Annotated in this window: 104 protein-coding genes, 2 tRNA genes and 12 pseudogenes; 29 read left to right on the forward strand and 89 right to left on the reverse strand. The window is 59.9% G+C overall.

What is annotated here, in order from left to right:
• The 14 genes and pseudogenes from NKJ91_RS13870 to NKJ91_RS13935 form a co-directional block, all read right to left on the reverse strand.
• A pseudogene (locus NKJ91_RS13870) lies at positions 1–421 on the reverse strand (chromosome segregation protein SMC); the annotation flags it as partial.
• A gap of 230 nt (positions 422–651) precedes the next feature.
• Positions 652–1440 (reverse strand): 3'(2'),5'-bisphosphate nucleotidase CysQ, encoded by a 789-nt coding sequence (cysQ, locus tag NKJ91_RS13875; protein ID WP_352456146.1) that lies wholly within the window; start codon positions 1438–1440, stop codon positions 652–654.
• Between the two features lie 10 nt (positions 1441–1450).
• On the reverse strand, positions 1451–3388 hold the full coding sequence (gene cysN / locus NKJ91_RS13880; RefSeq protein WP_352456017.1) for a sulfate adenylyltransferase subunit CysN: 1938 nt from the start codon (positions 3386–3388) through the stop codon (positions 1451–1453).
• A gap of 2 nt (positions 3389–3390) precedes the next feature.
• Positions 3391–4296 (reverse strand): sulfate adenylyltransferase subunit CysD, encoded by a 906-nt coding sequence (gene cysD, locus NKJ91_RS13885; RefSeq protein WP_352456018.1) that lies wholly within the window; start codon positions 4294–4296, stop codon positions 3391–3393.
• 372 nt (positions 4297–4668) lie between these two features.
• The gene (locus NKJ91_RS13890; protein WP_352456019.1) at positions 4669–5985 is read right to left on the reverse strand and encodes an O-antigen ligase family protein; all 1317 of its coding nucleotides are present in this window, start codon (positions 5983–5985) and stop codon (positions 4669–4671) included.
• Complete coding sequence (locus NKJ91_RS13895) at positions 5982–7241, reverse strand: tetratricopeptide repeat protein (RefSeq protein WP_352456020.1); 1260 nt, start codon at positions 7239–7241, stop codon at positions 5982–5984. The genes NKJ91_RS13890 and NKJ91_RS13895 overlap by 4 nt, the downstream gene beginning before the upstream one ends.
• Positions 7129–9507 (reverse strand): GumC family protein, encoded by a 2379-nt coding sequence (locus NKJ91_RS13900; protein ID WP_352456022.1) that lies wholly within the window; start codon positions 9505–9507, stop codon positions 7129–7131. The genes NKJ91_RS13895 and NKJ91_RS13900 overlap by 113 nt, the downstream gene beginning before the upstream one ends.
• A gap of 54 nt (positions 9508–9561) precedes the next feature.
• Positions 9562–10350 (reverse strand): polysaccharide biosynthesis/export family protein, encoded by a 789-nt coding sequence (locus tag NKJ91_RS13905; protein WP_352456023.1) that lies wholly within the window; start codon positions 10348–10350, stop codon positions 9562–9564.
• Positions 10350–11159 carry a tyrosine-protein phosphatase gene (locus NKJ91_RS13910; protein WP_352456025.1) on the reverse strand — a complete coding sequence of 270 codons (810 nt, stop codon included), beginning with the start codon at positions 11157–11159 and terminating at the stop codon, positions 10350–10352. Before NKJ91_RS13910 ends, NKJ91_RS13905 begins: the two co-directional genes overlap by 1 nt.
• A 492-nt stretch (positions 11160–11651) precedes the next feature.
• Positions 11652–12134 (reverse strand): hypothetical protein, encoded by a 483-nt coding sequence (locus NKJ91_RS13915; RefSeq protein WP_352456026.1) that lies wholly within the window; start codon positions 12132–12134, stop codon positions 11652–11654.
• A 273-nt stretch (positions 12135–12407) separates the two neighbouring features.
• Positions 12408–12860 carry a hypothetical protein gene (locus NKJ91_RS13920; protein WP_352456028.1) on the reverse strand — a complete coding sequence of 151 codons (453 nt, stop codon included), beginning with the start codon at positions 12858–12860 and terminating at the stop codon, positions 12408–12410.
• Between the two features lie 42 nt (positions 12861–12902).
• Complete coding sequence (locus NKJ91_RS13925) at positions 12903–14078, reverse strand: glycosyltransferase (protein ID WP_352456030.1); 1176 nt, start codon at positions 14076–14078, stop codon at positions 12903–12905.
• On the reverse strand, positions 14075–15049 hold the full coding sequence (locus NKJ91_RS13930) for an NAD-dependent epimerase/dehydratase family protein (RefSeq protein WP_352456032.1): 975 nt from the start codon (positions 15047–15049) through the stop codon (positions 14075–14077). The genes NKJ91_RS13925 and NKJ91_RS13930 overlap by 4 nt, the downstream gene beginning before the upstream one ends.
• A 4-nt stretch (positions 15050–15053) precedes the next feature.
• Entirely contained in the window at positions 15054–15833 is a 780-nt protein-coding gene (locus tag NKJ91_RS13935; protein ID WP_352456033.1) for a class I SAM-dependent methyltransferase, read from the reverse strand.
• Positions 15834–16229: 396 nt separating this feature from the next.
• Here NKJ91_RS13935 and NKJ91_RS13940 point away from each other — a divergent pair, with 396 nt between their 5' ends.
• The gene (locus tag NKJ91_RS13940; RefSeq protein ID WP_352456035.1) at positions 16230–17090 is read left to right on the forward strand and encodes a hypothetical protein; all 861 of its coding nucleotides are present in this window, start codon (positions 16230–16232) and stop codon (positions 17088–17090) included.
• Between the two features lie 76 nt (positions 17091–17166).
• On the opposite strand, the gene NKJ91_RS13945 is transcribed toward NKJ91_RS13940, so the two are convergent.
• The 14 genes from NKJ91_RS13945 to NKJ91_RS14010 all read right to left on the reverse strand — a co-directional run bounded on the left by NKJ91_RS13945 (position 17167) and on the right by NKJ91_RS14010 (position 32675).
• Positions 17167–18243 (reverse strand): glycosyltransferase family protein, encoded by a 1077-nt coding sequence (locus tag NKJ91_RS13945; RefSeq protein WP_352456036.1) that lies wholly within the window; start codon positions 18241–18243, stop codon positions 17167–17169.
• 83 nt (positions 18244–18326) lie between these two features.
• Positions 18327–19616, reverse strand: coding sequence for an O-antigen ligase family protein (locus NKJ91_RS13950; protein WP_352456037.1), 1290 nt, complete (start codon positions 19614–19616; stop codon positions 18327–18329).
• 4 nt (positions 19617–19620) lie between these two features.
• Positions 19621–20769 carry a polysaccharide pyruvyl transferase family protein gene (locus tag NKJ91_RS13955; protein WP_352456038.1) on the reverse strand — a complete coding sequence of 383 codons (1149 nt, stop codon included), beginning with the start codon at positions 20767–20769 and terminating at the stop codon, positions 19621–19623.
• Positions 20766–21854 (reverse strand): nitroreductase family protein, encoded by a 1089-nt coding sequence (locus tag NKJ91_RS13960; RefSeq protein ID WP_352456039.1) that lies wholly within the window; start codon positions 21852–21854, stop codon positions 20766–20768. Before NKJ91_RS13960 ends, NKJ91_RS13955 begins: the two co-directional genes overlap by 4 nt.
• 2 nt (positions 21855–21856) lie before the next feature.
• The gene (locus tag NKJ91_RS13965) at positions 21857–23173 is read right to left on the reverse strand and encodes a flippase (protein WP_352456040.1); all 1317 of its coding nucleotides are present in this window, start codon (positions 23171–23173) and stop codon (positions 21857–21859) included.
• Positions 23174–23668, reverse strand: coding sequence for an acyltransferase (locus NKJ91_RS13970; protein WP_352456147.1), 495 nt, complete (start codon positions 23666–23668; stop codon positions 23174–23176).
• 104 nt (positions 23669–23772) lie between these two features.
• The gene (locus tag NKJ91_RS13975; RefSeq protein WP_352456041.1) at positions 23773–24945 is read right to left on the reverse strand and encodes a glycosyltransferase family 4 protein; all 1173 of its coding nucleotides are present in this window, start codon (positions 24943–24945) and stop codon (positions 23773–23775) included.
• Positions 24946–25000: 55 nt separating this feature from the next.
• Positions 25001–26110, reverse strand: a complete 1110-nt coding sequence (locus NKJ91_RS13980; RefSeq protein WP_352456042.1) for a glycosyltransferase family protein — start codon at positions 26108–26110, stop codon at positions 25001–25003.
• A 63-nt stretch (positions 26111–26173) separates the two neighbouring features.
• A complete protein-coding gene (locus NKJ91_RS13985) occupies positions 26174–26941 on the reverse strand; it encodes a glycosyltransferase family 2 protein (protein ID WP_352456043.1) in 768 nt (255 codons plus the stop codon).
• A 20-nt stretch (positions 26942–26961) separates the two neighbouring features.
• Complete coding sequence (gene gmd / locus NKJ91_RS13990; protein ID WP_352456044.1) at positions 26962–28056, reverse strand: GDP-mannose 4,6-dehydratase; 1095 nt, start codon at positions 28054–28056, stop codon at positions 26962–26964.
• A gap of 103 nt (positions 28057–28159) precedes the next feature.
• On the reverse strand, positions 28160–29431 hold the full coding sequence (locus NKJ91_RS13995) for a sugar transferase (RefSeq protein ID WP_352456148.1): 1272 nt from the start codon (positions 29429–29431) through the stop codon (positions 28160–28162).
• A gap of 137 nt (positions 29432–29568) precedes the next feature.
• Entirely contained in the window at positions 29569–30888 is a 1320-nt protein-coding gene (locus NKJ91_RS14000) for a UDP-glucose dehydrogenase family protein (protein ID WP_352456045.1), read from the reverse strand.
• Positions 30889–31035: 147 nt separating this feature from the next.
• A complete protein-coding gene (nusG, locus tag NKJ91_RS14005) occupies positions 31036–31626 on the reverse strand; it encodes a transcription termination/antitermination protein NusG (protein WP_352456046.1) in 591 nt (196 codons plus the stop codon).
• A gap of 458 nt (positions 31627–32084) precedes the next feature.
• On the reverse strand, positions 32085–32675 hold the full coding sequence (locus NKJ91_RS14010) for a biotin transporter BioY (protein ID WP_352456047.1): 591 nt from the start codon (positions 32673–32675) through the stop codon (positions 32085–32087).
• A gap of 114 nt (positions 32676–32789) precedes the next feature.
• Here NKJ91_RS14010 and NKJ91_RS14015 point away from each other — a divergent pair, with 114 nt between their 5' ends.
• Complete coding sequence (locus NKJ91_RS14015; RefSeq protein ID WP_352456048.1) at positions 32790–33698, forward strand: MBL fold metallo-hydrolase; 909 nt, start codon at positions 32790–32792, stop codon at positions 33696–33698.
• A gap of 13 nt (positions 33699–33711) precedes the next feature.
• On the opposite strand, the gene NKJ91_RS14020 is transcribed toward NKJ91_RS14015, so the two are convergent.
• Together NKJ91_RS14020 and NKJ91_RS14025 are read right to left on the reverse strand one after the other, a co-directional pair.
• Positions 33712–34497, reverse strand: coding sequence for a DUF1499 domain-containing protein (locus NKJ91_RS14020; protein WP_352456049.1), 786 nt, complete (start codon positions 34495–34497; stop codon positions 33712–33714).
• Positions 34498–34580: 83 nt separating this feature from the next.
• Positions 34581–36209, reverse strand: a complete 1629-nt coding sequence (locus tag NKJ91_RS14025) for a fatty-acid--CoA ligase (RefSeq protein ID WP_352456050.1) — start codon at positions 36207–36209, stop codon at positions 34581–34583.
• Between the two features lie 175 nt (positions 36210–36384).
• Here NKJ91_RS14025 and NKJ91_RS14030 point away from each other — a divergent pair, with 175 nt between their 5' ends.
• Both NKJ91_RS14030 and NKJ91_RS14035 read left to right on the forward strand, forming a co-directional pair.
• Complete coding sequence (locus tag NKJ91_RS14030; RefSeq protein WP_352456051.1) at positions 36385–36771, forward strand: hypothetical protein; 387 nt, start codon at positions 36385–36387, stop codon at positions 36769–36771.
• Between the two features lie 118 nt (positions 36772–36889).
• On the forward strand, positions 36890–37279 hold the full coding sequence (locus NKJ91_RS14035; protein WP_352456052.1) for a DUF427 domain-containing protein: 390 nt from the start codon (positions 36890–36892) through the stop codon (positions 37277–37279).
• Here NKJ91_RS14035 and NKJ91_RS14040 read toward each other — a convergent pair whose 3' ends face one another.
• Positions 37280–38017 (reverse strand): polysaccharide deacetylase family protein, encoded by a 738-nt coding sequence (locus NKJ91_RS14040; RefSeq protein ID WP_352456053.1) that lies wholly within the window; start codon positions 38015–38017, stop codon positions 37280–37282.
• Positions 38018–38209: 192 nt separating this feature from the next.
• Positions 38210–40888 carry a pyruvate, phosphate dikinase gene (ppdK, locus tag NKJ91_RS14045; RefSeq protein WP_352456054.1) on the reverse strand — a complete coding sequence of 893 codons (2679 nt, stop codon included), beginning with the start codon at positions 40886–40888 and terminating at the stop codon, positions 38210–38212.
• A gap of 185 nt (positions 40889–41073) precedes the next feature.
• Here ppdK and NKJ91_RS14050 point away from each other — a divergent pair.
• From NKJ91_RS14050 to NKJ91_RS14065, 4 genes and pseudogenes are all read left to right on the forward strand, one after another.
• A pseudogene (locus NKJ91_RS14050) lies at positions 41074–41417 on the forward strand (VOC family protein).
• A gap of 114 nt (positions 41418–41531) precedes the next feature.
• Positions 41532–41606 (forward strand) — tRNA-Gln (locus NKJ91_RS14055).
• Between the two features lie 638 nt (positions 41607–42244).
• Positions 42245–44434, forward strand: a complete 2190-nt coding sequence (locus NKJ91_RS14060; RefSeq protein WP_352456055.1) for a calcium-binding protein — start codon at positions 42245–42247, stop codon at positions 44432–44434.
• Between the two features lie 554 nt (positions 44435–44988).
• Positions 44989–45876, forward strand: coding sequence for a LysR family transcriptional regulator (locus NKJ91_RS14065; protein ID WP_352456056.1), 888 nt, complete (start codon positions 44989–44991; stop codon positions 45874–45876).
• A 31-nt stretch (positions 45877–45907) separates the two neighbouring features.
• Here the strand turns inward: NKJ91_RS14065 and NKJ91_RS14070 are convergent, their stop codons facing one another.
• Together NKJ91_RS14070 and NKJ91_RS14075 are read right to left on the reverse strand one after the other, a co-directional pair.
• Complete coding sequence (locus tag NKJ91_RS14070; protein WP_352456057.1) at positions 45908–46132, reverse strand: DUF2274 domain-containing protein; 225 nt, start codon at positions 46130–46132, stop codon at positions 45908–45910.
• On the reverse strand, positions 46098–46805 hold the full coding sequence (locus tag NKJ91_RS14075; RefSeq protein ID WP_352456058.1) for a hypothetical protein: 708 nt from the start codon (positions 46803–46805) through the stop codon (positions 46098–46100). Before NKJ91_RS14075 ends, NKJ91_RS14070 begins: the two co-directional genes overlap by 35 nt.
• 146 nt (positions 46806–46951) lie before the next feature.
• Between NKJ91_RS14075 and NKJ91_RS14080 the strand changes: the two genes are divergently transcribed.
• Together NKJ91_RS14080 and NKJ91_RS33810 are read left to right on the forward strand one after the other, a co-directional pair.
• Entirely contained in the window at positions 46952–47116 is a 165-nt protein-coding gene (locus NKJ91_RS14080; protein WP_023678731.1) for a hypothetical protein, read from the forward strand.
• A gap of 86 nt (positions 47117–47202) precedes the next feature.
• A pseudogene (locus NKJ91_RS33810) lies at positions 47203–47372 on the forward strand (transposase); the annotation flags it as partial.
• A 95-nt stretch (positions 47373–47467) separates the two neighbouring features.
• Here the strand turns inward: NKJ91_RS33810 and NKJ91_RS14085 are convergent.
• From NKJ91_RS14085 to NKJ91_RS14095, 3 genes are read right to left on the reverse strand one after another with little or no spacing between them, the layout of a single operon-like run.
• On the reverse strand, positions 47468–47872 hold the full coding sequence (locus NKJ91_RS14085; RefSeq protein WP_352456059.1) for a hypothetical protein: 405 nt from the start codon (positions 47870–47872) through the stop codon (positions 47468–47470).
• Between the two features lie 37 nt (positions 47873–47909).
• Positions 47910–48320, reverse strand: coding sequence for a hypothetical protein (locus NKJ91_RS14090; RefSeq protein WP_352456060.1), 411 nt, complete (start codon positions 48318–48320; stop codon positions 47910–47912).
• Positions 48321–48380: 60 nt separating this feature from the next.
• Entirely contained in the window at positions 48381–49313 is a 933-nt protein-coding gene (locus NKJ91_RS14095) for a glycoside hydrolase family 19 protein (RefSeq protein ID WP_352456061.1), read from the reverse strand.
• Here NKJ91_RS14095 and NKJ91_RS14100 point away from each other — a divergent pair.
• Complete coding sequence (locus NKJ91_RS14100; RefSeq protein ID WP_352456062.1) at positions 49312–50154, forward strand: class I SAM-dependent methyltransferase; 843 nt, start codon at positions 49312–49314, stop codon at positions 50152–50154. The genes NKJ91_RS14095 and NKJ91_RS14100 overlap by 2 nt on opposite strands.
• Before the next feature lie 22 nt (positions 50155–50176).
• On the opposite strand, the gene NKJ91_RS14105 is transcribed toward NKJ91_RS14100, so the two are convergent.
• Complete coding sequence (locus NKJ91_RS14105; protein ID WP_352456063.1) at positions 50177–50509, reverse strand: N-acetylmuramidase domain-containing protein; 333 nt, start codon at positions 50507–50509, stop codon at positions 50177–50179.
• A 114-nt stretch (positions 50510–50623) separates the two neighbouring features.
• On the opposite strand from NKJ91_RS14105, the gene NKJ91_RS14110 reads away from it, so the two are divergent.
• On the forward strand, positions 50624–51085 hold the full coding sequence (locus NKJ91_RS14110; RefSeq protein ID WP_352456064.1) for a hypothetical protein: 462 nt from the start codon (positions 50624–50626) through the stop codon (positions 51083–51085).
• A 641-nt stretch (positions 51086–51726) separates the two neighbouring features.
• Positions 51727–52368: a GDSL-type esterase/lipase family protein gene (locus tag NKJ91_RS14115; RefSeq protein ID WP_352456065.1), complete on the forward strand. Its 642-nt coding sequence runs from the start codon at positions 51727–51729 to the stop codon at positions 52366–52368.
• A gap of 12 nt (positions 52369–52380) precedes the next feature.
• On the opposite strand, the gene NKJ91_RS33815 is transcribed toward NKJ91_RS14115, so the two are convergent.
• A complete protein-coding gene (locus NKJ91_RS33815) occupies positions 52381–52722 on the reverse strand; it encodes a hypothetical protein (protein ID WP_502903585.1) in 342 nt (113 codons plus the stop codon).
• A gap of 184 nt (positions 52723–52906) precedes the next feature.
• Between NKJ91_RS33815 and NKJ91_RS14125 the strand changes: the two genes are divergently transcribed.
• Positions 52907–53341: a hypothetical protein gene (locus tag NKJ91_RS14125; RefSeq protein ID WP_352456066.1), complete on the forward strand. Its 435-nt coding sequence runs from the start codon at positions 52907–52909 to the stop codon at positions 53339–53341.
• Between the two features lie 359 nt (positions 53342–53700).
• Here the strand turns inward: NKJ91_RS14125 and NKJ91_RS14130 are convergent, their stop codons facing one another.
• The 3 genes from NKJ91_RS14130 to NKJ91_RS14140 form a co-directional block, all read right to left on the reverse strand.
• Complete coding sequence (locus NKJ91_RS14130) at positions 53701–54177, reverse strand: SGNH/GDSL hydrolase family protein (RefSeq protein ID WP_352456067.1); 477 nt, start codon at positions 54175–54177, stop codon at positions 53701–53703.
• 194 nt (positions 54178–54371) lie between these two features.
• On the reverse strand, positions 54372–54497 hold the full coding sequence (locus tag NKJ91_RS14135; RefSeq protein WP_352456158.1) for a hypothetical protein: 126 nt from the start codon (positions 54495–54497) through the stop codon (positions 54372–54374).
• A gap of 53 nt (positions 54498–54550) precedes the next feature.
• Positions 54551–54745: a glycosyl hydrolase 108 family protein gene (locus NKJ91_RS14140; RefSeq protein ID WP_502903586.1), complete on the reverse strand. Its 195-nt coding sequence runs from the start codon at positions 54743–54745 to the stop codon at positions 54551–54553.
• 353 nt (positions 54746–55098) lie between these two features.
• On the opposite strand from NKJ91_RS14140, the gene NKJ91_RS14145 reads away from it, so the two are divergent.
• Positions 55099–55845 (forward strand): hypothetical protein, encoded by a 747-nt coding sequence (locus NKJ91_RS14145; protein ID WP_352456068.1) that lies wholly within the window; start codon positions 55099–55101, stop codon positions 55843–55845.
• Positions 55846–56053: 208 nt separating this feature from the next.
• Here NKJ91_RS14145 and NKJ91_RS14150 read toward each other — a convergent pair whose 3' ends face one another.
• Together NKJ91_RS14150 and NKJ91_RS14155 are read right to left on the reverse strand one after the other, a co-directional pair.
• A complete protein-coding gene (locus NKJ91_RS14150; protein ID WP_352456069.1) occupies positions 56054–56641 on the reverse strand; it encodes an acyltransferase in 588 nt (195 codons plus the stop codon).
• Between the two features lie 42 nt (positions 56642–56683).
• Positions 56684–56857 carry a hypothetical protein gene (locus NKJ91_RS14155; RefSeq protein WP_352456070.1) on the reverse strand — a complete coding sequence of 58 codons (174 nt, stop codon included), beginning with the start codon at positions 56855–56857 and terminating at the stop codon, positions 56684–56686.
• A gap of 502 nt (positions 56858–57359) precedes the next feature.
• Here NKJ91_RS14155 and NKJ91_RS14160 point away from each other — a divergent pair.
• On the forward strand, positions 57360–58247 hold the full coding sequence (locus NKJ91_RS14160; protein WP_352456071.1) for a LysR family transcriptional regulator: 888 nt from the start codon (positions 57360–57362) through the stop codon (positions 58245–58247).
• Positions 58248–58268: 21 nt separating this feature from the next.
• Here the strand turns inward: NKJ91_RS14160 and NKJ91_RS14165 are convergent.
• Positions 58269–58495, reverse strand: a pseudogene (locus NKJ91_RS14165) (DUF2274 domain-containing protein).
• On the reverse strand, positions 58461–59168 hold the full coding sequence (locus NKJ91_RS14170; protein ID WP_352456072.1) for a hypothetical protein: 708 nt from the start codon (positions 59166–59168) through the stop codon (positions 58461–58463). Before NKJ91_RS14170 ends, NKJ91_RS14165 begins: the two are co-directional and overlap by 35 nt.
• A 141-nt stretch (positions 59169–59309) precedes the next feature.
• Here NKJ91_RS14170 and NKJ91_RS14175 point away from each other — a divergent pair, with 141 nt between their 5' ends.
• Positions 59310–59564 (forward strand): helix-turn-helix domain-containing protein, encoded by a 255-nt coding sequence (locus tag NKJ91_RS14175; RefSeq protein WP_352456073.1) that lies wholly within the window; start codon positions 59310–59312, stop codon positions 59562–59564.
• Between the two features lie 212 nt (positions 59565–59776).
• On the opposite strand, the pseudogene NKJ91_RS14180 reads toward NKJ91_RS14175, so the two are convergent.
• A pseudogene (locus NKJ91_RS14180) lies at positions 59777–60658 on the reverse strand (TIM barrel protein); the annotation flags it as partial.
• A gap of 676 nt (positions 60659–61334) precedes the next feature.
• Between NKJ91_RS14180 and NKJ91_RS14185 the strand changes: the two are divergent.
• The 4 genes from NKJ91_RS14185 to NKJ91_RS14200 all read left to right on the forward strand — a co-directional run bounded on the left by NKJ91_RS14185 (position 61335) and on the right by NKJ91_RS14200 (position 67165).
• Entirely contained in the window at positions 61335–62522 is a 1188-nt protein-coding gene (locus NKJ91_RS14185) for a magnesium transporter (protein WP_352456074.1), read from the forward strand.
• 486 nt (positions 62523–63008) lie between these two features.
• A complete protein-coding gene (locus NKJ91_RS14190) occupies positions 63009–64283 on the forward strand; it encodes a tetratricopeptide repeat protein (RefSeq protein ID WP_352456075.1) in 1275 nt (424 codons plus the stop codon).
• Positions 64284–64294: 11 nt separating this feature from the next.
• Positions 64295–65104: a FecR family protein gene (locus NKJ91_RS14195; RefSeq protein ID WP_352456076.1), complete on the forward strand. Its 810-nt coding sequence runs from the start codon at positions 64295–64297 to the stop codon at positions 65102–65104.
• A gap of 15 nt (positions 65105–65119) precedes the next feature.
• Positions 65120–67165, forward strand: a complete 2046-nt coding sequence (locus tag NKJ91_RS14200) for a CHASE2 domain-containing protein (protein WP_352456077.1) — start codon at positions 65120–65122, stop codon at positions 67163–67165.
• A gap of 92 nt (positions 67166–67257) precedes the next feature.
• Here the strand turns inward: NKJ91_RS14200 and NKJ91_RS14205 are convergent, their stop codons facing one another.
• The 21 genes and pseudogenes from NKJ91_RS14205 to fdnG form a co-directional block, all read right to left on the reverse strand.
• Positions 67258–68049 (reverse strand): sugar isomerase domain-containing protein, encoded by a 792-nt coding sequence (locus tag NKJ91_RS14205; RefSeq protein ID WP_352456078.1) that lies wholly within the window; start codon positions 68047–68049, stop codon positions 67258–67260.
• A 36-nt stretch (positions 68050–68085) separates the two neighbouring features.
• A complete protein-coding gene (locus NKJ91_RS14210) occupies positions 68086–68418 on the reverse strand; it encodes a GntR family transcriptional regulator (RefSeq protein ID WP_352456079.1) in 333 nt (110 codons plus the stop codon).
• Positions 68419–68500: 82 nt separating this feature from the next.
• Positions 68501–68832 (reverse strand): annotated as a pseudogene (locus tag NKJ91_RS14215) (aspartate/glutamate racemase family protein); the annotation flags it as partial.
• A gap of 132 nt (positions 68833–68964) precedes the next feature.
• The gene (locus tag NKJ91_RS14220; RefSeq protein WP_352456080.1) at positions 68965–70197 is read right to left on the reverse strand and encodes a MalY/PatB family protein; all 1233 of its coding nucleotides are present in this window, start codon (positions 70195–70197) and stop codon (positions 68965–68967) included.
• A gap of 62 nt (positions 70198–70259) precedes the next feature.
• Positions 70260–70988 carry an amino acid ABC transporter ATP-binding protein gene (locus tag NKJ91_RS14225; protein ID WP_502903588.1) on the reverse strand — a complete coding sequence of 243 codons (729 nt, stop codon included), beginning with the start codon at positions 70986–70988 and terminating at the stop codon, positions 70260–70262.
• Between the two features lie 63 nt (positions 70989–71051).
• Positions 71052–72191 carry an amino acid ABC transporter permease gene (locus NKJ91_RS14230; protein WP_352456082.1) on the reverse strand — a complete coding sequence of 380 codons (1140 nt, stop codon included), beginning with the start codon at positions 72189–72191 and terminating at the stop codon, positions 71052–71054.
• A 3-nt stretch (positions 72192–72194) separates the two neighbouring features.
• Positions 72195–73322, reverse strand: a complete 1128-nt coding sequence (locus NKJ91_RS14235; RefSeq protein WP_352456083.1) for an amino acid ABC transporter permease — start codon at positions 73320–73322, stop codon at positions 72195–72197.
• A 130-nt stretch (positions 73323–73452) separates the two neighbouring features.
• Complete coding sequence (locus NKJ91_RS14240) at positions 73453–74466, reverse strand: amino acid ABC transporter substrate-binding protein (RefSeq protein ID WP_352456084.1); 1014 nt, start codon at positions 74464–74466, stop codon at positions 73453–73455.
• Between the two features lie 196 nt (positions 74467–74662).
• Positions 74663–75625, reverse strand: a complete 963-nt coding sequence (locus NKJ91_RS14245; protein ID WP_352456085.1) for a LysR family transcriptional regulator — start codon at positions 75623–75625, stop codon at positions 74663–74665.
• A 227-nt stretch (positions 75626–75852) separates the two neighbouring features.
• Positions 75853–76431, reverse strand: coding sequence for an NAD(P)H-dependent oxidoreductase (locus tag NKJ91_RS14250; protein ID WP_352456086.1), 579 nt, complete (start codon positions 76429–76431; stop codon positions 75853–75855).
• Positions 76432–76514: 83 nt separating this feature from the next.
• Positions 76515–76916, reverse strand: a pseudogene (locus NKJ91_RS14255) (aldo/keto reductase); the annotation flags it as partial.
• A gap of 898 nt (positions 76917–77814) precedes the next feature.
• Entirely contained in the window at positions 77815–78282 is a 468-nt protein-coding gene (locus NKJ91_RS14260) for a Ros/MucR family transcriptional regulator (protein WP_352456087.1), read from the reverse strand.
• A gap of 715 nt (positions 78283–78997) precedes the next feature.
• Positions 78998–79306: a hypothetical protein gene (locus tag NKJ91_RS14265; RefSeq protein ID WP_352456088.1), complete on the reverse strand. Its 309-nt coding sequence runs from the start codon at positions 79304–79306 to the stop codon at positions 78998–79000.
• 162 nt (positions 79307–79468) lie between these two features.
• Positions 79469–79564, reverse strand: a tRNA-Sec gene (locus tag NKJ91_RS14270).
• Positions 79565–79687: 123 nt separating this feature from the next.
• Positions 79688–81523: pseudogene (gene selB / locus NKJ91_RS14275) on the reverse strand (selenocysteine-specific translation elongation factor); the annotation flags it as partial.
• Positions 81520–82308 (reverse strand): tetratricopeptide repeat protein, encoded by a 789-nt coding sequence (locus tag NKJ91_RS14280; RefSeq protein ID WP_352456089.1) that lies wholly within the window; start codon positions 82306–82308, stop codon positions 81520–81522. The pseudogene selB and the gene NKJ91_RS14280, both read right to left, overlap by 4 nt.
• On the reverse strand, positions 82295–83716 hold the full coding sequence (gene selA / locus NKJ91_RS14285; RefSeq protein WP_352456090.1) for an L-seryl-tRNA(Sec) selenium transferase: 1422 nt from the start codon (positions 83714–83716) through the stop codon (positions 82295–82297). The genes NKJ91_RS14280 and selA overlap by 14 nt, the downstream gene beginning before the upstream one ends.
• A 7-nt stretch (positions 83717–83723) precedes the next feature.
• The gene (gene fdhE, locus NKJ91_RS14290; RefSeq protein WP_352456091.1) at positions 83724–84647 is read right to left on the reverse strand and encodes a formate dehydrogenase accessory protein FdhE; all 924 of its coding nucleotides are present in this window, start codon (positions 84645–84647) and stop codon (positions 83724–83726) included.
• Positions 84648–84761: 114 nt separating this feature from the next.
• Positions 84762–85460 carry a formate dehydrogenase subunit gamma gene (locus NKJ91_RS14295; RefSeq protein ID WP_352456092.1) on the reverse strand — a complete coding sequence of 233 codons (699 nt, stop codon included), beginning with the start codon at positions 85458–85460 and terminating at the stop codon, positions 84762–84764.
• Entirely contained in the window at positions 85447–86397 is a 951-nt protein-coding gene (fdxH, locus tag NKJ91_RS14300) for a formate dehydrogenase subunit beta (RefSeq protein WP_352456093.1), read from the reverse strand. The genes NKJ91_RS14295 and fdxH overlap by 14 nt, the downstream gene beginning before the upstream one ends.
• Positions 86398–86409: 12 nt before the next feature.
• Positions 86410–89496 carry a formate dehydrogenase-N subunit alpha gene (gene fdnG, locus NKJ91_RS14305; protein WP_352456094.1) on the reverse strand — a complete coding sequence of 1029 codons (3087 nt, stop codon included), beginning with the start codon at positions 89494–89496 and terminating at the stop codon, positions 86410–86412.
• A 479-nt stretch (positions 89497–89975) separates the two neighbouring features.
• Between fdnG and selD the strand changes: the two genes are divergently transcribed.
• A complete protein-coding gene (selD, locus tag NKJ91_RS14310; protein WP_352456095.1) occupies positions 89976–91052 on the forward strand; it encodes a selenide, water dikinase SelD in 1077 nt (358 codons plus the stop codon).
• A 105-nt stretch (positions 91053–91157) separates the two neighbouring features.
• On the opposite strand, the pseudogene NKJ91_RS14315 reads toward selD, so the two are convergent.
• The 9 genes and pseudogenes from NKJ91_RS14315 to NKJ91_RS14360 form a co-directional block, all read right to left on the reverse strand.
• A pseudogene (locus tag NKJ91_RS14315) lies at positions 91158–91580 on the reverse strand (plasmid maintenance toxin (PemK-like)); the annotation flags it as partial.
• 59 nt (positions 91581–91639) lie between these two features.
• A pseudogene (locus NKJ91_RS14320) lies at positions 91640–91903 on the reverse strand (type II toxin-antitoxin system Phd/YefM family antitoxin); the annotation flags it as partial.
• Positions 91904–92676: 773 nt separating this feature from the next.
• The gene (locus NKJ91_RS14330; protein WP_352456096.1) at positions 92677–93555 is read right to left on the reverse strand and encodes an SMP-30/gluconolactonase/LRE family protein; all 879 of its coding nucleotides are present in this window, start codon (positions 93553–93555) and stop codon (positions 92677–92679) included.
• Positions 93556–93591: 36 nt separating this feature from the next.
• Entirely contained in the window at positions 93592–94554 is a 963-nt protein-coding gene (gene kce / locus NKJ91_RS14335) for a 3,5-dioxohexanoate:acetyl-CoA acetone transferase (RefSeq protein WP_352456097.1), read from the reverse strand.
• Positions 94551–95498, reverse strand: coding sequence for a 3-hydroxyacyl-CoA dehydrogenase (locus tag NKJ91_RS14340; RefSeq protein WP_352456098.1), 948 nt, complete (start codon positions 95496–95498; stop codon positions 94551–94553). Before NKJ91_RS14340 ends, kce begins: the two co-directional genes overlap by 4 nt.
• Positions 95499–95508: 10 nt before the next feature.
• On the reverse strand, positions 95509–96315 hold the full coding sequence (locus tag NKJ91_RS14345; RefSeq protein ID WP_352456099.1) for an SDR family oxidoreductase: 807 nt from the start codon (positions 96313–96315) through the stop codon (positions 95509–95511).
• Positions 96316–96328: 13 nt separating this feature from the next.
• Positions 96329–98401 (reverse strand): ABC transporter permease, encoded by a 2073-nt coding sequence (locus NKJ91_RS14350; protein ID WP_352456100.1) that lies wholly within the window; start codon positions 98399–98401, stop codon positions 96329–96331.
• The gene (locus tag NKJ91_RS14355; protein ID WP_352456101.1) at positions 98398–99936 is read right to left on the reverse strand and encodes a sugar ABC transporter ATP-binding protein; all 1539 of its coding nucleotides are present in this window, start codon (positions 99934–99936) and stop codon (positions 98398–98400) included. Before NKJ91_RS14355 ends, NKJ91_RS14350 begins: the two co-directional genes overlap by 4 nt.
• A gap of 74 nt (positions 99937–100010) precedes the next feature.
• Positions 100011–101138, reverse strand: a complete 1128-nt coding sequence (locus NKJ91_RS14360) for a sugar ABC transporter substrate-binding protein (protein WP_352456102.1) — start codon at positions 101136–101138, stop codon at positions 100011–100013.
• 240 nt (positions 101139–101378) lie between these two features.
• Here NKJ91_RS14360 and NKJ91_RS14365 point away from each other — a divergent pair, with 240 nt between their 5' ends.
• On the forward strand, positions 101379–102059 hold the full coding sequence (locus NKJ91_RS14365; RefSeq protein WP_023678676.1) for a GntR family transcriptional regulator: 681 nt from the start codon (positions 101379–101381) through the stop codon (positions 102057–102059).
• A gap of 139 nt (positions 102060–102198) precedes the next feature.
• On the opposite strand, the gene panC is transcribed toward NKJ91_RS14365, so the two are convergent.
• Positions 102199–103170: a pantoate--beta-alanine ligase gene (gene panC, locus NKJ91_RS14370; protein WP_352456103.1), complete on the reverse strand. Its 972-nt coding sequence runs from the start codon at positions 103168–103170 to the stop codon at positions 102199–102201.
• A complete protein-coding gene (gene panB / locus NKJ91_RS14375) occupies positions 103167–104003 on the reverse strand; it encodes a 3-methyl-2-oxobutanoate hydroxymethyltransferase (protein WP_352456104.1) in 837 nt (278 codons plus the stop codon). The genes panC and panB overlap by 4 nt, the downstream gene beginning before the upstream one ends.
• Positions 104004–104450: 447 nt before the next feature.
• On the opposite strand from panB, the gene NKJ91_RS14380 reads away from it, so the two are divergent.
• From NKJ91_RS14380 to NKJ91_RS14400, 5 genes are all read left to right on the forward strand, one after another.
• The gene (locus NKJ91_RS14380; protein WP_352456105.1) at positions 104451–104963 is read left to right on the forward strand and encodes a hypothetical protein; all 513 of its coding nucleotides are present in this window, start codon (positions 104451–104453) and stop codon (positions 104961–104963) included.
• A 228-nt stretch (positions 104964–105191) separates the two neighbouring features.
• Complete coding sequence (locus NKJ91_RS14385; protein WP_352456106.1) at positions 105192–105428, forward strand: helix-turn-helix domain-containing protein; 237 nt, start codon at positions 105192–105194, stop codon at positions 105426–105428.
• Between the two features lie 83 nt (positions 105429–105511).
• Complete coding sequence (locus tag NKJ91_RS14390) at positions 105512–105757, forward strand: hypothetical protein (protein WP_352456107.1); 246 nt, start codon at positions 105512–105514, stop codon at positions 105755–105757.
• Between the two features lie 813 nt (positions 105758–106570).
• On the forward strand, positions 106571–107128 hold the full coding sequence (locus tag NKJ91_RS14395) for an OsmC family protein (protein ID WP_023679231.1): 558 nt from the start codon (positions 106571–106573) through the stop codon (positions 107126–107128).
• Between the two features lie 62 nt (positions 107129–107190).
• The gene (locus NKJ91_RS14400) at positions 107191–108420 is read left to right on the forward strand and encodes an NAD(P)-binding domain-containing protein (RefSeq protein ID WP_352456150.1); all 1230 of its coding nucleotides are present in this window, start codon (positions 107191–107193) and stop codon (positions 108418–108420) included.
• A 55-nt stretch (positions 108421–108475) separates the two neighbouring features.
• Here NKJ91_RS14400 and NKJ91_RS14405 read toward each other — a convergent pair whose 3' ends face one another.
• The 10 genes and pseudogenes from NKJ91_RS14405 to NKJ91_RS14450 form a co-directional block, all read right to left on the reverse strand.
• Entirely contained in the window at positions 108476–108925 is a 450-nt protein-coding gene (locus tag NKJ91_RS14405) for a CoA-binding protein (protein WP_502903589.1), read from the reverse strand.
• Positions 108926–108930: 5 nt separating this feature from the next.
• Positions 108931–109302 (reverse strand): 2Fe-2S iron-sulfur cluster-binding protein, encoded by a 372-nt coding sequence (locus tag NKJ91_RS14410; RefSeq protein ID WP_352449195.1) that lies wholly within the window; start codon positions 109300–109302, stop codon positions 108931–108933.
• Entirely contained in the window at positions 109299–110654 is a 1356-nt protein-coding gene (locus NKJ91_RS14415; protein WP_352456109.1) for a selenium-binding family protein, read from the reverse strand. The genes NKJ91_RS14410 and NKJ91_RS14415 overlap by 4 nt, the downstream gene beginning before the upstream one ends.
• Before the next feature lie 204 nt (positions 110655–110858).
• Positions 110859–111101, reverse strand: coding sequence for a hypothetical protein (locus tag NKJ91_RS14420; protein WP_352456110.1), 243 nt, complete (start codon positions 111099–111101; stop codon positions 110859–110861).
• Positions 111101–111700: a tetratricopeptide repeat protein gene (locus tag NKJ91_RS14425; RefSeq protein WP_352456111.1), complete on the reverse strand. Its 600-nt coding sequence runs from the start codon at positions 111698–111700 to the stop codon at positions 111101–111103. The genes NKJ91_RS14420 and NKJ91_RS14425 overlap by 1 nt, the downstream gene beginning before the upstream one ends.
• 97 nt (positions 111701–111797) lie before the next feature.
• On the reverse strand, positions 111798–112034 hold the full coding sequence (locus tag NKJ91_RS14430; protein ID WP_352456151.1) for an integrase core domain-containing protein: 237 nt from the start codon (positions 112032–112034) through the stop codon (positions 111798–111800).
• Between the two features lie 243 nt (positions 112035–112277).
• Positions 112278–112739: pseudogene (locus NKJ91_RS14435) on the reverse strand (IS3 family transposase); the annotation flags it as partial.
• Positions 112688–113038: a transposase gene (locus NKJ91_RS14440; protein ID WP_023680086.1), complete on the reverse strand. Its 351-nt coding sequence runs from the start codon at positions 113036–113038 to the stop codon at positions 112688–112690. The gene NKJ91_RS14440 and the pseudogene NKJ91_RS14435, both read right to left, overlap by 52 nt.
• Positions 113039–113240: 202 nt before the next feature.
• On the reverse strand, positions 113241–113969 hold the full coding sequence (gene istB / locus NKJ91_RS14445) for an IS21-like element helper ATPase IstB (protein ID WP_352456112.1): 729 nt from the start codon (positions 113967–113969) through the stop codon (positions 113241–113243).
• Positions 113969–114268, reverse strand: a pseudogene (locus tag NKJ91_RS14450) (IS21 family transposase); the annotation flags it as partial. The pseudogene NKJ91_RS14450 and the gene istB, both read right to left, overlap by 1 nt.
• A 275-nt stretch (positions 114269–114543) precedes the next feature.
• Here NKJ91_RS14450 and NKJ91_RS14455 point away from each other — a divergent pair.
• Complete coding sequence (locus tag NKJ91_RS14455; protein WP_352456113.1) at positions 114544–114990, forward strand: helix-turn-helix domain-containing protein; 447 nt, start codon at positions 114544–114546, stop codon at positions 114988–114990.
• Positions 114991–115343 lie beyond the last annotated feature (353 nt).

The raw sequence follows: 115343 nt of genomic DNA on the forward strand, positions 1-115343 counted from the left end.
TCACCCCAAACAGCCGGTCCATGCGCGCCATGGTGATCGGGTTGTGTGTGATGATGACGAAGCGCGTTTCGGTGGTTGCGGCCATTTCGTCCATCAGATTGCAGAAACGCTCGACATTGTGGTCGTCGAGCGGCGCGTCGACTTCGTCGAGCACGCAGATCGGCGCCGGGTTGGTCAGGAACACGGCGAAGATCAGCGACATCGCCGTCAATGCCTGCTCGCCGCCGGACAGCAGCGTCATCGTCTGCGGCTTCTTGCCGGGCGGGCGCGCCAGGATCTCGAGCCTCGCTTCGAGCGGATCGTCGGACTCGATCAGTTGCAGCTCGGCGGTGCCGCCGCCGAACAGATGCGAAAACAGCCCCTGAAAATGGCCGTTGACCACCTCGAAGGCGGCGAGCAGCCGCTCGCGGCCTTCGCGCGAGGCGCGCCATCCTAGCTCCGGCCACTGGTCCGCAGAATAGTGGTGGCCCCGGCAATACGATTCCTTTGCGGCTACGGCCGGGAACAGCTTTAAGCTTTAATTCGCGCGCGATCGTATGTGGGAGGAAAGGAGGCAACGGAAACCGCTGGTTCAATTCGCTGCTTGGCGCCCGTGTCCGCACTCCCAGTCATTTTTTTGCTGACGCGGTCCTTTGGTTGCGCAATCACCGTCTAGCCAAATCCAGCAGCCTTGCCGCTTGCGATAAAATGCGGGTTGGCGAAATCCTCGTCGTCACTCTGGTTGCGCTTGCCGTAGGCGAGCGGCTCACCATCCAGCGTGCGCGTCATGCCGCCGGCGGCGCGTAGCACCGCGTCACCCGCGGCCGTATCCCACTCCATGGTGCGGCCGAAGCGCGGATAGACGTCCGCCTCGGCGCCGGCGACAAGGCAGAATTTCAGCGACGAGCCGACCGAGACGATCTCGGCGGCGCCAAGCGCGCGGATATAGGCGTCGGTTTCCGGCGTGTTGTGGGAGCGGCTGGCAACGACGGTCAGCGGCACCATACCGGCCCTTGCCGAAATCGGCTGGCGATCGACGATCTCGTAGTCGTCATTGATCGCGATCGCTTCCGCTTTGCCCGGCCGGCCGGAAAAGAAGCGGCCGGTGCAAGGCGCGAAGACAACGCCGATCTCCGGCACGCCATGGCGAACCAGCGCGATGTTGACAGTGAAATCGGTCCGCCGGTTGACGAACTCCTTGGTGCCGTCGAGAGGATCGATCAGGAAGAAGGCGTCGCCGAGATCCGGTGCCATGATGCCGGCCGAAGCTTCTTCCTCGGCCACGCACGGAATCTCGGGAAATGCGGCGCGCAGCCCGGCAAGAATAATCTTCTCGCTCTCGCGGTCAGCCTCCGTCACCGGCGAACTATCCAACTTGCTGTCGACCGCACAGCCGGCACGAAAGACGCGCATCACCTCGCGCCCCGCCGCCAAGGCAAGGTGCTCGAAGACGGCGAGCATCGCTTCGTCGTCAGATACCGCCGCCGCTGTCATATTGGTCTTCGGCAATGTCCCGCTCGCTCAGCCAGTGTTCCAGGGCGTCCACCATCTCCTCGGCCGATTTGCCGAGTGTCTTGAGATGAATTTCGGGTTTTTCTGGCACCTCATACGGTGAATCGACGCCGGTGAAATTCTTGATCTCGCCATTCAACGCCCGCGCATAAAGGCCCTTCGGATCGCGCCTGGCGCATTCCTCGAACGGTGTGTCGACAAACACCTCGACGAATTCGCCGTCGGCCATCAATTCGCGTGCCATGCGCCGCTCGGCGCTGAACGGCGAAATGAACGATACGATGACGATCAGCCCGGCGTCGGCCATCAGGCGCGCCACTTCGGCGACGCGGCGAATGTTTTCGACACGATCGGCGTCGGTGAAACCGAGATCGCGATTGAGGCCGTGACGGACGTTGTCGCCATCCAGAATGTACGTATGGCGCCCAGTGGCGAACAGCTTCTTTTCGAACAGATTGGCGATGGTCGACTTGCCCGAGCCCGAAAGCCCGGTGAACCAGAACACGGCCGGCCGCTGGTTCTTCATATCGGCGCGGGCGCGCTTGCCGACATCGAGCGACTGCCAGTGGATGTTTTCGGCGCGACGCAGCGAATGCAGGATCATGCCGGCGCCGACCGTGGCGTTGGTGATGCGGTCGATCAGGATGAAGGCGCCGGTGGTGCGGTTTTCGGCAAACGGATCGAAGGCGATCGGCGACCGTGTCGAGATGTTGCAGATGCCGACTTCGTTCATTTCAAGCGACTTGGCCGCCTCATGGGCAAAGTCGTTGACGTTGACGCGGTATTTCAGGTCGGTGACGGTGGCGCTGGTCTGGTCGGTTTCGGTGCGCAGGATGTAGGAGCGGCCGGGCAGCAGCGCATGTTCGTCGAACCAGACGATGTTGGCGGCGAACTGGTCGGCGACCTGCGGCCGCGCTGCCGGCGATACCAGCATATTGCCGCGCGAGACCTCGACCTCGTCGTCGAGGACAAGGGTGATGGCCTGGCCGGCAATAGCCTGCTGAAGATCGCCGCCATGCGAGACGATACGCCTGACACGGGAGGATTTGCCCGATTTGGCGACGACTACCTCGTCGCCCGGCGCAACCGACCCGGAGGCGATCGTGCCGGCGAAACCGCGAAAATCGAGATTGGGGCGGTTCACATATTGGACTGGAAACCGGAACGGCAATTCGACCGCGGCCTCGTCAACCGAGACGGTTTCGAGATGTTCAATCAGCGTCGGGCCGGAATACCAGTCGGTCCTGTCGGAACGGCCGGTAACGTTGTCGCCATAGCGGGCCGACATAGGGATGGGCACGATCGTCTGGAAGCCGAGCTCACGTGAGAACTGTGCGTAATCCGCGACGATCCGTTCAAAAACCGCCTCGTCGAAGCCGACAAGATCGATCTTGTTGACGGCGAGCACAATGTGGCGGATGCCAAGCAGCGAGGCAATGATCGAATGCCGCCTGGTCTGACGCAGCACGCCCTGGCGGGCATCGATCAGTACGATGGCGAGATCCGCCGTCGATGCACCCGTCGCCATATTGCGCGTGTATTGTTCGTGCCCGGGCGTGTCGGCGACGATGAACTTCCGCTTTGGCGTGGCGAAGAAGCGATAGGCGACGTCGATGGTGATGCCTTGCTCGCGCTCGGCCTCGAGGCCGTCGACCAGCAGCGCGAAGTCGACGTCGTCGCCGGTGGTGCCGTGCTTGCGCGAATCGCGCTCGAGGGTGGCCAGCTGGTCCTCGAAAATCTGCTTGGTATCGGAAAGCAGGCGCCCGATCAGCGTCGACTTGCCGTCGTCGACCGAGCCGCAGGTCAGAAAGCGCAGCAGCGACTTTCGTTCCTGCGCCGCCAGATAATCGCGGACACCGTCGGTCGGGGCGAGGCTCTTGGCCATGATATGGCGCATGCTCAGAAATACCCCTCGCGCTTCTTCTTTTCCATCGAGCCGGCTTCGTCGCGGTCGATCAGGCGACCTTGCCGCTCGGAAGTGCGCGCCGTGAGCATTTCGCCGACTATCGCCTCCAGAGTGTCGGCTTCCGAGTCGATCGCGCCCGTCAGAGGATAGCAGCCGAGCGTGCGGAACCGCACCATCCGGTTCTCCACCGTCTCGCCGGGCCGCAGTCGCATGCGCTCATCATCCCTCAGGATAAGCATGCCATCGCGCTCGACGACCGGCCGCTCCTTGGCCAGATAGAGCGGCACGATCGGGATGTCTTCCTGGAGAATGTATTGCCAGATGTCGAGCTCGGTCCAGTTCGACAGCGGAAACACCCGGATCGACTCGCCGGCAGCGATGCGCGTGTTGAAAATCTTCCACATCTCCGGCCGCTGGTTCTTCGGATCCCAGACGTGCTGGGCGTTGCGGAACGAGAAGATGCGCTCCTTGGCGCGCGACTTCTCCTCGTCGCGACGGGCGCCGCCGAAGGCTGCGTCAAACCCGTATTTGTCGAGCGCCTGCCGCAGCGCAACCGTCTTCATCACATGCGTATGGGTGTTGGAGCCATGCTCGAACGGATTGATGTTGTCACGCACGCCGTCCTCATTGACATGGACCAGGAGGTCGAAACCGAGCTTTTGCTGCATCTGGTCGCGAAAGGCGATCATCTCGCGGAATTTCCAGGTCGTGTCGACATGGAGAAAGGGAAAGGGCGGCTTGGCCGGATAGAATGCCTTCATCGCCAGGTGCATGAGCACGGACGAGTCCTTGCCGACCGAATAGAGCATGACCGGCTTTGCAAAGGCCGCGGCCACCTCGCGAAAAATATGGATGGATTCGGCCTCAAGCCGCTGAAGGTGCGTAAGTGCGATGTTCATGGACTGCGAGCGTTCTTTCGTACCGATCCACGGAAGGGCCTGCATCGGAGGCGACCTTCAGCCGCCCGGTTCAAGCTGCACTTCTGGACTATCTATTCTCGTGCGGGCGTTCTAGCAGATCGTTCCTGCCCAGAACAACGCAAGACAGGCCTGCGGCCGAATAGTTCGGGAATGAATTTTCCATACAGCCGGCAAAATCGGGAAATTTCTGCTCAGCGACCAGTTGTGCTTGGGAGGGGCAGGAAAGTATTGCCTGGGCTTGGGAGAACCAGAGCTGGCGGTTTTAGGGCGTTCACCGCGGCACCTGCGGGCCGGCAAGCGGTAACTGGTCCCACCTCATTCAGGCGATGTCCAGTCGTGGCGACCGGATCGCTAAGACGAAGTTCCGATGGGAACAAACAGCTTGTCGCCATTGTGGTCGATCTCGATCACCTCACTCTTGCGGGTCAAGCGTTCCGCAAACCCTTTATGGAAGATGATGGCGTTCATATAGGCAAAGGTCATCGCCAGCGCCTCGGTTCGCAGCGGATAGTCGACCAGCGAATGAATGAGAAGAAAAGATACTGAGAGAAATGCCGCCTTCTGAAGTGGGTCACGGCGAACCCTAGCCAATGCAGCGAAAAGCAGTAATAAATAGCCTATCATAAGTAGGGTAGCAGGAATTCCCCCTTCGAAGGCTATTTCAAGGTATTCATTATGGGCATGATTCACATACTGCTTGAAAATCATGCCTGCTCTTTCGTATATCTGGTAGGCCTTCTGGAAATTGCCGAATCCAATACCTGTTGCCCAATTATCTTTGATGCCCTCGATCGTGGTTCGCGCAAATTCTCCTCTCCCGAACGCCGGATCAAGCGCCTGTGCATCCAGCTTGGCCCAGGCGCTTATCGTATAGATCGAAAGTGCGATAAAAATCAGGAGAACGCTGAACCCGCTCACCCTCGAGCGGGCTGAGAGAAAAACCACAGACAATACGGTGATCGCCAACCCGATCAGAACACCGGCGCGAGAACCGGCGGCCAAAAGAAGCAGCAAAAGCGCGATCAAGCCTAAGGATCCGGACAAGAGATGTCCGCGGAACAAGCCATAATAGACGACAAACGGAATACACACAAAAAGCAAAGCCGAAAAATGATTTACGTTGGCAAAAAGCCCGGCATTGATCGTAAAAGGCAACAGCCCGACAATAGCGACGTCGTCGGAGAGCGAATATTGAATCGCTCCCGCCAAACCGTTGCAAATAACACCCATGAAGAAAAACGGAAGGAGCGCGCTGATCTGCTCGGCACGCAAACGCAATACGGCCAAAAAAAACGCTGCAGCGGCCAATAGATAAAGCAGGCATTCGACCGTCCGGCCGACCCCTACGCTGATGAAGCGAAATCGGCTTTCTCCAACCCAGGGATCTCCGAGCAACAGCTCCGGCCGCAAGCTGTTGAATATGGCCACCGGCAATGGGACGATTTGCAAAACGGTCAACGCCACGGCGAAGACCAGCAGCCACAGAACAGGCCGGGGGATTCTCTGGCCGGGGGTTTGCGAAAAGACGGCCGCGGCCGAAACTATTGCCGCAACCTCGATCAGAGTGTCTGTGTAAAGGCCGCTCGCAGTACCGCCGCCGATCAGCAGCGATACGAACAAGACCGTGCCGAGCAGATATTTATCCCATTCCGACGGCCGGCTGTTCAAGATGGAAGTCTCTCAATGCTCAATTTGTGCATTATCAAGGTGCCGACATACCGAAATCGCCAGCTCTCGGCAATGGCGGCGGTCTTCAGCGTCAACACTTGCATGGGGCAGTCAGTCGGCCCAACCGAGAAATCCTGACTCAGACTTTGTCGGTTGAATGTCCCCTCCGGAATGTTGAACCGTGCGATCTCACCGGCCGGCCCCAGGCATCTGATTGACCAGAACAACTCCTTTGGAAGCTTCAGGTTGCGGGCAGAGGCGATGAGCGAAATCTTGTAGGAGCCTGGCGGCAGCGCAACATACTGCTGAAGGGCTGTGTTCTTGATGGGTGTGTTCAAGAACCGAACCGTCGCGCCAGTTTCGCCCTCCACCGCATTCTGGGATGTAACAAAGGTAATTTCCAGGCCCGATTGATCGCGGATCTGCCAATCGAAGGGTTTACCGCCTGAAACCGGCTCGAACGTTCCGTTGAAAATGTATCCGCCCAACTTCCGTTCTTGATCGGACAAGCTGAAAAGAAACAGGCGATATGCCGGTCCATATTCCTTCTGACGAAAATAGCCGTTGATGACAGCGGTCAGTTCGCCCGAATTCGGAGGTGCGCTTGATCCGGTCAGATCGAGCAGCAGCCGATTCGCGAAATCAAGCCCCTCGGGAGTTTTGCTGAGAGCATAGATCAGACTGGCCCTCCAAGGCGCCTGCGCTCTGATGGCCGTCAGCACAGCTTGGTACCCGCTAGGATTCGAGAGGATTGTCGGTAGGCCATCCGAGATCGTCGGAAATTGGTCTGGCCACCGCCGGAGCAATATGTCGATCTCGCCGACGGCCTTTGACAAATCACCTGTCTCGGTCGCGTGGCCAATTGACCTCTGGAGTGCATGGATCTCTGTCTTGGATAATCCCAGCGCCTGATCGAAAAGCTTATTGGCTTCGTCTTTCTCGCCTTGCCGGTATTTGATCTCGCCGATCAGGCTGTAGAGACGTGCGTCGGCCAGGTTGAAACGAAGCGCATCCTCGGCCCTGGTAAGTAGGGCCTCTAGATCCGGAGCGTCATTCGAGTCGTTCAGATCGCTGGTGATCTCGCCTATCAGCGCATCGACGTTCAGCGGATCCAGTGCAAGAGAAACGGCTGGTGTGTCCGTTTCAAGAAACCGACTTAGCCCGATCGACGAAGCCGCCAATACTAGAACGGAGGCGACGAACCAAACGCTTGAACGCCGGAGATTTTGCATAAGCGGGCTGGTCTGCTCCATCATCCACTTTGCCCTCAATCTTCGCTGTATCCGCGCCATAGCTATAATATTGGTAATTCATGTACTTGTAGGCGTAGTTATAGTCGAACTTGTTCACCGCGAATTTTGACATCGCGGCTCCAACAACGTTGGCACCGGCGGCTCGCATGCGCTTCAATGCCGCCTTCGCCGACTTGCGTGTCACCTGATTGGTGGAGATGACCATCAATGTACCCTCGGCAAGCCGACTGAGGATTGGCGCGTCCGAGAGGCCGACGATCGGCGGCGCGTCGATGATTACAACATCGAACCGCTTCCCGAGATTGGTAATGATCAGAGCCATCTTCGGCGAAGAGAGCAGATCCGCGGGATTTGGAGGAATCGTTCCAGAAGTCAAAACGGTGACATTTGGATATTTCGTCGCCCTGAAAATGCTCGCCAGATCCTCTTTGCGGACAGTGTTCGTCAGCAGATTGCTCAGGCCGATTGTATTGTCCAGACCAAACAGGCGGTGAAGATTCGGTTTGCGGAGATCGCCGTCGACAATGAGAACCCTTGCGCCGAGCGCGGCAAAATCCTGTCCGAGCTTGAATGAAGTGGTTGACTTGCCTTCCGAGGGCTCCGAACTCGTGACAACCAACGATCGTGGCGCGCCTTCCGCGCCGGAGAATTGCAACGATGTACGAAGCGAGCGATAGGCCTCTGACAGCCCGGACTTCTGATCGGCGATAGCGGCCACGAGTTCCCGGTCATCGACAAGCGGCAAGATGCCGAGCATTGCCAGTCCCAGCTCTTTTTCGACCTGTTCAGGATTTGTAAAGGTGTTGTTCAACAGCTCGATGACGTAGATAACCGACGCGCTCAGCGCCAGGAAAAGAGCCAGCGCTATCGCGACGTTTATGCTCAGACGCGGCGAATATGGGCTATTCGGCTGGGTCGCAAAGTCCACGATTGCGGCGGTTTGCGTCTTGAGTTCGGAGCTGACACCAACCTCGTTCAGCTTGGTGATGAGGCTGTCGTATTGCGACCGGTTTGAATCTACTTCGCGCTTAAGGATCGTATATTTGATGTTCTTATCATTGAAGACAACCTGCTGCTTTTCCATTTCGGCAAGTTTGGCCTTCAGATCGGCCTCCTTGTTCTGTGCCTCCTGATATTTCAGGCGCAGCGAATCCGTTATGGCCAGGACGCCGTTATCATAGAGTCGCTGCAACTCCTTGATCTGCGACTGGAGCTGCTGCATTTCCGGAAAACCAGGCTTTAAGATCCCCAGTTTCTGCTGATATTGACTGGTTAGATCCGCCAGTTTGTCGCTGAGTGCTTGCAGACCTTTGCTTTCCAAGACAGGGCTGAGGCTTGATCCGCGGCCTTTGTCGATCTGGTCCACAACCCGCCCTGCATCGAGACGGTCCTGGATCGCGGTCGCTAGAGCGGTGTTCAGCGCCTCGATATTCGAGCCTATCAGCGATTTATCGTCGCCGGTTATCGTGATGCCCGCATCCTTCGCATAAGCGACCAGATCCTCTTCGGATTTCTGCAGCTTCTGCTTCACCTGCAGAACCTGTTCCTGGATGAACTGTCGGGCCAGGTCGGATGTTTCGCTGGTCTGGTCGAGGCGCTGGTCAATAAAGCTTTGCGCCACCTGATTGGCAACATCACTTGCATATTTCGGCTTCTGATCGACAAACGTGATCGATAGCAGGCTCGTGTTGGGAACGACGTTGACGGTGAGATCTCTTAGAATGCGCCCAATCGCAATTGCTTCGCGTTGCTCCGGAGTTTTCTCCTCAATGGAGGGCGATTTGGAAATACCAAACGCGCGGTAGAAAATATTGCCGAGGGAAAAGTCCGCGGTGGGAAACAGGAAGTCGGGCTTTTCACTCAGACCCAGTTGAAACACCACACGCTGGGCCAATGCGCGGCTTTTCAGCTTTTCCCGGGCCGTTTGAAACGCCCGCAAGTCGCTGTTTTCAGAGACCACCTCGATGTCCTGGAAGACCTTGGCCGAAGGAACCAGTACCTCCAATTCCGTTGTGGCCTGATATTTTGGCGTCTGCATCATGGTAACAATAACGCCTGCGACAAGTCCAGCTGCCGCCATCATGGCGATTAGCCAGCGGTACTGGACAGCATAAAAGAGCAGCTTTAGCGGACTGAAGCCTTCGTCCTGTTCGGAGTAGTCGCGGCCATAGGGGCTATAGTTTTGCGCACCGTCATAGTAGAGGTCTGCCGACAGGGCCTGGCCGTGTCCTGGTCCTGCAATTTGATGCTGTCTGTTACGATCGAGCATGGCGCGAGGTAATCCTAGGTTTGTCTGTATTCCGAAATTCAGACCGGCCTCGATTTAAAGTCCCGGGATCACTGCAATTCGGGCTGCACTTGACGCAATACCGAGAGCGTCCTTGAGGTTGCCCATCGCGATTTTCGACTTCGAAGCGAAGACGACAATCTTATCGCCACCATAAATGCGTGGATTGCGGCTCTTGCCACCACGAATCTGCTCCATATTGTAATTAGCAACCAATGTGTTTGGACCGATATTGCGATAGACAAAGACCTTTTTTGCATCTCCAATCGTATTGAACCCTCCAGCGAGGGCAATCGCGTCAATGAGAGAAGAATTGCTCGACACCGGATAGATACCAGCCTTATTGACTTCGCCATCGACGGTTATGCGCTGTCCGATCGACTCCTTGACGAAAATCGTCACGTCGGGTGACTGCAGGTATTTGGCGCCGTAGGCGGTTTCGACTTCCTGCTCTAACTGACGCACCGTTTTCCCGGCGGCGGTGATGGTCCCGATAAGCGGAAGCGAAATCTGTCCGCTGGAGTCGACTTGAACCGTTCTGTTCAAATTGTCTACCTGGAAAACATTCACTTCGAGCACATCGTTCGGAGACAAAGGTTGCTCGCTGCCGTTCTGGGTGTTTTGCGGCGCAGGCAGATCCTTTACCACCTGCAGAGCACCACCGCCCGCAAGTGGCGTCGAAGATGACGTCAATTGCAACGCATCGACCGAACTCGAAGAAGTGGGTGTCGTCGACGAGGTGCTCGTGCATGCCGACATTGCAAGCGAAGCTAGCAAGGCGAGTGTTGTGCCTATGTTGCTTTTTGCGAAATGAACAATCACCATCACGCTATCCCGCCCTTGAACAAGCGGCTCAATCCTCCAAAGCGCCCGGCGTTGCCGGCGTTTGTTTTATTCGGACGTGCTTTTCCGACCGCCTCGATGGGCCGGTTCGCCAATATTTCGCCTGGACGCTTCAACACCATGTTGCGGGCCTCGTCTTCCCCACATCGCTTGGCAGCAGCAGCAACCGCCTTAGAAAGTCCAGGACGGCGGCGCGTGGCGCTATGAGTATCCGATGCGATGATATCCACCCTGCCCTCGTCAATCAGCTTTTCCGAATAATAAAGCGCCGTGCGTCCAAAAGCACCAACAATCGAGTCTGCGGTAAGCTGGATAAGGCAACCGACCGCATTCAACCTCTCGATAACCTCGTAGTTCGTTTTGATCCAGGTCAAACGCTCTGGATGAGTAAGAATCGGAATGAAACCGGCGTTTATGAGGCGTAGGGCAAGATCCTCCATTCGTGGAGGTAAGACATGATGCGGCGGTTCGAACAGAAAATAGCGGGACCTGTTCAAGGTCGGTACGCTGCCCGCCGCCAATTGGTCCGGAAGATCCGGCGCTATATGAACATCGGCGCCGACGTAGAGAGCAAGTGGTATGGCGGCGCTACGCAGCGCCTGGTGCAACTCTTGGACCGCTCGGACAATATTCGATGTTCCGTTCTCGTAAACGCCCGGTGTCACGTGTGGCGTGCACGCCATGTGGGTCGTTCCGTCTGCGACTGCCATCCGAGCCATTTCCAGCGATTCGGCAAGACTGGGCGAGCCGTCGTCGAGGCCGGGCAAGATATGGGAATGCAGATCGATCATGGGCGTTTGTGACTGCAACGAAGCAACGTGGCGACGTCATCCCCAAAAAGTATAAATGCGTCACCCGCAAAACGGCGAATGACGCATTTGTCAAGTTCACGCGATACGATGGATGCCAGGTCCCAGCTACTGGCGGACAGAGTTGTCGTCATCATGCGGGCCGATGATCAGCGCCGCACCGGCGGCAAAAGCGGCGCCTGATGTTTCGAGCGCTAGACACATGCCGCCCTCCGTAGGATTGATCTTGACCGTCGCGTTCGTCGTATCCGAAACTTGCACCAACACGCAGCAGCAAAAGATTGCGATTCAACAAATTTGCCTGGATAGACCGGCACTTCGCCCCTCATCCCGGCATGTTCGCCAGCCTTGGCTTACGCGATCCGACCGTCGCGATACCAGCATACACGCCAAGCTCGCTCTGTCGCCAACAACAAACACAGCAGAAGCGCCACACGCCTCTGCTGCCGTTGCCTTATTTACTACGCGGTCAGCTCAGTCGCTAACGGCGTGGCCGTGATCTTTGTCCGCCGTTGCAGCCAGAACACCAGCCCCAAGAGCCATGCCTCCAAAAATGAAGAGCGGCGTGTTGTTGTTTGTGTTAGGGTTGCCCGTCTGGGCGGTTTTCTCAGAACCCAGGACATTGAGGCAAATCTTATTCTCGACCCGCGAGATATCAAGCGTCGAATTCGCCGGAACGCTCAGATTGCAGCCACCGACCTGAACCGAAGCCGAGCCTTTGGAGCCAACCACGACACGGCTGCCGAAATCAAGCGCGCCGCCCGCTTGCGCCGGGCCATAGCCAGCCACCTGCGAGATCATCACGTCGCCATTGACGCTGCCGAGCGATCCAATCGGATTTACGCCGTTATAGGCGGTTGCACAGGTGCACGACCCATCCTGCGCGAAAGACGACACCGGGGCGAAGCCGGCCAACACAACAACTCCGGCCAACGCACTTTTCAAAACTAGGTTCATCCGCATCAATCCTTCTGTCCCACGTTACCTGAGGCCCACCCAACCGCTAAGGTACTCAAAAGCGCGTAACAGCTTTCTGCGCCAATTCCAACCCATTTCGCATATGCGAGATAATTTTTGGTTTCGGTGTGGTTGATTGAACACACCATTAGAATATCGAAATGTCATCTACTGTCGGCCGCAATAGAACGCGTTGCCGGCGAGCCAATACGGCGTTCCTCGCGGCGCTGGCCTCACCTTCGTTTCGACGGCTACGCCACAGATCCGCACGAGCTACGAGCCTGGCGCGCAAGCCTTGTAGGTCGAGCCCGCCTGCGCGGGCTGCCCGCACAGGATGCCAGTCTCGACGAGCTTTGCGGCCAGATCCGTGCCACCCAAGGTAAGGCATTGCACTACGACGGCGTCGCGAAATTCTGGCGCGACGTTGCCGTCGCAGGGCGTTCCTGCACCGACGGGTTTGCATGTCAACGCGAGTCCTTGATAGTCCCGCCGTACGGCCTCGGTGACCATCGCGCGCATTGACTGGGGCTTGGTAAATGCGACGCCGCACAGCACGATTTTGCGGCCGGCCACCCGCAGATCGTCAATCGATTGGACAGTAAGCTTGCCGTCGAACGATGTGAGGGCTGCAACCGGCTTCGGCGTCGGCGCGCGAATATTCGTTCCGTTGTTGATGACGATGAAAAGAAAGCCGCCCGCAAACGCCAGCGCTATGAACGCGAGCACTGCTATCATCCTGATTGACAAGTCCCTACTCCCACTCAAACATCAACGCACGGCGGTCTTGGTCTTTTCAAACAAGGCAAGGAGTGCTGCCGCATAATCCCCCCGCCGAACCCGCTGCCTGCCTTGCAGCACGGTGACACTGTCGCGGACAACGGTTGGGTGCCGCCCGATTTCAAGGAGACGCTGCGCCAGGATTTCGGCGTTGTCCGGCGGGAAGAAGAGCGCGTCCGGGGCCTGCTCGCGATGCAGCCGAATGTCGGACAGCAACATGGGCGCGCCCAGCGATTTCGCCTCTTCCACCGTCGTCGACCAGCCCTCGAACTGGGAAGGGTTCAAGAGACAGTCCGTCGCACCGATCAGGGCAACGACATCTTCGTAGGGGATCAATCCGAGGTGTCGAAAGTGGCCCTCAAGCCGGTATGCCTGCGCAACGTCCATCAGACGCTTGAACAACATCGGATCGCGGGGATCCGTGGTGCGCCCGGTGAGGATTATCGGCGGCAAGGTGCCCAATCCTCCGAGCCGGTCTATATGCCTCAGCGCTTCGACGACCACCCCGTGGTTCTTATGTATCCAAAACTGGTTGGGCAGGAAAAAGAAGCGCTCGGGCAGATCGTGAGCCCGGCGTGCGGCTTCGGTGCGCGCCATGACGGCGCCTGGATCGAGATCGATGGCGAAGCGCACCACGCCAGTCTTGCCACGCGAGGCCGGGTAGAATGTTTCGCAATCGGCGAGTGCATCCTCGCTCGAGAGCATTATCGTGCGATTGCCGGACGTCTGCAGACGGAAGCCGAGATCTCTGCGCCACCAGGCGCGACGCGGAAAGAGATGCGGCAGGCGACGGTGCTGAAAATCCGGAATCCAGGAAATGACCGGCAGCGGAAATCGGTTGCCGAACCACTGAGCGACTTCAAACACGAGCTCGATAGCGTGTGCGACCATCAGATCGGCAAAAGCCCGGTCACTTCCGCTAGCGAGTGCAATCAGCCCTCGCTTGCCGAGCCCGGCGCCTATCACCCGCTCATCAACGATAGCGGGCGCAGCCAACATATGATCGAAGGACGCGCCAACAGTTGAACGCTGCTCAGGTGTCAGAAACAGCTTCGCCTGAACCCTACCGCCCAACTCGGAGGCGATGACGCTCAACATGTTGCGTAGATAGGACTCGCCGCCTGACCAGGATCCGCGGCCAATGAGCGTGAAGCCGACGGTAATCAAGGCGCGGCGCAGCGCAGACGGTGGACCGGTTCGGCGAGAATTTCAGCACGATACCAATCGACATAGCCGGCAATGCCCCTGCTGAGCGGCACCTGCAACTGGAGCCCCTCCGGGACACCCGACGGATCCGAGATCAGGTTGACAGGGTCGCCCCGCCGGGATTCTCCTGAAAACGAGAGGCGATGCTTCCCGCCCCAGGCTTCCAGGACCATCCCGGCAATCGTGCTGACGGACGCGGCGGCGCCGGCACCGCCATTATAGACGTCGAAGCTTGCTGCATTGGCGGGCAAGACGCGATGGATCAATCTCACGACATCCGAGACATGGTGCCAATCCCGCATTTCCGCTCCGGTGCCACCAAGCACAATGTCGGTTTCGCCGGCCGCGAGCCTGCCGCAGAGGTCCCAGAGAAGTTGCTTGCGCAGCCCCTCGCCGTAGACGGAGAAAAGCCGTGCCACCGAGACCGGTTGCCCATATGCCGTACAATATGACCGGCCCAACTCCTCCACCATGCGCTTGTGATAGCCGTAAGGGGAATAGGGATCGAGCGCTGCATCGACACCGATCGGGCCGAAATGGCTACCGCCATAGACGGCGGCGGACGATGCCAGAACGACGGAGGTATCCGGTGCATGACGACGCAAGAAATCGAGGATGCAAGCCGTTGAACCGACGCTTTGTTCAAAGTCCTTCAGCGGCTCGGCAATCGACCGGCCTACCGTAGAGCCGCCTGCCAGATGATATACGGCCGCCGGCCGGCCGTATTCGGCCAAAGCCGCGCCCATCGTTTCCGCGGTCACGCCGCCGGGAAAGAAAGCACCGCCAGTCGCCACGGCGAAGCCAGGCGCTTCGCTTCGGCCGAAGCCGAGCACAAGGTCGCCATGCTGGGCAAGAAATCGCGACAGGTGCAGGCCGATGAAGCCACCGGCTCCAGTCACCCAGACAGGCTTCGCCTCGTTCAGCTGCGTCACCAAATTAGCCCTTCCCTTGCTTATGACAAAGGAAAGACACCAGGCGCCCGGGCCGGCGGTCAAGCAGGGCTGCTGCTCCGGCAACCGCACCGAAGGGCAAAGGGGACAAGGCCAGGCGGACGGCCCCCGACAGCGGGCCGAAGACACCGGCGAGTCGCCCGCGAATTTCGGATGCTGTCATCGGGTCATAATTCACAACCGATTGGAAAGAGTTCATTTCACGATCGATCGTCAGCCCCGCCCCTTCGAGCGCAGCGCGGTAGTCTGCCAGCGTGAAGGCATTCTCCCCGCCGTAGAGATGATGCAATGGATGAGCGCGCAGAAACGGTTCCAGTTGTTTCGGTCCGGAAATCACATGGTCGCGCAACGACAGGAACGTCGCGCCATTGCGGGAGAGCCGCACAACTTCGCGGCAGAATGCCGGCAGGTCATGCGCATGATGAAGCACTTGCCTCGCAACGACCAGATCATAGCCGGCGGCCGACAACGGAATAGCTTCGCCGAACGCCTCGATCACATCGATGTTCGTGCCTGTCTTCTCAGCAAGCGTCCGGATTGCAGCAGCACCGACAAGTGCACTTGGATCGGGTTCGACGGCGGTAACCAACCAGCCCTCGCGCGCCAGGGCATAGGAGAGGATGCCGTTGCCGGCGCCGAGATCGAGAGCACGGCCGGCCTTGCGCGGGATCATGCTGCGAACCGCCTGAAACTCCGCGCTTTCGTAGTAACGCCGCGCCGCAACAACCGGATCATCGAAATATGCGGCGCGGGCCAGATCCTTCATCGACGGCTCGTTCATGCACCAGCGAACGGCATCTTCCCAGGTCATGGCCATTTCAGGCATAGAGACGACCGATCTGCCGGATCACCTGGGCCGGATTGCCAGCAACAAATGTGCAAGTCGGATGCGTCAAGACGATCTCGATCTCCCCTTCAGATGTGCCCGCACTGGGCGTCGCCATGGTAGGTTGACGAGCCCTACGGTACCGTTGGTCATAGGCCTTCATGCTTCGCGGTCCATTATTCCAGAGGGATGACCCGAACTCTAAAAGAGACAGGGCCTCGCCTCGATCAACTTGCAGCGGCGCGTCGATCACGCTTCCGTCAGGACGTTGTCCGAAGCTCCCAGCTACGCTACCGTTTCTCGACTCGTCAAGTTCAGCTTATAGGGATTCAAATCGTGCAAATTTCGGCCGCGCAAAAATTCGCCAATTGGCGACACTGGATACCGAGCGTAATGGTTTTCAAGACAGTGTTTTGTATGTTGTGCCTTTTGGCCGGCGTAGTGCCCGCGACCTCGCAGACGCGCACGCCGTTCAAGCTTTTCGAGGCCATACGGTTCATCGGCGGGCCCAATTTCCAGGCGTTTGGTTTCGAACATCTTACGATTGCCGACCCTCATGTTCTCGGACCGGATGTTCCTGATGCCGGCCAGGTGCGGCAAGCGCTGGCTTTGCCGAGGAGCAATGAATACCTCAATATCGACATCGAAAGCTGGCCGTTGGAAGGTCCCGATCAGGCATTATCCCTGGCGAAATACCAGAAGACGCTCGGCGCGTTCAAAAAGGCGGACCCGAACGTCAAGATTGGGCTCTATAGTGTTTTGCCGATCAGGGATCATTGGCGAGCGATCGGCCACAATGGGCCCGCGGCCCTGAACGACTGGAAGCAGCAAAACACGGTTGTTGCTTCCTCTCTCGTCCCTTACGTCGATGCGCTCTTCCCCTCTCTCTATACATTTTACGGCGACAAGGATGCCTGGGTCGCCTACGCGAAAGCCAACATCGGGGAAGCGCGAAGGACAGCACAGGGGAAGCCGGTCTATTGCTTCCTATGGCCTCAGTTTCACAAGACCATTGCCTTCCTGCCAGGCGACCTCTGGTATGCTCAACTGGACACCTGCAGAAGGCTGGCCGACGGAATCGTGATCTGGGGCACGATGCGTGGCGGCCCACGGGATGGGCCTGCGAAATGGGAAGAAAAAGCGGAATGGTGGCAGGCTACCTTAAAATTCCTTCGAGAGCAGGGCAAGATTCGCTAGGCTGACTCGCTTGTTACTTAGGCGCGAGGGAGTATTGGGCTAGAGCCAGAATTACAACGAAGGTTCAAATCTTCCGCTACACCAATTGGAGAAACCGCTCAAACTGATGTTTCTTGCTGTATTCCTCACGTATGACGCGATTGCCGGCCCAACCGATCCTGTCCCAGCTTCCGTCGTCCAGCCGACGTTCGATTGCCTTCGACGCCTCCTGCGGCTGGTCATAGACGACCATGGTTTCTCCATTGCGCATCGGTGCGGGATAGTTGCCGCCATCAGAAATCAGCAGCGCGCCGGCACCCATCGTTTCGAAACAGCGCATATTGCCGCGGTCCGGGCCCGCCATGTCGATTGAGGCGTTCACCACGACCTTCGCCCTTCCGAGTTCGGCATACATGGCGCGGCCGAATACCGGAGGCGCACTGACGGCACGAATCATGCGCGGCCGGCGGACCGCTCGCAAAGGGCCGAACCAGCCAAGCGGTGTCTCGGCGAGCGGTGTATAGCGCGACAGATCCAGATGGAAAACGACCTTGCGACGGTCGGAGAGTCGCGCGACCGTTTCCAGAATCTGTCGCCGACGCTGGTGATGGCGGCTGTAGCCGCCGAAGAAGAGCACATCGACATCCCTGCTCCGGTTTGCGGCAACGGCATCGAGCTCCGGATCGTGGGCGGGAAAGAAGTGAGCCGTCTTGGCCCCCTGCTCTTCCCAGAGTCTTCGCATTGACGGGAAATTGCAAACGACGAGATCATATCCCGAAAAATCGATTCTGCCAGGCGCAGCGCGCCAGGCAATCTTTCGCTTCACATGCCCTGGCAGCCGACTCACGAACGAGCCGTCGTAACGAAATGGATCAAGATTGTAGAAGATGTCGGACCTGTGATGCTCGATCTGCGCAAGAAGGATATCGGCCAGCGATGCGTCTTCGCCCAGCCCGTTTTCGATCGCCCATGCCCGCTGCAGCGATTCGTCATCTCCGTTCGTGAAAAACGCTTCCGGGCTGCCTGCGAGCGCCGGCAGCAGAATATGCGACGCCCCGTAGCGGTCTTTCAGAAACACTTCTCTTTGACGTTCGAACCCGCGAACTCCCTCCGTAAGCCCAGTGAGTCTGGCCCGATAACTTGTCGAGATGCCAGAATTTTGAAAAATACGCATAGCAGTTCCTATTTGAATTTGGTCTCGGGTTCTGGGGTGCTGATAGGGACACGGCATTTAGCCGATATGCCGGAACTTCCACCTTAGTAAGCGCGAATTTCCGCATTGCGAGCTTTGGCAAGGAATCCCTGATATCCATACCAAAACGATATCGTCAGAGCGGAGGTGACCCAGAAAACTGAATTTCCCCATAGGCTGCCGCTTGCCATGCCGGCGATCGCTTCCCTGATGAACAGCACGGCGGCCAGCACCGCAGCGAGCGGGAATTTGCCGGACCGAATGATACCTACCGTCGATCTGAGCGCCAAGACTATGTGAGCCGCAAATGGCAATGACCCCAGCGCGCCCATCGCCATCAGGGATTCAAGATAGATGTTGTGGGGATAGAAGTTGAACTGCATCTCGACTGCATAACGCCCGAACACCGGATTTTCGAGAAACTGTCTCCAGGCTCCAGCGAACAATTGGCTGCGTATCATTGTGGATTGATCGGCATCCACGTTGATCGTCTGAAGTCTCGCAATGACAACGTCGATGAGCTCCACGCCGCTGGTCGCTAAAATTGCCATGGCGACAACCAATGCTCCCAAAATGGCGAACAATCTTTTTGAGCCTTTAAGCAATAGTATGTACACCAATATAGATCCAGCGCCAGCAATATAAGCACCGCGAGACTTCGAGAATACAACAACAAGCAACAATATCGGTCCAAGCACCATAGCTTGGATCGTCAGTTTTTTTGTCTTTCCCAAGATAAGTAAAAAGTATATCAAGAATGCGAAAGCTGTATGCCCCATCGCTATGGGGTTTATTTTGTCTATAGACATCCTCTCGCCTTGGGCCGCGAAGAGTACGTCTCTATTGAGATAGAGCCCAATCAGAAAGACGACGCAAAGCGCGTTCATGACAAGAATCAAATCTGTGTTTCTTATGGCCCTGTCCATCGAGGCGATAATAAGCGTTGCGCCGACACTGGACACCAGGAAAACACTGAATACCATCATAGGACCAGGCGATATGTTTATCGCAGATAAGTAAACATTCTCAACAAGTCTGCACAGATAAAGAAGAAAAAAGAGCTTCATTGGAAGAAGCGCGGCCGTTGACGACCTCAATTTTGACGGAAGAAGCACATATGAGCCAAACGTTATCAGAACGATGGCTAACCTTACGAGGATCGACCCGGTACTTCCCTCTGGATCGAACCTGTTTACCCACCCGGCAAAAGCGTACACGCCACAGATTGCGAGCGCGAACGCCGTCGCAGGAGAAAACAAAATGCGCCGGTCAACGTAGTAAGGCGCAAAGAATCGATGACCAGTCCCTCCTTGAGTGGAACCGGCGTCGTAGCGAACGTTGGTCCTCTGCGTCATAAGACTAGTCCACCTCAAGAAGCCGGAATACATCCTCCCACATCTGCCGTACACTGTCCTTAATTCGCGCGCCGGGCGCTGCGAGCCGTTGTGAGAGCGCGGCACGTTGGCCATCATCAATGAGGGTGCGAAGCCCGGCTTCGAGGCCCTCCTCGCCAGCCGACACATTAACCAGCATGTTTTGGCAGCCATAGTCCTCGAACAGAGCCCGGTATTTATGGCTCCAGCCCGTGCCAATCACGGGCACCCCCTGAGACAAGGCGCTGATCAGGGCGTGGTAGCGGCTGCCGACCAGCCCGCTGCACTTACCGATCAGCCCTTTCGCCTCGAGAGGGTCCCCTGCCATCCATATCTGAAGGGGCTCGGAGAGCTGTGCGTTGACCTGCTCGGCCAGCACCCGATCCCCGGCACCCTCATGAATCAGGAAAAAGGCAGTCATTCCAGCCGACTGGAACATCCTCGCCGCCCGCCGCAGAAAGCCCGTATAATTGTCGCTTACGTCACTGCTGGTCTTATCGACCATCCGCGCGTTCGGCACGATGGCCACCAGTTTCTCGCCTGGCGGAGGATTGGCGGGCGGAATAGCTGCCAGCAGGTTGGTAAAGTCCGGCGCAAGCCGGATCGAAGCACGGTCGCCTACGGCGCCGACCAAATTTTCCATCGAGTATTTATCGCGCGCGAAAATGAGGTCCGCGTGGTCGGCAACGACATTGATTGCGCGGCGAATGCGATCCGTACCAAACGGACCAAGTGCCTGAGGCAGCAGGATGAGGTGCTTGCCCGCGCGCTTCCATGCGACGGCTCGGTGGGCCAAGTCCTCCGTATGCTGCGCCCCCCACTGGTCCGAATAGGCTAGGCCGGCGGCGTCGAGGACAACGTCCACTTCCGGTTCCGTTATGAATCCGAAGCGGTGACGCAGCTTGCCCGGAACGAGCTGGACGAGCTTTCCGAGATCAACGCCGCGGCGGACGAGCTCGGCCCTGTGCCAAAGACCGTACCGCGCCCGAAATTCATATGGGCTGGTCGCATCGGGCGCCATCGCAACCCGAGCAGCGGGGTACCGCGCCTTCACGTTCTGTGAGGCTGCGATGAGCATCATCGCCGCCCCCTTGTTCTCGAAGCCGGCTTTTCTGATTTCAAATGTCAGTGTCATAGCGCCTGAAGCAATACGTCCGCCCCTTTTTTCTGAGAGTATGGTATCTGACCATCCTGATCGGCGTAGCCCACTGCAATGAACATGATCACCCGCTCATGGGCCTTCAATCCGACGGCTGCCTGAAGGGCTCTTTCATTTTCCTCGACATCCGGCCAGTTGATGGCGCAGGTCGACAGGCCCAGTGTCTGGAAAGCGAGCATCAGCTGAGCCGAAGCAAGGGACGCGTCGATATAGACCAGGTGCCTGTCGCGTTCATGGACATAGTAGGATAGGTCTCCCACAATCAGAATCAGGCATGGGATGTTCTTCGAAAAACCGCCTGTCCCGCCGGCGAGGGAAGCGATGCGGGCTGCTTTTGCCGGATCCCGGAACAGCAAGAACGAAAAAGGTTGGCGGTTGCAGGCGGAGGAAGCGAGAGAGGCCGCCGAGACCGCCTTCTCGATAAGATCCTGCGGAACGGGCGTGGGAGAATACCATCGGACCGAACGCCGTTCCAAAAATAGTGCATAGAGCTGATCGAAGCTGATGTCGCTGCGCGCACGGCTTGAGCTTGGATAGGGCACGAAGCTCGGCGTCGGCGCCTGTCCGGGCCATGCCAGGAAATTCTCCTTTGCCTTCCTGATCCTCGGTGTCTCGGAAACCACCGAGAAATAGGTCGTCAGCACGTCCGCCGCCCATTTCAGCTCATCCCGGTCGAGCGCTGCTCCAGCCGCGCCGCGCAGGAACAGAGATACCGTGGCATCGATGTAGTCCTCGGCGAACACTGCCCTTCTCGGGCGCATGATCAGCCCCTTTTCAAGGCGATGAATGTTGCGGCGCAGCTGCGACGAGCTCCTCTGGACGGCGATGTCGCTGTTCAGATTGGCAACGATCCCGGACAGGACGGCGCGATGCTCCCGATAGAAACGACTGCTGAAGAAAGTGAAATAGACCGACGCAAGGAACCCGCTGCGACTTGCGGGCCTGATCAGTCCGGCGCGCAGGCGGCCGAGCAGGACCAGGAAAAGCGCCTTGACCGCCTGGCGGGGAGAACGCCTTGCGAACCTCTGGAAACGTGCCGCCTTGTCGATGAACTCAGTCATCTTCAGCCATTCCTCAGTTTTCGGAAAAGTACCGTTAGTTTTCGGATGCCGCGCCATGGTTGGAACAGCGATCTGGTCATCATATAGAAGATCGACTTTGTGCCGGGGGAAAGGAGCAGGGCGAAGTAGGATGCGGCCGCGTAGGAGATGAGCGTCGCAACTGCTGCTCCCATGCCGCCAAGTTGGGGGATCAGCACCACGTTCAACCCAACGTTGAGCAGCGCCCCGGCGCCCTGGGTGACCATGGAGAACTTGGCCATGTTCTTGATGATCATCCAGCGACTAAACCCTTGACGCAGGAATATGAACGGCAACGATAATACATGGACCAGAAAGATCGGGACGGCAGGGGAATAGGACGGACCCATGGCGAGATTGATTGCCAGGGGGCCTAGAGCCAATAGTCCGACCAGCACAATCAGCGCCGAGGTCGCGAGGATGTCGAACACATCCTGCAAGCGCTCCGCGAATGCCTCGGGGTCGCCGGCATTGATCTGCACAAGTCTGGGAAATGCCGTTCCGGCGATCGCCGCCGGAATAAAATAAAGTGACTCGGAGAGGAGCGACGCGATCGAATATATGCCGACGGTTTCGGGGCCTTGCATGGCACGCAGCATCACTTGATCGATCTTGAGATAGATGACGGCGAATATGGACCCGACGAAGATCATCACGCTCTCGCCAAGCATGGACCTGGCCCGCTTCCGGGAGAAGGACCAGGTGCCTGGCGCCGGCCCTCCGTGCCGCAGGAACATCACGACCAGCAATACGACCCCGATCGCGATGCCCAAAGTCTGCCCCACTCCCACGGCGACCACTCCGGCCCCGGCGAGCACGGCACCCACCTTGAACGCCCCCCCCGCCATTACGCCGACGAAATTGGAAACTACGGCGTAACGCGCCTCCACGCGCGAGCGGAACCAATTGCCCAGCACGGCGCTGACCGGCTGAATCGCAACGGCAAGGCTTGCTACGACGAACAGCCAGCGTTCCGCGGGAAGATTGCCAGGCATCAGCAACCCGAACATCAGGAGCCCCAAGGCGGCCAGACCAAAGCCGGCGCCCTTCATGACGAACGCAATGCCGAGCGTTTCGGACTGCATCCGGGGCTCATCGAGCAGTTCGCGGATCAAGAGTCCATCCAGCCCCATATGACCGATGACGCCGAATAGGGCGACCATGGACATGACATAGGCATACATTCCGAAGTCTTCCGGCCCCAGATATCGCGCGACGACGACTGTGACCAGAACTCCCATGACCCGGCCAACGACGGTGTCGGCCATCATCCACGCGCTGTTGAGGAAGTAGATCCTCATTCACTCGACCCCGCATGCGCGGGTATCCAGGGACCGTATGACCTTGCAGGGCACGCCGCCCGCCAGGCGATCCGGCGGGATGTCGGAGGTGACGACGCTCCCGGCCGCAATGACCGAGCGTGCACCAATCCTCACCCCTTTCAGAACGGTCACGTTGGCGCAGAGCCAGACATCGTCCTCGATCACGATTGGCCCGGAAAGAGTACCCCGCCCTTGCCGCCGATCCAGATAGTCGACGGCGTGAAAGTCGGTGTCGAAAATATTGCAATTCACTCCGACCAGAACATTATTTCCAATAGCAATGTTCTCGACACAAAAAATAGACGCTCCAGAAATCCCAACATTGTCTCCTATGGAGAGTTTTCCTGACGACCCAACAACCAGCTGAGTGGGATGATTTATGCCGGCTCGATTGAACCTGGATTTGCTGACGATAGTTACGTGATCTCCGATCTCGAGGACGCCCGCCCCTCCTAGCCCAATTGGCCCGAGCACGGACAAGCCACGAGGCCTCTTCCTGCGCCTCACCGCAAACTGAAGCGTTGCAAGTGCATTCCAGAACAGGCGCTCACTTCGATCAAGTAACTTAAAGGGAGACATCAACGGCCTGATTCTGACAGATCGCGATAAACCATTTGAATTGCCGCGACGTTTTGATCGATGTGGAACCTGGCCATTGCGAACTGGCGTGCGCTCCGTCCCATAGCGAGCCGGGTATCGCGCCGGCAGAGTTTTTCAATCGCCTCAAGAAGACCGGCGGAAGAGGCCATTTCGAAACTCAAGCCGGTTCTACTTTCTTCGATCAGCTCAAGCAAATTCGGCAAGCGGGTCACCAAGCCCGGGCGTCCCGCCGACGCTCCTTCGAAAATGCACCGAGCACTGTGACTTGTCAGAAAGGGTGCAATGACGACGTCACTGGCCGTGAGAACGGGAACGATGTCATCTATGAATGGCATGGCGCTGCACCGGCGGCTTGCGTTTATCGCCTCCAATGCTGCTTTTCCATAGCCTTCTTGGTTTTTTCCAAAACCTGCAAATACAAACCGAGCGCATTCGGGAAGGTTTGTCTCAAGCGAGTTGACCGCCTGTACGAACGGCAGAATACCATTCGACTCCGCAATTCGTGACAGTGAGAGGAATATGACATCGCCATCTCCCCATCCAAATTTCCGCCTCAACTCAGCAACGCCTTCGTCCGGGGTACGGAAGAGACTGCTATCGACACTATTGTAGACAACCGATGCCGGGGTAGCGGAAGCGCTGACGCTATCCAGACCTGCTATGTCGATAGCAACGAAATAGTCGACGTGCTTCTTATTTAAGTGGCGAAGAATGTTACCCCACCAGTTGTGCAGGATCGGTTCACGGACATGCGCAATAACGGGGATTGAGGGGTCGGCGCTATGCGCACCCTTGGCGGCGGCTACCATACAGGTGGAGTTCAGGTGAACAATGTCCGGCCGTATGTCACGGACTAGCTTCCTCGCGCACCTGACGAGAAGTGGAAAGGACAGTATCGCGTGTATCTTCGATTTCACGTCCTTGCAGGGCGCGACCGTCGATCCGTGGAAAGGACGAATGTCCCTTTCCTCGATTACCTCTGCCCCAGCGTCTTCGAACAGTTGGCGAACGCCAGAATTCCCTGGGCGAAGCGGCATCGCAACTATTGGAAAGAATTCTTTGCGATCGAGCGATTTTATCAACAATGCCAAACTCTTCGGCGCACCTCCCAGCGCGGTCGCATGATGAAAGTACAATACTTTCTTCACCATTTACGAGCAGCCACAATGCCCCGGTCCGGGTTGTGAGATCGGGTATCAGGCGTGTTCACGCCGCCCCCTCGCAGAGTTCGGCGTCGGTATGTTTTGACCCTTCCAATGCGCGCATTGTGGATGAGATGAAATCATTGCGCCACGACCGGATCCTAATCTCACGTTCTTCTGTTGCCGCCGTTCCCCGGTCCGCCTTGGCGATCTTATTTAGCTCAGTTGCAGCTCCGTTACAGTCGCCAAAATCGATCGCATGGACCGGAGCGCCGAACTTCGTCGCTGCCGTATGGATCAAGGAGCTACGACGCACGATCGCGGGAACACCAAATTGAAGCGCCCGGCCAAAGACTCCCGACGCCTGGTCATATCTCGGCTCGTAGCAGGCCCACACCGCGTCCGCGACACCATACAGGCTTTCCCACTCGGCATCGGTGAGCCGCCGGTCAATATGCATTCCTCCCATCGATTTGAACCGGGAGGCCAATGCCTGCTCCGATTTCGCCGTACCAGCGCTTATAAAATACACCCGTTTGGCGATATCCGGATTGGCCTCGAGAATTTCCACCATGAAGGCAAAGCCTTTGTGCACCGAGGCAGAACCAAGCCAGCAGACGATCGGCCGACCGGCAGCTAGGCGGTGGACTTCAGTCGCCACTGGCGTATGGCCGGGCTGCCTCAAGACGTTACCGTCGTGCATGTCCCACCACTGCGGATCATGAAGGCCGATATCGACAACGCTGCCATATTCCGGAGCCAGACTGAGAGGTATGATACTCGCGACCGTGACCTTTGGCACAAGCCTCAGAACAACAAAAATGCTTTTCTTAAGAAATCGCTTGAAGTTGAAAGGTCCGAAGCAGGTCTGCGGCCCTAAAAGCAATGCAACAGTCGCCCTTCCAAGAGCCGCCCGCCGGAGAGCTATCGAGGCAAAAGAAACCAGGTCGTCATCGAGGGTCGCAAAAAAGAGACGATCGGCCGCCAGCAGTCTTTTTTTAAGAGCCCGTGACATTGGCCCTATTACAGGAGACAGGCCCAAAACCGGTCCCAACAGGTCAGCATAAGACTGCCTGTGTCCCGAACCCGATTTCACATATATGATTCCCATGCTTTGGTGACGAGGCTCTGCTGCACTTCCGATATCTGCATTGGACGGCTTGCTGTCGTTCACGGCATACCGTCCCGCTTCACTGCGTCCGATGAAACGCCGTCTCTATCGAGCACCGCCAGGCCTCTATCTCTTCGACTTGAGAGGTTGTTTGGACAAGAATTGTCCCAACTTCCGTGCCGGCTTTGCAATAAGCGCGTAATCGACCGGACCTGAACCCAACCACCGGCGCCGGGAACGCAGGGCTTCCAGATTATGCCCTATGTGCGAACGCAAGCTTCTGGTGCTGGCTCCTCCGATCATCATGTCGACGAGGACCTGATCGATCGTCGCGATCCTGAATCCATGGAGTTCGACGGCTCTCAGCATCCAGTCGTAGTCGGAGGAGACTTTGAGCGCCAGATCGAACGGCCCGTTCTTTTCGGCAACGGCGCGGCGAACGTAGAAAGTCGGGTGGGCAGGCATCCAGCCCGAACGGAACCCATCATGCGGTCGCGGCTCTGCCCGCCACCGGCGGACCACCCGCTTGCTTTCATGGTTTTCTACGAAGTCGAGGTGGCCGTGGACAATGTCGTTTTCGGCAAGCGCCTCGCTGATCTTGCCGAGCACGGAAGCGTCATGAAACGCGTCGTCCGCGTTAAGGGCCCCGATTGCCTCACCCGCGCAAAGTGCAACCCCCTTGTTCAGCGCGTCGTACATGCCGCGGTCGGGCTCGCTGATGATCTGTAGTCCCTGCCCGGCATAGGAGCGGACAATCGCGAGCGTTTCGTCGGTCGAGGCTCCGTCGATGACGAGCAGCTCCTTGTCCTGGTGATCCTGGGCAAAGAAACTGTCGAGCGTATGACGGATTGTTGCCGCCGAGTTCCAGCAGACCGTTAGAACGGAAATCTTCATGTTCGCGGGACTTTTCGCAGCTACTGGGCCGCCTTGCGGTTGTGCTCTTCGTCAAGCCGGCGATGCTCGTATTCGCGCGTCACCACCTTGAGGTCGGATTGAACCATCTCGCGCACCATCTCATCAAGCGACGTCGTCGCCTGCCAGCCGAGGACCCGCTCCGCCTTCGAAGGATCACCGAGCAGCAGGTCGACCTCGGTGGGCCTGAAGTAGCGTGGATCGACCTCGACCAATATCTTGCCGGACTTGGTATCGATGCCCTTTTCGGCGACGCCCGAACCGTTCCACTGAATGCGGACCCCAACCTCGGCGAAGGCGAGTTCGACAAACTTTCGAACCGAATTCTTGACCCCTGTGGCCAGCACATAGTCGTCCGGGGTTGCCTGCTGGAGGATCCTCCACATGCCTTCGACATAGTCGCGCGCATGCCCCCAATCGCGCTCGGCTGAAAGATTGCCGAGATAGAGCTTGTCCTGAAGGCCGAGGCTGATGGCAGCGGCAGCTCGCGTGATCTTGCGGGTCACGAATGTCTCGCCCCGCATCGGGCTTTCATGGTTGAACAGAATTCCGTTGGAAGCGTGAATGCCATAGGCTTCGCGGTAGTTGACCGTGATCCAGTAGCCATAGATCTTTGCGGCCGCATAGGGCGAGCGAGGGTAAAAAGGCGTCGTTTCCTTCTGCGGAACTTCCTGCACCTTGCCATAGAGCTCGGAGGTCGACGCCTGATAGAACCGCGTCTTTTTTGTCAGGCCAAGCAGCCGGATGGCTTCCAGAAGGCGCAACGTACCGATCGCGTCGGCATTCGCGGTATATTCCGCGGTCTCGAAGCTCACCTGGACATGCGATTGCGCCGCTAGATTGTAGATCTCGTCGGGCTGCACTTCTTGGATTATGCGGATCAGGTTCGTCGCATCGGTCATGTCGCCATAATGCAACGAAAAATTGACGCCGGTTTCATGCGGGTCTTGATAGAGATGATCGATACGGCCCGTATTGAAAGACGACGAACGCCGCTTGATGCCGTGGACTGCATATCCCTTGGCGAGCAGGAGGTCTGCGAGATAAGCACCATCCTGGCCGGTGATGCCTGTAATTAGCGCGGTTTTTCGGCTCATTTCATACCCTTCGGCAGCTTCAGAAAACATTACCCGCCAAGCATTATCCCGGCGCAGTGTTCGACAGATAAATTTCGATGGTAGCCAAAATTCAGAACGGTCTCTATCGAGATCCGAATCCACTTAGCAGAGTTTTTAGCGTTCTCAGCACGATAACGAAATCAAGCCACGGCGAGAAATTCTTGATGTAATAGAAGTCATAGTGCAGCTTCTCGGTCTCGTCGTCATCTTCCGACACATATCCCTGATTCACCTGAGCCCATCCAGAGATACCAGGGCGCACGATGTTTCGGTAGCGATAGAATGGCAACGCCACCGAATAGTGGGATGACAACACTGTCGCCTCAGGGCGAGGTCCAATCCAGCTCATTTCCGAACGAACGATATTTATCAGCTGCGGCAACTCGTCAATTCTGCTTCTGCGAAGGAAGCGGCCGAGCCGGGTAACCCTGCTGTCACCCGGCTTGGTGACGGCCAGACTGCGAACGTTTGCCGCCTCTGGTTCACTGACGGTCATCGTCCGGAACTTGTAGACCGTGAAGGACTTTCCGCCGAAACCGAGGCGCTCCTGTCGAAATATGGCGGGTCCGGGAGATTCCAGCCTGATCATCATCGCTATCAACAACAGGAAGGGCGCCAGCACGATCAGCGCCAACAGCGCACAGACCCAGTCAATCGCCTGTTTGATCTTGATATAGGCCTGATTGGGATTAAGCGAGCCCAGCGTGTTTTCGGATAAATGCTCGATTTCGACGCGACCAGTCAGCGATTCGGTGATTTGCTTGACATGGTAGACCGGAACGCCCGCAAGCGCCCGGTCGGCGATGTAACGCTCCCAATCGTCGGACAGATCAGCGCGCAGATCGGCAACGACGCCGTTGACGCGCTCAATGATCATTTCAGGGGATACAAGCCAATGCCAGTTTACCCCGCTTATCTCCTCTAGGCGATCAATGGCGCCGCCTGGAACCACAGCAAGACTGTAAGGGTCAAGGCGCCGGCTTATGATGGTCAAGACAAAGTACCAGAGAATTGACAACGTCAAGCTGCTGGCCGCCTGGAAACCGCTATATTCAATCCTAAACAGGAAAATCGCCAAATATACAATCCCGTAAGAAAAAGCAAATGTCGGAAATATGTAGCCCGAGGCCGCGATGCCCGGGAAATTCCCTATACGTCGAAAAGCAAAATAACCTATTGTATGCGCGATAACGCCTGCGAAGATGGTAATCTGCAGGTTTGAATAATATAGAATTGATGGATCAAATAAAATCCTGACAAGAACAGGGAGCATGATTGCAAAAGCCAAACCGCCCAGGAGTTGAAACCTGACCCTATGCACGAGGTGGCGCTGTCTTGGCCGATTCATCATCACTATATTCAAGTTCAAAATCTCTGTTGCGAGTTACTGAATTCTAAGTCTCTTCAAATGCTTTTTGCCTGCTTACCTTGTTCTCTGCAGGAACGTTTAACCCCGAAGATTCAAAATTGCAGTAGGCTCTTGCTGGACGCTCACTGGACAGGATGCCGCTCTCGGCCAACGCTCGAATAGGCTATGCCTTCCTTCACGACGTCCTCGCCGCGGTAGACGTTTCGCAGATCAACCATAACCGGCGTCGCCATGACTGCACGAAGCCGCTTCAGATCCAGCGACCGAAACGCGTTCCACTCGGTGACGATGACGATCGCGTGCGCGCCGTCGGCCACGGCGTAGGCGCTTTCCCCGAACTCAATGCCCTCGATCATCTTGCGCGCCTGCTCCATGCCGACCGGATCATAGGCCTTGATCGAAGCGCCCGCGTCCTTGAGCGCCTGAATGATGGCCAATGAGGGCGCATCGCGCATGTCGTCGGTGTTCGGCTTGAACGTAAGGCCAAGGATACCGACAGTCTTGCCGCGCACGGAGCCGCCGCAGGCCTCAACCACCTTGCGCGCCATCGCCCGCTTGCGCTGGTCGTTTATCGAGACCGTCGTTTCAATCAGCCGCACCGGGCTTGCCGCGTCCTGCGCGGTCTTGACCAGTGCCAGCGTATCTTTCGGGAAACAGGAGCCGCCATAGCCCGGTCCAGCATGAAGAAACTTTGCACCGATGCGGTTGTCCATGCCGATGCCGCGCGCGACGTCCTGCACATCGGCCCCCAACCGCTCGCAGAGATCGGCAATTTCGTTGATGAAGGTGATCTTCATGGCCAGAAATGCGTTGCCAGCATATTTGGTAAGCTCAGCCGTACGCCGGCTCGTATAGAATATCGGCGCGACATTCAACGAGAGTGGACGGTAGATCTCGCCCATGACGGCTTTGGCCCGTTCTGCATCGGTCCCGACAATGATGCGGTCGGGCCGCTTGAAATCCTCGATGGCCGATCCTTCGCGAAGAAATTCCGGATTGGAGACCACCGCAAAATCGGCGGCGGAATTTTGCTCGCGGATGATCCGTTCCACCTCATCGCCGGTACCGACAGGGACGGTCGATTTCATCACCACGACCGTAAATCCTTTGAGCGCGCGGCCAACTTCGGCGGCCGCATCGTAAACGAAGGACAGATCGGCGTGCCCATCGCCACGCCGTGACGGCGTGCCCACGGCAATGAAGACGACATCCGATTGTGAAACGGCATCGGCCAGATTGTCGTCGAAACGCAAGCGACCTTGCGCGGTGTTCGTGGTGACGAGGTCGTCCAGCCCTGGCTCGTAGATCGGCATCTTGCCGAGTTTGAGCATGGCAAGCTTTTCCGCATCACGATCGATGCAGCAGACCTGATGGCCAAAGTCGGCGAAACAGGCGCCCGAGACGAGCCCTACATAGCCGGCACCAATCATTGTTATCCGCATATCGCGTACTCTCATCAGCGCCGACGAGACAATCTCGTCAGACAGCGCCTAGTCCCACCGAAGAACGGCTACCGCACTCCCGGGTGAAAACCCGAGAGCCGATCCTACAACAATTTGCATCGCCTCGCCGCACCTCGATGCTTACGACTATGCGATGGCGACGAGATCCCTGGTATCAAGGTCGACAGGTATCTCGCCATTCATGATCGCAACCAGAACCCGAGCCCTTCCGGCTGGATCGAGCCGGTCAAGGCGACCGATCATTTCCGCGAACGGGCCGGAAAGGATCCGAACCGAAGCACCGGCTGCGAGGCCGCCACTGAAGTCGAGCAGGCCGTGCCTGCCGGTCAACGCAATGAAGCGCTCTACCAGACCGGAGGGGACAGGCAAAGGCCGGTCGCCTTGCATGACGAGGGAGCGCACACCGAACGTTCCATTGATCGAGCGCCAACGTTGCAGCGCGACGTCAAGGGCGATGAACATATAACCCGGGAAATAAGCTGCGGACCGTGTTTCGAGCCGCCGGGCATGACGCACGGTTTTCTCGCAGCGAGGCACAAAGGGCTCGAATCCCTGGATCCGGAGATGCCGCTCTGCGACATGCTCCTTCCCGGGAAAGACGCTGGCCGCATACCAGCGCGTTGCCGGCGCGGCGGTCGGCTCAGGCGACAGGGCTGTTGCCTTGCTCGTTGTTTTTTCCGCGCTACTCACGTGTCTTCCTTCGGCGGTCGGCGGCATGATCTCAGGTCAACGGTTACGACAGTGTGTGGATACCAGCAAGCAACCAGGCCACTAGAGTCAAGGCCGTTGGGTTAAGAATTTCCTACACATTGTCCAGAAATTTAGCTGCGCCTAAATAATCATCGAGCCGCTTTCTTTTTCAGCTGGCTCAGATGCTATGTCGGGCAATTTATTTCCGTACGTAGGTGCTTGGTTACGCCGGTCGTGACGAATCGCCCGTTGGTTCTGGTGCTTAGTCCGTCGACTTGAAGCTAATATGACGGGCTCGCTGGATGGCGTCGCGCTACAAGCCTGCCGCCAGCGAGAAAGATCCCGCACGGCCACACCAACTGCGACGAAAAACCATTGTTGCGCAGACCAGTTACTATCGAGTCATGGGGGTTCAGGCAATAACATGGTGACAGCGATGCAACGTGCAGTTCCGTTTTTGACTTCAGTTCCGCGCTCGACCGGCTTCACGAACGCTTCAATAGCGACCAGACAGCCGGCACCAAGCTCGCGGCCAGCGCAACCTTGATCAGATCGCCGACGATGAAAGGCACCACCCCGAACTGCCAGGATTTTTCCGGGCCGATCAACAGCGCCAGCCAGGCAAAGCCCATTGCCATCATGACGATCTCGGCCACCAGCATGGCATTGAAGAGCTTGATAGGATGGCGATCCCAGCCACGGTCGGCAGCCCAGCCGACGATCGCCGCCATGACGACGAAGCCGGCTAGATAACCGCCGGTCGAACCGAGCATGTAGGCGATGCCGATGCCCTTTTCCGGCGTGCTCTGGAAGACCGGAAGGCCCAATGCGCCCTCAGCCATGTAGAGAAGCAGCGTTGCCACGCCAAGGCGCATGCCGAAGGCGGCAGCGATCAGCAGGACGGCGAGCGTCTGCATCGAGATATCGACCGGTCCGAGCATGACCTTCGTTCTGGCAGACAAGATCAGCAGCAGCGTTCCGGCGATCGCCAGCAAAAGCTGTCCTGCCAGCCTGGCCGCGCCCTTTTCAGGCAAAGCGAGAGAAATGAGCGGACGCATCGTCGTTGCAATTGCCATAGTCTTCCCCGTTCCGGATTGCCGCCGAACGCGGCCTTGCGTTTTCCTATATTGGCTTCCGTGCTATGCGGCAATCGGTTTTGCCCTCGCCCCAAAAAAGGTCGCGACGTTCGCATGGCGCTGAAATTCGATACACGCTTCGATCCGGCCTATGGCCAGGGCGTAGCCGTTGCGCCTGGTATTCAACGCGTCACCGCCAGGAACTCCAGCCCGTTCACCTTTCACGGAACCAACAGCTATATCGTCGGGCGCGAGACGCTGGCGGTGATCGATCCCGGACCGGATGACGAGGCACATCTTCGAACACTGCTCGAAGCGATCGGGACCAGGCGGGTCAGCCATATCTTCGTCAGCCACACGCATCGCGACCATTCGCCGCTGGCGGCGCGGCTGAAGCAGCATACCGGTGCGGCGGTTCTGGCGGAAGGCCGCCATCGCCCGGCGCGGCCGTTGCATACCGGCGAGGTCAGTCCGCTCGATGCCAGCGCCGACGCCGACTTTGTTCCTGATATCGCGCTGCCAGACGATACGGTGATCGACGGCGACGGCTGGGCGATCCGGACGGTGCTGACGCCCGGCCATACCGCCAATCACGCGGCCTTCGCGCTGGAGGGAACCGGCATCCTTTTCTCGGCCGATCACGTCATGGCGTGGGCAACCACGATCGTCGCACCGCCGGATGGCGCGATGGCCGACTACATGACATCGCTCGATCGGCTGATCGAACGTGACGACCGGCTGCTGCTGCCCGGTCATGGTGGGCCGGTGACCGAGCCGCGCAGCTTCATGCGCGGATTGAAAACGCATCGCAAAATGCGCGAACGCGCAATTCTGGAGCGGATCAACAGCGGCGACCGGACAATCAAGGACATGGTGGACGCGATCTATCGAGACACCGACCCGCGCCTGCATGGCGCGGCCGGCCTGTCGGTGCTTGCCCATCTGGAAGACCTGGTGGCGCGCGGCCTGGTCCACGCCGATGGCGCGCCGGCTATCGATGGCATCTACTCGCCGGCAACGTAGCACACTTCGGATATCATTCCGCCGGCGCCACGCCCACCTGGCCGGCGACTTCCTGGTCGAGTTCGGAAAGGAAATCGGTGATGCGCGCTGCATTGTCGCCAAGGTCGTAGCGGCCGTAACGCGAGGCCGAGCGCATATCGACGATGACCACATCACCATCGTCGGTCACGCGGACGGCGACATCGGCGGGAAGGCCAAGCAGCAAGCTCTTGGCCAGCGCATCGACCGTCACGTCGCTTTGCCCTGCTGCGTCTGGAAACGGCGCCGTGAGCTGCCAGCCGCGCCGATCGAGCACGGTTTTAACCGCCTCCAGAACGCGATCGAAAGGCAAGGTGTAGCTGCGTCCGGTAACGAGCGGATAAGCTTCGATTTGCAGGCGCTGCTCGCCGGGCGTCGGTGGCAAAAGCTCGTTCATGTCCTTTGTCCGGGTAGAAATATCGAGCGCCGGCGGGTCGTCGAAATCCGTCGAGATGTCGCGCAGCGGCGGATAGGTCGCCGCCCAATAGGCCCCGACACCGTAAGGGATGAGCACCAGAAACGCCAGCAAGGTGCCGGCGGTCAGGTCTTGGCCGCCACGATCACCGAAGTTCCACAATCGCGCGAAGGCAAACCCGGCAAACAAAAGGGCAAACGCGGCCAGCAAGGCGACAATGACAAGCACCCATAGGAAAGCTTGGGTCTCGACGAGGTCATAGCGATGGCCGATGAGAGCGGTCAGCAGCAGGACTGCCGAAAACGCGCCCGCGCGCCGCGACCAACCGGCAGTCCTCGACGTTTGTCGCTCGGGAATTCCCGTCATTGTTTTCCGCGCTGCCCCAACCCGAACAAAGGCATAGTGCCTTTCAGCGGCGGCTTGAAGACGCAAAGACGCCGCATCTCCGGTCAATCCGTCGGCAGGTGATAATCCCGGAACTGCTGGCGCAAGGTAATCTTCTGGATCTTGCCGGCAGCGGTGTGTGGGATTTCGCCGACAAAAGCGACGTCGTCCGGCATCCACCACTTCGCCACCTTGCCGTCCATGAAAGCGAGGATGTCCGTCTTGGTCGGCTCCCTGCCCGGCTTGCGCACGACCACGAGCAAAGGCCGCTCGCCCCATTTCGAATGCGGAATGCCGATGGCGGCGGCCTCCGCCACATCGGGATGGCCGACCGCGAGGTTTTCGAGCTCGATGGTCGAGATCCATTCGCCGCCCGACTTAATCACGTCCTTGGCGCGATCGGTGATCTGCATGTAGCCGCCGGGATCGATGTGCGCGACATCACCAGTATCGAACCAGCCGTCTTGATCGAACTGTTCGGATCCGATGCCGCCATAATAGGCGCGCGCGACGGCCGGCCCGCGGACCTTGAGCCGGCCGAAGGTCTTGCCGTCCCATGGCAGTTCGTTGCCGGCGTCGTCCGTCACCTTCATTTCGATGCCGAACGGTGTAAAGCCTTGTTTCTGCTGGACGCCGAGGCGGGCCTCGCCCTTCAGCCCGGCGTAATCCGGCTTCAGGGTACACAGCGTGCCGAGCGGCGACATCTCGGTCATGCCCCAGGCGTGGACGACCTGGACATCGTAACTGTCCTGGAACTTCGTCGTGATCGCGCGTGGACAGGACGCACCGCCGATGACGACTTTCTGCAGATAGGGAAGTTTCTTGCCGGTCTCTTCCAGATACTGGAGGAGCATCATCCACACCGTCGGCACGGCGGCGCTGAAGGTCACCTTCTCGGTATCGAGCAGCTCGTAGAGCGAAGCGCCATCCATCTTGCAGCCGGGCATGACCAGCTTGGCGCCGATCATCGGCGCGCTCTGGGCAAGGCCCCAGGCGTTGGCGTGAAACATCGGCACGACCGGCAATATGGTATCGCGCGACGACAGGCCCATGGCGTCGGGCATGGCGGCGATCATGGCGTGCAGCACGTTCGAACGATGGCTGTAGAGGACGCCTTTCGGGTCGCCCGTCGTGCCCGAGGTGTAGCACATCCCGGCGGCGGTGTTTTCGTCGAATGTCTTCCATGCGAAGTTGCCCTCGGCTCCAGCAAGCCAATCTTCGTAGGCAACGACATTGGGCAGCGCAGTCTCCGGCAAATGCGCCGTGTCGGTCAGCACGATAACCTGCTTCAGCGACTTGACCGCGCCGGCGATCTTTTCGAGCAGCGGCAGGAAGGTCAGGTCGACGAAGATCGCCTTATCCCCGGCATTGTTCATGATCCAGGTGATCTGCTCGGGAAAGAGCCGCGGGTTGAGCGTGTGATAGATCGCTCCGACACCCATGATGCCGTACCAGGCCTCGATGTGGCGCGCAGTGTTCCAGGCCAGGGTCGCGATGCGGTCGCCAAGCCCGAAACCATCACGCTCGAGCCGCCCGGCGACCTTCAGGGCACGATTATGGATTTCGGCGTATGTGCTGCGTACGATCGGCCCCTCGATCGAGCGCGACACGATCTCGCGTCTGCCGTGCTGCCTCTCGGCGTTGTCGATCAGCTTGTGGCAAAGCAGCGGCCATTCCTGCATCAGCCCGAGCATCTGTTCCTCCCGTTATTTTTTTGCCATTGTGGGACGAACCGGCGGATTGTCCAGCCAGAACCGGGCTGGAGCGGTGCATGGAGCCGAATGAGGCGGAATTCGCCACAATCCGGCCATGCTCGGCGTTAACGTTGATTAACGGGCGGGGCGCGATTGGCGAATGAAAGAGGTTCGCATGGACCCGCAGTTCGACGAAAAAGCCCTCGAAAATACGCTTGGCGAAGGTCTGGCCGATCTGGTGGCGGCCGATGTCATGCAGGCCGATCCGTTGCCCGACGCCAAAACCGTTTCCGAAGATGAATTCGTTGAAGTCGTCGGTGGCGCCCTCGAAGCGGTCGGCGGCACGCTCTTGTTCAAGATGTGCGTCGAGAACGAGGGCGAAAGCCAGCACGTCGCTGCCGCCTGCGTCGGCGATGGCGGCAATCGCCAGTTCCTGCTGCTCACTTTGCCGACCAGCGGTGGTGCGCTGAAGGTCGAGACCACCTCGAAAAGCACCAATCCGGTGGCAGGCATTGCCGCCGCCTATGCCGGGTTGATGGACGCATTCCAGGCCGCCGCCTAGTTTTAGGCGAGGTATCGGAGGAAAGCGCGAGACTTTCCCCGCGGGCGACGCCCGCCTGGCGGCAGGCAGCTCTTGCGCAATGCTCTTACCAGACACAATTGAGGCAAGGAGACCCGACATGGACCAGATCGCAAACCCGTCACCCGGCTTTCAGCGCAATCCCGACAAGACGATCACTGTCGAACCTTACAAGGGTACCGTGACGGTGCGCGCCGGCGATGTCGTCATCGCTTCGTCCAGCAAGGTCAAGGTGCTGACCGAATCGCCCTATCCCCCCGTTTTCTACATTCCGTTCGGCGACATCGACTTCAAGCAGCTTGGCAAGACGGAACACTCGACTCATTGCCCCTACAAGGGCGATGCCAGCTATTGGAACGCGTTGCCCGCCGGCGATGCAGGCAAGGATGCAATGTGGGCCTATGAGCGGCCCTTCGACGAGATGGCGGACATCCGCGACCACGGCGCGTTCTATCCGAACAAGGTGACCATAGAGGCCACGCCCGACTGATCAGTCGGTGGTGCCTTGATTGCCGACGCAGTCGGCATCGTCGAGCCGCACGAAGGTGAGGCCCTTGGCCTTCAGCGCCAGAAGTCCCTGCACCACGCCTTCGCCAGCGGCATGGGTCGGCTGGTTGATGTGAGCAATGATGACGTCGCCGTCTTTTGCTGCCGCAATGCGCCGGGCGGTCTCTTTTGCGCCGAGTAATGACCCGCCGTCGCCGTTGACAGTGAATCCGGCGATCTTGAAGCCAAGCTTGCGTATCATCGCGATTGCTGACGGGCTGTATTCGGCGGTTGCGCCGCGAAACCATTTCGGCGCCGGTTCGCCGGTCACGGAAAGAGCGGCAGCACCCGATTCGACCTCGGCCAGCACGGCCTCCGGGCTGCCGGCACTGCGAATGCCGTAGATCTTTTGCGGTGTGTCGACGGCCGGGACGTGGCGGCCGCCATGGTTTTCCAATTCAAACAGTTCTGGATGCGCCCGCATGATCTCGACGGCGGCGGCGTTGTGCTTCAGCCAGATGCCGGTGACGAAAATGGTGGCGGGAATCTTGTTTTCCACCAGCGCCGAGAGAATCCGTGTGTCGGTCCTCCCGCCGCACGCATCGAGCGTCAGCGCGACGCGGCCGCTGCCCACCTCGGCCTTGATGTGCAGCGTCGGTGCGACGAGCAACCGAGCGTTGCCAGGAGAGACAGCCCATAGCGATATCGCAATGGCGCAAAAATACTTTTGGAACGGGCGCATCGATTAATTCCAGGTCGGCCGGATCAAAGTTGAAGCGGCGACCCCAAGACCGGCATCAAGGCGGAAATCGGGACGATGCCCCTGCAAAAGCGTCGGCAGCGGCAATTTGACCGCCGGCCTAACCCTTGGCAAGCGCGAGGTCACAATGCGTGCTCCACGTCCTTAACCGTACGTGAAAGGATCGCGCGGGTCCTATCCGCGGCCGTTCTTCGCAGCCTGCACCGCCGCTTGCGCGGCGGCCAGCCTGGCGATCGGCACCCGGTATGGCGAGCACGAGACGTAGTCCAGGCCGACCTTTTCGCAGAAATGGATCGAGGCCGGGTCGCCGCCGTGCTCGCCGCAAATACCGAGCTTGATGTCGGGCCGCGTCGCCCTGCCCTTTTCGACTGCCATCCGCACCAGCTCGCCGACACCCTCTATGTCGAGCGACACGAACGGATCCTGCTCGATGATGCCTTTTTTCCGGTAGGTCTCGAGGAACGAGGCCGCATCGTCGCGTGAGATGCCAAACGTGGTCTGGGTCAGATCGTTGGTGCCGAAGGAGAAGAATTCGGCCGCCTCGGCGATGATCTGGGCACGGATCGCGGCGCGCGGCAGCTCGATCATCGTGCCGGTCAGGTAACCGATCCTGACGCCGGTCTCTTCCATCACGCTTTTGGCGACGGCGTCGATGCGCGCCTTGACGAATTCGAGCTCCTTCGCCAGCCCGACCAGCGGCACCATGATCTCCGGGACCACCAGCGCGCCGGCCTTCCTGCCGGCTTCGACGGCGGCCTCGAAAATGGCACGCGCCTGCATCTCGGCGATTTCCGGATAGGAGACCGCAAGCCGGCAGCCGCGATGGCCGAGCATCGGATTAAACTCGTGCAGCGCTTCGGTGCGCCGCCTGAGCTTGTCCGGCGACACGTTCATGGCGGCGGCGACCTCGGCCACCTCCTCCTCGGTCTTGGGCAGGAATTCGTGCAGCGGTGGATCGAGCAGGCGGATCGTCACCGGCAGGCCGGCCATGATCTCGAACAGTTCGAGGAAATCGGAGCGCTGCATCGGCAACAGCTTGGCCAGCGCCGTTCTCCGATCCTTTTCCGTATCGGCCAGGATCATCTCGCGCATAGCAACGATGCGGTCGCCGTCGAAGAACATGTGTTCGGTGCGGCAAAGACCGATGCCTTCGGCGCCGAAGGACCGCGCCATGCGCGCATCCAGCGGCGTCTCGGCATTGGTGCGCACCTTCATGCGGCGCGCGCCGTCGGCCCATTCCATGATGGCGGCGAAATCGCCCGAGAGTTCCGGCTGCAGCATCGGTACCGCGCCTTTCAGCACCTGGCCGTTGCCGCCGTCGATGGTGATGATATCGCCCTTGCGGAACGTCGATCCCATCGCCATCAGCGTGCCGGCCTTGTAGTCGACGCGCAGCGAGCCTGCGCCCGAAACGCAAGGCTTGCCCATGCCGCGCGCCACAACAGCGGCGTGGCTGGTCATGCCGCCGCGCGTCGTCAGGATGCCTTCGGCCGCATGCATGCCATGGATGTCTTCGGGACTGGTCTCGATGCGCACCAGGATCGCCTTTCGGCCTTGTGTCTTGGCCTCCTCGGCGTCGTTCGAGGAAAACACGATTTCGCCGGTGGCAGCACCTGGCGATGCCGGCAGGCCGACGCCGATGATATCGCGCGCCGCCTTCGGATCGATCGTGGGATGCAGCAACTGGTCGAGCGAGGCCGGATCGATGCGGGCGACGGCCTCCTCCTTCGAGATCAGCCCGTCCCTGGCCATGTCGACGGCAATCTTCAGCGCTGCCTTGGCGGTGCGCTTGCCGGACCTGGTCTGCAGCATCCACAATTTGCCGCGTTCAATGGTGAATTCGAGATCCTGCATGTCGCGGTAATGCTTTTCCAGGCGGTCTGAGATGCTGACGAAAGCCTGGAAGGCGTCAGGCATCAGCTTCTGCAGCGACGGCTTGTCGGACCCGGCGGCAATGCGCGCCGCCTCGGTGATGTTCTGCGGCGTCCGGATGCCGGCAACGACATCCTCGCCCTGCGCGTTGACCAGGAACTCGCCATAGAGCTGCTTTTCGCCGGTCGACGGATTGCGGGTGAAGGCTACGCCGGTGGCCGAGGTGTCGCCCATATTGCCGAAGACCATGGCCTGGACGTTGACCGCCGTGCCCCAGCTTGCGGGAATGTCGTGCAGGCGCCGGTAGGTGATGGCGCGGTTGTTCATCCAACTGGAAAACACCGCGCCGATGGCGCCCCAGAGCTGTTCGTGCGGATCCTGTGGAAAGGGCTTGCCGAGCTCCTCCTCGACCTTGGCCTTGTAGAGCGCGATCACGCCTTGCCATTCGATGGCCGTCAGCTCGGTGTCGAGCTCATGGCCGAGCCCACCCTTCTGGTCTTCGAGGATCTCCTCGAAGACCTCATGGTCGAGGCCCATGACGACGTCGGAATACATCTGGATGAAACGGCGATAGCTATCATAGGCAAAGCGCGGATCGCCTGAATCGGCGGCCAAGGCTTCGACCGTCTCGTCATTCAGGCCGAGATTGAGCACGGTGTCCATCATGCCGGGCATCGAGGCGCGCGCACCGGAGCGCACCGACACCAAAAGCAGTTTCGACGGATCCCCGAAACGGCGCCCGGTCAGCCGGCCGATATGGTCGAGGGCGACCGCAACATCCGCTTCCAGCGAGGCCGGATACGCGTGGCCGTTGGCGTAATAGGCGTTGCAGACCTCGGTAGTGATAGTGAATCCCGGTGGCACCGGCAGGCCCAGGCTGCACATTTCGGCAAGATTGGCGCCCTTGCCGCCGAGCAGATTGCGGTCGCCGGCACGGCCTTCCGCCGCTCCATCGCCAAAGGTGTAGACCCATTTGGTCATGCTTGCTCCCTGGTTGCAGGAGATTGGAAATATTGGCAAATCGAGCGATAGGATGGTGCAGTGCGAAAGGCAAGCCGTCGGCAATGCCCGCCGGTCTCTACAATCGATTAAGAAAAAGCGGCGCCGAAAAGACTTGCTTTTTGGAAAGCTTTTTTGTAGAACATAACGAGAACAAAAGTAGAGCGATGAAAATGACCGGAAAGCTCGATTATCTGGAAATGCGGCGACGGGCGGAACGCTGGACAGCGTGAAGGCTTTGTACAGCGCGGCCTTCTCATGGTCGTTCACCGATTACGGGCCGACCTATTCAGCTTTTGCCGAAGGGCTGGACGGCGGTTTTCAGGCGGATGGCCAAGATGCGCCGGCCAAGCCGCTGCCCGTGCTCTATTCCGAAATGCTGGAGGAAACATTAAGCGCCGTCGAGAATGCCGGCGGCACCGTCGTCAAGCCGATCTTTTCATTCCCCGGCGGCAGGCGGTTCCATTTCGTCGATCCGGCCGGCAACGAAATGGCGGTATGGGGTGAATAGATCCGTTCAAAGTGGCGATTGCAAAACTGGTGGATCGGTCGCGCATAGTCGGCATTGAGCTTTCTCCCGGCTCGTCCTATAAGGCCGCGCGCACAGCGGGCAGGCTCCGGCTGTTGGGGCGTCGCCAAGTGGTAAGGCATCGGTTTTTGGTACCGACATTCCCAGGTTCGAATCCTGGCGCCCCAGCCAGTTCTCCAATTCTGACGATCTCCCGAGTCGTAATCTCAGTTGCAGACACCTGGGTCGCGGACTGGTATCTGCGGTATCTGTCCACAACAAATTGGTATCTCCGGCAGAGAGCGCGATGCGGCTGGCATCTTAGTTTAATGTCGGCTCAATTGGCCGGCAGTCAAATGCATCTTGTGGAGAAAGCAGTTTTTCTGCCACGGCTTGGCAGTTAGATCTTATAGTTTGAGACTTTTTATAATCCAAAACATTGGATTTTTTGTCGCTTTTCTTCAGATAAGTCAGCGCTTCCAACGCCTCTCTAGTAGCAACCGGCCAATCATTAAACTAATTTTAATAAAATTCAATTTCTTTTTTAAACGCCAGCGATCATATTATCTTTGCTGTCAGCAACACGTAGAATTTATTAGAAATATCAATAAGCATCTCTCGGAAAACAACGTGGGGCATCTCTGAAGTTAAATTTGCTTTTGTCGCACAATGTCGAATATCCTCAAGTATATTTTTCGCCGCAACGTGAGAACCCTGCCACCGATCAACCATTCTATCAGGGCGTGCAGGTATGTGATTTGGCGCTAATATACACCTTCTAGTAGGCAGGCATCCGCGGGGCGCTATCGAATTAAAATGAGGGATTATGGATGGCGACTCTCCATTACACGTCGGGCGGATCCGGCACGGACATTGCAAAAGCCGGATTCAATCTGGCTAGCGTGCAATATGTTGACCAGGTCAACGAGCTGCCAGAGGGCATGAAAGGCTTGGTCTACCTCGACGAGGCCAACGGAGTAACCCAATCCTTTATCGACAAGGTTACTCCTTTCCTCGGCAATCCGAACGTATTTGGGTTCTTCCTGGTTGACGAGCCGGATCCCACCGGCCAATGGGGTACCTACGCCTCTGCCGCAAATCTGAAGGCAGAATCCGACTGGATCCATGAGCATTTTCCAGGCGCCAAGACCTACATCACAATGATGAGCTTGGGGACGTCGGCGAATCCGGATTTTAGGGGCACGTACAATCCCGCCAATACGGGTATCGATTACTACGGCATAGATGTCTATCCCGTCCGCACGGATGGCCCGGTCGACTACAACATGATCGATAAATTCGTCGCCGCCGCTCAGGCATCGGGCATCCCGACGAGCCAGATCGTTCCGGGCTACCAGGCGTTTGGAGGTGGCGAGTATAACACCGACATGGGTGGCAAATATGTGGTGCCCACCGCCGCCCAGATGGAAGCCATGATGGAGCACTGGGCCAAGCTGGTTCCGTCACCCGCCTTCGACTACGCATACGCTTGGGGTTCGCAGCGAGGCGACACCGCGCTTGAGAGCTCCCCGGAACTGCAGGCCGTTTTCCGGGAGCACAATCTCGCAACGACCGGGACCGCCCCGCCTCCCGTCGACACAAGCGACACCTTGTATGGCACCAGCGGCGACGATGTGTTTCACGGGGCCGGCGGCCACACGATGATCGGCTATGGCGGCAATGACACCTATTATGTCGATGACGTCCTCGATAAGGAGATTGAGGCGGTGGGCGGCGGTACCGACAAAGCACTTGCCTCCGTAAGTCATGCTCTTGCGGCCGGCTCCGAGATCGAGCTTCTCGCCACCAACAATGCATCAGGCACGGCGGCAATCAACCTCACCGGCAATGAGTTCGCCCAGACCATCCAGGGCAATGCCGGCGCGAACGTCATCAACGGCCTCGGCGGCACCGACACCATGACCGGCTATGGCGGCAACGACACCTATTATGTCGACAATGCTGCCGACAAAGTGGTCGAGGCTGCTGGCGGCGGCTCCGACAAGGTGCTCGCCTCGGTGAGCTATGTCCTTTCGGCCGGCTCGCAGGTCGAGCTTCTTGCGACCACGAACCCCTCCGGTACGGCCGCAATCAATCTCGTCGGCAACGAGTTCACGCAGACCATCCAGGGCAATGCCGGTGCCAATGTCATCAACGGCGGACGCGGCGCGGACACCATGATCGGTTATGGCGGCAACGACACCTATTATGTCGACAATGCTGGCGACAAAACGATCGAGGCGGTAGGCGGCGGCACCGACAAGGTGATCACTTCGGTGAGCCATGCGCTTACCGCCGGCTCGCACATCGAGCTTCTCGCCACCAGCAACTCGTCCGGCACGGCGCCGATCCACCTCAACGGCAACGAGTTCGCCCAGACCATCCAGGGCAATGCCGGTAGCAATGTCTTCAACGGCCTCGGTGGTGCCGATACGATGGTCGGCTATGGGGGCAACGACGGCTACTATGTCGACAATGTCGGCGACAGAGTGATCGAAGCGGTAGGCGGCGGTCGCGACAACATAGCCACCACGGTGAGCTATGCGCTTGCGGCCGGCTCGGAGGTCGAGCTTCTCGCCACGAGGTATCCGTCCGGTACGTCTGCAATTAACCTGACCGGCAACGCCTTTGCCCAGACCATCCAAGGCAATGCCGGCGCGAACATCATCAACGGTGGCGGCGGTGCCGACATCTTGACCGGTAACGGGGGCAATGATGCATTCGTGTTCAACAGCGCTCTTGGAGCCGGCAATATCGACAGGATCACCGACTTCAACAAGCTCCAAGACAAGATCCAACTCGACGACGCGGTTTTTGCCGGCCTAAAGCTGGGTGGCCTTTCATCCGATGCTTTCTTTGCTGGCACGGCCGCGCATGACAGCTCCGACCATATCATCTACAACAGCTCAACCGGGGCGCTCTCTTTCGACAGCGACGGGATCGGTGGCGCAGCTCAAATACAATTCGCCACCCTCTCTCCAGGTCTGTCGCTTGCAGCAGGTTCGTTCCTTGTGATCTGAACGACCCGGAACGGCGGACCTTCAATTCGAGCCGGTCCGCCGCTCCGTCTTTGTTCAAGCACCGGATTTCCGAGATAGATGTTTTGGCCGGTGTTGTCCCTGGAGCTAGCGGGCGAGCCCCTCCATTAGATGAGCGAGAAAACGGAGTCGTCTCTTTCGAGTGAGTGTCCTTCGGGATCATCGCTGCGAGCGCCCTACCATCGCTGATCGGCTCGTGCGAGCCCTTCCCTGCCAGCGGACCCACCGTACCGACGCAGCATGAATGACGGCGAGGCGCCGTGGCCGACCATGAGGGCCACTCGAGTTTAAAGGTTCCCTCAGGTCAAGGCGGCGCAAACCGCACACACATTCGAGCTCGTCTACTCCGATGCGCATTCGGGGATCGCTTCCGGTGATCGCGAGAGATTGCTGCACGCCACCTGACGTCCGTTGTTTCTTTCATGAGAGGCGTCGGTGGCCCTCATCTGAGTCAATACTGAGATTTGGTGATAGCCCGCCGCGGCCAAAAGCGCTCAAACGTGTGCGATTTGTCGCCACCTAGACGTCGAGCAGAGATGCGGAACTCCATTCAACTAGCGACTCTCAATTATGCGCTTGTGGTCGCAGAAGAGGGCAGCTTTCTGCGCGCGGCGCGGCGCGCCGGTATCGATCACACTGCGCTCAGCCGGCGCATACGCGATCTCGAATACGCGATGGGAACGAGGATATTTCATCGTCATGCCCGCGGGGTTGGCCCAACCCCAGCCGGCGAGCGTTTCCTCGATCGTCTGCGCTCCGTGCTGCTCGAACTGGACAATACTCTCACGCTGGCCAGGACCGGCATTAAAGATGAACAACAAAGGCTTTCCATCGGCTCCAACGGACTCATCCTCGCCGGGCGAGCGCTGGATGCGATTATCGAGTTCGGGAAATGTCATCCAAATGTGACCGTCAGCTTGATAGAGGGGCCTCACACCGAGCCCAGGGCTGCTCTGGGCGGCACCGAGGTCGACGTCACCGTGACCTCCTCCTCCCGATCCATTGGCGGCGCATTCGAATTGAAATTGTGGAAGGATACTCTAGCCGTTGTTCTCGCTCCGAATCATCCTCTCGTAAGCCGTCCCGTAATCGAGTGGTCGGAATTGGGCCAAGAGACGCTGCTCGTGCGTAGGGGCGAAGCATTTCGGCTCGCCGACGCTGTTGGAAATGGCGTGCAGCTTCCTGCAATCGTCGAACATCACGTTAGTGCGGGCATCCTGCTGCGCCTTGTCGGAAACGGTCTAGGAGTCGCTCTGATCCACCACAGAGATGCTAACAGCCTTCCTGACGGCGCCGTCTGCCGCAAGCTGCGGATCGGGAGCAAGCCAATCCAGATCTGCAATTTTGCCCGTTGGCGCCCGGACAACGCCAATCCTGCCCTGCCGATCTTCATCGCGTTTCTGCGTGATCGGTATTCCTCCTGATGGCCCTCCAACAGGCATAAACCCCGAACACTCATCCGGCTTCAGGCTTCCTCGGGTTCTGGCAAAGGCTCTGTCTTGTCATGGACCGGGTCAGCATCGGCGCTATCAGCTTTGCCGGATCGGCGACTATCTGTCCGGTCTCGCGGCCCAGCAATTCAGCATAGGCGACGAGATGGCGATGAATGGTGCCGGGCAGTTCGACCGTGATCTTGACCGGACGGTCATCGGGAATGACGGAGAGTTTCAGTTTGGTCATGACGGATCCTTCGGCGCCGCACCCGGTCAGCACCAAAGCGTTCGGCGATGCGCACCAGATCGCAGAGCGCTGTGCGGATTTGCGGCCAAGGAAACTCGGAGCATTCCTCCCACGCTTCGCCCTCGCGCAATACGGCATCGAGCTTGCCCGCCACACCGGCCAGAGTCGTAGCGGGGGTGGTTGAGAAAGCTTGCAGCAGATCTTGCATTTTCTCGCTAGCCTCGCGCTCGGCCCTGAAGGCGGCGGTGTAGCCGGTTTGCTCCGCAGCCGCATCCCAGCGTGCCTGATGCGCCGCGAAATCAGCTTCGGCCTTTTCGCGGAGAGCCGCCATATCCGGCGCTTTGCCGAGCACTTCATTGAGCATCTCGATCGAATGGACCGTCACCTGCTCACCCTCGGTCAGGCGGACGGTCACACAGGGAAAGCCGACGCTCTCGACAAGCCTTGTCTCCAAGCGCTGCTGCCTCCGGCAAAGCCGCTCGGTCTGTTTGTGGACTCTCTCCCATTCCCGCCAAAGCGCCAGTGCAGGATCAGAACGCACATTCGTGCTTCCGGCGCCGCTTGCGGGCGCGTTGCCTTGGAGCGTCCACGCGGTGGTGGCCACGACTGTTCCCTCAAGTACTCGCCTGCGGGTGACGTAAGGCAGAGTCGTGGTATTGTCGGAATCAGCCATGATCCGAGCTCCAATCAGCTTGGGTTGTGGTCAGGCTGACTGGAGTGTTGGCGCACTCTGGCCAGCCGGCGCACGTGCGATGCAAGTGCGATGCACGTGCATACCTATACGCCTTTTGAAACTGAATATCAAGCCGCAGAGCGAAAATGACAAAAAAGCCGTTCACCACCCGCCTTGATCCGCCGGTGTTGGCCTTGGCGCAACAGCTTGCAGACGCGGAGCGGCGTTCTATCACCTCGGTGATAGAACTCGCATTGATCGAGTACGCGGAACGGCGCGGGATCAAGATAAGTGCGAAGGAAAGGGAATAGTCAGAAGGGAGATGGCGGACGCCGCCAAGGTACCGGGTTGGCGAGCACGTATGCGATCACATGGAGCAGAAATCAGCCTGCGGCCCGGGGCCGACAGCCATTATTGCAGTCCGCAGGTCATCGACTGGTGCCGCGCCAACGATATCGACTTCATCTCGGCCTGGCGCTCACCACGACCTTGCGCAAGCATGTCGGGGATCTGGAGACCAGCACGACGGCCCGCTTCGAAGCGTCGGCGAAGACGGGCAACATCCGACCGTTGTTGATCGTGACCAGGACCGGGCCAAGCCAGATGCGCATGCTGCCGGCCATCCTTACTTCGTGCAGGCCGGCGCGCGCTGGCACGTCCGGTTATTGCCGGCCAACCTGATTGGCAAATGGCCGGCCGTTCTTGATGATAAAGTCGCGTGTCGCGGGTGCTGGTGTCAGCAGCGAGAAGCCGGCGCCCTCAGTCGCAGCGGTCTTCGTTTGGCACCCAGCGACCGCCGAGCTCACCGCACAGATGAGCAGCATCCAGATCGGTGATTTCCGCATGTCGTGGTTCCTCTGTTCGATTAGCGCCATCGCCCGGGCGCGCGCCTCGTTCTCGACGTCGATGCGCGCTCGGGCGCGAACGCGATCGACGCGCCCGTCGGTGATCATGGCGAGGTATTGGCCGGCGAACGGGATGTAGCGCAGCGGGCCGATCGGCAGGCCCTCGTAGCCGGTGATGATGACGGCCGCGACGACCAGCGGTAGGCCGATGCGGGACGTCAAAGCGTCCCACGCCAGCTTGGCTGTGCGAGCGCGCCCATCAGCAATCCCTCAGAACGCCGTGATGCAGGAAGCCGTGAAAGCCAGTTGTGGCGATCGAACCGGCGCCTGCAGCGCAGGTATTCCCGTCCTTGTCGACGTGAATGGTTTCGCCGCCGATGCCGTGTCGCACCCAACAGCGATGTTCCTTGTCGTCCGGCATTGTGCAGTCCGATGCCCGGCCATCGATAAACCACGTATGATGACCATGCAGACGGCAGCAGATCGCAAGTCCATCCGGTCCCTTCGGATACCCATCGCCTTCCGCAATCCACAATGCGCCAATTGGGAGATCTCGGCTGATGACCTCATCGTCGGTCTCCAAGTTGCGCATGATCGGGGACGCGACGCCTTCTTTGAACTCCGAATAACCACCGGTGTATTCCCACCAGGTGCAGCGATATTCGGCCATCAGAGCGATCCTTGGGCGTTGATGGTCTCGACCTTCGCTGCCTGGGCGCTCTTCATGCGGTCACGGCGGATGATGAGAAACGCGGCGAAGGCGGCGACAACCAATCAGCGTGATGGCGACGATCGGCGCGGCCCCGCTCAGGAACGTGCCTACGCCGGTTGCCACAGGCGCCGCGGCAGGGATCAGGACTTCAGGCGACTGCCATGCCGGCTTCTCCAGTTCCTTCACAAGCACCGCCACCGGCTCCACAGTGGTCACCGGCGCCGCCTTGACCTCGGGCGCCCGCGCGGGCTTTGCCGTCAGCTTGACCAGGCGGGCATGCAGGGCGGCGCGCGTCTGCGGGCCGGGATCGCCGTCGACCTTGCCTTTGTAGTCGCCAGTCTTCTGCGCGTTGCTCTGGAACCGCTCATATCCGGTCGGGCCATAATCCAGCATGACGAGTGCGGCACGATCGTAATATTCGAGGCGATCGGCATAGCCGTTCAGGCCGCCGTTCACCTTCTTGGTTATCATCTCGGCGTTGTTCTGGTCGGCATAGGCGTTGAGCGATTTGCCGGTCGGGTTGCCGATGTCCCAATACCAGATCGCGGATGCACCTTCCCACGGATCGGTGTTGACCAGATCCGGATGCGCCACGAAGTCGGGGGCGGACGGGTCGAGCTTGCGTGCCCATTTGGTGAAGGCGGTATAGTTCCTTCGGCCGGTGAGTTGCATCGGCCCACGACCCTTGAACCTCTTGCCGTCGCCCTTGACCGTATTGCCGAGATCCTTTCGGCCCTCGTATGCCGCACCCGACGCTATCTCCTGGTCATATTTGAACGACCCGCTCTCATGCATGATCTGCGACAGAAAGTGAGCCAGCCGATGCGGCTGATCGAGGCCGGTAGCGGCCCCAAAACGATCCAGCGCGACCAATACCGAATTCATGTTCGCGGCATTCGGCGTGCCCTTGCTGATTTGGCGCAGCAGGGCGGCCGTCAAGATAGACGACATGACAGTTCCTTTCCGCCCTTGCGGGCAGGTTGAATGGCGAAAATCGCGGCTACTTGTGATTTCGGTTTTCCTGCTTTACGTCAGGACTGCACTCCCAAGGGAGCGGCGGGTGACAAGGGAGAGATTGAACGTGACGATAGTGGACTTCGCGCGGCGCCGCTTGATGTACGCCCTGTCGGACCTCGGCAAAGGACGTGAATGCATATTTTGCGGCTGGGAGGGAAGTGAGTTCCGGCCACGTCTCAATCCGCGCAAGCCCTCAGCGGATTCATATTGCCCGAAATGTGGAAGCCTGGAGCGTCACCGGCTTGGCTATTTTGCTCTTCGGTCGAAGCTAAAGGACCTCCAAAACACCCTTCATTTCGCCCCCGAGAAGCCAATTGAAAAGTGGCTAAGGAGCATCTCCAATAGATATGTCAGCTGCGACCTTGAACCGGGATTGGCGATGGAGGTTGAGGACATTACAAAACTGTCCTACTCAGACGAGAGCTTCGATTTCATTTGGTGCTCAAACGTCCTGGAGCATGTCCCGGATGACCGTGCGGCGTTCTCTGAATTGCGCCGGGTTTTGACGAAGGACGGTACGTGCGTCGTGGCCGTCCCGATATGGCGCCGAAAGACATACGAGGACCCGACAGTCACAACGCCCGAAGATCGGATTGAAAAGTTCGGCCAGATTGATCACGTAAGGCTGTACGGGTTTGACATAGAGGACCGCTTGAAGGCCGCCGGGTTCAATGTCGAGAGGATCGCTGCCCGCGATTTCGACCCACGCGATGTTGGCCGGTATGGACTGAACCACCTCACAACTGGCGAACTGTTCATCTGCACTCAAGCCTAGATAGGGGAGCGCTAAGTCCCGCTTAGAAGGTCACCACAAGCGCCGCCGCCTCCTCAATCGCCATGGCGGCGACCAGGCGCGGATAGCTGTCCTTCGGATAGGGTTTTGCGCCCCATTTGGCATAGGCGAGCCCGGCCTTCACAGCGGCGGCACGCTTGGCGCCGGACAGGTTGCGATAGAACACATGCGGCTCGAACAGCAGCTTCGGCCGGCCGTAGCGGTCGAAGCCGGATCCTGCCGCCTCGACATCCATGAAGGCGTGGATTTCATCCTCGCCGACGCCAATCGTCGCCCCGATGCGCGGAATGTCGCGATCTGTGATGCGCTTCGCGGCGCCCTTGAACGTGGTGTCCATGGGTTTCCTTTCCGCCCTCACGGGCAGGTTTGTTTGGTTCTGGCATGCGGTTAAGATCGTCGCCAAGAGAAAGGTCCGGCCTCCCAGGCGGCCAGTGAAACGGGAGCAAATTTCATGAGTTCTCGCACTAAGGCGGCGATCAATGAGGCCTTTGGAGAGCAGATCGCGGCGCCTCGTGCCTCCGCAAAGGCCTATGACGAAGGATCAAAGTGGGAAGCCAAAAGGCTTGCGGCATGCGTCCACATCCTCGTCCATGACAAGAACCGGGCAGTATCCATGTTCACTCAGATGGGGATGAAGGAACATCTCGAGTTCGTTAGCTCAGCAGGCGCACTTGTTCCTGGGAACTTTGCGCCCGACTTTCCACTGGCGGTACTGGTCCCTACCCAATCAAGCGCCGAGTACGTACCGCTTTGCACCATGTATTCGAGCTTGGAGTGTAGGGCTTTTTCATTCGCACTCTGGTGGGAGCAGCCGATCCTCCGTGCACAAAACAACGAGATCCTAACTAGAAGAACACTCGTGCTGTCCTTGCGCGACCAAGACGGAGGGGCCCATTTTGATAGCTCCCTTTGATCCAATCTATCGAGGATTTGCTACCGAGCATAAAGGCGGCTTTTTCATCGTCCATGCTAACGATGGACGCAGAGAGGACATGCCTTTTGGCCCGCACTATGCGTCGATGCGGCAGATAGCCTGGGAGATCGACGCGACGTTAGCTCGCGCGACACAAGCTGAGTAGGCCGTAGGCTCTGATCTCCTTGTATGAAGACAAAATGTCGGTCCAGAACGCCGGCCTGCTTCCCATGCGCGAAAGCGCCAAGTTCTCGTTTCCGCCCCTCACCGGCAGGTTGGGATAATTGGATGTGCGGCGCGAATTGACTTGGCCGCAGGGTAAGCGCCTAATGTTGCGCTGCACAAAATGCAGGGTAATCAAATGACGTTGCGGATCAGGCTGCCGGGCGGCACGCTGAAGGTGAAAACGTATCGTGAATTGCGGAGTAGCGAGCGTGATAGGCGCGTGCCGGTGCTGAAGATGGGATCGAGTGTTTCATCTGGTGGTCCGACAAGCAGAAACCCAACAGTGGTCAGCCACTGGACGACATCTCTCGTTCCGGTAACTAGCGTCTCAAATTGCAGCCTCCGGACGTAACCGTCATCTAGCGGCGATCCCCGACATCAGCTAAAGAACGGCTGGGTTAGGGGATTTAAGGCACATGGGGTTCATCAAGGTCAGGGGCATCCTTTCCATATGGAAGGGGCGCGTTATCCCGAGGAATATTGTTCCGTGGTCAGATCACTGGACCGTTCGGACGGCTGCTATCGCGGCGCACTTGCAATGGCTAGGTCCAAACAGCCTTATGCTGGTCGGGGACTCGCTCTTGGAACTTGTTCCACCGCACCTGCTCGAAGGTCTCAAAGTAGTAAACGCTGGCTTTGGCGGTGCGACGGCGGCCAACGTCTATGCTTCCATTGCATCCTCCGTCGTGTTGTCGGCTCTGAAAGCAAACCCACCGGCAAAGGCTGTGATTCAGGTCGGAACGAACGACAGCAAGACAGGGGCCGACCCGGTTGCGGTCGCCGAAAAGACCATGGCGATTTGTTCTCTGCTTCGGAGCATCGGCACCGAAGCCATCGTGTTCGCGATCCCGCCAATCGAAGAGAAGAAAACCGCCTTCAGATCGGCGTCTGTGGCCGCCGCGATCAATGATGCGACACGCGTGGCGTGTCTCGGAAGCGGCGTTCCTTTTGTAGACCCGTACATCGCAATTCGCGGCTCGAACGACGTGACCGAGGATGGCATCCACTTGGCCCGCGGCGCGACCCTAGCGCTCGTCGACGCCATTCGAGCGGCTTAGGATTTCTTATGATCAAAAAAGTCCCGACAATCCCTTCGGGCAATAGCCACCGTCCTGGTTGTAATAACTCACAATGTAAGCGCCGCATCTCTGGACAAGTATTTCGGGCCAGGAATGCTCACAACGTTTTTCACGAGTGGCGGCGGAGAAGTCGATTTTTTCTTCATGATGAGCGGCTTCATCATGGTCGTGACGGCGACAAATTCCGCGACTGGCGCCCCGAGATATACACCGCTGGAATTTCTGTTCAGGCGAGCGGTTCGCTTGCTGCCAATGCTCTATCTTGCCGTGGCGTTTTTCAATGATAATTTCCGGCGCCCAGCCTGATCCTTGGGGATCGCTTCGTACGCTCATAATATGGCCCGTTGGAGAGGTAACCCCATCAGTAGCTTGGACGATCCGATATGAGGTCGTTTTCTACGCTGTTTTTGCCCTGTGCTTCCTAATCCGCCCGCAGTTCTGGTGGTTTCTTCTGCTTTGGGCGGCATTGCCGTTGGCGCGGTACGTCCTAACCGGGCCATCGGGAGAGACACATAGCTTGGCGTCCTTCATTATGAGCCCGTTCAACATCGAGTTCGGCATTGGGGTTCTGCTCGCGTTGTCAATTCGCAAGTGGAAGCCAAACTTCACTTTCTCAGGCCAGATACTCAGTCTGATCCTTCTGTCTTTGGCGATACGCGCGTTTGTTGTGCATTTTGGCCTGGAGATCAGGACCTTGACGATGGTCCTTTCAATAGCACCGTTGCTAGTGGTCACCATGTTGGTTGCGGTTGGAACAAGGACGACGCCCGAAAGTCGCGTTGGCCTGGCCCTCGGCGACGCATCCTATTCGATCTCTCTTCCATCAGCCATGCATGCCCGCCACTCTTTTGATCCTGGCCAAGACCACGCCTTGGCTGCCATCGAGTGTGGCCGCGATGATCAGTTCGCTGGTCGGGATCGCAGTCGGTTACCTCGCGCATATTGTTGTTGAGAAGAGAATTCAGCGCTACTTTGAGCCGGTCAAAACGCAACCGAAGCTCCAGCCCAATCCGGCCCATCCCTAGACGCTCACCAGCGGCGCGATAGCGGCTGCCCACTCCGCAGAACCGGTGTCGTTCGGGTGGATACCATCGGCAATAGAGCCTGTGCCGTTAGTGGTCAGCGTCAGGCCGTCAATATAGAAGATGTTGATAGAAGATGTTGGCGTCGCCGGCCGCTGTCAGCTCATTCACAGCATCAAGTTCCTGCTGCCGGTAATCCGCAATCTTCAGGGTGAGCGCGTCTAAGCCACAAACGGCCTAGTTGAAATCCTCAGCAACGGCTGCATCATCCGAACGTCGCGAGTGGGGGTTAACTCGCCAACCCGAGTTGCTTAAGACGGGAGTATACGATCCCGGCCGCTCGCCAGTTGCCGCCGTAGTTGAGGTGTATTTTGTCTTTGCGGATTTTCTCCGGGAGAATATCGCCGGGATTGCGGCTAGCAACTTGAGCGATCAAAACCGCTCGGATATCAAGAAAATGATCGCCGAACCTGTCAGCCTGCTTCGCATTATAGTCAATGATCTTTTTGTATCCGCTCTCGCCGAAGCGTCGCCCAGGATAGTCACCATTCGCTAGCCCGCTGACGAGCAACTTGGTCGAATCGCCATGCAATGCCGCGATGGCATCGACATCGGCCTCAACTCTTTCTGGATCATCGAAGTTATTGTTTCCGGCCCAGGCCACCAATATGCCGTCTTTTTCAGGACTTTCGCGGTAGCGCGCTAGAATATGATCTGAAGTCTTCCAACCGAAGCCGAGACGCGTTACCTTTTCCCCAACATGCACGAGAGAAAGTGGGGATATACACCAGAGGTGAGGCTATCGCCGAGGCATGTGACTTTAAACGGCGTGCGGATGCCGCGCGCTATACGTGCCACGCGCAGTAAACCGCGCGCCATATCTCGCCTGTTCATTGTATTCCCCCAACCCCAAGGGAATTGTTATCTCACAATTTACGGTTGAGCAAGTCGCGCTCGAGATCAGAATGCCGCGACGATATTCGCCACTTCGGCGGCCGTCACATAGCGACCCGAGAGCAGCAGAACCTTGCGAATATCGCAACCGATCCAGCCGCCCGTTGGGGGCAACGCAGTGGACTTTGCCATAGTCGACGCCGGCCGGCAGCTGATCGCCTTTGACCGCGTCCCAATATTGCCGGTCATAGATGTCGGCGACCTCGTCCATGGTTCTTGACCGAGCGCGGCGCCAGCTTCCTGCCCTTGCGATAGGCGTCATAGACACGCTGGGTGACGCCCTTGTTGGTCGGGCCGCCCGGATCAGCCGTGTGATTGACGTAGCCGCCTTCATGCACCAGCACCCGGGCAAGAGATTCCTTCTCGCGTGAAGCGGTCATAGGAAGTCCTTACCGCCCTCACGGGCAGTTGAATGAAGTGGATCGCTGGGGTGAATTGACTCGCCGGCAGGGCAAGCGCTGCACAATCTGGCGAACAATCAAAGGCGTTGCGGATCAAACTGCCTGGCGGCACGCTGAAGGTGAAGACCTATCGCGAACTACGAGACCGTGAGCGGGACCGGCGCGTGCCTGTGTGGAAGGCCGGGTCAATCTACCTGATTTGGTGGTCGGCTAAGCAGAAGTCGGACGGCGATCAGCCAAGAGCCTAGCCCGCACTCTCCTATCGCTTGCAAAGTGTCGGCGCTTGCCGCAAAAGATTGGTCGCGGGCGGGCGGTTGAGGAGTCATCAACTGATGAATGTCCAATCGCGCGCGCATGCTTTCCTTCGCGCCAGTCCGCTCCGTTACTACTTCCACCTTGCAAAAGCGCGCTTTGGCGCGTCGCCACAGTCGGACGAGAGTTTGATCCTATCGCGGCTCGTGGGCGGTTGTCCGCGAACGTTTCTGGAATTCGGCTTCCATCCGACAGAGTACAATTGCATAGGCCTCAAGGACTTTGATGGATTGCTCGTCGACGGCGATCCACAGACCGTTCGCCTAGCTCGCGCCATCCTTCCCAAGCGCATCGAAGCCCGCCAGAGCTTCATCGATCTCGATAACATCAAGATCCTCGGCACGCATTTCCCCAAGCTCGGAGTGCTTTCCGTCGATGTCGATGGAAACGACTATTGGTTTCTCAAAGAGCTGCTGCCGGTGCTTCCGGCTGTCATCGTCGCCGAATACAACGCTAGCTTTGGTCTCAACCAGATTACAGTCCCCTACGACCCTGCCTTCGATCGAAAAGAGAAACACGAAAGCGGCTGGTATCACGGCGCCTCCATCACCGCGTTAGCGCAACTCTGCAAGGGACACGGCTATAAACTCGTTGCCGTCTCGGCCGCTGGCGGTAATGTGTTCTTCCTACCTCACGGTTCGGAGATGGCCGAATTGGATCCTGACCAAGCCTATCGAGAAAGCGCTCTCCGCAACCGCTGGTCCGGCACGACGGCGAAAGACCAGTGGGAGCGGATCAAACATATGCCTTTTATCGAGGTGCCCTGAGATCAAGACGAAAATGCACACTGGCCCACCCCTTCGCTTCACAATCCACGCGATTGATCACCAGCGGCAAATTTCCATGCCGATCGCTACAAGTGTAGATGAGGCAGAGATGCGCGAGCATTTCAAAGAGATTTGCAGAAAAATGCCGCACATGCATATAGCACTCTACGACGGCGAAGTGCTCATTGATGAGCGGCAGCCAAACGCATCATTTCACTAGGTCGCGGTCGGACCGGACCAAAGCATCGGCCGGGACGTCCGAACGTACGATCGAGCCGGCCGAAATAACCGCCCGATCGCCTATCGTGACACCCTTCATGATCATGGCGCTGTTTCCGATCCACACATCATCCCCAATCGTGATGGGGGCCGAGCGTATGCCGGGGTCGACCCGCGGATGGCCCTCACGGAAGATGGCTTGCATCTGCGCAAACCGTTTCTTCGGATCCATCGGGTGCGAGTTGGTATCGTGGATTGCCACGCCCCACGACACATGCACCCGCTTGCCGATTTTGATCCCGGTCGGGTCGGATGACCAGATGGTCGAGCCTGGCCCGGCATAAAACCAATCACCGATGACGATCCGACCCTCATGGGCGAAAATCTGAAGATGTCCATTGATCATACTATCAGAGCCGATCACCGCCCTCGATCTGTCCCCGTGAATGTTGAAGATGCCCCCTTCGGCGCCAAACTTCGTGCGCGCGCCGAGAATAGCCTGTTCCCTGGCTGCCGCAGTGGCAATCCAAGACCAAAAGCGGCGTCGAAGAGAGAGGATGGCGGAGAAGATGCGCATGAGCGAACATCTGCCACACCCGACCGCTGCGGTCCAGAACGATCAGGTTCCGAAGAACCCCGCGCGCGACAGCGAACGGAAATCCTCTTGAGCGCAGTTGGCATAACGCGCGCCGCCGGTCGCGTTGATGTGTAGATTGTCTGACATGTAGAGGGTTCCGGTGAAATAGCCGATGCCCGATCTTCCCGCTATGTCGATGCAGGGATAGCCGGTCAAGTTCTGTCTTGAGCGAACCTTCGAGGTGTTGAGCCCAGGAGGCGTCATGATCCTGGACGATTACAATGACTACGGGGGATGCCGGACGGCGACCGATGAATTCCTTGCCGGCCGCGCTGACTGCCGTCTGACACGAATCCTCCCTCATGCCGTATCCGGCGATTATAGGTCGCATCCTGGTTTTGCGCAGTTCACCAAGCAGAAGTCGACCCGCGCCGAGCCTAGGCATGTCAGACGCCTGGCGAACCCGACGGGTGCCGCAGACTCGCCCTTGCCCGGACTAAGAGCCTGCGGAAGCGTACCGAGAGTGCACTTCGCCATGGCTGCTCAGGAACCCCGGCCAAGGAGCAGTGGAAGCGGATCAAGCACCTGCCGTTGTGACTGTGATCTAAAAGGAACGGGTTGGACAGCTCATCTGGTGTCAATACTGAGATTTGGGTATAGCCGCAGTCGTCAAAGACGCTCAAACGTCTTGCGAACGTAGCTACTTACCTGAGCAGAGATGCGGAGCTCCATTCAACTCGCGACACTTAATTATGCGCTTGTGGTCGCCGAGGAGGGCAGCTTTCTGCGCGCGGCGCGGCGCGCCGGTATCGATCACTCCGCGCTCAGCCGGCGCATACGCGATCTCGAATACGCGATGGGAACGAGGATATTTCATCGTCATGCCCGCGGGGTTGGCCCAACCCCAGCCGGCGAGCGTTTCCTCGATCGTCTGCGCTCCGTGCTGCTCGAACTGGACAATACTCTCACGCTGGCCAGGACCGGCATTAAAGATGAACAACAAAGGCTTTCCATCGGCTCCAACGGACTCATCCTCGCCGGGCGAGCGCTGGATGCGATTATCGAGTTCGGGAAATGTCATCCAAATGTGACCGTCAGCTTGATAGAGGGGCCTCACACCGAGCCCAGGGCTGCTCTGGGCGGCACCGAGGTCGACGTCACCGTGACCTCCTCCTCCCGATCCATTGGCGGCGCATTCGAATTGAAATTGTGGAAGGATACTCTAGCCGTTGTTCTCGCTCCGAATCATCCTCTCGTAAGCCGTCCCGTAATCGAGTGGTCGGAATTGGGCCAAGAGACGCTGCTCGTGCGTAGGGGCGAAGCATTTCGGCTCGCCGACGCTGTTGGAAATGGCGTGCAGCTTCCTGCAATCGTCGAACATCACGTCAGTGCGGGCATCCTTCTGCGCCTCGTCGGAAACGGTCTGGGAGTCGCTCTGATCCACGACGGAGATGCCAACGGTGTTCCTGAAGGTGCCGTCTGCCGCAAGCTGCGGATCGGGGGCAAGCCAATCCAGATCTGCAATTTTGCCCGTTGGCGCCCGGACAACGCCAATCCTGCCCTGCCGATCTTCATCGCGTTCCTGCGCGATCGGTATTCGTCCTGACGGCCGCAATGACCCGAATAGTCATCCCGCCTTCAGGGTTCGTCGGGCTCTAGCAAAGGCTCTGTCCGTTGCCATGAACCGGGTCAGCATCGGCGCTATGAGCTTGCCGGATCGGCGACTATCTGTCCGGTCTCGCGGCCGAGCAATTCAGCATAGGCGACGAGATCGCGATGAACGGCGCCGGGCAGTTCGACCGTGATCTTGACCGGACGGTCATCGGGAATGGCGGAGAGTTTCAGCTTGGTCATGACCGATCCTTTGGCGCCGCACCCGGTCAGCACCAAAGCTTTCGGCGATGCGCACCAGGTCGCTGAGCGCTGAACGGATTTGCGGCCAAGGAAATTCGGAGCATTCCTCCCATGCCTCGCCCTCGCGCAATACGGCATCGAGCTTGCCTGCCACACCGGCGACAGTGGTGGCGGGAGTCGCTGAAAACGCTTGCAGCAGATCTTGCATTTTCTCGCCAGCCTCGCGCTCGGCCCTGAAGGCGGCGGTGTAGCCAGTTTTCTCCGCAGCCGCATCCCAGCGTGCCTGATGCGCCGCGAAATCAGCTTCGGCCTTATTGCGGAGAGTCGCCTTATCTGGCGCTTTGCCGAGCACTTGATCGAGCATCTCGATCGAATGGACCGTCACCTGCTCACCCTCGGCCAGGCGAACGGTCACACAGGGAAAGCCGATGCTCTCGACAAGCATTGTCTCCAGGCGCTGCTGCCTGCGGCAAAGCCGCTCGGTCTGTTTGTGGACTGTCTCCCATTCCCGCCAAAGCACCAGTGCAGGATCAGAACGCACATTCGTGCTTCCGGCGCCGCTTGCGGACGCGTTGCCTTCGAGCGTCCACGCGGTGGTGGCCACGACTGTTCCCGCAAGCACTCGCCTGCGGGTGACGTAAGGCAGAGTCGTGGTATTGTCGGAATCAGCCATGATCCGAGCTCCAATCAGCTTGGGTTGCGGTCAGGCCGGGCGGGATGGTGCAAACATCCTGTTCGGCCGCGAATTTGCCGCACGTATAACCGGGACAATTTGACAAGTTACCGGTGAAAAGTCAACCCAAGAGACAAACGTTTGACCTATAGTAAAATTTCTGCCGCGCAGTGTCGGGGCGCTCGCGCGATGCTGGGGATAAGTCAGCGCGAGCTGGCGGACGCGGCCAAGGTATCACGGCCTACGGTGGTCGATTTCGAGCGAGGCGCCCGGGTTCCGCATCCGAACAATATGGCAGCGATTCGCCAAGCGTTGGAGGTTGCCGGTATCGAATTCATCCCAGAAAACAGCGGCGGACCCGGCGTACGACTGGTACGCCATCTCGAAAGTAAATGACCTCACGGCAGCGAGCAAACCGAAATGCGGGGGCATCCCGCGACTGTATCGTGCCGCCAGCCGCACTCTTGTTACAACCTCATCGAAAACAGGACCGACAAGACTCGTGCGGTCGATCTTACCAATGCGGAACGGCTCGCTGCCAACGAGTTCGGCGGCTCTGGCCGACATTGGCACCACAGTCGCGGATTCTCGACCTTACTCCGCCGCTCCGCGCTCAGCGCATTGTTCAAGGCGATGAGATTTTTTGCCCCGGCCAGGCATCCGGGCTGCTCATTGCAATAGCGGGGTCCGATTTCCATAATGAGGGCGATCCCCGGCAAGAAGGCCAGCTCAATGGAGATGTCATCCTATTCGATATCGCCCCAGCCGAGAGGCACGTGCAGGTCGCCTATACCCAGAGCTGCACCCTGCGGGAGGTAGGTTCTGTGGAAGCCCTGCGGGCAACCCGAAGGAGTCATGGACATGCAGGTGCCCTGCCACCGGCGCCATGGTCCGCAGCTGCTCGCGGAAGTTCAGGCCGCGATGGGTGGATTCAATATAGGCGTGGCTGAAATCAATGAAAGCCACCAGATTGGGATGACCGACCGCCTTTACTGTCTGCGCTGCCTCGGCCGGGGATCTGCCAGCACTGACCCGGGTCCATGGCGAAGAGGTTCTCGATGGCGATGCGCACGTCATAGGGCTTGCGGAATTCGGCGAGCTCGAAACAACGCTTCGCGTTTGCGTTCCTCGAAACCGGGACCATCGAGAAGCTGGTCGGCGCGACAATGCCCGCTATGCTGGACAAGCACCCGCGCATCGATCCGATCGGACAGTTCGACCAAGGCTTTGCCGGCATCAATCTGATAGCGCCAGACCGCCGGGTCCATGAGGTTCGATGGGACAGCGCCGTGAACCATATTGCGGAAATCGAATTGGCTGGTCAGTTCGATAAACCTCTCGGCTCTCTCGGGGACGACGCGGCCACCCGCTATGAGATCGAGGGTCGTCAGGGTCAGTTCGACGGCTTCGACGCCCATATCGGCAAAGCTGCGAAAGTCCGCTTCAAGGCCAGAGACTGAGTTAAAACCTGTGGCGATAGTGCTGCTCATATGGCATCCCCCGATGGCGGGCCAGGAATGCCAGACCAGTCCGGATAGCTGATCAGGTGAGATGGTAATTACCGAACCGATGCCACTCTCGAAACAAGTTTTCGTTCGCCCCCCAGGTATAATCCGTAGGCCGGCCTACATTAACTCGGATCGGAGCGCGACGACCTCGAGTCTCACAAAGCAGACTGCCTGCTCCCGGACCTGCAAGCTCTCAACAGCACCTCTCGTTCCTGACAGACTTCAAACAGAGAATCCCTTTATCAGGCTAAACTATTACGGTTTCACGCAGATCACCTTGTACATCCTGGCGAATTCATCAGCGTCCAGAGCTGGAGGAACTGGCAAGATGCGCGGCATGAGGCAAATCAATTCGACCGTCGGAGGCCCTGCCGTTGCAGAGTTTTCGGGTTTGAGTTTCATTGCTGCGGCGTGCTCGTAGATCCCAGGAAAAGACCGGTGAAGTTCGCAACACGTTGAATTCTCGGCGACACGCAGAGGTTACAGCCCGCCTTTATGTACGCCGCAACGGCTCAGATCTGTCTGGGTTCGGTCCACTCGGCGCCCGAGAGGCGAAGATTTCGGGATCGAGGCGCTTGGGCCACTGGGCGCCAGACAGAGCGATCCGATCCGTGTCATACTGTCAGGCAAGACACTAGCAATTTGGGGGCGGCGGCAGATGAAAGAAGAGAACGACGTTCAGAAGCTGGTGCGCACGCTGCGTGCTCGAGCACCTGATGACGCGGCTGAATTGCTTGCCCGAGAGTCTCCCGAGTTCATCCGGGACACACTAAAATTGTTGCCGGATGGGCACGCCCGCAAGGTGGCGGAGCATTTGCCAGCGCATATGAGGCCTATCAAGCCTGATACCGGTGGCAAGGATTTCGTGATCCCCGATTCGCTCATCGAACTGATGGACCCGATTCCCGCCAGCGTTCCTGTCGCGACGACGGTAGCCGCCGCAGTGGAGGCGGTCAGACGCGCCCAGGTGCCGACCGAGCTCACTTATCTGTACGTCAGGGACGAGGGCGATAAATTGGTTGGCCTGGTGGTCCTGCGCGATCTGATGCTGAGCGAACCGGACGCGATGGTCGATCAGATCATGCTGCCAAAGCCGTTCGCCCTTAACATCGGTCTCTCTTTGAGCGACGCCTGCAAGGCGGCGGTACGCCGTCACTACCCTGTCTATCCCGTGGTGGACGCGGACAACCGGCTGCTCGGGCAGGTTCGCGGCTGGCGGCTGTTCGAGCAGCAAATCATCGAGATTTCTGCCCAGTCTGGCCAGATGGTGGGCGTCCAGAAGGAGGAGCGTTCTTTTACGCCGCTGTTTTCAGCCTTTTTGAAGCGTCATCCGTGGCTGCAGCTGAACCTGCTGACGGCCTTCATGGCCGCTTTCGTGGTCAGTTCGTTCACAGGCACGATCGAGAAGATCGTCGCCCTGGCGGCATTTCTACCGGTCTTGGCCGGGCAGAGCGGAAACACCGGCTGCCAGGCATTGGCTATGACGCTGCGTGGCCTTGCCCTGGGGGATGTGGACAAACGACCGAAGCTGCACCTGGTGATGCGGGAGGGCGCGCTCGGGATTGCCAACGGCGTGCTCGTCGGCCTTGTTGCGGCTGCGGCGATGTGGTTCTACGCCTCGCGGCAACCGGAATCGGCGGCCCAGGCGCCCATGCTGGCACTTGTGATCCTGCTCGCCATGTCCGGATCGTGCCTCATGTCCGGAATCTCCGGCGTGCTGATCCCGCTGGGCCTGCGCCGGGTCGGCGCCGATCCGGCGGTCGCTTCGGCGATCTTCCTCACCACCGTGACCGATATTGTAGGCATGGGCCTGATGCTGGGGCTGGCCACCATGCTCGTGCTGTAGCAGGGCGCATTCGCCGCCGCGTCCCCGGGGGAGACGGGGCGATGAGCTGACCTCGTTGCGTTCAACGAAATAGCAAGAGCCGTGCCGCATCGCGCACGCGTCGTGAGAAGCACCTCCCGGCAGCTCTCCGACCGCTTGCGCAACGCGACGGAAGACCTTTGGATGAGCCGTGAGTGACCTTGCTGCCTCATTCGTAACCAGATACGCGCAGAATCGCGCAAACAATATTAATCTTGTCGAGCGTGCGATCCACGGCTGATGATGATTTGAGTTAGTTGCCGCTGGTGCCGAATACTTCAATTGTTAAAGCAACGTTGAGAAGATGTTTTGACAACCAGCGCAGCCGAAATACGAATAACCCCGATGGTTTGTTGCGCAGCTGCAACAGCTGCTGAGACTCGCATGGTCTGGCGACCGTTCAGTCGCCTTTTTCTTGTGGTCGTGCTAAGTCCTTCGCACTAGTCGGGTTTGGGGTGGGTTCTCGGCATGCAATCTTCGTTTCGAACGATCTTCGGCTGCGCCGCGGCGCTGCTTTGTACCGGCGTATTGCCGGCCGGCGCACAAGGTCTTTTTACGGCATATGACGATGCGTTTTCGGCCCGAATCGCCAGTCCGGCCGACAACGGAACGCTCGCCCAGTTCGTCACAGTTGCCGTCAACGCGGGACAATACGATCAGGCGATCTCCTCAATCGAGCAGTATCTGATCAAATATCCCCGCGATGCGCGCGCCCGACTGGCGGCCAGCCGATTGTACTATCATGTCGGCTCCTATGAATTGGCCCGGCGGCAGGTGCAGTACGGCATCGAAGTCGGCGGTCTGACCGCAAGTGAGCAGCAGGAAGCGGTTCGCCTGCTCGCCCGCATCGAGCGCGCGTTGCGTGGCGTCACCTGGGAACTCGCCCTGACCGGCGGCGTGTTCAGCGCATTTACCGATTTTGAGCCCGGCGGGGCGCAGGACGACGACAGCTTCGTCTCGCCCTATGGGCGGGCGGAAGGCTTTGTCCGGTGGGACCTCGGCACGCCAAGCGCCGACGCTCTCGTTCTTTCAGGGTCGTTGACGGCGACACAGCGCTTTTTCACGGAAGACCTGTCGGTTCCGGGTAGCGAGAAGACTTTCATCCACGCCAACGCCGCGATCACCTGGGACAAGGGCTTGCCCAACAGTGGGATCGATTCGCTGCGCCTGCTGCTTTCGGCGTTCACAGTTACGGATCGTTTCGACAGCGATATCCACGAGACCGGCATCGGCGTCAGTGGGCGCTTTCTTGTGCGCCCGACGGTCGAAACGACGCTTTTCGTCGGTGGCGGCTACATCGATCTAAGCGCCTCGCAAGGCATTTTCGCCGATAGCAGGGTTTTTTATGAGGCAGGTGGCAGCTACCGCTTCCGCAATGGCCAGGCGCTCGGACTGCGGCTGGTCGGCTCGAATGACTTCGCCTCCGGATCTGGCGAAATCGGCCGCAGCTACACGGGCGAGGTCCGCTATGGCGGCCTGTTGATGAACGTACCGGATCTTTTCGCATGGTCGCACCAGATCGCCTTCTCGGCCGGCCACAGCGACACTCCCGATCTGTCTGTCGGCATCGGCACAAATATCAAGAGCGACTTCTGGCGCATTGCGTCCGAAAGCGATTTTCAGCTGACGGAGGCGCAGAAGATCAGCGTCGATCTCGCCTATCGCGAAACCAACTTCGACATCGCCAACCGCGACCGAAAATCGTTCGAAATGCTCATGAGCTATACGTTGACGCTCAATTGAAAGAGGCCGCGATGAGGACCCCGTACCGTCAGATCGCCATTTTTATCGCCTGCCTTGCCTTCGCGGCACCATCCGCCGCTGAGACGGTCGGGTCGATGACGGCCTATCAGACCAACATCGTCCGCAACAACGGCGGGACAATGAACGTTGGTGCCGGCGTCGAACTCGGCGACCAGTTGCGCAGCAATCCCACCGGTCTTGGAATGCTGGTGTTCCGGGATGAATCGAGCGCCAAGATTGGTCCGAACACCAGCCTGACGATCGATGAATTCGTCTACAATCCAGGCTCCGGATCGGGAAAGATCGACATCGGCATGAACAGCGGCCTGGCCCGTTTCTACGGCGGCCAGGTTTCGAAAGGCGGCGTCATGCAGGTTGCGACGCCGCATATGGTGCTCGGGGCGAGAGGCGGCATCATCGAAGTGCTCGTGGCAGCCGGCCAGACCGTCGGCATACTGCGCGCCGGCCGCATGACCTGCACGATCAATGGCAAACGGCTGGTCATCACAAACCCGGGCTACGCCTGCACATCGGAAGATGGCAAGCTGCTGACCGGCTACGGCGGAATCGACACCTTTCCGATATTGGACAGCATCGACCGGATAGCCGGCACCGGCCTGCCAGGCGCACCGGGTCCTGGATTGGACGTAAGCGCGATTTGTGCGTCGGCACTCGGCGGCTCGCTCAAAGTCTGCGAGTCCGCGGACGGCGCATTGCCAGGAGTGGTCATGGAGTTCCCCGACAGCCTAACGCCACCTGTGGGCGGGGGCGTGGATAAGGGCGAGTGTGAGGGTGAGGGTTGCTGCTACTACTGCAATTAGGCCTGGCCGCACGACATGAGCCTCTTGGTCGGTTGGCGCTGGGCTGATTGGCGGCAAGCTGGCAGGCGCAAAATATCCGGCCTTGTGCTCGTGCTCCTGCTGCTCGCTTGCCATTTGGCTTTTGACGGGCCGTTGTCGCGCCTGCGTGAGCGGACGTACGACTTCTACCAGTTTCTCGCCCCACGCCAGGAGACGAGCAATCCTGTCGTGATCGTCTCGATAGACGACGCCAGCCTCAAGGCACATGGGCGATGGCCCTGGAACCGTGGCCTCTTGGCCGATCTGGTCGATGGCATCACCGAATCCGGCGCGGCGGTGATCGGGCTTGCGCTGGTACTCCCCGAGGCCGACACCTCGCCTGAGGGCATCGCCGGAGACAAGCGCCTGGCAGCGGCGCTGGCCAAAAATCGAACGGCGCTTGCCGTCAGCCTAGGCAATGAAGCGACGGTTTCAGAAGCAGAACCCAAAGCCGGCTGGTCGATCGTCGGGCAGGTACCCGACACACTTCCCGGCTTCACCGGCCTGACCGGCTCGCTTGCCGAATTCTCGAACGCCGCCGCGGGCCTCGGCGTGATTCGCACCTTGCCCGATCCCGACGGCGTACTGCGCCATGTGCCGCTGCTGTGGCTTCGCAACACCGCTCAAGGCGTGCAGCTGTGGCCGTCCTTCGCACTCGAGCTCCTGCGCCTTTACGCCGGACAGGACGGTTACATAGCCCGGATGAATGCCGCCGGGTTCGACGCACTCAGGATGGCCGGCGCCATTGTGCCGCTCGAGCCGGAGGGGAGCATCCGCCTCTGGGAAACCGCCGCGGATACGCCCCGTATATCTGCCAGCACTATCCTTTCGGGCGGCAGTGATCCGCGGCTGCGGGACGCCATCGCCATTGTCGATCTGTCGGCCGTGGGACTGACGCAGTACCTGCCCACCCCGACACGTCCAGCGCGACCAGGCGCGGACATCCACGCCGATGCAATCGCCCAGTTGCTTGCCGGGCGCTACCTTGCAGAGCCAACGCACGCACGTACGCTTGAGCGGCTCTGGTTTGTCCTCGGCGCCATCGTTTTCATCGGACTTTCCGGAGTGCTCGCCGGGCGTGTCGTGCTTGGCGCCCTGGCTCTCGTGCTGCTGGCCGTCACGCCGTTCGCGTTCGGCGCTCTCGAATACAGCCTGCAGGGTGCACTCTATGACCCGCTGCAGCCGGCGCTTGCAACGATCATGGTTGCGGGCTTCGAAGGCTATGTCCTCTACAGGCGCAGCGAGCAGCGCCGGTCCACCCTGGCACGGCAGTTCTCCCAGTATCTGTCGCCTTCCGTGGTGCAGCGCCTCGCAAGCTCGGACACCGAAGCGATCCTGTCCGGTGAGAAGCGCGAGATCACGATCCTGCTCAGCGACATACGCGGCTTCACGACGATGAGCGAACAACTCGATACCCAGGAAATCGCCAAGGTGGTCAATCACTTCCTCGGCATTGCGACCGATGAGATCCTCAAGCGCGACGGCACCATCGACAAGTTCATGGGCGATGCGGTGCTCGCCTTCTGGAACGCGCCGCTTGATCAGCCGGATCATCGCGAGCGCGCGCTCGACGCGGGCCTTGCCCTGATCGAACGGGTGAAGCGCGAAGACGCCGCCTTCAGCGCGGACGGCCACCCCTCCATCGCAATCGGCGTCGCCATCGAGACCGGCATTTGCTCGGTAGGCAATTTCGGCTCCGAACGGCGCTTCGATTACACCGCGATCGGCTCCCCGGTGAACCGCACGGCACGGCTCGAGTCGACGACCAAGAAGCTGGGCATCCCCCTGGTGCTTGGTCCCGGCTTTGCGGCAGGAGCATCGATGCCGGTCGTTCAGGCGGGCGCCTTTGAGCTCCAGGGTTTCAAGGGCGAGGTGCCGGTTTTCACCATTCCGGAGATGCAAGCCACTCGCCAGCGTATGGGCCGCGAAGATCGGGACCAACACGGCGAGCAATCTGGCGCCCCAGCCATGGTGGATGGTTCGCCGCTGTCCCCAAAAACAGCTCCTCCTGATCTTACACCCCGAATCCGAAGAAAACGGTGATCGGATTCAGTGGATCGCGGCGGGCCGCCCGGTATCGCGACCTGACTACCCGTTTCGGGAGGCCTCGCAATTTGGGCGGCGTCGCCTGTTTCTCATTCGCCGCGCATGGTCGCCTGGAACGTCGGCAGATGCTTCCTTTGTGCCTCGAGCATTTTCTCGCGATAGACGCCATAGATGACGTCGGTGTCGTGCAGTGTGACGCCGGCAATTGTCGGCGAGGCAAAAACCGGCAGTTCGATGTCGCGTTTCGAAAGCGCCTCGGCGGTGCGGGCGATCAGCTCATGCGCCAGGATCATGGCAAGCACGGTCGACGAACCGGAGACCGGCCGGCTCCAGCCCTCGACCGGCACGATGGCATCCTCGATCGGCGAGCAGGTGTCGATGACAAGGTCGGCGGCATCGGCAAGCCGTTTGCCGGAAGAGTGCGTCGCCGGCTTGTCGAGATTGTTCTTGCTAGTTATCGCAACGACGAAGATGCCGCGTTTTTTCGCATAAAGCGCGGTGTCGATGCCGGACGAATTGCGGCCGCTGTGGCCAAAGATGATGATCGAATCGCCTTTGTTCAGCGGCTGGTGGTCGAGGAATTTCTCGGCGTATTTCTGGGTCCGCTCCAGCCACAGAAGTTCGCGCACGCCGCCGGCGCCGAGCACGTTATGCCACATGACACGCGGGTCGGTCAGCGGATTGAAGCCGACATAGCTGCCGTAGCGCGGAAACACTTCCTGGACCGGCAACACCGAGTGGCCCGAGCCGTAAAGATGAACCAACCCGCCGCTCTCGAGCGTGTCGGCAAAGCGGCTGGCCGCTTCGCCAAAGGCTTCGGCATTGGCTTTCGAGGCCTGTTCGATGAGGGCGGCAAGGCGAGGTATGTAAAGATCGGACACGTCGGTACTCCTGTTATGGGTCGGCTTGGGTATGGCTCAGCTTCTTGCGGTTGGCGCGGCGCGACCGGCACGCAGCGTCGAGCGGATTTCGTAGCGGTCGCCACGCATGACCGAGACGGTGAATTCGAATGGGCCGCGCTCGTCGGTGGTGATACGCTCGACCACGAAAGCGGGACTCCCCGCGGGCAGATCGAGCAATTCGGCATCCGCCGCCCCGACAGCGCCAACACGGTAGTTTTCGCGCGCCGCGACCGGCACGATGCCGTAATGGCGTTCCAAAGCTTCGTAGAGCGAGCCCTGCAACAGGCCGGCATCGAGAAAGCCGGGCACGCGCGCGGCCGAGAGTTGCGCAGTCTGGCTCGGCGCCAAAGCAGCCTATGCCTCCACCTTCGCGTATGAGCTCCGAAATTCGTTCGGAGGCACCACTTTCAGATCTCTCCAACTCGAGGACCGGGATGTCGGAGGCAAGCACGCGCCGGAAGCGATGGGAGAACCCGTAACGGCGAATGTTGTCTTCAATCAGTGGCGCGGAACGCGACAGAGTGGTCACGACACAGAAGCTGTGAGCGACAAGGCTGACGGATGAAGCGAAGCCTTGCCTATACCGATGACGGGCTTGGTAGCGATGGCCCTTGCCGCGTCGAGACCCGTATCGTCTAAGCAGGCAATGATAAGGGCGTCGACATTGTCCATTTCCGCCGCGACCACCTGCTTGAGCAGGCCCGGTACGGAGAGTGCACCGTCAAATGGCCCTTCGATCGCTTCAGGTCCAGCCGTTGGCATGCACCCACTATCTCGTCCCTGGGCCTGCCACCGCCATGGCGGCTGCGACGATCCCCCTGGTCATCGAAGCGGTCGTGTTGGGATTGATGATGGCAATTCGCATTCGGGGCATCCTGGCTTGGTTCCGCTCAGTCACAAGGATGCCAGCGCGCTGGACATCCGCTCCAGCCCTCGGCGCAGCAGAGGACGCGGGCAGCCGACATTCAGGCGGATGAAACCTTCGCCGCCAGGCCCATAGACGCGGCCGTCATACAGATTGACCCCGGCCTGATCGACAAAGAACTTCTGAATTCCACCCACTCTACGATCGAGCGCGCACGCGTCCAACCACACCAGGAACGATGCGTCGGGCCGCATGGGCGTAATGCCTGGAAGGTATTCGCCGGCGAAGTCACAAACCAGATCAATGTTGCTGGCGATGTAGGGTGTGAGTTGATCGAGCCAGGGCGCGCCGGTGCTGTAGGCAACCTCCAGGGCCAGGCGGCCGAAAAAGTTTGCATTCACCATGAATGAGGCCTGCATCGCGGCAAGAAGCTGCTCGCGGCGCTTTTTGCTCGCCACCGCAATGGTTGCCGAAGGCACCCCGGCGAGGTTGAAAGTCTTCGTCGGAGCGGTGCAGATGAACGACTTCTCCGCGGCATCATCCGAGATGGAGGAGAAGACGATGTGCGGGTGGTCCGACAACCTTATGTCGCAGTGAATGTCGTCGGATATGACCAAAATCCCATGGCGCTCACAAATGTCGTTCAGCGCTGTCAATTCTTCGAGTGTCCAGGCCATTCCGGCAGGATTGTGAGGATTGCACAGCAGGAACACCTTGGCGCCGCCGGCCGCCAGTTTCTCGAAGTCTTCCAGATCGAGTTCATACCTGTTGTTTTGCAGCCTCAGCCGGTTCGTGAGCAGAATCCGGCCATTTCCCTGAACCACTTCGAAATAGGGCGAGTACACGGGTGACTGAACGATGACGCCGTCACCAGGCTTCGTGAAGGTTCGCAGTATCGCAGCGACCGACGGCATGATCGCCGGCGCGGGGAGCAGGGTCTCCAGCATCGGCGACCAGTTGTGCCGGCGTGTGAACCACGATTGCACGATCTCATAGTGGCGCGGATCGCGGCGTGTGTAGCCGTAAATGCCATGGTCCGCGGCCTCGCGCAGCCGCGCGATGACGGTTTCCGGAGCACGGAAATCCATATCCGCTGTCCATAGGGAGAGCAGGCCCTGGCCTTGCACCTGAGGAGAGAACTCGTCCCACTGGTTGGCCCATTTGACGGATCCGAATTGCTGGCGGTCGTGGATTTGGTCGAAATCAATTCTCGGAATATTTCGTTGCCCAACCGCCGATGCGGGCGTGTCTGCACAAGCCATGTGATAATCACCTGAAAAAATCTATTGCCACGGCCACGGCCGCTTTGCCTCTGCGGACGGCCCTACTTGAGGATTTGCGCCAGAAACTGCCGCGCCCGTTCCGACCTAGAGTGGGTGAAGAACTGATGGGGCGTGTTGGTCTCGACGATCTCCCCGCGGTCCATGAATACCACGCGATCGGCCACGTCCCGCGCAAAGCCCATCTCATGCGTCACGCACAGCATCGTCATGCCCTCGCTGGCGAGCGACACCATCGTGTCCAGCACTTCCTTGACCATCTCCGGATCGAGGGCAGAGGTTGGCTCGTCGAAGAGCACGATCTTTGGGTTCATGCAGAGAGCCCGGGCAATTGCAGCACGTTGCTGCTGGCCGCCTGACAGCTGCCCTGGGTAGCTGTCCGCCTTCTCCGCAATTTTGACTCGCTCCAGATAGTGGCGCGCCAATTCCTCGGCCGCCATCCGCGGCATGTTTCTCACCCACACCGGCGCAAGGGTGCAATTCTCAAGCACCGTAAGATGGGGAAACAGATTGAAGTGCTGGAAAACCATCCCGACGTTGCTGCGAACTTCGTCGATCTTGCGCAGATCCCCGGCTACCGCTTTGCCGTCGACGATGATCTCGCCCGACTCATGCTCCTCGAGATGGTTGACGCACCGGATCATCGTCGATTTGCCCGACCCGGAAGGGCCGCAGATCACAATGCGTTGACCGTGGGGCACCGAGAGGCTGACGTTCCTGAGCGCATGAAACGAACCGAACCATTTATTGACAGCACGCAGCTCGATAGCCATCGCCTTGTTGAAGGGCTGTCCCTTCGTCGATGCGTACATTGCTTGTGGCATCATCGTCCCGTCCTAAGATTTGTGGCCGCGCGCCAATTGGCGCTCCATCGATTGCGAGTAACGGGACATGCCGAAGCAAAAGCCCCAGTAGACCAGTCCCGCAAAGAGGTAGCCGGTTGATGAGATCGTCGGGCCTGCCCAGTTCGGATCGACGCGCGCCGTTTCGACGGCCCTCAGGAAATCCGCGATGCCGACGATGGCGACCAGAGTCGTGTCTTTGAACAGACCGATAAAGGTGGAGACGATGCTCGGTATGACGATTGTCAACGCCTGGGGGAGGACGATCAGGCGCATCATGTTGAAGTAGCTGATCCCGAGCGCATTCGCTGCTTCGTATTGGCCCTTCGGGATCGCCTGAAGGCCGGCCCTCACAACCTCGGCCATATAGGCGGACGAGAACAACGCTATCGCCATGAGGGGGCGAAGGAGACGATCTGGCGTTAAGTAATCCGGCACGAAGAGCGGCATCATGAAGTTCGCCATGAACAATACCGTGATAAACGGCACCCCCCGGACGACTTCGATGAATGTGACGCAAACCGCTTTGACGAAAGGGAGTTCGGACCTGCGTCCAAGCGCCAGGAGAACCCCGATCGGAAGCGAGAAGACGATGCCCACAATCGACATCAGCAGCGTGATCAGGAGACCGCCCCAGAGCGTCGTATCGATGACAGACAAATGGAGCCAGGCGACCCCGCGCACGAGAACGAACGCAGCAACGGGGTAGACAAGGAAGAATAGCAACGCCGCCACTTTGCGCCGCGGAGCCTTCGTCCACAGGAGCCAAACGATGAGGATGGCGCCGATCGCCTGTGCGAGATCAACGCGCCACCGCTCGGAAGCCGGGTACGCGCCGTATCGCAGGTAGTCGAACTTCTCGGCAATGAAAGGCCAGCAAGCTCCTTGGCTGTTCGCACGGCAAGCTTCCCGGCCGCCGCTCCATACCGCGTCGAAGATCGCAAAACTCAGAAAATGGTGCAGCAGCCACACGGCAAAGAGGACAAAGCATATTGTCAACGCGCCTGAAGAAGGCGTTGAAAACAGATTCTTTTTCGTCCAGGTCACTGGGCCCGGCCGAACATCCGCGGGGGGCGCCATCGCTGTTATGAGCGCGCTGCTGGCAACTGGCGAATGCATGGACTGATCGCTCATGCGTCACCTCTCGACGATCGCAAAATGTCGGTTACACGCGTTCATGGCCAACGACGTGGCAAGGGAGATAACCAGATAGACGGACAAGGTGATCGCCATGACCTGGACGGCGGCGCCGGTCTGGTTGAGTACCGTCCCGGCAAAGATCTGAACGAGGTCGGGATAGCCGATGAACACCGCAAGCGACGAGTTCTTGATGAGATTGAGATACTGGCTCGTCAAAGGCGGGATGATGATACGCAGCGCCTGGGGAACGACGACCAGGCGAAGTGTCTTGCCCGGCGCCAGCCCCAGCGCATAGGCCGCCTCGGTCTGGCCCTTTGGCACTGCCTGGATGCCACCTCGGACGATCTCGGCAATGTATGAACCGGTGTAGACCGACAGAGCGATCAGGAGAGCGGCAAACTCCGGATAGAGCTGATGCCCGCCTTGAAAATTGAAGCCGCGCAACTGCGGCGCGACGAACGAGACCGGCTCGCCAGCCACCAGGAACACGATCAGCGGAAATCCTATCAAGGTCGCCAGGCTGACCAAAAATACCGGCAGCTGCTTGCCAGTTCGTTTCTGGACACTCTTGGCGCGGAACCAGAATGCAATGCAGCAGAAAACGGCCGCTACCAATGCCAGGCCCACAAGCCCCGCCCCCGGATGCCACTGGATCTCCGGAATGATGAGGCCGCGATTGTTGAGGTAGATGCCGCCGGGGATGGCGATGGACGCCTTCGGGGAAGGCAACGGCTTGAGGACGGCGTTGTACCAGAACAGCAGCTGCAGCAATAACGGGACATTGCGCACAAGCTCGACATAGGCGGTCGCCACCTTCGAAACGATCCAGTTCGGCGAGAGGCGGGCAACGCCGATGACGAAGCCAAGCAAGGTGGCCAGCAAGATTGCGAGGAAGCTGACGTAGAGGGTATTGACCACTCCCACCCAGAACGCCTGACCGTAGGTGGATAGTGCATCGTACGGTATCAGGGTTTGATTGATGTCGAAGCCAGCAGCCTCACCCCAAAAATCGAATGAGAGCGGAATCCCCCGGACCCGCATATTCGATGCGGTCTGCATGCCGATGCCCAGGGCCAAAGCCAACAGGCAACCTGCGAGCAAGAGCTGGTAGAAAACGCCGCGCACTTTCGTATCGTGCAGCGATAGGCTCCTGCGCGAGGGCGCTGGAAGCGACAAATCGGACATGGCGTGTTCCTATCGGGATCTGTGCAAGGCGCTGGCGGTAACGCGCCAGCGCCTTGCAACCATGCTTTGCCTAACGAATCGGCGGAGCGTACTGAACGCCGCCTTTGTTCCAGAGCGCGTTCATGCCGCGCTCCATTTTCAGCGGGGAGTCCTTGCCGACATTCCGATCAAACACTTCGCCGTAGTTACCGACCTGTTTGATCACCTCGACCGGCCAGTCGTCGCCGAGCCCGATGTCCTTGCCGATGCTGCCTTCCACGCCAAGCAGACGGCGGATGCTGGGATTGTCCGACGACTTCATCGCATCAACGTTCTTGGAGGTGACCCCGTATTCTTCGGAGGCCACCATGACGTAAAGCGTCCACTTCGCCACATTGAACCACTGGTCGTCTCCCTGCCGCACTGCCGGGCCAAGCGGCTCCCTGGAGATTAGTTCGGGAAGAACGATGCTGTCGTCCGGCTTGGCCATGCGAAGCCGCGATGCGTTCAAGGTAGAGGTGTCCGCCGACAGGACGTCGCAACGCCCCTCCTCGTAAGCCTTCACGACAGCTTCCTCGTCGGCGAAACCAACCGTGGTGTACTTGATCGACTGCGAGCGAAAATAGTCGGCAAGGTTCAACTCGGTCGTGGTGCCCTGGGTGACGCAAATCGATGCGCCCTCGAGCCCCTTGGCTGATCTGATGTTGTCCGCCTTGCGCACCATAAATCCCTGACCGTCATAGAAGTACGTCCCCGCAAAAAGTATGCCGAGAGACGTATCGCGCGACGATGTCCATGTTGCGTTGTGTGCAAGAATGTCGATCTCCCCCGATTGCAAGGCGGTGAAGCGATCTTTTGGCGTCAATGGAATGAACTTAACCTTTTGCGCATCCCCGAGCACGGCAGCGGCCACGGCGCGACAATAGTCGACCACAAATCCGGTCCATTTGCCTTCATTATCGGGAAGGCTGAAGCCAGCCGTGGCCGAATTTGTGCCACACGTCAGCACGCCATTTTTCTTGACATTGTCGAGGGTTGCGGACCACGCCGAGGAGGTGGTGCACGCGATAGCGAGGGCAAGAAAGCCCTTGAACATCGATCTCATTTCGGTATTCCCCTGTTTTTGTTGAAGGGAATGTGGCCTCAAGTATGACTATTCGTCAAATTGACTGTTCTCATTGCGAAAATGAGCGTCATTCATAATTGAGGAGGCACTCGCTCTCGGGTGAAAGGGAGCTTGAGTGCTGATCGGGCTAGTTTGCTTGGGGCGGGCTAATCGAATGAGCGACGGCGCGCGCGACCTATGGTGCAGCCAAGCCCGGTGCTCCGACGGTTGACCCTTGGTCTCTCTCGGTCCGCGACTCGTTGTAGATGCTCATGATTATTTCCCGGAGCCATTTGGTACCCGGGTCATTCGCCATCTGGCGGTGAACAATGAGCCAGGCATTCACATTCGATACGGGAAGGGGCGGCGGGACCAACGTCACCTCACTCCTCTCGTCCAGCATTTGCAGGATTGCATCGCCGCAATGAGTAATCAGTTCAGTGCCGCGAAGCGCCCAGGGCAGCACCAGATAATTCGAGATGGTCGCAACGACATTACGTCGTAGGCCCATCTGTTTGAGGGCGGCATCGGCAAGCCCTTCAGCCAGACCATCTGCGGAAATCTGCAGGTGAGAACTGGCCAAATATGTTTCCAGTGTCATTGCGTTCCTGGCGATCTTGCTTCCACTCCACACCGCGCAAAACAATCGATCCTGGCCAAGCTCCACCTTCAAGAGACCTGGGTCGTCGCGTATTGCCGCTCCCGTCAGTGCACAGTCGACTTGTCTCAAATAGACCGATGAACCGATTTCGGGTCCGTTTGCGGGAATGACGTTCAGCGTCGCGCCAGGCGCTTGCCTCGAAAATTCTCGAATGAGCCCTGGGATGAATATCATGGCGTGATAGTCAGTGAGTCCCACGCGAAAGTTGCGTCGCGTCGTTGCTGGATTGAAGATCTGATGCCGGTCGATCGACGCGCGGATCGTAGCCAGCGCAGCAGAAATATCTGACAGCAACTCCACTGCCCGAGGGGTTGGTCGCATTTCGCCCCCGTCTCTCGTGAACAATTCGTCCTGCAATAAATACCGAAGTTTTGATAGGGAATGACTTACAGCTGATTGTGTTCTTCCCAATTCGGCAGCTGCGCGCGTTACGTTCCTTTCACGCATCATCACGTCGAACACTCTCAGCAAATTGAGATCGATATCATCGAAACTCATGAGACCTTCCCCGTTTTCATCATGCCTCGCCCGCATGCTAACATCGTTTTCAGCGCGCCCGAGGAACGATTCCATGGCGAACAAATGCGACCCTTCGACCTGCAGGGTCAACGTTCCCTATTGGGAAATCAATACGTTAGCGGCGGGTTCGCCAACCCATTTCCTTCGCATTCTCTCGTATGGTCTGGCGAACCTAAGGACCAGGGACGTCTACGACTCGCTGCCCCTTAGGCTGAGGCCAGACTGACCTGTTGGCGCTTCGGCTGCCGTGCCGAAACCAGGGTGGCGAACTGGTCCACCGCCTGCCCGGCCCGCGCCAGAACCTGCGGGTCCGTGAGCTTCCCGTCGGAAAAGTCGCTGTCACTGCCATAAACGGCGCTCGGCACCGTCAGGGCGGAGTAAAAGCCAAACAGCGGGCGAAGCTGATGCTCGACTACCAGCGCGTGGCGCTGGCCACCACCCGTCGCGCCGATCAGGACCGGCCGGTCGACGAGCGCCAGCGGATCGATGAGATCGAACAGATGTTTGATAAGGCCCGCATAGGAGCCGTTGTAGACCGGCGTCGTGACGATCAGCGCGTCAGCCTGCTCGACAGCCCCCAAGACACTCAGCGCCTCCGGCGTCAATTCCTGCCGCGTGAATGCTGCACCCAAGCCGCGGCCGGCGTCGACAAGATCGAGGAAATTCACCGTGACGGATAATCTTTCGCGCAGCGCCTGCCCCAGATGTGCGCCAGCGTTCGTGATTTCGACGGCCTGTGGGTGTTGCCTGAAGCACGACGATGTTCTGCCGCAGCCGTTCGACATGGAAATTCATGGGCTCGCTCATTTGTCCGAAGCGATTGGAAAGTCGGGCGGGCCGCCGGCCCCGCCATGTCGTCGGCGACTTGTCAGGCGGCCCGCAGAGGTCGCGTCAGCGGGATCGGCGCGGCCGGCTCCGAACGCGGCACGCGGCCTTCGACCGGATGACTCGGATCGTTGAATCCATGCGTCGAGGCGTGGCCGGCGGTGACGAGGCGGTCGACGAAGGCCTCGTCCTCGGCGATCAACCTGAAGTCCAGCGCCTTCGCATAATTGTCCCACTGTTCCTCGGTGCGCGGGCCAGCGATCGCCGCCGTGACCAGCCGGTTGTTCAACACCCAGGCGAGCGCGAAATCGGCGGCCGAGACGCCGCGGGACTTTGCATGCGCCGCGATCTGCCTAGCGATCTCGATCGATTCCGGGCGCCACTCGGTCTCGGCGATGCGCTTGTCGCCGCGGCCGGCCCGCGTGTCGGCTTCTGGCGCCACCCCCTATGGCAGGGCCAGTACCGGAGGCCGCACTGAGAGACGGTGAACTCCGGGAACCAAAATCGCGGCCACGTCTGCTGCAGGGATGGTTCGACGTTGTGAGGACATTTAGGCAAGTGCAAATGCAAGGACCAGGAAGCCCATCGCTCCGAACCCCGGCGTGTTAACGACCACCGCCCATGTGCTGCGACGCCGCTGGACAATGTAGGGCAGTAGCAACGTGATCGGCACAAGGGCGGCCGCGAGCGGGCGAACTTCCCCCACGGTCGAAAGTTCGCGTTCCCGAATGATGTGAGGGGCGGCTCGAACGACCGGATGACGTCGCCCATGTGGCGGCAAGTTGACTACTCACTCACTTCGCTGAAGGACTCCCATCCGATAATAACAGAGTTGCGATCGGCCAAAGAAGGCCCAGCAGAGCCATATCGTAGGGACCCGTCGCTGAGACTGGGGGCAGCTTTTGATCCGTTCGCCGATGTGTCGAAGTCGCGTCTTACTCCCGGTACGTGAATTCGATGAGGACAGTGAATGGACGGGAGCGCTTCGCTCTGGTCTCTCCAGATAACCCGTCGTTCCCATCTGATTTCGACCAAGCGTCGGAAACGAATCATTACCAATTCCTGACCCCCCGGGATCGCGTTGTTTCGAGCCACTCGCACAAGATGACCTGAAGTAGGTCTGATCCGCCGACTCTCATTTCAGCAGCAATGGACTTCAGAGCCGTCATCAGTTGCCGGTTCCAGCGGCACGCCTGTCATATTTTTGAGCATCAATGCAGCGCGAGGCAGAATGATCTGCAGATCCGCGCGCGAAATGTCTGCGATGCGATCGGCCGCGCTTTCAAGCTCTTCGGCAATGATTGGCGTGTCATCGCATTGGTCCGCTTGCCTGAGGCTGGGTCTTAGGCCTTCACCCGCTTGGCTGCTACCTTCTTGGCCGGGGGCTTCTTGGCGGGCATTTTTGCGCCCGCCTTGCGACCAAGTCCGATCGACTTCGCCAGCTCCGATCGCTGTGCTGCGTAGCTTGGTGCCACCATAGGATAGTCCCGCGCCAACCCCCACTTGGCTCGATACTCGTCAGGCGTCATGCCAAGCAAGCCCAAGTGCCGTTTCATCGACTTGAACTTGCGCCCGTTTTCCAACGAAATGATGTGGTCGGGAAACACAGACTTTTGGGGATTGACCGCAGGGTTCTGTGTTGGCTGCTCAACTTCAGCTGGCTTGACTAAGCTAACGAGAGCGGAGTTTACCGAAGAAATCAGATCGGGCAGGCCTGCTACGGGCACTGCGTTATTTTGGACAAACGCCGCGACAATATCCGCGGTCAATTCCATCAATCCCGCGTTCTGGCGATTCTTCTCTTCGGTCATTCATCAACTCCTATTGCAAGTCCGCTTGCGTATGGGGGAAACTCGGATCGCGCAAGAAGCAGGTCCACAGAACGAAATAATCGGGATCATCGGCCGGCCGCCAGGGCTGCCCGACCTATACGAAGCTCCCCGGGGACAAAGGCTGCCTCCCTAAATGGCGTGAGTACGAGAAGACGATCCCGCGGGAAGCAGAGTCCGCCTTCAAAGAACTCTGCAACAAGAACCATGCGGCCTATACGAATTGCGCGATACCTGACAATGAGCACCTTGATTGCTCCTGCCATTATCAAAGAGCCATGATGAAGCCTCGGAGCGGAACAATGCCCAGACGTGGTGGGCCTTTCGCTTCGTCGCAGTTCTGCACCAGCTTTGGTGGGGTGACACCCATGCCCTTCCATTGAGTCGCGCGCTCCGCGGGCCACCTGCTAATTGCTCTCTGTCTTCTTGCGCGCCGTTCCTGGCGCCGAGCGCCTTTCGTTCTGTCACATATCCCCTGGCTTGAGAGCGCGCGCGATCTCTAGGTAACCGGCCAACCTCGACGACATAAGGCTCGAATATGGCTCCCATGTCATGGGAGTGAACGCCTTCCGGCGTCCGCGCCCAAGCAGCTGCTTGCGGCGGTAACCGAGGCGCCGGTTACCGCATCGTGTCGTCGGTAATAAAGCGACGTTGCGCTCTCTGCTTTCACATCCGGGTATGCCGAAAAGTCCGTCGGTCAAAAGTCGACCAGCGGCGTGTCCACGATCTGGTGCTCGAATAGCAACCAGAACGGCGATCCCCGGGATTCGGAGTACCAATGCTCAAAAATCGCAAGGGCCTCGCCGATATTGGTGGCGGGTTCGTCCTCGGGCAGCCTCGCAGCCTGGAACAACGCAAGCGCAACGGGGCCAAAATGCGTGATCGCTTCCGTGCGCGCCTCGCTGTCCGCATTCCAGCCGAGCCGCAAGCGCAGGACGGCCAAAGCGCTGGCCACGGCGATCTCCTCACTTTCGGCTGAGGCCACGGCGTCCGAGATCGCCTGCATGAGGTTGAGCCGCCTGAAGGCGAAAGCGCGCTCCTGTTCCAGAACCGCGATCTGATTGGCCGCTTGTCGCCTGAAGCTTGCCTCGGTTGTCCTGGCGGTCTCAGCCGTCGTTTTCAGGTCATTCAGAAAGGAAGCCGTCGGGTTCATCTTGGCTCACTAGGATGGCGGAAGAGAGTGGGAGTCGAACCCACCAGAGACCGACTCGCGGCCCCTCCCGGATTTGAAGTCCGGACGCCCCACCGGGGACGATGCTCCTCCGGAAATTTGCGCCATCGGCGGCTCACCCTCGCCTGTCAGGCGGAACAGGTCCAGCCTGCGCCTGTTCAGACGGCGCAAGTCTCCCCGCCGCAGCGTCACGCCGTGCCGATCGAGAAATTCGAGGATATGGATGGCGACCTTGCGTCCGCTGCCCACGCGATCGCGAAATTGAGCAGCGGTGAACTGCTCTGTGGGCATCGACGCAGCGAGGTCGCGCGCGATCTCCACGATCTGCGCCAACGCCTCGCGCTGGAAGAAGTGGTCATGAGCGACCTCGTGGACCTTCCCCATACGGCCGGCAAGCTTCAGAAGCCGCCGGATTTCCGTCGCCGGCGCGGCCAGCACCTCGGCAATATCCCACACTCTCGGCGGATGGAACCGTTCGGGTCCGCCGATGAGAGGCTGGACTTGCAGCCAGAGAGTTTCATCCTTTGCCATCAGGTGCGCCTCATGACCGGGCAGCCGCACCCAGGCGCCGTCCAAGGCAACTTCTCCAGCGTGCGAAAGGCTCCGCAGAACTGCCGTGAAAGCGGGCGCCGGCAGACGTGGATCAAGCCCAATACGCAGTCTCTCCATTCCTACGCCCGGCAAATCGGGATTGTCGGCATGGAAGGTCCCCAGGGTCGCGGCCAAGTCGCGCTTGATTCGCAACCAGCGCTCCGGCGACAGCACGAGGAGCATTTCTCCGACGGCAAAACGGACAAGCCCGAGTTGATCGATCAGGCCTTCCGTCTCGCAGTCACTAAGCGCCCTGTCGCGCGCGAAAGCCTTCAGGTCGAAATAGTGGGGCGGCGCATCAAGGAGTGCGGCGGCGGCCAGTTCGGGCGCCAATAGCGCATGGGCATCAAGTTGGACCAGCCGTTCCGGCGCGCGGCGTTTGCGGCTGGGCGCCCGCAGATCGAGAAAATGTCCGCCGCCGATGGTTCGCTGCGCGGAGGTGTCGCGCACCACGTAAACGTCGCCGGCAGCGGCCGCGATCGGACTGTCCAGCACCAATTGAACATTGGCCGTGCCGCCAGGCTCGATCGGTTCGTCTCCGAGGAGTACGATGCGTGCCCCGACCTCCGTCGCGGCATGGTGGAGCCGCACCGGAAACCATTGGCCGATCGGCTTGCTTTCACCCGGCAGAACGCGAAGGCTTGCATCGATCCGGTCCGACGGCGCGTGAAGCTTCGGATCGACAATTACGTCGCCGCGCCGGATCGCCTCCTTGAAAACCCTTTCGCCGGTCAGATTGAGCGCGCAACGGTCTCCCGACCGACCACCTTCAGTCGGCCGGTTCTGGGCGTGGATCGATCGAACCCGCGCAAGCAATCCCGACGGGCTTACGACCACGTTGTCCCCAATACCGAGAGAACCCGAAAGCACGGTGCCCGTCACGACGGTGCCCACGCCGCGCAGCGTGAAAGAGCGGTCCACCGCTAATCGAAAACGGCCCGAAACTGCACGCCGGGCAAGATGCGACGCCTCCTCGAACAAGAGATACCTGAGTTCATCGATACCTTCGCCTGTAACGACCGAGACGGGAATCAGGGGGGCCTCGGCAAGCATCGTCCCGGCAATTACTGCGCGGATCTCGCTCGCAACCGCGGTGCGGCGCTCGGGACCGCCCAGATCGCATTTGGTGAGCAGGACGGCGCCGCGCTTGACACCGAGCAGATCGACGATGGCGAGATGCTCCCGGGTTTGCGGCATGACGCCGTCGTCGGCGGCCACCACGAGCAACACGAAGTCGATGCCGCTGGCGCCGGCGAGCATCGTGTGTACGAAACGCTCGTGCCCGGGAACATCGACGAAACCGATGCTATCCCCACCCGGCACCGGCAAATAGGCGAAGCCGAGATCGATGGTCATGCCGCGTGTCTTTTCCTCCTGCAAACGATCGGTGTTTATACCGGTCAGCGCATGCACCAGCGCAGTTTTGCCATGATCGACATGTCCCGCCGTGCCGACGATCATGATGCGGTCTCCGGCAACGGCGCGGCGGCGCGACGCTCGGCCTCGGCGGCATCGCCCGCGCTCAATTCGGCCCGCACCGCAGCCAGATAGCGGCGGGCAAGGGCGCTGCCGCCTGCCTCGGCACGCAGGAGCCAAACCAGCGCCTCGACCGCGTCAGCCGGCACGCCCGTACCAAGATGGCAGGCGGCGCCGAGCATTGCCTGCCCTTCGGCGTCTCCTCGCATGGCAGCACGGCGCCACCAGCGGACAGCCTCGTCCGGATCGCGCGGCACGCCGAGCGCATTGTGATAAAGCATGCCGATCCGGGTCATAGCGGATGCGATGCCCTGATCGGCCGCGGCAAGCGCCCAGCGTCGCGCCTCGCCGGCATCGGGAGCCATCACTTCGCCCTCCAGCAGCATCCAGCTCAGCATATCCTGCGCCGGTCCGTCGCCAGTTTCCGCTGCGGCCCGATAGAGCTGGGCCGCCCGGCGAAAGTCCTGCTGAACGCCTTCGCCGCGGAAATAGAGGGACGCCAGGTTCCTTTGCCCGACAGGATCTCCTGCCTCGGCGGCGAGCGCCAGCCAGCGAAAGGCCATATCCGCATCACGCTCGACGCCGAGCCCTTCGGCGAAGCAGGCGCCGATATTGTTCTGAGCGCGGGCAACGCCCTGGTGAGCCAGCGGCTCCCATATGGAGAGAGCCACGGCATGATCGCCTCGCCGCGCGGCTTCGAGGGCCTCGGTCATGCGTGCGGCCACAGGCGTCTCGGCTGGGCGGCGCGCAAGGCGGTCAAGCCAGCGCATCGGTTCCTCCCAGATTTAAGCCGGCTAGATTGGCGATGAAGTTCGCCTCGTCTTCCAGGCAGCGGAAATCGAGCACGAGCGCCTGGTTTTCGATGCGCCCGATCACGGGGACGCCCAGCCCACGCAGCGAAGCCGCAAGCGCTTCGAGCGCCCGGCCGCTCCCTGAGCGCGGCTTGAGAGCAAGCCCGGCGCTTGGCACAGTTTCGAGCGGCAGCGCGCCGGATCCGACTTGGCTCCGGCACTCCACCGTGTCGACCGCAAAGGCTTCGCCCACGGCGTCAGCAACCAGGGGAGCAAGGCGCTTTGCCTGCGCTGCAATCTCCCTCACCGAGCGCGAGAGCAGCCTTAGCGTCGGCAGGCGCTCGGCCAGGCGGTCGGGGTCGCGGTAGAGCTTCAACGTCGCCTCGAGCGCGGCCAGACGAAGCTTGTCGACCCTGAGCGCCCGCTTCATCGGGTTGCGGCTGATCGCTGCGAGCAGGTCCCTGCGGCCGACAATGAAACCCGCCTGCGGACCGCCAAGCAGCTTGTCGCCGGAGAATGTGACGAGATCGGCGCCGTCGGCGACCGCCTCGCGCACGGTCGGCTCGCGCCCAAGGCCGTAGCGGGCTAGATCGACCAGCGTGCCCGAACCGAGATCATGGACCAGCGGTACCCCATGCGCCTTTGCGATTGAAGCGAGCTCGGGTGCCCGGATCTCGGCCGTGAATCCTTCGACCCGGTAGTTCGACGTGTGCACCTTGAGGATGAGCCCGGTCTCCGGGCCGATCGCCGCGACATAGTCTTTGCGATGCGTGCGGTTGGTGGTGCCGACCTCGACAAGCCTGGCGCCGGCGCGCGTCATGATCTCGGGCATCCGGAAAGAGCCGCCGATCTCGATCAACTCGCCTCGCGAAACGATCGCTTCGCGACCGAGCGCCAGCGTGTTGAGCACGAGAAGGACGGCAGCCGCGTTGTTGTTGACGACGGTTGCATCCTCGGCTCCGGTCAGCTCGCAAACGAGCGATCGAAGATGATCGTCCCGTTCGCCGCGCTCGCCTTTCTCGACATCGAATTCGAGAGCCACCGCTTCGCGCATCGCCAGCCGAACAGCCTCGACCGCCTCTTTCGCGAGGAGGGCTCGTCCGAGATTGGTATGCAGCACCGTTCCGGTCAGGTTGAAAACGGGACGCAGGGAAGAGCGTTCGCCGTCCCTGAGCTGCACGAGCGCGTCGCCGGCAAGATCGTTTGCCTCCGGCACGACGGCTGCGGCATTGCGGGAGGCCATTCGTGCATCGGCGACGGCTCGGCGAATGGCCTCCGTCGCGGCCTGCCGTCCGAAGCGCTCGATTGCGGCCGCCGCCAGCGGGGTCCTCAGCACTTGGTCGACCGACGGAAGATTGCGCAAAGGGTTTGCGGATGAAGCGGTCATCGTATCCTCAATAGCCAACAAGGAACGGATTGAACGATCCGCGGCGATGGCCACCCTCGCGGACGAGCAGGTCGAGGCCGAGCGTCGCCACGTCGTCGGCGACCGGATCGAGAGCCGGATCCTTGTGCTGGTACAGGATCTTTACATAGCAGCCGCATGCATCGCAGGTCTCGGCCTTGACCGTGCCAGGGCCTCCCTCGATTTCCTGATAGCCTATCCCCTTGGTCGAGCCGCACAGCGTACATTTGACACGGACGTGGTTCCACAATGTTCCACACAGCGCGCAGACGCAGAACCGCGCCCCGTGTGCGCCGTGCCAACCGACGATGATCGAGGATACGGGCGGCCCACCGCAGGCCGGACAGGCGCCGTCGGCAACCGGAACCAGCTTCGAGCTGTCGAGACATGCCGCGAGGCGGGCAAAGTGAACCTGCAGCGCGGCCGCGACATAGACATGCTCGGCAAGCGCGTTCATTGGGATCGCATCGGTGAGCACATTGCGCACCATGGAGTCGACGACCCCGGACGCATCGATATTCGCCAGCCTGTCCAAGGCGGCTGCGGCCGCCTTGGGTTTTTCGATCGTGGCTGCCACTTCGAACAGGCGGCCGAGCGTCATTCCAAGGGCGGCATCCGAAGTGGATTGGTTGCGATCGAGCGGCGGCATACCGAAGGTTCGTGCGCGCTCGCGCGCCTCCGCGGTCGGCAATTCGATCTCCGGCAAGCCGTCCTGGATGCGGTGCTGCGCATCCGTCAGTGCAGAGAGGAAGCGGAGATAGGGGCCGAGCTGGTGGTCATCCGCCAACACATCCAATCGCTCGGAGCGGCGAATGAACAAGGTCCGCGGATCAGGCAGGCGCGCAAAGGGTGGGGCCGAGACCTCGCCGATTACAGTCGGGTCAGGGCGTGACGGATCTTGTTGCTTTGGCATTTCAACCTCACGAACCTCACGGGCCACGTGGTCGGCTTGATACTGCTCCGGAGCAATTCCACGAAAAGTGTATAACGGTTTTCCGTCCGGAATTGCGTAAAAACAAATACCCGCTCATTCGGCGGGATTCGATCCCGAACGTCCGTCCGGTTTGCCTGCGATCAGTTCACGCAGCCATTTGCGATGATGCCGCCAAGCCCAGCCGCCGGTCACCCGTCCGCGCGTCATGGCGGGAATGGTGCCGCGTACCCAGATGGCCGAATAGAAATGGATAATCCAGACGCCGATGATCGCCACGGCAGCAATCGAATGAACAAGCAGCGCCACCCGCTGCTGACCGATCGTGGTGTAAGCGGCGAAATATTGTTGCCAGATGACGATGCCGCTCGAAATCAGGATGACGATGAGGATCGACATTGACCAGAAGACGAGCTTCTGGCCGGCATTGTACTTGCCGACTTCGGGGACGTTGTCCTCGTGATTGGACAATACGTCACGGAAACGGGCGAGCCACGTTCCGTCCTCGGGCCTCCACAAATTGGCCTTCCAGAACCGAAGGAAAAGCCCAAGGAAGCTGAAGAACAGCAAGACGCCGATCCATGGATGAATGAAGCGCGTGAACTGGCCGCCGCCAAACAGCCCCGACAGGAAGAACAGGCTCGGGTGAAACATGGCAAGGCCGGACAAGGCGAGCAGGATCAGGCTGGCCGCCGTGATCCAATGGTTGATCCGCGCGCTCACCGTGTAGCGGTCCACGATGACTGGCTTGCCGGGATGTATCTGCTCGTTCGGCTTCACGTCATACGCGGCCATCGTTGTCGCCTTCCGTCAGCTCTTCGGCATGCTCCTCATCCGTCTCGGAGACCCTGTTCGGTCCCATCACCAGATGGTGAAGCAGGCCGACGCCGGCCGCCACGCCGAGAATGGTGAGGCCGGCATATTTGGTCACGCCCTTCCACGCCTCCACGAGCGGACTGATCTTCGGCTCCTTCGGCAGACCAGAATAGAGTTCCGGCTGGTCGGCATGGTGCAGCACATACATCACATGCGTCCCTCCGACGCCGGGCGGATCGTAGAGGCCGGCATTCGAATAGCCGCGCGATTTCAGGTCCTTGATGCGGCCGTCGGCGTGCTGTTTCATCTCGTCTTTCGTGCCGAACACGATCGCCTGGGTCGGGCAGGCCTTGGCGCAGGCTGGTCCCTGGCCGACAGCCACGCGGTCGGAGCAGAGCGTGCATTTGTAGGCCGTGTGATCGACTTTGGAGATGCGCGGAATGTTGAACGGGCAACCCTTGATGCAATAGCCGCAGCCGATGCAGTTCTCATGGACGAAATCGACGATGCCGTTCGAATACTGCACTATGGCGCCTGGTGCCGGACAAGCCTTGAGGCAGCCCGGGTCAGCGCAGTGCATACAGCCATCCTTGCGGATCAGCCATTCGAGTTCGTTTGTCTCGGGATTGTCCCATTCGCTGAAGCGCATCAGCGTGAACATGTCCGGCGTCAGATCGGCAGGATTCTCATAGACGCCGGCATTGAAGCCGATCTCCGGATGCGTGTCGTTCCACTCGATGCAGGCCGTCTGGCACGCCTTGCAGCCGATGCATTTCGAAACATCGATGAGCTTGGCGACTTCCGTCAATTGCTGCTCGGGCGCGGGAACCGTCGAGGCAGAGCGGCGGATGAGGTCCTTGTCGGAAAAACGCGGTGCGGTATCCGTCGTCGAAGGATTTGGAAGTGGAGGAAACATCGCTTACTCCTCCTACGCTACCGGCCCGGCGATGGGCTCGATGTTGACAAGGAACGCCTTGTATTCCGGCGTCTCGATGTTGGCGTCGCCGACAAACGGGGTGAGCATGTTCGGGCCAAAGCCTTTCTTCGCCGCTCCCGTGAAGCCCCAGTGCAGCGGTATTCCGACGATGTGGACGGTCTTGCCATCGCAGGTGAGCGGCCTGATCCGCTTGGTCACCATGGCCTTCGCCACAACGGAACCGCGCTTCGACCAGACGCGCACCCAGCCGCCTTTGGTGATGCCCTTCTCGGCCGCAAGCTGTTCGGAAATTTCCACGAAAAACTCCGGCTGCATCACCGCATTGGTGATGACGTGCTTGGTCCAGAAGTGGAAATGCTCGGTCAGTCGGTAGGAGGTCGCCGCGTAGGGGAACTCCTGCGAAGCCGATTCGGCGAACTGGGCCATATCGCCTTCGAACACCCGCGCTGCGGGGTTGCCGCGAACTTTGGGAGCTATCGGGTTCGCGATGGGCGACTCGAATGGCTCGTAATGCGCCGGGAATGGTCCGTCGCGCATCATGCCCCGGGTAAAGAGGCGCGAGACGCCTTCCGGATTCATGATGAACGGGCCTACTTGATCGGGCTTTGCCGTTGGCAAGATGTCGGGGACATCGTAGCCCGACCATTTCGTGCCGTCCCATTCAATCACCTTGCGGCTTGGATCCCAAGCCTTTCCGGTGAGGTCAGCCGACGCCCTGTTGTAGAGAATGCGGCGGTTGGCAGGCCATGAGAACGCCCATTTGGAATAGGCGCCGGTTTCGTCAGGATCGGTGGTGTCCCGCCTGGCCATGTTGTTGCCGTTTTCGTTGAAGCAGCCGGAATAAATCCAGCAGCCGCAGGAGGTGGAGCCGTCGTCGCGCAGCGCGGCGAAGCCCGGCAAGAGCTTTCCGGCCTCGGCCAGCAGCTTTGTCGGGTCGGCCGTGTCGGTTACCCTGGCGAGCGCCCTACCATTGATCTCCTGGGCAAGCTCCTCGGCCTTCGGATCGCCGGGATCGGCATAAGGCCAGTTGAGCTTGACGATCGGATCCGCGAAGGCGCCACCTTCCTTGCTGTAGAGCTCTTTCAGGCGCAGATAGAGCTGCGCCATGATCCAGGTATCGCGTTTGGCCTCGCCGGGGGGCGTGCCGCCGGCCCAATGCCACTGCAGCCAGCGCCCCGAATTGACCAGCGAGCCGTCGTCCTCGGCGAAGCAGGTGGAGGGAAGCTGGTAGACTTCCGTCTGAATCTGCGACGGATCGACATCGTTGTACGGCCCGTGGTTCTCCCAGAACCGGCCCGTCTCCGTGTCCAACGGATCCATGATGACGAGGTATTTGAGCTTCGAGAGGGACTCGATCACCTTCTTCTTGTTGGGAGCTGCCTGTAGCGGGTTGAAGCCCTGGCAGAAATAGCCGTTCATCTTGCCCTGGTGCATCAGCTCGAAAGCCCGCAGCAGATCGTAGCCCGGCAGGTCGAGCTTCGGCAGGTAGTCGTAGGCGAAGCCGTTCTCCGGCGTTGCCGCGTTGCCCCACATTGACTTTTGGAAGCTTACGAAGAACTTCCTGTAGTTCTGCCAGTAGCTCATCTGGTTCGGCCGGAGCGGCTTGAAGCCTCGGGTCGACATGTAGGCTGCCAGATCGACCTCCTTCTCGGTCGGCAGCGTCAGATAACCGGGCAGCAGGTTCGACATCAGCCCGAGGTCGGTCAGCCCCTGGATGTTGGAGTGACCGCGAAGCGCGTTCATGCCGCCGCCGCGTATACCAATATTGCCGAGAACAAGCTGCAGCATCGCCATGGCGCGGATGTTCTGCGAGCCCTTCGAGTGCTGGGTCCAGCCGAGCGCGTACATCGAGGTCATCGCCTTGGTCGGAGACGACGTCTCGGCGACCATCGCGGCCACCTTCAGGAACCGGTCCTTGGGTGTGCCGCAGATGCGCTCGACCATCTCCGGCGTGTAGACCGCGACATGCTTCTTGAGCAGATTCCAGACGCAGCGGGGATTGGCCAATGTCGCGTCGACAACGGCAAAGCCGTCCGTTCCTATGTCATAGTCCCAACTGGACTTGTCATAGTCTCGCTTCGCCTCGTTATAGCCGGAGAAGAGGCCGTCCTGATAGGTGAAGCCCTCCTTGACGACATACGTCGCGTTGGTGAAGGTCTTCAGATAGTCCCATTGCACCTTATCGTTCTGGATGCAGTAGTTGATCAGCCCGAGCAGGAAGGCGATGTCCGTTCCCTGGCGGATCGGCGCGTAAAGATCCGACACCGAAGCCGAGCGCGTAAAGCGCGGGTCGATGACGATGAGCTTGGCGCCGCGGTTGGCCTTCGCCTCTGTGACCCATTTGAAGCCGCAAGGATGCGCTTCCGCGGCATTGCCGCCCATGATGACGACGAGATCCGTGTTCTTGATGTCGGTCCAGGAATTGGTCATTGCGCCGCGGCCGAATGTTGGGGCGAGACTCGCCACCGTCGGGCCGTGTCAGACACGTGCCTGGTTGTCGAACACCAGCATGCCCGCGCTGCGGACCACCTTGTAGGTCGCGAACGCGGTTTCATTGGTCGAAGCCGAGGCGGCGAGGAAGCCGGTGGTGATCCACCGGTTGACCGTCACGCCGTCATTGTTCGTCGCGACGAAGTTCTTGTCGCGATCGTCCTTCATCAGACGGGCGATGCGGCCGAGTGCGTCTTCCCAGCTTATCGGCTCGAACTTGTCCGAGCCCGGTTTGCGGATCATCGGATGTTGCAGACGGGTCGGCGACTTGACAAATCCGAGCAGGGCCGACCCTTTGGGGCACAAGGTGCCGCGATTGGTCGGATGATCAGTGTCACCCTCGATATGGGTGATCTCGGCCGGCTCGCCCTTTCTGAGATCGCCCTTCGAATACAAGATTATGCCGCAAGCCACCGAGCAGTATGGACAGGTGTTGCGTGTTTCGGTGGTGTTCGCGAGCTTGAAGGGCCGTATAGCCGCCGCGTGTGCGGCCTCGCTATCGCCGAAGCCGAGGGCTCCAAGCGTAGTACCGGCGAGACCCGCGCCTGCTGTTTGCAGGAACGCGCGTCGAGAAAGATCGATGTTCATGGGTTTCTCCCGAAGCCGATGCCCCACAAGGCAACTCGAACCAACGGTTCAATCCGACTAACTAGTCTCGGACCAAATAAAATCAATGCCAAAGAACGAGGTGCGTACGGTGCAGCAAAAGTGCCCCTCCGAACCGCCTTCCTGCAACAGGCTTGTGCCCGCAAATCGGCTTTGTGTATTATTGTTGAATATTCTTGTCATCTTTTCGTGACCGCGACTGCGATTGACGAAAACGAACGCATTACCATACTGTAGAGCGTGGCGATGAAACAGCTCCCGCGGGTCGGGGCGCCTTTCGATCGATACCCAATGACGGCGATGCCTCGCACGCCGGATACGGTGCTTGCCTTTCCTAACTTAATGAAATCCGCCGAGAGCAAGCGTGCTCCAAACGCGCCGTGCGTTGGCGCGATCGTATTTTCCATTCCGGTTGACCTTGATCCCTACTAAAGCGTGCCAGCAGAGGAGGCTCGACGACTATGGCAATTGCCCTCTCGCCCGAAATAACGGATGCGCCCGTTGTGCGCCTGACCAGCCTCGCCCATGGCGGCGGTTGCGGCTGTAAGCTGGCACCGTCAGTGCTGCAGCAGCTTCTCGCTAATCCGGCGGCTGCCAGTCCCTATCATCAGCTTCTCGTCGGCACGGAGACCGGCGACGATGCGGCAGTCTGGCAACTCGACGGCGCGACTTGCGTCATCGCGACCACCGACTTCTTCATGCCTATGGTAGATGACCCCTACGATTTCGGCCGGATTGCCGCAACCAACGCCCTGTCCGATGTCTATGCGATGGGTGGCCGGCCGATCATGGCGCTGGCGATCCTCGGGATGCCTCTCGACAAGATCCCGATGCTCATGGTCCGCGAAATCCTGAAAGGTGGCGAAGCTGTCTGCGCCGACGCCGGAATCCCGGTTGCAGGTGGCCACTCGATCGACTCGCCGGAGCCGATTTATGGCCTCGCAGTCATCGGCACATGCCGACCCGGAGATATCCGACGCAATTCTGACACCAGGCCGGGTGACGCCTTGATCCTGACGAAAGGGCTCGGCGTCGGCATCTACTCCGCCGCCATCAAAAAGCAGGCGCTTTCCGAGAGCGGCTATCGCGAAATGATCGCCTCCACCACCCTTCTCAACCGGATCGGATCGGAGCTGGCGCAGGACGCGAGCGTCCACGCCGTCACCGACGTGACCGGATTTGGCTTGCTCGGACATGCCCTCGAGATGGCACGCGGTTCCGGGTGCACGCTGATAATTTGCAACCACGACGTGCCGCTCTTTTCCGAAGCTGCCTCGCTCGCGGTCGACGGCCACGTTACCGGCGCATCGCGGCGCAACTGGGCGAGCTATGGCGACGCGGTAAGCTTACCTCCCGGCATGCCCGAGTGGCGACGCCATCTTCTCACGGATCCACAGACTTCGGGCGGATTGCTGGTTGCTTGCGAGACCGACCACGCAGCGGCGCTCGTCGAGAGGATCGTCGCGGACGGCTATCCTTTGGCTCGCATCATCGGCCATGCCAGGCCCGGCGCGCCGACAATAGTAGTAGAGGCCTGAACGGCCGCTCCGCTTCCCCGCCAGATGACGGGGCGCGCCCTCCAGTCCGCGGCACTCCACCTCCTGATGCCGCCCGGCATGCCGCAGCGCCTGCCGGCGTCGCGCGGTGCGCGACGTGCTGGTGTGCGCCTGGCTTGTCGCGATGGCGACAAACCGGCGCTTGACCGCGGTAAACAAAGCCGGCGGCAGCGGCCCGCAATAGCCGCTCTCCGTCTCCAGCGGCCGGATGTCGGGGCCAGGCCAGGCGAACCGGTTGCTTTCCGTCAAAACGATCCACGACCGCTCGCCGTCAAGCCGCAAACGCAGCTTGACCGCAGCCGGAATCTCGATGGCATCATCGGGATCGGACGGCGGCGTGGTGATCGGCAGGACCCGGACGACCGGCGAGCCGTCCTCCTGCATGGCGACCAGCGCGAGCACCAGGCAGGGCCGGTCCTTGTCGCCTTCCTCGCGGCCTTCGCGGTGTTGCCAATGCCAGAGGTAGGAGTAACGGAAGACGTGGCCGACCTTGATTTCAGCCGGTAGCATTTTTTGCCGTCAGGCCTTTTGCCCCGAGGGGTTTCGACCCGAGGGTTTTGACCCGAGGGTTTTGACCCAGAGAGCTCGTCGTCGAGATGGTCGAGATCCGGCTCCATTTCAGAGGCTTCGACCGCGGCGATCTCGTCCGAGCCGAGCTCCGCTGTCAGATCGACCCGCCGGTCGCGCTTCGACAGCCGGACAAAATCCTCATAGGCCAGCAGCACCGTGCGCGGGCGACCGTTCTTGGTGATGATTACCGGGTCGCGGACCGCGGCATCCTGATAGGCGCCAAAATTTTTCGAGACGGCGGCGGCGGTGACGATGGTGCTCATCGGCGAGACTCCTTTATTCCGGAATATCCGGGCTTTCCGGGCTTTCCGCAAATGTCGGGCGCCCGCCAAATGGAAACGAGGCAGTGACAGGGCAGCTTCCAAAGGCCCTCGTCCGTTCGCCTGGGTTCGTTTTGCGAGTGCGCCGCCGATATTGTCCAAGACGCAACGCCCAGAACACCTCCACTTGCTGTAGGCAGCCGCAACTGGAAACGATGCCGGACGTTGCTGTGACGACAGGAATAAGGCTGTCTGTGGCGGCAAGGCTGGTTGAGGAAAGCCCCGACCGTGTGAAGCCAATGACCGAAGAGCATCCCGCGGCACTAGCACAATACGCCCGCGGCAGCTCTCGACTAGCGAAAGACTGACGACGACGTCTGTTTGGGGTCGAACTTGCCTATTGGCCGGTTGCTGGAGAGTGGACATTCGCGGATCGCCACACTGCTATAGCCAATGCTATGGATCGACTCCTGCACCTGGTGCCCGCGTGCGGCGGCGGTGATGATTTTGTCGGGATCGTCGGTCCATACGAAGGGCTATGACTGCAGCTTGTGGTCGATGACGAAGCGGTTGATGGCGGAAACCCACATGCCCTCAACACGGGACTGGTGATGGCTCGCGCAGCGCCTGCCGTGCTGCCGCCATTGGTGCTCTTAGTTCCTGACACGACCCCACGCCAGAACCGCACGGCACGAGCTTCCAGCGCCGGTTGCCCTGCGGCGGGAGGTTGGGGTGGCACCAAGAGGCGGGGAGGATGATCGCCATTAAGCACCGATTTATGCGGCAAATCTTGGCTCCGGAACTCCCGTTGCACCCAGGCCGGTGATGGCAAAAAGGCTGCCGCGCAAGACACCGTCGCTTGGAAAGCGCGGCAGCGGCGGCTTGGCCATCGAAGTGACGTACAGGGTGTCGAGCTTCGGCCCGCCGAACATGACGCTGGTGATCTTCTTGACGGGCATGTCGATGATGCGATCAACGCTGCCGTCGGGCGCGTAACGCACCAGCCTGCCGTCATAGACCAGCGCGTTCCACAGGAATCCTTCCGCATCGACGGTCGAGCCGTCAGCCGCCCCTCCCCGGCTGGTATCGACGCGGGTGAAGGTGCGCCGGTTGTTGGCGGCACCCGTTTCGATATTATAGTCGTAGGCCCAGATCTCGCCGGTCCAGGTGTCGGCGAAATAGAAGGTGCGGTCGTCCGGGCTCCAGCACGGACCGTTCGAGCAGATGATGCCGGAAGCTATTCTGGTAACGGAGAAATCCGGATCGAGCCGGTAGAGCCCGCCGGAGGGTCCCTCTTCCATCGTGTCCATTGAGCCGGCGAAGAAGCGGCCGCGCCGATCGACCTTTCCGTCATTGAGCCGGTTCATCGGCCTGTCCGGCTCCGGATCGTGAATCGGCGTCACCTCGCCGGTGGCGAAATCAAGCAGATGGAAACCGCGCTGCAGCGATACCACCGCGCCACCGCCGTCCTTGCGCAGTGCCATCGAACCGATCTTCATCGGCACGTCCCAGCACCGGATCTCGCTCCCGTCCGCGGTTGCCCGAAACACGCGCCCGTCGAAACTGTCGATCCAATAGAGGCGCTCCTGCTCGACGTCCCACAGCGGCCCTTCGCCCAGCGTGGTCTTCACGTCCACCACGACTTCGATCTTCATACCGTCCTCCTCTGTTTCGGCGCTCTGCGGCAAAGGTCAAAACGCGACCTGGTCGCCGCCTTTCAATGACAGGATTTCGCGGGCCTCATCGGGCGTTGCCACTTCCATGCCGAGGCCTTCGATGATCTTGCGGGCAAGCACCACCTGCTCGGCATTCGACTTGGCAAGCCTGCCCCTGCCGGCCCAAAGACTGTCTTCAAGCCCGACGCGGATGTTGCCGCCAAGCGCTGCCGATTGCGCCGCGATGCGCAACTGGCTGGCGCCCGCACCCAGCACCGACCAGCGGAACTGCTCGCCGAACAGCCGGTCGGCGGTGCGCTTCATATGGGCGACGTCTTCCGGATGGGTGCCGATGCCGCCGAGCAGGCCGAATACCGACTGCACGAAGAACGGCGGCTTCACCAGCCCGCGATCGGCGAAATGGGAGAGGTTATAGAGATGGGCGATGTCGTAGCACTCGAACTCGAAGCGCGTGCCGTTGTCGTAGCAGGTCGCCAGTATATATTCGATGTCCTTGAACGAGTTGCGGAAGACCAGATCACGCGTCGCTTCCAGGTGGGGTCTTTCCCAGTCGAACTTGAACGTTTCATATTTGTCTACGAGGTGATAGAGCCCGAAATTGATCGAGCCCATGTTGAGCGAGGCGACTTCCGGCTTGAACTGGGCGGCGGGGCGCACACGCTCCTCCACCTTCATGTAGGGACTGCCGCCGGTGGTGATGTTGATGGCGGCATTGGTGCCTTGCTTGACGCGCGGCAGGAAACGCGCGAACGCCTCCGGCGTCTGGTCGGGCTTGCCGGTCTCGGGGTCGCGGGCATGCAGATGCAGGATCGCCGCACCAGCCTCCGCCGCCGCAATCGCCTCCGAGGCGATCTGGTCTGGCGTGATCGGTAGATAAGGCGACATGGTCGGCGTATGGATCGCTCCCGTCACCGCGCAGGTGATGATCACCTTGTCGTTGGGTTGCTGGGCGCCGGGCTTGCGGCTTGTTTCCGTCATCGTCCAAACTCCTGATCCGATTTTTTCTTGTGCGCCGCCAGTGCCATCAGCCGGCGGTCGCGCCAGACCTGTCGTTCGCTGAGTTCTTCCCGCGGCAGGCGCTTGCGACGGTCGGCCTCGACGGTCTCCATGACCTCGCCGGCCCAGTCGACGCGGCGCAGCATCTGCGGGAAGATGTTGGAATAGATCGTCTGGTAGCGCTCGACATAGTCGCGCACACCACCCGGTGCATTGAGGTCGATCGTCTCGAACGGACCCATGAACGACCAGCGCAGCGCCAAACCGTCGCGCAGGCCAGTGTCGACGTCCTCGACGCTGGCATAGCCGTCGGCCACAAGCCGGAACGCCTCCTCCAGCAGTGCGCCTTGCAGGCGGTTCATGATGAAGCCGTCGAGCTCGCGCTTCATCACCAGTGGCGCATGGCCAGCTTCGACGAGAAACGCGCGGGTCCTTTCCACCGTGTCGGCAGAAGTCCATGGCGCCGGCACCACCTCCGCTGCCGGGATGAGATAGGGCGGATTGATCGGGTGCACGACGAGGCAGCGATGGCGCCCCTCAAGATGATCGGTGAATTTCGACGGCAACAGCGCCGAGGTGGAACTGGCGATCACCGCCTGCGGACCGGCAAGGGCGTCGATCCGGGAGAACACGTCACGCTTCACCTCGAGGTTTTCCGGCGTGTTCTCCTGGACGTGGACGGCATCGGCCAAGGCGTCGCCAAGCTCCGCCACAATGGTGATGCGGCCGAGCACGGCATCGACCGCCTGTCCCCGCAGCAAATCGTTGGCGGCAAGGTCGCCGAGCACGCCAGCGATATAGTCGCGCGCACCGCTGGCCGCGGCCGGCGCCTGGTCCCACATGCGCACATCATGGCCTGCACGAGCGAAGCTGATCGCCCACGCTCGCCCGATGAAGCCGCTTCCGACAATTGCTACCTTCGCCATGATCTCCCCCTCAGAGTGTCTCGACGTTGCCATCGACGCCGAGCGACTGGCCGGAAATATTGACGCCCGCATCGGAAAGCAGGAAGGCGACCATCGCGGCAACATCGTATGGGCTGGTCATGCGGCGCAGCGAGATGTTTTGCAGATAGCGCTGCGTCATCTCCTCGTTTGAAACGCCGAGCTGCTTTGCCCGGTCGGCAATGACCTTGTCGATGCGCGGCCCTTCGATGATGCCGGGCAAGATGGCGTTGACCCTGATCCCATGCGGTCCGAGTTCCTTGGCAAGACTCTGGGTCAGGCCGACAACGCCGAACTTGGCAGCCGAATACGGCGTGCGGAACGCGTAGCCATGGCGGCCGGCGGCGGAAGACATCGAGACGATCGAGCCCCCGCCCGCCGCCTTGATCAGCGGCACGGCACGCCGCGCGCACAGGAACTGGCCGGTCAGGCAAATGTCTATGCAACGCCGCCAGTCTGCCGGATCGATCTCATCGACGCCACCGGTCGGCCCGGCAATGCCGGCGTTGTTGATCAGGGCGTCGAGCCCGCCGAGCTTCTCCTTGACGGTCTCGAACAGCTGGTCGACATCGTCGTCGCGCGAGACGTCGGCTTTGACTGCGGCGGCGAGCGTAATTCTCTCTGGAGCAGCGGCCAGCGCCTCGTCGGAAATATCGCAGATCACGACACGCGCGCCGAGCCTCGACAGCGTCTCTGCAATGGCAAACCCGATGCCGCCGGCACCCGCCGTCACCAGCACGCGCTGGCCTTTGAGCCCGGTCAGGAATTCGTCCGCCGATGCCGGTGCGCTTGAGCTCATTATTCCATTCCTTTCACTGAATCCGCCTTTCGCGCAGCGCCATGACGGCACCGAGCACCACCAGCCCGAACAGGATCGCCCGCGTCGCGTAAGGCAGCGTCGTGCCGGCGAGCAGCATCTGCAACGCGGTCAAAAGCAGCACGCCGCCCAGCATGCCGAGATAATGGCCGCGCCCGCCGGTGATCAGCGCACCCCCGACCACGACAACGGCGATCGAGGGCAGCAGATAATCGTCACCCATGCCGAGGCTGGCCTGGCCGGAAAAGCCGGTGAGCATGATGCCGACGAGCCCGGCGCAGACCGCCGACAGCACATAGACGAGGATGAGCGTGCGCCCGACCGCGATGCCGGAGAGCTGGGCGGCGCGCAGGCTGTTGCCGATGCCATAAACCCGGCGGCCGAAAGCGGTGCGGCCGAGCAGCAGCACGGCAAAGACGACGAAGGCGATCATGAACAGCACCACCGGCGTCACAACGAATACCTTCCCGGTCATGAACCAGCGCAGCATCGGCGAGGAGAAGCCGGCCGGCGTACCCTGCGAGTAGAGCAGCGCGACGCCTTGCAGAATGCCGTTGGTGGCCAGCGTCATCACGATCGGCGAAATTCCGAGGAAGACGATGCCGATGCCGTTGGCAAGACCGATCAGGCAAGCGATGAGCAGCACCGCCGGCAGCGCATAGGCAAGTGCAGCATCCGATCCGTTGACCATGCCGGCAAGCAGGATGCCCGAGAGGCCGATCGTCCACGGCACCGACAGGTCGAGCCCACCGGTGAGGATTACGCTACCTTGCCCAAGCGCCAGGACGGCGAGGAAGCTCGACAGCACGAACAGCGAGTTCCAGTAGGTGACGTTGAGGATGGCGCGTCCGAGCCAGATCTGGGTGACGATCACGACGACGGCCAGGCAGACATAGGCCGGCAGCGCATAACGCAGCGTCTCGGCATTGCGGATATGGAAGGCCGGATGCGGCGCCTGCTGATCGTCGGTGCTGCCACGCGCGATCCTCAGCCGCCGGTCGGTGCGATCGATCTGCGAGGGCAGCATTCCGGCGCGCCATGCGGCCAACCGCGCCCGTAGCGCACGCAGTTGGCGGGCGAGCACGGAGCCATGCGACAGCGAGCCGGCAAGCACGGCAAGGATGAGGATCGTGCCCTCGGCGATCGTCGAATAATAGGCCGAGACGTTGAGTACGAGCAGGATGTTGACGACCATCATCAGGATGTAGGCGCCAAAGACGGTGCCAACCGGCCCGCCTTGACCGCCGCCCAGCCTTGTACCGCCGACAACGACCGCCGCGAACATCGACAGCAACAACGGGTTGCCGACCAGCGGATCGCCGCTGCCGGTCTGGGCGCTGATGAAAACGCCGGCGAGCCCGTAGCAGCCGCCGGCTATGACATAGACCAGGAAGCGCACGAGAACGACGCGCACGCCGACCGAAGCGGCCGCATCCGGATCGCTGCCGATCGCATAGAGAGCCGTCCCGAAGCGTGTGCCTTTGAGCCAGAACCAGCCGAGCAGGACGACACCAATAACCACCAGCGGCATCGGTATCCAGCCGGCGATGGCATCACCGAGATAGAAGGCGCCAAGATCGGGAGAGACGAAGCCGCCCGGCTTGTCCATAACCAGCAGCGTTACCCCCTGCAGGATGAACATGGTCGACAGCGTGACGACGATTGGCTGCATGCGCAGGACGGCGATGAAGAAGCCGTTGAAGGCGCCGACCAGCATGCCGACACCAATTCCGGCCAAGGTCCACAGCGCGACACTGGTGCCGGTCGCCATCGGATCCATGCCTTTTGCCAGGACGACATTGACCAGCGAGATCACCGCGCCGGCGGACAGGTCGAAACCGCCGGACAGGATGACCACGGTCTGGCCGATCGCCGCCAGTGCCGAGGTGGCGCCGCCGCTGGAGAGAAACGAAATGTCGAAATAGGTGAGCCGCCCGGCACTGACCAGATCGACGATAAGCAGGAGCACCGCAAAGACGATCGCCGCGATGATCGCGCCGCTGTGCCGCGCGAGAAGCCGCGACAATGTCGTGGCCGGTGCCGCGGCGGGCAAACTCGTCACGCTCATTCCGCCGCCTCCCGGACCAAGTCGCCGTGTCCCAGCGCCGGTCGCATGATCGCGCCTTCCGTGATGTCGTTGCCGGCAAGCTCCGCCACCAGGCGACCGTCATAGAGGACGAGCACCCGGTCGCATTGATGGACCAGCTCGGGAATTTCGGTTGAATGCAGAAGGATCGAGCCGCCGGCCGCCACATAGTCGCGCATCATCACATAGAGTTCGTGCTTGGTGCCGACGTCGATGCCGCGGGTTGGGTCGAAGAGCAGCAGGATGCGGCTTTCGGCGACCAGCCATTTGGCGATGGCGATCTTCTGCTGGTTGCCGCCCGAAAACGCCCCCGCCCTAGTCCACATGGCGCGGTGGTCGACCTCGACCGTCGAGAAGGCGGACTGTACGGCCCGCGCCTCCTCGTGCCTGCTGATCAGGCCAAATCGGGTAAAACGCGCGACGACCGGCAGCGATACGTTCTGCCGGCCCGAGAGTTTCAGGAACAGGCCTTCGGTCTTGCGGTCCTCGGGTACCAGCCCGATCGCCATGTTGGGCTTGAGCGCATCGGCGGGCGATCCAAGCCAAACCATGCGGCCGTCGACCAGGATATGGCCGCGCTCGATCTCGGCCATGCCGAAGCAGGCGAGGAACAGGTCGAGCTGGCCCATGCCCTGAAGCCCGGCAATGCCGAGGATCTCGCCCTTGCGCAGGTCGAAACCGACGCCGTCGAGCTTCCTCCCGGCCTTGAGATCGCGCACGCCGAGCACCGGAGGACCGAAGACGGCCTCGCTTTCGGGTTTCGGCGGAAAGGTCTGGGCGATGCTGCGACCGATGATCTTTTCGATCACTTCTCCATCCGGGACGTCGGCAACCGGCGCCGTCACGATATGATGGCCGTTCCTGAGAATGGTCAGCATATCGCAGAAGGCCCGCACCTCGCGCATGCGATGGGTGATGAACACGACCGTTGTGCCGGCGGCCTTAAGTCGCGCGATGATGCCGCCCAGCCATTCGACATCGCCGCCCGACAGCGTCGAGGTCGGTTCGTCGAGCAGGAGGATGCGCGGCTTGCGATAGAGCGCGCGCGCGATCTCGATCTTCTGCCGGACGGCGAGATCGAGCGTTGCCACTTCGGCGTCGAGATCGACCGAAAAGCCGAGATCGGAAATGTGCTGGCGCACCGCCTTGCGCGCGGCCGACCGCTTGATCAGGCCGATCGGGCCGACAGGCGCGTAGGGCAGCAGCATGTTGTCGAGAACGCTGAGATCGCGCACCAGCGTCATTTCCTGGAAGGCTGTCTGCACGCCCTTGGCGTGCGCGGCGCGCGGCGAACCGAGCGGCGCCGGTTCACCAAAAACGGTGATTTGCCCTTCGTCGGGCCGCACTAGTCCCGACAGCAGCTTGACGAGCGTCGACTTGCCGGCGCCATTCTCGCCGAGCAGCGCGTGCACGCTGCCGGAAGTGATCTCGAAAGAGACGCCATCGAGGGCGACGGTCGCGCCGAACGCCTTGCGGACGCCCTCTATGCCGACAGCTGTCGATTGCGCTGATATCATGATCCCAGTCCCGGCCTGTATGAAAGGTGCGTGGAGTGCCTCGAAAGGCACCCCACGCCCCATTTCGGAGAGCCTTACTCCTCGGGCTGGCCGACAAGGGCGGCCGCGAGACCGATTTCAGGTGTCTGGTCGGAGAAGATCGAGGCGAACCAGCCGGGATTGGAGACCAGCGACGGTTTGAACGCGTTGCAGCCCGCCTTCATCTCCGCCCAGGTGCCTTCGTCACAAAGCTTTATCGTCTCGTTGGTGACGACCGGCAGTGGCAGGATTGTCTTCTTGGCAACCTCCTTGCCGTCAAGCGCCTCGACCGCAAGCTTGAGGGCCAGCGCACCGGAATAAGGCGGCGACGCGTAGGAAATGCGCGGCGCGCCGAGCGGCGCATAGGGAGAGGTTGCGCCCTCGACCTCCGTGCCCTCCGGCAGCATCTGGATGCGCCCGCCATTGGAGCCCTCGCCGGCGCAAGGCAGGAGTTCGCTGACCTTTTTGCCGGCCTCGAGTTGCATGGAATTGGCGGTGAAGCAGCCTACCTGCATCCACAGCCCATTTATGTCGTCCCAGCTGCGCGTCGCCAATATCTTGGAAAGTTCGGTACGGGCCACCGCCTGGCTCCACATGCCGACAGCCTCGCCGACGATCTTGATGTCGGGATGCTTGGCAAACACCTCCTTCGCGGCCTTGGTGCGCAGATCATCGACCGAGGTACCGGGAACGCCGGTCACCGCGATGATGTTGCCCTTGCCATTGAGCTTCTTGACCAGCCACTCCGCCGTTACGCGGCCAGCCTCTTCCTGGTCGATATGGACGTTGTAGGCGCAAGGCTCCGTGATCTCGGCATCATAGGCAAACACCTTCACGCCCTTATCGCAGGCGTTCTTCACCACCTGGTTGAGCGCGGTCGGCGAGATCGGGAAGATCACGATGGCTTCGGCGCCTGCCTGGACCATGGCATTGATCTGCTGGATCTGGCGCTGTGCGTTCGGCCCCGCAACCTGGACCTGGAGGTCCACCTTGTCGGCCATGCTCTTGTGCGACGCCATCGCCTTGACCATGTTGGCGGCCTCGGCCTGCCAATCATTGCCGATGAAGCTCATGCTGAGAAATATCTTGTGCTTTCCGGCCGCTTCGGCGGCCGACATCCCAAAAGCGCAAACAGCCATGCCGGCAAGCAGCGCGAGCCGCCGGGCTTTCGATCCGATACCCATTCGAAACTCCTCCCAGTTCAGACGACCAAATGCCTCCCAAGGGCACGAAACGTGCTCCTTGTCATTCGATGCAGCTGACCGTATCATGATTTGATCAAAGATCAATGATGAAAAGCTAATAAGTAAAAGCCGGATAGACCGGCGCTTGACGCGGCAATCCGAACCTTGCATTCCGGGCACAGGCGCCGGGTAGGACAAGAGCGTCGCCGTATGTCGCCATATGGGGAAAGGTAGGCAGAGATGGCTGGGGCGGCATTCAGGAAGCCGGGCGTCGAGATCACACCGCTTTCCAGGGAAACCCTGCAGGACAGGGTTTACCGGCACGTCACCGAGTTGATCCTCGACGGCAGTATCGTTCCAGGTGAAATGGTGACGGTGCAGAGCCTTGCCGACGCTTTCGGCGTCAGCCCGATGCCGGTTCGCGAGGCACTGCGGCGTCTGAGCGCCGCCAACGCATTGATGGTGGTTTCGGGCCGGTCAATCGGTATCCCCGCATTAAGCCGCGCGCGACTCATCGATCTCAGGAACGTCAGGTTTGAGATCGAGGCGATCGCCGCCGCATGGGCGGCCGAGCGAATGGACGATGCCAGCGTGGCGCTGCTGCGCCAGCATCTGGACGCACTCGAACAGGCCAATGCCGCCGGCGACGTCAAATCCTACCTCAGGGCCAACTACGCCTTCCATTTCTCCATCTATCGAGCCGCGGGCTCGGAAAACATGCTCAACATCATCGAGAACCTGTGGCTGCAGATCAGTCCCTATTTCAACATGCTGCACGATTCCGGAAACTATTCGACCGCCAACCAGCACCATCAGGAGATGTTTGCAGCGCTGCGAGACCGCAACGCGGAGGCGGTCCGGGCTGCGGTTCGCGCTGACATCGACGCGGCTTTCACTGTCCTGATCAAACTGCTGAAATAGTCGCAGGTCGCCAAGCCCGACATGGCAGGACGGCGATGCTCACCACAACCGAACCGCCGAGCATCAGCGGACATTTCCGGCGCCCTGCTGCGGTGATTCATCCAGAGGGGGCGATCCAGCGCTAACAGGGTGGAGTTGGTCAGGGGTAGCGCCGCTTGCCAGAGCCTACAAGCTCATCCTTTAATGCTGGCGTTGCGGTGTGACCGTCGGCACGGGTGGAGGCATGCCCGATTGATAACGGCGGCTTGTCAACGAGAAGGGGAGACGGCAGTGTTCTGGCGTTATCAATGAGCCGCGTTTCGCCGAGCCAGGCCGCTGCAAACAGGCGTGCCGGCCGATCCAGGCTTGCTATCGGTTGCAGATCTGCCTCGCCACGGAGTTCCAGGTACTCGACCTCGCGATAGCCTGCGGACAGGATCGCTGCGCGCGCTTCGGCAAGCGTTGGCAGGACGGGAGAGCCGTTCGAGAGCCCCGACGCCGTATCGAGTAGGACCGATGCTAGCCTTGGGGCAACGGCGCGCTCTGCCGGCGAGAGCCGGATATTGCGCGATGACAAAGCGAGACCATCGGCTTCCCGGACTGTCGGACAGGGGACGACGGTGATCGGAATATCCAGGTCCCGGACCATGCGCCTGACAAGTAGAAGCTGCTGGAAGTCCTTCTCTCCGAAAAAGGCGAAATCAGCGCCGGTCTGGAGGAAGAGCTTTGCAACGACGGTCGCCACCCCATCGAAATGGCCAGGCCGGAACGCACCGCACAGGCTTTCACTGACGCCGGACACGGATACGGTCGTGGCGAAGTCGTCAGGATACATCGCAGTCGCATCGGGAACATAAAGCAGGTGGGCGCCCAGCGGCGTAAGCTTTGCAGCGTCTTCGTTTTCCGTGCGGGGATAGGCGGCAAGATCCGCGGCACTGTTGAACTGCTTGGGATTGACGAACAGCGTCACGATCACACGATCGGCCTTTTGAAGCGCAGAACGCACGAGACTCAAATGCCCTTCATGCAAGGCTCCCATCGTAGGCACCACGGCGATATTGGCACCAGAACGGCGCCATCCCGCCACAACGGTACGAAGCTCGGCAATGGTGCGGACGATCGGCACGCTCACGCGGCTTCTCCGGCCTGCGGCGCGTCGGCGAAGAGATGTTCGGCCGCCGGAAAGCGCCCTTCCCGCACATCATCCGCGTAAGCCGCAATGGCAGCTTCGGCCTCTGAGCCCAGTTCGGCATAGCGCTTGACGAATTTCGGACGAAAAGCGGTGAACATGCCCAGAATATCGTCGACTACTAGAACCTGGCCGTCGCAGGCGGCGGAGGCGCCGATCCCGATGGTTGGAATCGTAACCTCCTCGGTTATTCTTCGTGCGAGCGGCTCGGCAACCTTTTCCAGCACAACGGAGAATGAGCCGGATTCGGCAACAGCAACAGCGTCGCGCAAAATCCTGTCGCCGTCTCCGCCCCTGCCCTGGACCTTGTAGCCGCCAAGCACATTGATCGCTTGCGGTGTCAGCCCGACGTGGCTCATGACGGGGATGCCGCGGGCAGTGAGATAGCGGATCGTGTCAGCCATGCTCTCGCCGCCCTCCAGCTTGACCGCGGCGCATCCGGTCTCCGCCATCAGCCGGGCGGCGTTGCGAAAGGCCTGTTCGCAGCCCTCCTCATAGGAGCCGAACGGCATGTCGACGACCATCAGCGCCCGTTCAAGACCGCGGCGGACGGCCTTGCCGTGCATGATCATCATCTCCAGCGTAACCCCGAGGGTTGACGTCAGGCCATGAAGCACCATGCCGACGCTGTCGCCGACCAGGACCACGTCGCAATGCCTATCGGCGAGGCGCGCAACGGGCGTTGTATACGCTGTTAAGCAGACAATCGGCTTCTTGTGCTTTCGGGCCGCAATGTCCGGCGGCGTCAACGCCTTTGTTTCGACCGCCACACTCATCGGCACATTCCCTTGGGTCAAGTTCCAGCGGTGACGGTTTTGCATAGTTCTGTGCAGGTGCGAAGGCCAAAACCGCACTGCATCAGAAAAGTTTGTGCGTCGCGAAGCAGGCTCTCCGCAAAGCAAAGACAGAGGGCCAGCATTCCTCTGCTTCGGTGATCCTGCGCCACAACCGTGTTGCTGATCGGCTGAGCAATCGGGCTCCGGCCGTTTTCAACTCGGACAGTTTAACTGCCGCAGGGCGGTTCACGCCAGAAGCGACCTTGGTTGCAGCCTACCCGAAATGCGTTGTGACGGAAGCATGCGCCCGCACTCCAGACACTACGATTTGAATCAATATCGCTGGTTGGAATCGGTTCCGAAACAAGGTGCACGCTGGCGGCGTTGGCATTTTCCGCATATTAGCAATCCCTTGACTACCGTCAAAGCCGCTCCAGAATCATGGGCATGGCTTGGGAAATTGCGGACATCAATATCGGCGATGAGGTGGCGATCACCGTGACGGTGCTGAAGCTCCTGGACGACGAAAGAGCTAGCGTCAGCATCCCCTCCTATGGTTTTCCGCATTCGATCCCTGCTCCTAAAAAGTCCAAACCAGGTGACGAGCTCCAGATCATTGGCGAGGTCACGCGGGTCGACGAGGAAAATCGAAAGGTGACCGTGAAAGCTGGCGGGCTAATCACCGTGGACGCCGATACGATCGCCGACTGGATGTCTGTCCGCGCAAAAAGATTTCGCTCAGAGATGAGGCGGATTAGCGAACACAGATCAAACCATCGATGCCGAAGACAAGTCCGCAAGGCCTGGCCGCCCTGGCTCTGGTGCGCGTGGCATCGAGGAGACCTGCCCGGCCGGCGTGCTGCCGATCGAGGAGGCTGTCTTCCTGCTCTTATGGCCAAGAGCCCATGCATGAGGGTGAGGCCCTTGCCAAGGCTATCATTGAAACAGTTGAACGGCTAACTGCTTGCGGGAAGGCAATCGGCCCCAGGTGGCGCACTGTACGAAAATTACCAACTTCGTTAGCCGGGAACAAGCACTCCACATCAAACGTTTTTTGCGCGAGACTGAACTCTCCTCCGTTCTCCAGTCTGGCTGTAAAGGCCCGCTGCTCTGCACGGGCAGCGGGCCTGAGGGTTCGCACATGCCGCAGCACCAGCGTACCAATCGCACCTGCCTTAGTCCTCATGAATGGTCCAAGACCGCGTCGAAGGAAACAAGATTTACCTGACGCGTGAGTTTCTGGCGACCATGCTTGGCGCTCGGCGCCCGGGCGTTACCACCGCCCTCCAAATGCTTGAGTATCGGGGGCCGGTTCACGCCAGGCGCGGCGAGATCACAATTGTCGACCGCGTTGGAATGATACAACTCACACATGGTGCCTACGGCGACGAGGAGCAAAGTCACTTCGGCCTCGCCTCCGCCTAACTGTTCGGAATCTGACAAACCCTTGCAGGCTGCCGAATTGGTGCCATAAATCGTGTTGATTTGGGTTTCAGGGAGGAACTCACATGACCAACACTTTTCACACCGTCGCGGTTGAAAGAGCCGCCGAAGCCTATGTGCTCTCTAGAGGCAAGGCCCACTTCCTCTCCATCGCACAGGCAATCCGCGCCATCCGAACGCTCATGCCGGCATGCAGGGCTACCGACCCCGAGTTGGAGGAGCTGTTGGCGGTGGCATCCTTCACTCACGGTGTGCCCGTCGCTTTCGATGCAAAAACAGCCGATGTCGTAGAACCACGGCCCCATTCGTAGGGCATATATGCCCGCGCTCGCGCAGACGCCCACCCTGTCGGACGTTTGTCCGCTACCTTATCGACAATGTCGGCAGGCCGTGCATTTCGATATCCGAGGTTAGCCAGGCTGTGAGGGGAATATTTCCGCTTTGCGACCTCACGGATTGGGAACTTGGCGATCTCATTGCGCGAAGCGCGATCGACGCGGGATTTGCGATTGAATTCGACGCCGCGGGTGCCTAGGACGCCTGTCAGGACTCAATAGCGGAACAGCTGCTTTAGCCATGTGGCTCCCAATCACGGACGGTCAGGTTGCGGCCCCGATCAGGTCGTTCGGTGCATTGCCGCCAAATGTCCGCAGTTGGCGCGTCCCGCTGGTTCAAAACATCCGTCCTCAAGAACGCCCTAAATGAGCGTCGAACGACTTGGTTGGGTGGAATGTTGCCATTCTTCTCGTCGATCGCAACGAGCAGGTAGCGCCAAAAGCCGAAAATAACTTCGCAGCTTTGGATTGCCCGTTCGCGGCAGCGAAACAGCTGTTCGCAGCGCCAAAGATCGCTCCGCGGGATTGCAGTTGACTGAGCTTGCCGGCCCTTCAAGAAAATGAATCACGATTCCGACACCTGGATGCCGAACCAACGCCGACCGACACAGGGCACCCTTGACCTGCAAGACGCAACTCGGCACACGAGGGACGACCTTGCCTCTGCGGAAACAACTTGAAGAAACGCTTCGCGACCCATAGCATGCCGCGCCATGGTGAAATCTGATCGGGAGGTCAGTGAGATCGGTCGGGTTTTTGAGCCAGTGCAAGGTAGGGAGGATAATAATTATGGCTTCCGAAGTACAGGCAAACAACGGCGTTAACGTAGAGGCGCTGCTCGGCGCACGCGAAGCGCTTACCAACGCCCCGGAGGCAGCGCAGTTCAAGTGGCGCGCGGCCTGCGAATGGAAGGATGGCACCCACAGCCACTCGTCGGTCGAGAGCTTCTACGGTCTCGGCGAGGATCAGCATCGCAAGACCACCTTCACATTCGACGCAGACCATCCGGAGGTCTTCGCTTCCCAGGACAAGGGCGCCACGCCCGTCGAATACGTGCTGGTCGGACTGGCGAGTTGCCTGACCGCCGGCATCGCCGCGGTTGCCCAGAACCGGAACATCCAGTTGAAGTCGGTGAAGGCGACCATCGAAGGCGACATGGATCTCGCCGGAATACTCGGCATCGACAGCGACGTGCGCAACGGCTTCAGCGGCATCACGGTGAAATACAACATCGACGCCGACGCCAAGCGCGAGGACATCGAGGCTATCGTCGCTCAGTCGCAGAAGCGGTCGGCTGTCTATGACATTGTCACCAATCCGACGAACGTCACGGTCGTGGTGAATTGAAAGGCGCTTCGAACCGTAGACTCTCCTGATGAGAGGGCGCGATTAGTTCCGTCACCACAGTTATCGTCGGCGCAGGGCACGCGGGGCTCGCGATGAGCCGCTGCCTCGCGGAGCGCTCTATCGACCATGTGCTGCTGGAGCGCGGCGAGATCGCCCATACCTGGCGCACCGAGCGATGGGATTCGCTGCGGCTGCTCACCCCGAACTGGCAGAGCCGGCTGCCGGGCTTCCGCTATGATGGTGACGACCCCGACGGCTACCGGACGATGCCTGAAGTGATCGACTTCCTCGGGAACTATGCCAAGGCCATCGCGGCTCCAGTCAGAACACACACGACCGTTACCTCGGTTCGCAGCGACGGGGCGCGATATCTCGTGCGCACGAACCACGGCGAGTGGCGCTGCCGAACTGTCGTGCTGGCGTCGGGCGCGTGCAATATCGCACGCCTGCCCGATTTGGCCGTCCGCGTGCCGCCGTCGGTCGCCATGCTGACGGCACAGTCCTACCGCAATCCGGCTCAGGTCGCCGACGGCGGCGTGATGGTGGTGGGCGCCTCGTCGAGCGGCACCCAGATCGCACAGGAGCTGCAGCGTTCGGGGCGTCAAGTGACCCTGTCGGTAGGCGAGCACATCCGGGCGCCGCGCGTCTATCGCGGCAAGGACCTGGAGTGGTGGATGGACGCCGCCGGCGTGCTCGACGAGCGCTACGACGAGGTAGACGACATCAGGCGGGCGCGACGGGTTCCTTCGCTGCAGCTTGCCGGCACCCCCGATCGCACCACCCTCGACCTCAATGCGCTGGTCGACCTCGGCGTCAGGCTCGTTGGCCGTCTCGCTGGCATCACCGAAGACGGCAAGGCCCAGTTTGCGGGGTCGTTGCGCAACATGTGCGCGCTTTCCGATCTCAAGATGGCCCGGCTGCTCGACCTCATCGACGAATGGGCGCGCGCCAACGGCCTTGACGCTACGGTCGGGCCGCCGGATCGCCTGCCGCCGACCCGTGTCGAGGACAACCCGCCGCTCGGCCTCGACCTTACCGGAGGCGCGATCAGGACGATCATCTGGGCCACTGGCTACAGGCCGGACTACTCCTGGCTGGAGCTGCCGCTCCTCGACCGCAAGGGCCACCTCCGTCACGACGGCGGCGTTGCGGAACATCCGGGCATGTACCTGATAGGGATGCAGTTTCTGCGCCGCCGCAAGTCTGCGCTGATCGACGGCGCCGGCGACGACGCGCGTGATCTCAGCGACCATCTGGCATCTTACCTCAGGCAAAAATCAATCAACGTCTAAGGCCAAGGAAACAGGTCAGCTACCGCGACAACGCCGAAATTCCGTGACTGTGCAATCATATTCCCAAGTGCAACTTCGGCTTCCAGAAGGGGCGGAACAACTCAATCTTGGGACAGCGGTTCATCACAACTTTCAAGCCCGCTTCCTCCGCCAACAGGGCAGCAGTGTCGTCGCGCACCCCAATCTGACTCCACAGAACCTTGGCACCAATTGCGATGGCTTGCTGTGCAACTTCCAACAGATCCTCGGAGCGGCGAAAAACCTCGACCATATCCACAGGCCGGTCGATGGCCTCCAGTGACGCGTACACCTTGAGCCCTCGAATTTCATCCAGACCGGGAGTGGGATTGACCGGGATCATATCATAGCCGGTTTCGTGCAGAACCCTGAGTACGCCATAGGAAAACTTGGTCTTGTCGGGGCTGGCCCCCACCATCGCGATGGTTTTGACCGATTTCAGAATTGTTTGCAGATAAGCCTCCGAATAGGGCTCATCATGATTCATATGGGTCATTTCTTTGCTTCCAACGGGGTCGCAATATCGGCTTTCAATTCATGAGCGGCCAGCGGGTCAAGGAAGGGGTTGCGATAGAGCTTGTCGTGGCTCTCAACGCCGACCTCCAGCGTGCAGTCGCTCATAGGGCGGGCGACGCAGAGGATTATATAGCCATTGTTGATCTGGCGGTTGTTCAGCGCCCGCTGCGCTTTTTGATCGACTTTGCCGCTGATTATCTTGGCCGCACAGGTTATGCAGCCGCCATACTTGCACCCATACGGCAGATCCACGCCCTGCTCGCGCAAGCTTTGCAAGAGGGGCTTGCGGTGATCGACGTCAAAGGCCGCACCGCCTTGATTGGCGAGAATGATGGTGAAGCAGGTCATACCCAGATGTCACTCGTGCAATCACCCCCGGGATAACGGGTTTCGTGGCAGCGGCTTGGTCCATTTGGTTCCTTGCCAAAATCGACGACAAATCGCGGATCAATTTCCATGCCGCCGTTTTCCGTATCGCAATTGACCATCAGCATGCATCCGCCATTGGTGCGGATTTCCGGATAGAACTGATTGTCCCAGGTCGAGAAGAGCGAGGTCGTCACATAAAGGCGCTTGCCGTCGAGGCTGAGCTGTATCATCTGCGGCCCGCCGGTGACTTTCACGCCATTCACCTCGGGCGCACGTCCGAGAAGTCCGCCCATCCACACTTGTCCGGTAAGCTTGGCGTTGTGGGGGTCCGAGATATCATACTGACGAATGTCGCCATGCAACCAGTTGCACAGATAGAGGTATCGATCGTCCATGCTGAGCAGAATGACTGAGATAACGCCGGGTATTGGAATGGGCCATTCGGGATGCGGCTCATTTTCGACATCCACGATTTTTTCCCATTGCCAAGCACCCGCCGCATCCTTCCACCAGTGAATGATGTTTGCGGAAAGGGCCGCGCCAACAAAGCCGTGACTGCTGTCGGGATTATGATGGAATCGCACTTCCAGCGGGATCAAGCCATCTTCACCGAGATAGAATGTTTGCTTTGGTTCCTTCTTTTCAAAGTCCCAGAAGTGAATCTCCCGGCCATATTTCAGGTGGCCAACCTCTTCCAGGTCGAAACCAGGCATGAAAGTGTTAGGCGCGGCCCACTCCGAGCTGACCATTACGTTGTGTCGCGGCTGGTACCAGAAATCATAACCAAACTTGATCCTGCCCATGGAGTTTTCCCAACGGCCGACAATCTCGAACTCCTTACTGAGTTTCAAATAACCGCCTGGCGCGTTGCCTTGAGCGTCGCCAAGCATTGAAATGATGATCTCCGAACCAAGGCAATGCACTGTGTGCGGTGCCGACAGGTTGGTTCTGGCTTTGATTTCGGCGCCCTCTATCACCTTGAACAGTGTCGGATTGCGGGGATCGGTACCGCAATCAACAATATGGAGATTGGTCGAGCGCACACCGGGCACGATCATATAATTCCGCTCCATGCTCGCATCGCCATGGCACGACGAGCAGGCATTCCAGCCCATATGGTGAAGTTCATCGCCGATACCCGGCATCTGCAAACGTGAAATCACCTGGCTGTAGGTTGCACTCTGCGGGTCGGCATCAATGGTACACAGATAGTCCGGCTTCTGAATGCCTGTGCCGGTGTAAATAGCTATCGTGTAGAGCAACTTTTCGCGGGGTGCCCTCATGGCCTCGGCGGGAGAAGCATAGCCCGGTCCACAGCAATGTTCGGTCATGGGTACTTCCCTAATTTGAACAGATCACTGGCTAGCCCAGGGGGCTGAGACATTAGTGCATGCGTGGCGATGGCGCTACCGCCGGGGTAAGCGTCGCCGGGTTGGGTGGCGGGAGACAAGACTGCGAGGCGGCTGGACTATAGGAAGCGGCATAAGATCAATTTGCGGTCGTTCCGAGTGATGGACACAAAGGTCTGCAATGGATCATTCCTTCGCCTCCAGCAGGATTCGGTACTCGGACGGCGCCTTCAGCAAGGAGTCGATAGCGCCATAAATTGCCGCTTGCTGGCCCACGGCTGAACAGGCGAAGTCGGATCCAAACCGGACATTCGCCAAGGGCAAGCCGAATGACCAACCTTGGCACCCGGGCTTGCGACTGTCGGCATGCCCCTCAGGCGAACGCTCGCGATGTTCGCCGCCAATCGAGAAGACTCCATCAATCTGCATCACCTAACCAGGTGGATGGAAATTTCAGCGTCTTGCCCCAAAGTCTCCAGAAGTGTTCTGGCTGCCCGCAGGTCGGCTGTGTCGACGTCTTCCGCAAACCAGGAATGGACCGGTACGAGGACACCGAGCGCGTCAGAATGACGTCCTCGGTCAGCATACAGACGGGCAAGGCTTGTGGCGGCGCGAAGCTCCCACGACCTGGCCTTCTGGGCCTGCGCGATTTCGACCGCTCTGCGAAATTCATTCTCCGACTCTTCGATTTCCCCGCTTCGCAGGAGCAACTCGCCGCGCAGGCGATTAAGTTCAGCTTCGCAGAGTCTCTCGCCGCTTTCCCCCGCTGTGCGGAGTGCCCCTGACAGTACCTCCAACGCCTCTTTGAGCTCGCCGGCTGATGCGAGCGCTTCTGCGAAATGCCCGAAACGGGCCGTCTGAAGGATTCGCGGGTTGATCTTGTCCGTGCCGGCAATCCCGCTGCGCATGAGGTCGAGGCCGTCGCGTTGCCCCATACGTCGAAATAGAGCCAGACCGCGGTAGAAGCGTCCCCATGATATGTAAGACCGCAGGTCGTGCTCCACGCAGAAGTTGAGGGCCTCTTCCACGTCGGTGCCTCCCTCGGGTCGCCCTTCCGGGAAGAAGCTGTCAAACGGCTTGCAAAACTGACCCCCGATTGGAGTGCGCCCCTCGGACCGGACAGGGTCAAGCCGCAGTTTTGACCATCTGCCGGGGGTGTTGGTCCTCGAACTGTTGCGGGCTGAGATAGCCGAGCGCTGAGTGCAATCGGCGGGTGTTGTAAACCTCATCAATGAAGCGGGGAAGGTCCTCAGCGACGTCGGCGAAGGTTTCGTAGGCCATCGGATAGACGGCTTCGACCTTCATCGTCTTCATGAAGCTTTCCGCTTTCGCATTATCGTAGGGATTGCCGCGCCGGCCCATCGATCCAATAAGATCGTGCTCGGCGAGAACGTTGCGGTAGAGGAGTGCGGCATATTGGGCGGATTCAAGCGGTCGTCGCAACACCGATTGTGTTCACTCATGGCAGCAACTCGTCAAGCGCCTCTGCCGGTGTTTTCCAACCCAGGGTCTTTCTCGGCCGGGCATTGAGGGCCGCTGCCACGGCGGGGGTTTTCGTCGTTCGATTGCCGCCTTCAATGCTGCAACGGTCAAGCGCGCGTCGATCGACCGACCGATGGCGTAACCAACGACCTTGCGTGACCAGGCATCCAAAATGACCGCGACGTAGACGAAGCCCGCCGCAATCGTCACGTATGTTATGTCGCTCACCCAGAGCTGGTTCGGGCCGGCCGGTGTCACGTTCTTCGCCAGGTTCGGGAAGATCGGCAACTCGTGATCGCTGTCCGTAGTGGCGATGAAGCGCCGCCTGATCCTGGGCTGCAGATCGTGCTCGCGCATCAACCGTCTGACCTTCTTGTGGTTGACGATGATGCCGCGCTGCCGCAGCGCCGCCTGCATGCGGCGATAGCCGTAAGCTTCGAAGCTGTCGGAGATCTCACCCATCGTCTCGACGAGCGCTGTGTCATCCACGGCGGTTTCGGGCTGATCGTAGGAGGTTGATCGCGCGATCCCCATCAGCCGGCATCCTTCAGCGACGGAGACACCGCCGGGCCGGTGATCACGGATGTAGTCCCGCTTCTCGGACGTGGTGCGCTTTTCAGAGCCCCCTTTAGAAACTCAATTTCCAAGGCTTGCCGGCCTACCAGCCGCTCCAGCGCTGCGATCCGCGCCTCATAGGTCTGCATCGTGTCGGCCGCCGCCACGTCTTCGTCGAAGGAGCCGGCCTCGTACTTCTGAACCCAGATGCGGATCAGGTTACGCGGCAGTTCGTGCCGCTTGGCGAGACCATGCAGCGTCTCGCCGGACAGGAACTCCTGCACTACCTGACGTTTGAACTCGATGCTGTGCGTGCGATAAGTCACCATGGGCTTCCATCCTTCGAAAGCCCGGCTTCCAAGTCAATTCTGCTTGTTCATCCTGTCCGGTCCGAGGGGCGCACTCCAGATCGCCGTCCAATTTTGACCCCCGTTATGTAATGCGCGGCGGTCAGCGTTCGCCCGGGCGAAGCTGGTTTGGGTTGCGCAGCCCGGGCGAGTGCGGATAGCGCTTGGCAGCTTGATGGGGTGATCAGGCGCGGTTCTTGAAGCGCCAGGACTCGTTTCCGGTCTCGATGATCTCGCAATGATGAGTGAGACGGTCGAGCAGCGCTGTCGTCATCTTGGCGTCGCCGAAGACGGCGGGCCATTCGCCGACCGCCAGATTGGTGGTGACGATGATCGAGGTCCGTTCATAGAGCCTGCTGATCAGGTGGAAGAGCAATTGCCCGCCGGCCTGGGCAAAGGGCAGATAGCCGAGTTCATCGAGCACGACGAAGTCGAGCCGGGTGAGGTAGTCGGCGATACGGCCCTGCTTGCCGCCGCGGTGCTCGGTCTCGAGCCGGTTGACGAGATTGACGTCGTTGAAGAAGCGGCCACGTGAGCCGTTGCGGATCAGGGCGCGGGCAATGGCGATTGCCAGATGCGACTTGCCGGTTCCGGTGCCGCCGATGAGCACGGCGTTGCGCTGGTTGGCGACGAAGGTGCCGTTGGCAAGATCCCGGACCAGCACTTCGTTGACCGGCGTGCCGTCGAAGTCGAACTCATCGATGTCCTTGGCGATCGGCAGCTTGCCGACAGTGAGCTGGTATTTGATGGAGCGGGCCTGCTTCTCGGCGATCTCGGCCGACAGCAGATCGCCGACGATCCTCGGCGGCTCGTGCTGGCGCTTGATGCCTGTCGCCATGACCTCGTCATAGGCGCCGCGCATCCCGTAGAGCTTCAGCGTCCCCATCAGTTCCAGAACCTGCGTGCGTTCCATCAGCTTGCCCTCCTGAGACTGTCGTAGCGGGCGCAGTCGGCTTGCGGCTCGTGTTGCAGCGGAAGAGCGTTCGGGGTGAGAATGGTAACGGCCGGCGCCGGATCGCGCCGCCGCGCCAGGATGTTGATGATGACGGCGGATGAGCAGACATTCTGATCGAGCGCTTCCTGGCAGGCAACCTCCACGGCATCGATGCCGTCGATCAACACCGTGGCCAGGATCGATACCATCTGCCGATCGCCGTCATGCGCCGCCTTCAATCTGCGTCGGATATGCTCCATCGCCGAGGGCAGAACCCAGCAGATCACAGGTTCGAATCCTGTCGGGTGCGCCAAGGTTTTCAGTCACTTACGTCCTTTTCACGGGCTGCCTTTGGTCCGTCCCACACTGCCTTGCCACACAAGCGGCTTTTGGCAAGTTGGAAACGTCAGGGGCGTGGCTCTGGCGAGCGGAGATCGGCACCTGCGGGAACGGGAACCAAAGAGGTGACGGTTCGTTCACTTGTTTCGGTTATTTCGGATATTGCGATTGTTGATTCGCGGTGCTATATCCGTTGAACACAGGGAAGACGACCATGACAACGCTGCTCGAACGACCGATATTGCCTTCGGCCGACGACGCCGAATTGGCTGCGCAGGCCAGCCGCCACCTTTCTAGAGCCAAACACGAGGGCGCTGAATTGCGCGTTCAAGTGGACGGAGGAGAGATGCTGCGCCTTCCTAAGGCAGTGAATGATCTTCTCTATCATTTGCTGACCGAAATGGCGCAGGGTAACGCCGTTACCCTGTTCCCAATCCATGCCGAACTGACGACACAGGAAGCCGCTGACTATCTGAACGTGTCACGTCCTTATCTTGTTCGACTTCTCGAGGAGGGCAAGGTGAAGTTCCACATGGTAGGAACTCATCGTCGAGTTAAGTTCCGTGATTTAGATGCGTTCCGCAGGTCAACTGAGGAAGAGCGTCAGCGTGTAATGGACGAACTAGCTGCCCAAGCACAAGACTTGGGGATGGGCTATTAGGAAGTCCAGTTACACCGTCATTCTTGACGCCTGCGCACTGTACCCAGCCCCGCTGCGAGACTTCCTCATGGAGCTCGCAGGGAGGGCTGTTCCGTGCGAAATGGACCGAGCGCATTCATGACGAATGGATTCGTAACGTCCTTAAGGACCGCAAGGACCTTAAGCCAGAGCAGTTGTTGCGGACGAAGCAGCTGATGAATCAGGCTGTACCTGACTGCTCGGTCGAAGGCTACGAGGATCTGATCGAAGGCCTGAAGCTCCCAGACGGTGATGACAGACATGTTCTGCAGCCGCCATCCACGCGGCTTGCGACGCCATCATCACTTTCAATCTAAAAGACTTTCCGCGAGACT

The organism is Mesorhizobium sp. M0040, from assembly GCF_040323505.1.
Taxonomy (GTDB): Bacteria; Pseudomonadota; Alphaproteobacteria; order Rhizobiales; family Rhizobiaceae; genus Mesorhizobium.

Coding starts and splice junctions, on each gene's coding strand:
- NKJ91_RS13955 (WP_352456038.1), bottom strand. CDS start 20,769: ATGACACTGACATTTGAAATCAGAAAAGCCGGCTTCGAGAACAAGGGG.
- NKJ91_RS14280 (WP_352456089.1), bottom strand. CDS start 82,308: ATGCGCTGGCTTGACCGCCTTGCGCGCCGCCCAGCCGAGACGCCTGTG.
- NKJ91_RS14455 (WP_352456113.1), top strand. CDS start 114,544: ATGACAACGCTGCTCGAACGACCGATATTGCCTTCGGCCGACGACGCC.
- istB (WP_352456112.1), bottom strand. CDS start 113,969: ATGGAACGCACGCAGGTTCTGGAACTGATGGGGACGCTGAAGCTCTAC.
- NKJ91_RS14110 (WP_352456064.1), top strand. CDS start 50,624: ATGAGTTCTCGCACTAAGGCGGCGATCAATGAGGCCTTTGGAGAGCAG.
- NKJ91_RS14030 (WP_352456051.1), top strand. CDS start 36,385: ATGGACCCGCAGTTCGACGAAAAAGCCCTCGAAAATACGCTTGGCGAA.
- selD (WP_352456095.1), top strand. CDS start 89,976: ATGGCAATTGCCCTCTCGCCCGAAATAACGGATGCGCCCGTTGTGCGC.
- NKJ91_RS14150 (WP_352456069.1), bottom strand. CDS start 56,641: ATGCGCATCTTCTCCGCCATCCTCTCTCTTCGACGCCGCTTTTGGTCT.
- NKJ91_RS13895 (WP_352456020.1), bottom strand. CDS start 7,241: ATGATGGAGCAGACCAGCCCGCTTATGCAAAATCTCCGGCGTTCAAGC.
- NKJ91_RS14145 (WP_352456068.1), top strand. CDS start 55,099: ATGAATGTCCAATCGCGCGCGCATGCTTTCCTTCGCGCCAGTCCGCTC.
- NKJ91_RS14385 (WP_352456106.1), top strand. CDS start 105,192: ATGGTCCAAGACCGCGTCGAAGGAAACAAGATTTACCTGACGCGTGAG.
- NKJ91_RS13945 (WP_352456036.1), bottom strand. CDS start 18,243: ATGCGTATTTTTCAAAATTCTGGCATCTCGACAAGTTATCGGGCCAGA.
- NKJ91_RS14345 (WP_352456099.1), bottom strand. CDS start 96,315: ATGAGCTCAAGCGCACCGGCATCGGCGGACGAATTCCTGACCGGGCTC.
- NKJ91_RS14010 (WP_352456047.1), bottom strand. CDS start 32,675: ATGGCAATTGCAACGACGATGCGTCCGCTCATTTCTCTCGCTTTGCCT.
- cysD (WP_352456018.1), bottom strand. CDS start 4,296: ATGAACATCGCACTTACGCACCTTCAGCGGCTTGAGGCCGAATCCATC.
- NKJ91_RS14340 (WP_352456098.1), bottom strand. CDS start 95,498: ATGGCGAAGGTAGCAATTGTCGGAAGCGGCTTCATCGGGCGAGCGTGG.
- NKJ91_RS14440 (WP_023680086.1), bottom strand. CDS start 113,038: ATGGTGACTTATCGCACGCACAGCATCGAGTTCAAACGTCAGGTAGTG.
- NKJ91_RS14200 (WP_352456077.1), top strand. CDS start 65,120: ATGAGCCTCTTGGTCGGTTGGCGCTGGGCTGATTGGCGGCAAGCTGGC.
- nusG (WP_352456046.1), bottom strand. CDS start 31,626: ATGCCGCCGACCGCCGAAGGAAGACACGTGAGTAGCGCGGAAAAAACA.
- NKJ91_RS14065 (WP_352456056.1), top strand. CDS start 44,989: ATGCGGAACTCCATTCAACTAGCGACTCTCAATTATGCGCTTGTGGTC.
- NKJ91_RS14090 (WP_352456060.1), bottom strand. CDS start 48,320: ATGGCCGAATATCGCTGCACCTGGTGGGAATACACCGGTGGTTATTCG.
- NKJ91_RS14260 (WP_352456087.1), bottom strand. CDS start 78,282: ATGACCGAAGAGAAGAATCGCCAGAACGCGGGATTGATGGAATTGACC.
- NKJ91_RS14225 (WP_502903588.1), bottom strand. CDS start 70,988: ATGGCTATCGAGCTGCGTGCTGTCAATAAATGGTTCGGTTCGTTTCAT.
- NKJ91_RS13985 (WP_352456043.1), bottom strand. CDS start 26,941: ATGAAGATTTCCGTTCTAACGGTCTGCTGGAACTCGGCGGCAACAATC.
- NKJ91_RS14075 (WP_352456058.1), bottom strand. CDS start 46,805: ATGGCTGATTCCGACAATACCACGACTCTGCCTTACGTCACCCGCAGG.
- NKJ91_RS14100 (WP_352456062.1), top strand. CDS start 49,312: ATGACAGTTCCTTTCCGCCCTTGCGGGCAGGTTGAATGGCGAAAATCG.
- NKJ91_RS14025 (WP_352456050.1), bottom strand. CDS start 36,209: ATGCTCGGGCTGATGCAGGAATGGCCGCTGCTTTGCCACAAGCTGATC.
- NKJ91_RS14080 (WP_023678731.1), top strand. CDS start 46,952: ATGACAAAAAAGCCGTTCACCACCCGCCTTGATCCGCCGGTGTTGGCC.
- panB (WP_352456104.1), bottom strand. CDS start 104,003: ATGAGTGTGGCGGTCGAAACAAAGGCGTTGACGCCGCCGGACATTGCG.
- cysQ (WP_352456146.1), bottom strand. CDS start 1,440: ATGCTCGCCGTCTTCGAGCACCTTGCCTTGGCGGCGGGGCGCGAGGTG.
- NKJ91_RS14105 (WP_352456063.1), bottom strand. CDS start 50,509: ATGGACACCACGTTCAAGGGCGCCGCGAAGCGCATCACAGATCGCGAC.
- NKJ91_RS14115 (WP_352456065.1), top strand. CDS start 51,727: ATGGGGTTCATCAAGGTCAGGGGCATCCTTTCCATATGGAAGGGGCGC.
- NKJ91_RS13950 (WP_352456037.1), bottom strand. CDS start 19,616: ATGACGCAGAGGACCAACGTTCGCTACGACGCCGGTTCCACTCAAGGA.
- NKJ91_RS13935 (WP_352456033.1), bottom strand. CDS start 15,833: ATGAAGGATCTGGCCCGCGCCGCATATTTCGATGATCCGGTTGTTGCG.
- NKJ91_RS14195 (WP_352456076.1), top strand. CDS start 64,295: ATGAGGACCCCGTACCGTCAGATCGCCATTTTTATCGCCTGCCTTGCC.
- NKJ91_RS13965 (WP_352456040.1), bottom strand. CDS start 23,173: ATGAGGATCTACTTCCTCAACAGCGCGTGGATGATGGCCGACACCGTC.
- NKJ91_RS14365 (WP_023678676.1), top strand. CDS start 101,379: ATGGCTGGGGCGGCATTCAGGAAGCCGGGCGTCGAGATCACACCGCTT.
- NKJ91_RS14350 (WP_352456100.1), bottom strand. CDS start 98,401: ATGAGCGTGACGAGTTTGCCCGCCGCGGCACCGGCCACGACATTGTCG.
- NKJ91_RS13960 (WP_352456039.1), bottom strand. CDS start 21,854: ATGACTGAGTTCATCGACAAGGCGGCACGTTTCCAGAGGTTCGCAAGG.
- NKJ91_RS14410 (WP_352449195.1), bottom strand. CDS start 109,302: ATGACCTGCTTCACCATCATTCTCGCCAATCAAGGCGGTGCGGCCTTT.
- NKJ91_RS13975 (WP_352456041.1), bottom strand. CDS start 24,945: ATGGTGAAGAAAGTATTGTACTTTCATCATGCGACCGCGCTGGGAGGT.
- NKJ91_RS14360 (WP_352456102.1), bottom strand. CDS start 101,138: ATGGGTATCGGATCGAAAGCCCGGCGGCTCGCGCTGCTTGCCGGCATG.
- NKJ91_RS14000 (WP_352456045.1), bottom strand. CDS start 30,888: ATGCGGATAACAATGATTGGTGCCGGCTATGTAGGGCTCGTCTCGGGC.
- NKJ91_RS14355 (WP_352456101.1), bottom strand. CDS start 99,936: ATGATATCAGCGCAATCGACAGCTGTCGGCATAGAGGGCGTCCGCAAG.
- NKJ91_RS13905 (WP_352456023.1), bottom strand. CDS start 10,350: ATGGTGATTGTTCATTTCGCAAAAAGCAACATAGGCACAACACTCGCC.
- gmd (WP_352456044.1), bottom strand. CDS start 28,056: ATGAGCCGAAAAACCGCGCTAATTACAGGCATCACCGGCCAGGATGGT.
- NKJ91_RS14095 (WP_352456061.1), bottom strand. CDS start 49,313: ATGTCGTCTATCTTGACGGCCGCCCTGCTGCGCCAAATCAGCAAGGGC.
- NKJ91_RS14430 (WP_352456151.1), bottom strand. CDS start 112,034: ATGGGCCGGCGCGGCAATCCCTACGATAATGCGAAAGCGGAAAGCTTC.
- NKJ91_RS13915 (WP_352456026.1), bottom strand. CDS start 12,134: ATGAACCTAGTTTTGAAAAGTGCGTTGGCCGGAGTTGTTGTGTTGGCC.
- NKJ91_RS14190 (WP_352456075.1), top strand. CDS start 63,009: ATGCAATCTTCGTTTCGAACGATCTTCGGCTGCGCCGCGGCGCTGCTT.
- NKJ91_RS14140 (WP_502903586.1), bottom strand. CDS start 54,745: ATGACCGCTTCACGCGAGAAGGAATCTCTTGCCCGGGTGCTGGTGCAT.
- NKJ91_RS14405 (WP_502903589.1), bottom strand. CDS start 108,925: ATGAATCATGATGAGCCCTATTCGGAGGCTTATCTGCAAACAATTCTG.
- NKJ91_RS14135 (WP_352456158.1), bottom strand. CDS start 54,497: ATGGCAAAGTCCACTGCGTTGCCCCCAACGGGCGGCTGGATCGGTTGC.
- NKJ91_RS14230 (WP_352456082.1), bottom strand. CDS start 72,191: ATGAGCGATCAGTCCATGCATTCGCCAGTTGCCAGCAGCGCGCTCATA.
- NKJ91_RS14245 (WP_352456085.1), bottom strand. CDS start 75,625: ATGAGTTTCGATGATATCGATCTCAATTTGCTGAGAGTGTTCGACGTG.
- NKJ91_RS14420 (WP_352456110.1), bottom strand. CDS start 111,101: ATGCAGATTGATGGAGTCTTCTCGATTGGCGGCGAACATCGCGAGCGT.
- NKJ91_RS14395 (WP_023679231.1), top strand. CDS start 106,571: ATGGCTTCCGAAGTACAGGCAAACAACGGCGTTAACGTAGAGGCGCTG.
- NKJ91_RS13900 (WP_352456022.1), bottom strand. CDS start 9,507: ATGCTCGATCGTAACAGACAGCATCAAATTGCAGGACCAGGACACGGC.
- NKJ91_RS14170 (WP_352456072.1), bottom strand. CDS start 59,168: ATGGCTGATTCCGACAATACCACGACTCTGCCTTACGTCACCCGCAGG.
- fdhE (WP_352456091.1), bottom strand. CDS start 84,647: ATGCCAAAGCAACAAGATCCGTCACGCCCTGACCCGACTGTAATCGGC.
- NKJ91_RS14160 (WP_352456071.1), top strand. CDS start 57,360: ATGCGGAGCTCCATTCAACTCGCGACACTTAATTATGCGCTTGTGGTC.
- kce (WP_352456097.1), bottom strand. CDS start 94,554: ATGACGGAAACAAGCCGCAAGCCCGGCGCCCAGCAACCCAACGACAAG.
- NKJ91_RS33815 (WP_502903585.1), bottom strand. CDS start 52,722: ATGAGCGTACGAAGCGATCCCCAAGGATCAGGCTGGGCGCCGGAAATT.
- NKJ91_RS14070 (WP_352456057.1), bottom strand. CDS start 46,132: ATGACCAAACTGAAACTCTCCGTCATTCCCGATGACCGTCCGGTCAAG.
- selA (WP_352456090.1), bottom strand. CDS start 83,716: ATGACCGCTTCATCCGCAAACCCTTTGCGCAATCTTCCGTCGGTCGAC.
- NKJ91_RS14020 (WP_352456049.1), bottom strand. CDS start 34,497: ATGACGGGAATTCCCGAGCGACAAACGTCGAGGACTGCCGGTTGGTCG.
- NKJ91_RS14060 (WP_352456055.1), top strand. CDS start 42,245: ATGGCGACTCTCCATTACACGTCGGGCGGATCCGGCACGGACATTGCA.
- NKJ91_RS14415 (WP_352456109.1), bottom strand. CDS start 110,654: ATGACCGAACATTGCTGTGGACCGGGCTATGCTTCTCCCGCCGAGGCC.
- ppdK (WP_352456054.1), bottom strand. CDS start 40,888: ATGACCAAATGGGTCTACACCTTTGGCGATGGAGCGGCGGAAGGCCGT.
- NKJ91_RS14035 (WP_352456052.1), top strand. CDS start 36,890: ATGGACCAGATCGCAAACCCGTCACCCGGCTTTCAGCGCAATCCCGAC.
- NKJ91_RS14330 (WP_352456096.1), bottom strand. CDS start 93,555: ATGAAGATCGAAGTCGTGGTGGACGTGAAGACCACGCTGGGCGAAGGG.
- cysN (WP_352456017.1), bottom strand. CDS start 3,388: ATGCGCCATATCATGGCCAAGAGCCTCGCCCCGACCGACGGTGTCCGC.
- NKJ91_RS14250 (WP_352456086.1), bottom strand. CDS start 76,431: ATGTCGAACGGCTGCGGCAGAACATCGTCGTGCTTCAGGCAACACCCA.
- NKJ91_RS14185 (WP_352456074.1), top strand. CDS start 61,335: ATGAAAGAAGAGAACGACGTTCAGAAGCTGGTGCGCACGCTGCGTGCT.
- NKJ91_RS14390 (WP_352456107.1), top strand. CDS start 105,512: ATGACCAACACTTTTCACACCGTCGCGGTTGAAAGAGCCGCCGAAGCC.
- NKJ91_RS14220 (WP_352456080.1), bottom strand. CDS start 70,197: ATGGCTTGTGCAGACACGCCCGCATCGGCGGTTGGGCAACGAAATATT.
- NKJ91_RS14015 (WP_352456048.1), top strand. CDS start 32,790: ATGGCGCTGAAATTCGATACACGCTTCGATCCGGCCTATGGCCAGGGC.
- NKJ91_RS14240 (WP_352456084.1), bottom strand. CDS start 74,466: ATGAGATCGATGTTCAAGGGCTTTCTTGCCCTCGCTATCGCGTGCACC.
- fdxH (WP_352456093.1), bottom strand. CDS start 86,397: ATGTTTCCTCCACTTCCAAATCCTTCGACGACGGATACCGCACCGCGT.
- NKJ91_RS14040 (WP_352456053.1), bottom strand. CDS start 38,017: ATGCGCCCGTTCCAAAAGTATTTTTGCGCCATTGCGATATCGCTATGG.
- NKJ91_RS13910 (WP_352456025.1), bottom strand. CDS start 11,159: ATGATCGATCTGCATTCCCATATCTTGCCCGGCCTCGACGACGGCTCG.
- NKJ91_RS14295 (WP_352456092.1), bottom strand. CDS start 85,460: ATGGCCGCGTATGACGTGAAGCCGAACGAGCAGATACATCCCGGCAAG.
- NKJ91_RS14380 (WP_352456105.1), top strand. CDS start 104,451: ATGGCTTGGGAAATTGCGGACATCAATATCGGCGATGAGGTGGCGATC.
- NKJ91_RS14265 (WP_352456088.1), bottom strand. CDS start 79,306: ATGCAGGCGATCTCGGACGCCGTGGCCTCAGCCGAAAGTGAGGAGATC.